At 39.7% G+C, this 115,343-nt stretch carries 106 protein-coding genes and 1 other RNA gene (2 of these 107 running past the window's edge); 37 read left to right on the forward strand and 70 right to left on the reverse strand.

Annotated features, from left to right (window positions below):
* From feoB to znuA, 4 genes are all read right to left on the reverse strand, one after another.
* On the reverse strand, positions 1-1,395 hold the 5' portion of the coding sequence (feoB, locus tag C9J51_RS04650; protein WP_045039286.1) for a Fe(2+) transporter permease subunit FeoB. 891 nt of this gene lie to the left of the window's left edge; only the first 1,395 of its 2,286 coding nucleotides appear in the window; its start codon is at positions 1,393-1,395; the stop codon falls past the left edge of the window.
* Positions 1,395-1,622 carry a FeoA family protein gene (locus tag C9J51_RS04655; protein WP_045037261.1) on the reverse strand — a complete coding sequence of 76 codons (228 nt, stop codon included), beginning with the start codon at positions 1,620-1,622 and terminating at the stop codon, positions 1,395-1,397. Before C9J51_RS04655 ends, feoB begins: the two co-directional genes overlap by 1 nt.
* Before the next feature lie 250 nt (positions 1,623-1,872).
* A complete protein-coding gene (gene mepM / locus C9J51_RS04660) occupies positions 1,873-3,234 on the reverse strand; it encodes a murein DD-endopeptidase MepM (protein WP_107249627.1) in 1,362 nt (453 codons plus the stop codon).
* A gap of 2 nt (positions 3,235-3,236) precedes the next feature.
* Positions 3,237-4,175, reverse strand: coding sequence for a zinc ABC transporter substrate-binding protein ZnuA (znuA, locus tag C9J51_RS04665; protein WP_052667754.1), 939 nt, complete (start codon positions 4,173-4,175; stop codon positions 3,237-3,239).
* Between the two features lie 163 nt (positions 4,176-4,338).
* On the opposite strand from znuA, the gene znuC reads away from it, so the two are divergent.
* Together znuC and znuB are read left to right on the forward strand one after the other, a co-directional pair.
* Positions 4,339-5,103 (forward strand): zinc ABC transporter ATP-binding protein ZnuC, encoded by a 765-nt coding sequence (gene znuC, locus C9J51_RS04670; protein WP_045039284.1) that lies wholly within the window; start codon positions 4,339-4,341, stop codon positions 5,101-5,103.
* Positions 5,103-5,888, forward strand: a complete 786-nt coding sequence (znuB, locus tag C9J51_RS04675; protein WP_045037257.1) for a zinc ABC transporter permease subunit ZnuB — start codon at positions 5,103-5,105, stop codon at positions 5,886-5,888. The genes znuC and znuB overlap by 1 nt, the downstream gene beginning before the upstream one ends.
* Before the next feature lie 107 nt (positions 5,889-5,995).
* Here the strand turns inward: znuB and sucD are convergent, their stop codons facing one another.
* The 8 genes from sucD to sdhC form a co-directional block, all read right to left on the reverse strand.
* A complete protein-coding gene (sucD, locus tag C9J51_RS04680) occupies positions 5,996-6,868 on the reverse strand; it encodes a succinate--CoA ligase subunit alpha (RefSeq protein ID WP_045039283.1) in 873 nt (290 codons plus the stop codon).
* Entirely contained in the window at positions 6,868-8,034 is a 1,167-nt protein-coding gene (gene sucC / locus C9J51_RS04685; RefSeq protein ID WP_045039282.1) for an ADP-forming succinate--CoA ligase subunit beta, read from the reverse strand. Before sucC ends, sucD begins: the two co-directional genes overlap by 1 nt.
* A gap of 151 nt (positions 8,035-8,185) precedes the next feature.
* Positions 8,186-9,406, reverse strand: a complete 1,221-nt coding sequence (odhB, locus tag C9J51_RS04690) for a 2-oxoglutarate dehydrogenase complex dihydrolipoyllysine-residue succinyltransferase (RefSeq protein ID WP_045037254.1) — start codon at positions 9,404-9,406, stop codon at positions 8,186-8,188.
* A gap of 26 nt (positions 9,407-9,432) precedes the next feature.
* Positions 9,433-12,264 (reverse strand): 2-oxoglutarate dehydrogenase E1 component, encoded by a 2,832-nt coding sequence (gene sucA / locus C9J51_RS04695; protein ID WP_107236719.1) that lies wholly within the window; start codon positions 12,262-12,264, stop codon positions 9,433-9,435.
* A 109-nt stretch (positions 12,265-12,373) separates the two neighbouring features.
* Positions 12,374-13,087 (reverse strand): succinate dehydrogenase iron-sulfur subunit, encoded by a 714-nt coding sequence (locus tag C9J51_RS04700; protein WP_045037252.1) that lies wholly within the window; start codon positions 13,085-13,087, stop codon positions 12,374-12,376.
* Positions 13,088-13,102: 15 nt separating this feature from the next.
* A complete protein-coding gene (gene sdhA / locus C9J51_RS04705) occupies positions 13,103-14,869 on the reverse strand; it encodes a succinate dehydrogenase flavoprotein subunit (protein WP_045039281.1) in 1,767 nt (588 codons plus the stop codon).
* Positions 14,869-15,216 (reverse strand): succinate dehydrogenase, hydrophobic membrane anchor protein, encoded by a 348-nt coding sequence (sdhD, locus tag C9J51_RS04710; protein ID WP_045037250.1) that lies wholly within the window; start codon positions 15,214-15,216, stop codon positions 14,869-14,871. The genes sdhA and sdhD overlap by 1 nt, the downstream gene beginning before the upstream one ends.
* Positions 15,210-15,620, reverse strand: a complete 411-nt coding sequence (sdhC, locus tag C9J51_RS04715; protein WP_045039280.1) for a succinate dehydrogenase cytochrome b556 subunit — start codon at positions 15,618-15,620, stop codon at positions 15,210-15,212. The genes sdhD and sdhC overlap by 7 nt, the downstream gene beginning before the upstream one ends.
* 380 nt (positions 15,621-16,000) lie before the next feature.
* Between sdhC and C9J51_RS04725 the strand changes: the two genes are divergently transcribed.
* Complete coding sequence (locus C9J51_RS04725; protein ID WP_045037248.1) at positions 16,001-17,290, forward strand: citrate synthase; 1,290 nt, start codon at positions 16,001-16,003, stop codon at positions 17,288-17,290.
* 175 nt (positions 17,291-17,465) lie between these two features.
* Here the strand turns inward: C9J51_RS04725 and C9J51_RS04730 are convergent, their stop codons facing one another.
* Both C9J51_RS04730 and C9J51_RS04735 read right to left on the reverse strand, forming a co-directional pair.
* Complete coding sequence (locus C9J51_RS04730; RefSeq protein ID WP_045037947.1) at positions 17,466-18,224, reverse strand: Nif3-like dinuclear metal center hexameric protein; 759 nt, start codon at positions 18,222-18,224, stop codon at positions 17,466-17,468.
* A 185-nt stretch (positions 18,225-18,409) separates the two neighbouring features.
* Positions 18,410-18,613: a DUF2517 family protein gene (locus C9J51_RS04735; protein WP_082064234.1), complete on the reverse strand. Its 204-nt coding sequence runs from the start codon at positions 18,611-18,613 to the stop codon at positions 18,410-18,412.
* A 126-nt stretch (positions 18,614-18,739) separates the two neighbouring features.
* On the opposite strand from C9J51_RS04735, the gene C9J51_RS04740 reads away from it, so the two are divergent.
* Positions 18,740-19,525: a DUF1853 family protein gene (locus C9J51_RS04740; protein ID WP_045039278.1), complete on the forward strand. Its 786-nt coding sequence runs from the start codon at positions 18,740-18,742 to the stop codon at positions 19,523-19,525.
* 84 nt (positions 19,526-19,609) lie between these two features.
* Here the strand turns inward: C9J51_RS04740 and pgm are convergent, their stop codons facing one another.
* The gene (gene pgm, locus C9J51_RS04745; protein ID WP_045037949.1) at positions 19,610-21,256 is read right to left on the reverse strand and encodes a phosphoglucomutase (alpha-D-glucose-1,6-bisphosphate-dependent); all 1,647 of its coding nucleotides are present in this window, start codon (positions 21,254-21,256) and stop codon (positions 19,610-19,612) included.
* Between the two features lie 30 nt (positions 21,257-21,286).
* Positions 21,287-21,829, reverse strand: coding sequence for a replication initiation negative regulator SeqA (seqA, locus tag C9J51_RS04750; protein ID WP_045037990.1), 543 nt, complete (start codon positions 21,827-21,829; stop codon positions 21,287-21,289).
* A gap of 104 nt (positions 21,830-21,933) precedes the next feature.
* Here seqA and C9J51_RS04755 point away from each other — a divergent pair, with 104 nt between their 5' ends.
* The 3 genes from C9J51_RS04755 (at position 21,934) to fur (ending at position 24,537) form a co-directional block, all read left to right on the forward strand.
* Entirely contained in the window at positions 21,934-22,704 is a 771-nt protein-coding gene (locus tag C9J51_RS04755; protein WP_107274880.1) for an alpha/beta fold hydrolase, read from the forward strand.
* Between the two features lie 348 nt (positions 22,705-23,052).
* Positions 23,053-23,580: a flavodoxin FldA gene (gene fldA / locus C9J51_RS04760; RefSeq protein WP_036795511.1), complete on the forward strand. Its 528-nt coding sequence runs from the start codon at positions 23,053-23,055 to the stop codon at positions 23,578-23,580.
* A 510-nt stretch (positions 23,581-24,090) separates the two neighbouring features.
* Positions 24,091-24,537 (forward strand): ferric iron uptake transcriptional regulator, encoded by a 447-nt coding sequence (gene fur / locus C9J51_RS04765; protein ID WP_036795513.1) that lies wholly within the window; start codon positions 24,091-24,093, stop codon positions 24,535-24,537.
* 134 nt (positions 24,538-24,671) lie between these two features.
* On the opposite strand, the gene glnS is transcribed toward fur, so the two are convergent.
* The 3 genes from glnS to nagE form a co-directional block, all read right to left on the reverse strand.
* Positions 24,672-26,336 (reverse strand): glutamine--tRNA ligase, encoded by a 1,665-nt coding sequence (glnS, locus tag C9J51_RS04770; protein ID WP_045039277.1) that lies wholly within the window; start codon positions 26,334-26,336, stop codon positions 24,672-24,674.
* Between the two features lie 232 nt (positions 26,337-26,568).
* Positions 26,569-29,232, reverse strand: coding sequence for a beta-N-acetylhexosaminidase (locus tag C9J51_RS04775; RefSeq protein ID WP_045037953.1), 2,664 nt, complete (start codon positions 29,230-29,232; stop codon positions 26,569-26,571).
* Positions 29,233-29,407: 175 nt separating this feature from the next.
* Positions 29,408-30,877 (reverse strand): N-acetylglucosamine-specific PTS transporter subunit IIBC, encoded by a 1,470-nt coding sequence (gene nagE / locus C9J51_RS04780; RefSeq protein WP_045037954.1) that lies wholly within the window; start codon positions 30,875-30,877, stop codon positions 29,408-29,410.
* Between the two features lie 256 nt (positions 30,878-31,133).
* On the opposite strand from nagE, the gene nagB reads away from it, so the two are divergent.
* From nagB to asnB, 4 genes are all read left to right on the forward strand, one after another.
* Positions 31,134-31,934, forward strand: coding sequence for a glucosamine-6-phosphate deaminase (nagB, locus tag C9J51_RS04785; RefSeq protein WP_045037955.1), 801 nt, complete (start codon positions 31,134-31,136; stop codon positions 31,932-31,934).
* 434 nt (positions 31,935-32,368) lie between these two features.
* On the forward strand, positions 32,369-33,583 hold the full coding sequence (gene nagC, locus C9J51_RS04790; RefSeq protein ID WP_045037956.1) for a DNA-binding transcriptional regulator NagC: 1,215 nt from the start codon (positions 32,369-32,371) through the stop codon (positions 33,581-33,583).
* A 147-nt stretch (positions 33,584-33,730) separates the two neighbouring features.
* A complete protein-coding gene (locus tag C9J51_RS04795) occupies positions 33,731-35,326 on the forward strand; it encodes a cation:proton antiporter family protein (RefSeq protein WP_045039276.1) in 1,596 nt (531 codons plus the stop codon).
* Between the two features lie 323 nt (positions 35,327-35,649).
* Positions 35,650-37,320, forward strand: a complete 1,671-nt coding sequence (asnB, locus tag C9J51_RS04800; RefSeq protein ID WP_045037958.1) for an asparagine synthase B — start codon at positions 35,650-35,652, stop codon at positions 37,318-37,320.
* Positions 37,321-37,390: 70 nt separating this feature from the next.
* Here the strand turns inward: asnB and C9J51_RS04805 are convergent, their stop codons facing one another.
* From C9J51_RS04805 to htpG, 4 genes are all read right to left on the reverse strand, one after another.
* Positions 37,391-38,695: an inosine/guanosine kinase gene (locus tag C9J51_RS04805; protein WP_045037959.1), complete on the reverse strand. Its 1,305-nt coding sequence runs from the start codon at positions 38,693-38,695 to the stop codon at positions 37,391-37,393.
* 150 nt (positions 38,696-38,845) lie between these two features.
* Positions 38,846-39,817 carry a ferrochelatase gene (hemH, locus tag C9J51_RS04810; RefSeq protein ID WP_045039275.1) on the reverse strand — a complete coding sequence of 324 codons (972 nt, stop codon included), beginning with the start codon at positions 39,815-39,817 and terminating at the stop codon, positions 38,846-38,848.
* Positions 39,818-40,042: 225 nt separating this feature from the next.
* On the reverse strand, positions 40,043-40,687 hold the full coding sequence (gene adk, locus C9J51_RS04815) for an adenylate kinase (RefSeq protein WP_045037961.1): 645 nt from the start codon (positions 40,685-40,687) through the stop codon (positions 40,043-40,045).
* 142 nt (positions 40,688-40,829) lie between these two features.
* Positions 40,830-42,731, reverse strand: a complete 1,902-nt coding sequence (gene htpG / locus C9J51_RS04820; RefSeq protein ID WP_107274881.1) for a molecular chaperone HtpG — start codon at positions 42,729-42,731, stop codon at positions 40,830-40,832.
* 192 nt (positions 42,732-42,923) lie between these two features.
* Here htpG and C9J51_RS04825 point away from each other — a divergent pair, with 192 nt between their 5' ends.
* Together C9J51_RS04825 and C9J51_RS04830 are read left to right on the forward strand one after the other, a co-directional pair.
* The gene (locus tag C9J51_RS04825) at positions 42,924-43,802 is read left to right on the forward strand and encodes a transcriptional regulator (protein WP_045039274.1); all 879 of its coding nucleotides are present in this window, start codon (positions 42,924-42,926) and stop codon (positions 43,800-43,802) included.
* The gene (locus C9J51_RS04830) at positions 43,793-44,341 is read left to right on the forward strand and encodes a regulatory protein ToxS (RefSeq protein ID WP_045037964.1); all 549 of its coding nucleotides are present in this window, start codon (positions 43,793-43,795) and stop codon (positions 44,339-44,341) included. The genes C9J51_RS04825 and C9J51_RS04830 overlap by 10 nt, the downstream gene beginning before the upstream one ends.
* Before the next feature lie 88 nt (positions 44,342-44,429).
* On the opposite strand, the gene recR is transcribed toward C9J51_RS04830, so the two are convergent.
* The 5 genes from recR to C9J51_RS04855 form a co-directional block, all read right to left on the reverse strand.
* On the reverse strand, positions 44,430-45,029 hold the full coding sequence (gene recR / locus C9J51_RS04835) for a recombination mediator RecR (protein WP_045037965.1): 600 nt from the start codon (positions 45,027-45,029) through the stop codon (positions 44,430-44,432).
* Between the two features lie 3 nt (positions 45,030-45,032).
* Positions 45,033-45,362 carry a YbaB/EbfC family nucleoid-associated protein gene (locus C9J51_RS04840; protein WP_045037966.1) on the reverse strand — a complete coding sequence of 110 codons (330 nt, stop codon included), beginning with the start codon at positions 45,360-45,362 and terminating at the stop codon, positions 45,033-45,035.
* Positions 45,363-45,398: 36 nt separating this feature from the next.
* Positions 45,399-47,561 (reverse strand): DNA polymerase III subunit gamma/tau, encoded by a 2,163-nt coding sequence (gene dnaX, locus C9J51_RS04845; protein ID WP_045037967.1) that lies wholly within the window; start codon positions 47,559-47,561, stop codon positions 45,399-45,401.
* A 283-nt stretch (positions 47,562-47,844) separates the two neighbouring features.
* Positions 47,845-48,390 (reverse strand): adenine phosphoribosyltransferase, encoded by a 546-nt coding sequence (apt, locus tag C9J51_RS04850; protein ID WP_045037968.1) that lies wholly within the window; start codon positions 48,388-48,390, stop codon positions 47,845-47,847.
* 124 nt (positions 48,391-48,514) lie between these two features.
* Positions 48,515-48,949 carry a YbaN family protein gene (locus C9J51_RS04855; protein ID WP_268840541.1) on the reverse strand — a complete coding sequence of 145 codons (435 nt, stop codon included), beginning with the start codon at positions 48,947-48,949 and terminating at the stop codon, positions 48,515-48,517.
* Between the two features lie 337 nt (positions 48,950-49,286).
* Here C9J51_RS04855 and C9J51_RS04860 point away from each other — a divergent pair, with 337 nt between their 5' ends.
* Complete coding sequence (locus C9J51_RS04860) at positions 49,287-49,634, forward strand: dksA-type zinc finger protein (protein WP_045037992.1); 348 nt, start codon at positions 49,287-49,289, stop codon at positions 49,632-49,634.
* Between the two features lie 113 nt (positions 49,635-49,747).
* On the opposite strand, the gene C9J51_RS04865 is transcribed toward C9J51_RS04860, so the two are convergent.
* On the reverse strand, positions 49,748-50,389 hold the full coding sequence (locus C9J51_RS04865) for a YccT family protein (protein ID WP_107274882.1): 642 nt from the start codon (positions 50,387-50,389) through the stop codon (positions 49,748-49,750).
* A gap of 155 nt (positions 50,390-50,544) precedes the next feature.
* Positions 50,545-51,534, reverse strand: a complete 990-nt coding sequence (locus tag C9J51_RS04870) for a porin (protein ID WP_045037970.1) — start codon at positions 51,532-51,534, stop codon at positions 50,545-50,547.
* Between the two features lie 534 nt (positions 51,535-52,068).
* Between C9J51_RS04870 and dinG the strand changes: the two genes are divergently transcribed.
* The 4 genes from dinG to rsmS all read left to right on the forward strand — a co-directional run bounded on the left by dinG (position 52,069) and on the right by rsmS (position 55,781).
* Complete coding sequence (gene dinG / locus C9J51_RS04875) at positions 52,069-54,153, forward strand: ATP-dependent DNA helicase DinG (protein WP_045037971.1); 2,085 nt, start codon at positions 52,069-52,071, stop codon at positions 54,151-54,153.
* A 30-nt stretch (positions 54,154-54,183) separates the two neighbouring features.
* On the forward strand, positions 54,184-54,957 hold the full coding sequence (locus tag C9J51_RS04880) for a sulfite exporter TauE/SafE family protein (RefSeq protein ID WP_045039273.1): 774 nt from the start codon (positions 54,184-54,186) through the stop codon (positions 54,955-54,957).
* 24 nt (positions 54,958-54,981) lie between these two features.
* Positions 54,982-55,533, forward strand: coding sequence for a primosomal replication protein PriC (priC, locus tag C9J51_RS04885; protein ID WP_045039272.1), 552 nt, complete (start codon positions 54,982-54,984; stop codon positions 55,531-55,533).
* Positions 55,534-55,607: 74 nt separating this feature from the next.
* The gene (gene rsmS / locus C9J51_RS04890) at positions 55,608-55,781 is read left to right on the forward strand and encodes a pleiotropic regulatory protein RsmS (protein WP_107180501.1); all 174 of its coding nucleotides are present in this window, start codon (positions 55,608-55,610) and stop codon (positions 55,779-55,781) included.
* Between the two features lie 70 nt (positions 55,782-55,851).
* Here the strand turns inward: rsmS and C9J51_RS04895 are convergent, their stop codons facing one another.
* From C9J51_RS04895 to C9J51_RS19465, 8 genes are all read right to left on the reverse strand, one after another.
* Positions 55,852-56,346: a hypothetical protein gene (locus C9J51_RS04895; RefSeq protein WP_045037975.1), complete on the reverse strand. Its 495-nt coding sequence runs from the start codon at positions 56,344-56,346 to the stop codon at positions 55,852-55,854.
* Between the two features lie 456 nt (positions 56,347-56,802).
* Positions 56,803-59,886 carry an efflux RND transporter permease subunit gene (locus tag C9J51_RS04900; protein ID WP_045039270.1) on the reverse strand — a complete coding sequence of 1,028 codons (3,084 nt, stop codon included), beginning with the start codon at positions 59,884-59,886 and terminating at the stop codon, positions 56,803-56,805.
* Positions 59,883-60,962 carry an efflux RND transporter periplasmic adaptor subunit gene (locus C9J51_RS04905; RefSeq protein WP_045039269.1) on the reverse strand — a complete coding sequence of 360 codons (1,080 nt, stop codon included), beginning with the start codon at positions 60,960-60,962 and terminating at the stop codon, positions 59,883-59,885. Before C9J51_RS04905 ends, C9J51_RS04900 begins: the two co-directional genes overlap by 4 nt.
* A gap of 421 nt (positions 60,963-61,383) precedes the next feature.
* Positions 61,384-61,857, reverse strand: a complete 474-nt coding sequence (locus tag C9J51_RS04910) for a hypothetical protein (RefSeq protein WP_045039268.1) — start codon at positions 61,855-61,857, stop codon at positions 61,384-61,386.
* Between the two features lie 130 nt (positions 61,858-61,987).
* On the reverse strand, positions 61,988-63,448 hold the full coding sequence (locus C9J51_RS04915; RefSeq protein ID WP_045039267.1) for a glutathione synthase: 1,461 nt from the start codon (positions 63,446-63,448) through the stop codon (positions 61,988-61,990).
* 46 nt (positions 63,449-63,494) lie between these two features.
* Complete coding sequence (locus C9J51_RS04920; RefSeq protein WP_107274883.1) at positions 63,495-65,312, reverse strand: ABC transporter ATP-binding protein; 1,818 nt, start codon at positions 65,310-65,312, stop codon at positions 63,495-63,497.
* Entirely contained in the window at positions 65,305-67,092 is a 1,788-nt protein-coding gene (locus tag C9J51_RS04925; protein ID WP_045039266.1) for an ABC transporter ATP-binding protein, read from the reverse strand. Before C9J51_RS04925 ends, C9J51_RS04920 begins: the two co-directional genes overlap by 8 nt.
* A 62-nt stretch (positions 67,093-67,154) precedes the next feature.
* Positions 67,155-67,331, reverse strand: a complete 177-nt coding sequence (locus C9J51_RS19465; RefSeq protein ID WP_164838134.1) for a glutamate--cysteine ligase — start codon at positions 67,329-67,331, stop codon at positions 67,155-67,157.
* Positions 67,332-67,717: 386 nt separating this feature from the next.
* Here C9J51_RS19465 and C9J51_RS04930 point away from each other — a divergent pair, with 386 nt between their 5' ends.
* Positions 67,718-68,608 carry a DMT family transporter gene (locus C9J51_RS04930; RefSeq protein ID WP_045039265.1) on the forward strand — a complete coding sequence of 297 codons (891 nt, stop codon included), beginning with the start codon at positions 67,718-67,720 and terminating at the stop codon, positions 68,606-68,608.
* 130 nt (positions 68,609-68,738) lie between these two features.
* Here the strand turns inward: C9J51_RS04930 and nfsA are convergent, their stop codons facing one another.
* The gene (nfsA, locus tag C9J51_RS04935; RefSeq protein WP_045039264.1) at positions 68,739-69,461 is read right to left on the reverse strand and encodes an oxygen-insensitive NADPH nitroreductase; all 723 of its coding nucleotides are present in this window, start codon (positions 69,459-69,461) and stop codon (positions 68,739-68,741) included.
* Positions 69,462-69,885: 424 nt separating this feature from the next.
* Between nfsA and C9J51_RS04940 the strand changes: the two genes are divergently transcribed.
* The 4 genes from C9J51_RS04940 (at position 69,886) to C9J51_RS04955 (ending at position 73,470) form a co-directional block, all read left to right on the forward strand.
* Entirely contained in the window at positions 69,886-71,367 is a 1,482-nt protein-coding gene (locus tag C9J51_RS04940) for a SulP family inorganic anion transporter (RefSeq protein WP_107274884.1), read from the forward strand.
* 141 nt (positions 71,368-71,508) lie between these two features.
* Positions 71,509-71,892 carry a VOC family protein gene (locus C9J51_RS04945; RefSeq protein ID WP_045039263.1) on the forward strand — a complete coding sequence of 128 codons (384 nt, stop codon included), beginning with the start codon at positions 71,509-71,511 and terminating at the stop codon, positions 71,890-71,892.
* A 149-nt stretch (positions 71,893-72,041) separates the two neighbouring features.
* Positions 72,042-72,476 (forward strand): carboxymuconolactone decarboxylase family protein, encoded by a 435-nt coding sequence (locus C9J51_RS04950; protein ID WP_045039262.1) that lies wholly within the window; start codon positions 72,042-72,044, stop codon positions 72,474-72,476.
* A 103-nt stretch (positions 72,477-72,579) separates the two neighbouring features.
* Positions 72,580-73,470, forward strand: a complete 891-nt coding sequence (locus C9J51_RS04955; protein WP_045039261.1) for a LysR family transcriptional regulator — start codon at positions 72,580-72,582, stop codon at positions 73,468-73,470.
* Between the two features lie 7 nt (positions 73,471-73,477).
* Here the strand turns inward: C9J51_RS04955 and C9J51_RS04960 are convergent, their stop codons facing one another.
* The 3 genes from C9J51_RS04960 to C9J51_RS19470 all read right to left on the reverse strand — a co-directional run bounded on the left by C9J51_RS04960 (position 73,478) and on the right by C9J51_RS19470 (position 74,498).
* Positions 73,478-73,927 (reverse strand): PACE efflux transporter, encoded by a 450-nt coding sequence (locus C9J51_RS04960; protein ID WP_107274885.1) that lies wholly within the window; start codon positions 73,925-73,927, stop codon positions 73,478-73,480.
* Positions 73,928-74,167: 240 nt separating this feature from the next.
* Complete coding sequence (locus tag C9J51_RS04965) at positions 74,168-74,359, reverse strand: hypothetical protein (protein WP_045037987.1); 192 nt, start codon at positions 74,357-74,359, stop codon at positions 74,168-74,170.
* The gene (locus C9J51_RS19470; RefSeq protein ID WP_156137083.1) at positions 74,349-74,498 is read right to left on the reverse strand and encodes a hypothetical protein; all 150 of its coding nucleotides are present in this window, start codon (positions 74,496-74,498) and stop codon (positions 74,349-74,351) included. The genes C9J51_RS04965 and C9J51_RS19470 overlap by 11 nt, the downstream gene beginning before the upstream one ends.
* A gap of 1,705 nt (positions 74,499-76,203) precedes the next feature.
* Between C9J51_RS19470 and C9J51_RS04970 the strand changes: the two genes are divergently transcribed.
* Entirely contained in the window at positions 76,204-77,088 is an 885-nt protein-coding gene (locus C9J51_RS04970) for a transglutaminase domain-containing protein (RefSeq protein WP_045039260.1), read from the forward strand.
* Positions 77,089-77,827: 739 nt separating this feature from the next.
* Here C9J51_RS04970 and ffs read toward each other — a convergent pair.
* Together ffs and C9J51_RS04980 are read right to left on the reverse strand one after the other, a co-directional pair.
* An RNA gene (gene ffs, locus C9J51_RS04975) (signal recognition particle sRNA small type) lies at positions 77,828-77,924 on the reverse strand.
* Between the two features lie 163 nt (positions 77,925-78,087).
* Positions 78,088-78,825 carry a VP0952 family biofilm-associated protein gene (locus tag C9J51_RS04980; RefSeq protein WP_045039259.1) on the reverse strand — a complete coding sequence of 246 codons (738 nt, stop codon included), beginning with the start codon at positions 78,823-78,825 and terminating at the stop codon, positions 78,088-78,090.
* 89 nt (positions 78,826-78,914) lie between these two features.
* Between C9J51_RS04980 and C9J51_RS04985 the strand changes: the two genes are divergently transcribed.
* Both C9J51_RS04985 and tesB read left to right on the forward strand, forming a co-directional pair.
* Positions 78,915-79,223, forward strand: coding sequence for an MGMT family protein (locus C9J51_RS04985; RefSeq protein WP_045036536.1), 309 nt, complete (start codon positions 78,915-78,917; stop codon positions 79,221-79,223).
* Positions 79,224-79,287: 64 nt separating this feature from the next.
* Positions 79,288-80,145 (forward strand): acyl-CoA thioesterase II, encoded by an 858-nt coding sequence (gene tesB, locus C9J51_RS04990; RefSeq protein WP_045036537.1) that lies wholly within the window; start codon positions 79,288-79,290, stop codon positions 80,143-80,145.
* Between the two features lie 80 nt (positions 80,146-80,225).
* Here the strand turns inward: tesB and C9J51_RS04995 are convergent, their stop codons facing one another.
* Positions 80,226-80,687: an Lrp/AsnC family transcriptional regulator gene (locus C9J51_RS04995; protein ID WP_045036538.1), complete on the reverse strand. Its 462-nt coding sequence runs from the start codon at positions 80,685-80,687 to the stop codon at positions 80,226-80,228.
* Between the two features lie 389 nt (positions 80,688-81,076).
* Here C9J51_RS04995 and C9J51_RS05000 point away from each other — a divergent pair, with 389 nt between their 5' ends.
* On the forward strand, positions 81,077-82,168 hold the full coding sequence (locus C9J51_RS05000; RefSeq protein WP_045036539.1) for a PLP-dependent cysteine synthase family protein: 1,092 nt from the start codon (positions 81,077-81,079) through the stop codon (positions 82,166-82,168).
* A 332-nt stretch (positions 82,169-82,500) separates the two neighbouring features.
* Complete coding sequence (gene queC / locus C9J51_RS05005; protein WP_045039258.1) at positions 82,501-83,199, forward strand: 7-cyano-7-deazaguanine synthase QueC; 699 nt, start codon at positions 82,501-82,503, stop codon at positions 83,197-83,199.
* An 80-nt stretch (positions 83,200-83,279) separates the two neighbouring features.
* Here queC and prmB read toward each other — a convergent pair whose 3' ends face one another.
* Positions 83,280-84,212, reverse strand: coding sequence for a 50S ribosomal protein L3 N(5)-glutamine methyltransferase (prmB, locus tag C9J51_RS05010; RefSeq protein ID WP_045036541.1), 933 nt, complete (start codon positions 84,210-84,212; stop codon positions 83,280-83,282).
* A gap of 53 nt (positions 84,213-84,265) precedes the next feature.
* Here prmB and smrB point away from each other — a divergent pair, with 53 nt between their 5' ends.
* Positions 84,266-84,796, forward strand: a complete 531-nt coding sequence (gene smrB, locus C9J51_RS05015; protein WP_045036542.1) for an endonuclease SmrB — start codon at positions 84,266-84,268, stop codon at positions 84,794-84,796.
* Here the strand turns inward: smrB and C9J51_RS05020 are convergent.
* Both C9J51_RS05020 and sixA read right to left on the reverse strand, forming a co-directional pair.
* Positions 84,793-85,158, reverse strand: a complete 366-nt coding sequence (locus C9J51_RS05020; protein ID WP_232569509.1) for a hypothetical protein — start codon at positions 85,156-85,158, stop codon at positions 84,793-84,795. The two genes, smrB and C9J51_RS05020, sit on opposite strands and share 4 nt — an antisense overlap.
* 10 nt (positions 85,159-85,168) lie before the next feature.
* Positions 85,169-85,642, reverse strand: a complete 474-nt coding sequence (gene sixA / locus C9J51_RS05025) for a phosphohistidine phosphatase SixA (protein WP_045036543.1) — start codon at positions 85,640-85,642, stop codon at positions 85,169-85,171.
* A gap of 276 nt (positions 85,643-85,918) precedes the next feature.
* Here sixA and C9J51_RS05030 point away from each other — a divergent pair, with 276 nt between their 5' ends.
* Together C9J51_RS05030 and C9J51_RS05035 are read left to right on the forward strand one after the other, a co-directional pair.
* The gene (locus C9J51_RS05030) at positions 85,919-88,684 is read left to right on the forward strand and encodes an insulinase family protein (RefSeq protein WP_107236685.1); all 2,766 of its coding nucleotides are present in this window, start codon (positions 85,919-85,921) and stop codon (positions 88,682-88,684) included.
* Positions 88,685-88,903: 219 nt separating this feature from the next.
* Positions 88,904-89,185, forward strand: coding sequence for a hypothetical protein (locus C9J51_RS05035; RefSeq protein WP_045036545.1), 282 nt, complete (start codon positions 88,904-88,906; stop codon positions 89,183-89,185).
* A 76-nt stretch (positions 89,186-89,261) separates the two neighbouring features.
* Here C9J51_RS05035 and fadJ read toward each other — a convergent pair whose 3' ends face one another.
* Positions 89,262-91,364, reverse strand: a complete 2,103-nt coding sequence (fadJ, locus tag C9J51_RS05040) for a fatty acid oxidation complex subunit alpha FadJ (RefSeq protein ID WP_045039257.1) — start codon at positions 91,362-91,364, stop codon at positions 89,262-89,264.
* Positions 91,364-92,674, reverse strand: a complete 1,311-nt coding sequence (fadI, locus tag C9J51_RS05045) for an acetyl-CoA C-acyltransferase FadI (RefSeq protein WP_107274886.1) — start codon at positions 92,672-92,674, stop codon at positions 91,364-91,366. Before fadI ends, fadJ begins: the two co-directional genes overlap by 1 nt.
* A gap of 613 nt (positions 92,675-93,287) precedes the next feature.
* Between fadI and C9J51_RS05050 the strand changes: the two genes are divergently transcribed.
* From C9J51_RS05050 to C9J51_RS05065, 4 genes are all read left to right on the forward strand, one after another.
* A complete protein-coding gene (locus C9J51_RS05050) occupies positions 93,288-93,851 on the forward strand; it encodes a sigma-70 family RNA polymerase sigma factor (protein ID WP_045036548.1) in 564 nt (187 codons plus the stop codon).
* Positions 93,844-94,578: a DUF3379 family protein gene (locus C9J51_RS05055; protein ID WP_045039255.1), complete on the forward strand. Its 735-nt coding sequence runs from the start codon at positions 93,844-93,846 to the stop codon at positions 94,576-94,578. The genes C9J51_RS05050 and C9J51_RS05055 overlap by 8 nt, the downstream gene beginning before the upstream one ends.
* 262 nt (positions 94,579-94,840) lie before the next feature.
* Complete coding sequence (locus C9J51_RS05060; RefSeq protein WP_045039254.1) at positions 94,841-96,079, forward strand: outer membrane protein transport protein; 1,239 nt, start codon at positions 94,841-94,843, stop codon at positions 96,077-96,079.
* A 358-nt stretch (positions 96,080-96,437) separates the two neighbouring features.
* Complete coding sequence (locus tag C9J51_RS05065) at positions 96,438-97,697, forward strand: outer membrane protein transport protein (protein ID WP_045036551.1); 1,260 nt, start codon at positions 96,438-96,440, stop codon at positions 97,695-97,697.
* A gap of 73 nt (positions 97,698-97,770) precedes the next feature.
* Here the strand turns inward: C9J51_RS05065 and C9J51_RS05070 are convergent, their stop codons facing one another.
* The 10 genes from C9J51_RS05070 to ccmA form a co-directional block, all read right to left on the reverse strand.
* Positions 97,771-98,574, reverse strand: coding sequence for an MlaA family lipoprotein (locus C9J51_RS05070; protein ID WP_045036552.1), 804 nt, complete (start codon positions 98,572-98,574; stop codon positions 97,771-97,773).
* A gap of 72 nt (positions 98,575-98,646) precedes the next feature.
* A complete protein-coding gene (ccmI, locus tag C9J51_RS05075) occupies positions 98,647-99,936 on the reverse strand; it encodes a c-type cytochrome biogenesis protein CcmI (protein WP_045036553.1) in 1,290 nt (429 codons plus the stop codon).
* On the reverse strand, positions 99,933-100,448 hold the full coding sequence (locus C9J51_RS05080) for a cytochrome c-type biogenesis protein (RefSeq protein ID WP_045036554.1): 516 nt from the start codon (positions 100,446-100,448) through the stop codon (positions 99,933-99,935). Before C9J51_RS05080 ends, ccmI begins: the two co-directional genes overlap by 4 nt.
* On the reverse strand, positions 100,445-101,029 hold the full coding sequence (locus C9J51_RS05085; RefSeq protein WP_045036555.1) for a DsbE family thiol:disulfide interchange protein: 585 nt from the start codon (positions 101,027-101,029) through the stop codon (positions 100,445-100,447). The genes C9J51_RS05080 and C9J51_RS05085 overlap by 4 nt, the downstream gene beginning before the upstream one ends.
* Entirely contained in the window at positions 101,022-103,013 is a 1,992-nt protein-coding gene (locus C9J51_RS05090; protein ID WP_045036556.1) for a heme lyase CcmF/NrfE family subunit, read from the reverse strand. Before C9J51_RS05090 ends, C9J51_RS05085 begins: the two co-directional genes overlap by 8 nt.
* Before the next feature lie 3 nt (positions 103,014-103,016).
* A complete protein-coding gene (gene ccmE / locus C9J51_RS05095) occupies positions 103,017-103,499 on the reverse strand; it encodes a cytochrome c maturation protein CcmE (RefSeq protein ID WP_045036557.1) in 483 nt (160 codons plus the stop codon).
* Positions 103,496-103,702, reverse strand: coding sequence for a heme exporter protein CcmD (gene ccmD, locus C9J51_RS05100; protein WP_045036558.1), 207 nt, complete (start codon positions 103,700-103,702; stop codon positions 103,496-103,498). The genes ccmE and ccmD overlap by 4 nt, the downstream gene beginning before the upstream one ends.
* Before the next feature lie 7 nt (positions 103,703-103,709).
* Positions 103,710-104,441, reverse strand: coding sequence for a heme ABC transporter permease (locus C9J51_RS05105; RefSeq protein ID WP_045039253.1), 732 nt, complete (start codon positions 104,439-104,441; stop codon positions 103,710-103,712).
* 119 nt (positions 104,442-104,560) lie between these two features.
* Complete coding sequence (gene ccmB, locus C9J51_RS05110) at positions 104,561-105,229, reverse strand: heme exporter protein CcmB (RefSeq protein ID WP_045039252.1); 669 nt, start codon at positions 105,227-105,229, stop codon at positions 104,561-104,563.
* A gap of 8 nt (positions 105,230-105,237) precedes the next feature.
* Positions 105,238-105,885 carry a cytochrome c biogenesis heme-transporting ATPase CcmA gene (gene ccmA, locus C9J51_RS05115; protein WP_045039251.1) on the reverse strand — a complete coding sequence of 216 codons (648 nt, stop codon included), beginning with the start codon at positions 105,883-105,885 and terminating at the stop codon, positions 105,238-105,240.
* 114 nt (positions 105,886-105,999) lie between these two features.
* On the opposite strand from ccmA, the gene C9J51_RS05120 reads away from it, so the two are divergent.
* Positions 106,000-106,854, forward strand: coding sequence for a hypothetical protein (locus C9J51_RS05120; RefSeq protein WP_052667751.1), 855 nt, complete (start codon positions 106,000-106,002; stop codon positions 106,852-106,854).
* Between the two features lie 16 nt (positions 106,855-106,870).
* Positions 106,871-107,182, forward strand: a complete 312-nt coding sequence (locus C9J51_RS05125; protein ID WP_045036562.1) for an EscU/YscU/HrcU family type III secretion system export apparatus switch protein — start codon at positions 106,871-106,873, stop codon at positions 107,180-107,182.
* A gap of 40 nt (positions 107,183-107,222) precedes the next feature.
* Here the strand turns inward: C9J51_RS05125 and C9J51_RS05130 are convergent, their stop codons facing one another.
* From C9J51_RS05130 to C9J51_RS05180, 10 genes are all read right to left on the reverse strand, one after another.
* On the reverse strand, positions 107,223-107,657 hold the full coding sequence (locus C9J51_RS05130; protein WP_045036563.1) for a DUF2802 domain-containing protein: 435 nt from the start codon (positions 107,655-107,657) through the stop codon (positions 107,223-107,225).
* Complete coding sequence (locus tag C9J51_RS05135; RefSeq protein WP_045036564.1) at positions 107,657-108,151, reverse strand: chemotaxis protein CheW; 495 nt, start codon at positions 108,149-108,151, stop codon at positions 107,657-107,659. Before C9J51_RS05135 ends, C9J51_RS05130 begins: the two co-directional genes overlap by 1 nt.
* A 20-nt stretch (positions 108,152-108,171) precedes the next feature.
* Entirely contained in the window at positions 108,172-108,915 is a 744-nt protein-coding gene (locus tag C9J51_RS05140; RefSeq protein ID WP_045039250.1) for a chemotaxis protein CheW, read from the reverse strand.
* Positions 108,908-109,684, reverse strand: a complete 777-nt coding sequence (locus C9J51_RS05145; RefSeq protein WP_045036566.1) for a ParA family protein — start codon at positions 109,682-109,684, stop codon at positions 108,908-108,910. The genes C9J51_RS05140 and C9J51_RS05145 overlap by 8 nt, the downstream gene beginning before the upstream one ends.
* Positions 109,685-109,694: 10 nt before the next feature.
* Positions 109,695-110,879, reverse strand: coding sequence for a protein-glutamate methylesterase/protein-glutamine glutaminase (locus C9J51_RS05150; protein WP_107274887.1), 1,185 nt, complete (start codon positions 110,877-110,879; stop codon positions 109,695-109,697).
* 75 nt (positions 110,880-110,954) lie between these two features.
* Positions 110,955-113,123 carry a chemotaxis protein CheA gene (locus tag C9J51_RS05155; RefSeq protein WP_107274888.1) on the reverse strand — a complete coding sequence of 723 codons (2,169 nt, stop codon included), beginning with the start codon at positions 113,121-113,123 and terminating at the stop codon, positions 110,955-110,957.
* A gap of 9 nt (positions 113,124-113,132) precedes the next feature.
* A complete protein-coding gene (locus tag C9J51_RS05160; protein ID WP_045036569.1) occupies positions 113,133-113,852 on the reverse strand; it encodes a protein phosphatase CheZ in 720 nt (239 codons plus the stop codon).
* Positions 113,853-113,883: 31 nt separating this feature from the next.
* A complete protein-coding gene (locus C9J51_RS05165; protein ID WP_045036570.1) occupies positions 113,884-114,255 on the reverse strand; it encodes a chemotaxis response regulator CheY in 372 nt (123 codons plus the stop codon).
* An 81-nt stretch (positions 114,256-114,336) separates the two neighbouring features.
* Positions 114,337-115,059 (reverse strand): RNA polymerase sigma factor FliA, encoded by a 723-nt coding sequence (locus tag C9J51_RS05175; RefSeq protein ID WP_045036571.1) that lies wholly within the window; start codon positions 115,057-115,059, stop codon positions 114,337-114,339.
* Positions 115,052-115,343 carry the 3' end of a MinD/ParA family protein gene (locus C9J51_RS05180; protein WP_045036572.1) on the reverse strand. The gene runs 599 nt beyond the window's last position, so 292 of the gene's 891 nt are visible here — the last part of the coding sequence; its start codon lies beyond the right edge, outside the window; its stop codon occupies positions 115,052-115,054. The genes C9J51_RS05175 and C9J51_RS05180 overlap by 8 nt, the downstream gene beginning before the upstream one ends.

Here is a 115,343-nt window from a genome sequence, read left to right on the forward strand (position 1 = left end):
AGCAACAATACCTAAAATATACAAAGCAAAAACAACATTCTGGCCATTATCAGGAAAGAAAGCCGCGGCAAATAATGCATAAACAGGCAAACGTGCACCACATGACATAAACGGTGCCATTGCAGCTGCTAACTTACGCTCACGTTCTTGCTCTAAAGTACGCGTCGCCATAATAGCGGGTACGTTACAACCAAAACCAAGCACTAATGGCACAAACGCTTTACCCGGCAAACCAACTTTTTGCATGACTTTATCAAGCACAAAAGCGGCGCGCGCCATGTAACCAGAACTTTCTAATACCGCAAGGAACAGGTATAGACAGGCAATTACAGGAATAAAGGTCGCAACAGTTTGAATACCACCACCGACACCATTAGCAATAATAGTCACTAACCATACTGGTAAATGGTGATCTAATAAGTAATGACCACCATCAACTAAAATTGCACCAAAGCTAATATCAAAGAAGTCTATAAATGCACTGCCTATGTTAATCGCAAACATAAACATCACGTACATTACTAAAAAGAAAAATGGGATACCAATAGCACGGTGTAATAATACGCGGTCAATTTTATCGGTTAAACTATGGCTTAAACGGCCTTCTTGACGACGTACTTTCTGACATAATTGATGCAAAAAAGTATAGCGAACATCAGCCACTTGAATATCAGGATCAACCAATTCCAGCATTTGTCGACGAATAGCACAAGCTTGTTGCTTATGTTCTTCTGATAAAGTGTGAATAACTAACGTGTCATTTTCTAACACTCGAATTGATTGTGCGCGAGGATTGAGTTTTTCATCATGAAGAAATAAGGGTTTTAATTGTTCAACCGCCGCTTCAAAATCATCACCATAATCAAGTAAAAAATCCGAAACAACAACGCCTTGAATCAGCATTTTATGCAGTTTAGATTTAAATTCGCCAATTCGTTCCATGTTATTAGCAGATAATGCAACAACCGGACAACCTAATGCTTTTTCTAATGCTTTAAGATCTAATACCTGTTGTTGACGTTTCAACACATCCATTTTATTAAGCACAACCACCATTGGTCGACCTAATTCGCGTAATTGCAACGTCATATATAGACTGCGTTCAAGCGATGATGCATCAACAACGTTAATAATAATATCCGCTGGCGTTGTTAAAATCGCACGTGATGCAATCGCTTCATCAAGACTATTCGCATCATTAGCACTATCAAGGTTATAAATACCAGGAAGATCGGTAAGAGAAAAATCATCACCATTATGCTGATAACGACCCGTCTTCTTTTCAACAGTGACACCAGCCCAGTTACCTACCTGCTGTTTTGAACCTGTTAATCCATTAAACAGTGTCGTTTTACCGCTATTCGGATTACCGACAGTAAGAATGTCATATTGCATTATTTAACCTCAACTTCTATATCTTCAGCAATTTTTTTACGGAGCGCAATATCCACACCACGCACTCGAACCTGAAGTGGATCACCTAATGGTGCTAAACGAACAACTGTTATTTCTGTATGGGGTAATAATCCCATAACCATTAATTTTTTACGCGTTACTACAGGTAACGCAGACATATTAATCACTGTACCGCTGTGGCCACACGACATTTCTGACAGTTTCATAGCTAAACCGCTACCTTAATAAGAATTATTTTCATTACGATATGGAGGATTTTACACTTTGATACGAAATTAGTCTTGTCTTAAATCAATTATTTCGTGCCTGTTTTGAATATTTAGCTTCAACTAATAACTAACTATTTAACAAAATAAATAACTATTAATGTTTAAAATACTAGTTAATGCCTTCAAAATTTAGCAAAAAAAAAGCGTACCTTTCGATACGCTTTTAGAACAATGGTTATTATTTATTTTAACCCGGCATTTGTGCGCTTAATTGTTTTTTATATGTTTTTACATTACGCATAAATTGAGTACGTGTGCTACCTCTTAAAGGTTCAGCTTGTGGTAATGGCACTTTCATCGCATTAACCGGACGACCATTTTTGATCAGTTCAAAATGTAAATGAGGCCCCGTTGAGCGCCCTGTATTACCGCTTTTTGCAATACGTTGACCCATTTTAACTTTGTCACCCACTTTGACTTGGCGTTTACTTAAGTGCAAATAACGGGTCATATATTCACGACCATGTTTGATCACAATATAATTACCAGCAAGCGAGTGATACTGTGATTTAACTACCACACCATCGCCAGCCGCCAAAATCGTCGTTCCAACAGGAACCGCAAAGTCAGTACCGTTATGTGGCGAACGTCGTTTAGTAATAGGATGCAAACGATTTGGGTTGAATGATGAGCTAATCCGATATGACTGCAACGTCGGTATCCGCTTAAAACCACGGTTCAAACTGCGAGCATCTTGATCATAAAATTGGTCATCCTCGCCACGAGCTATAAAGATCGAATGACCTCGAACTTGGCTTTTATAATAGAAAGCATTAATTTTGCCTTTACCTACCGCTTTACCATCAATGAATTCACGATCTAATACCACCCCAAACGAATCACCTTTACGAGCGTCACGACCAATATTCATCTTCCATTGTAATGCTTTAACCACATTACCAATTTGCGTAGGTGTTAACCCCGCATCACGTGCGGAATTATAAAAACTACCGGAAATACGCCCGGTTAATGTCACAGGTTTAATATTACCTTTTTGTTCTACTTCTTTGTAAATATAACCTTTTTTAGTCAGCGTATACGTATCTGTGACTTTTTTACTGCGAATAATACTCAACGAAGTCAACTTACCATCAGCATCGACTTCCCATTCTAATACTTGTCCAACCCGTAATTGCTGCACTGATTTATTAGCATCAATTAATCGGTACATTTCCGAAATAGGTAAACCATATTGAGAAAATATAATGCCTAACGTTTCTCCCGATGATACGCGATGTTTAGATTCTGTTTCTGCATGAGCTTGTACTAATTGTCGCTCAATCTCATCTTTAGGCGCTTGAAATTGAGGATCATTCTGATCTAAAGAGGCACCCATTGGCTCACTATCAGATTCTGATACTTCAGAAGTAGTGATATTAATCGGTACATTAATAGGAGATGGCTTTTTAAAAGCAGAAAAAGGTATAGCATGTTTGGATGGCTGCCATGCAATAGCAGCCACCATCAAAATTGTGGTCGAGAATAACGCAATTTTATGCTGCAACGATAACATCTTTAATGATGCTACCGCAGCGATATAATATTTCATGATTAATTAAGACACTTACTAAATCGTTGTCCAAGTTCATTAAGAAAGCGGACATATCCTCCCTTGCCCTCAACGATATCTGTTGCCATTGGGTCAAGAGTCCCTATTTTTACATTCGTTCCTTTGGTTACAGACTTCACAACAGCTGGCGAAAATTGTGGCTCGCTAAAGACACAATATGCTTGATTATTTTTTAACGCTTCGCGAATAGATAACAATGTCTTAGCGCCCGGACGACGATCTGGTTCAACCGTAAAATGGCCTAAATTATCTAATTTAAATTGTTGTTCAAAATAGCCGTAGCCATCATGAAAAACATAATAACCTTTATCACTTAACGGTTTTAACTGCTTATTAAGCTGAGTAACCGCTAACTGAACATCTGTTGTGAATGTAGAAAGATTAGCTGTATATGTCTTTTTATGCAATGGATCATACTTGATCAATGCCTTAGTTATGACATTTGCTGCTTGCACCGCTTGATCGGGACCTAACCATAAATGTGGGTCAATTCCATGATGATTATGGTGATGCCCTTCATGTTCAGATTCGTGGTCATGATCCGTTTCATTTTCATGCTCTGCATGTTCTTGATCTTTTTCAGCATAATAGCGAAAGCTAATATCATGTTGTTGACTCAAAGCAATATTTTCAGGCTTTGACGCCATCGTTTTAACCAAAAATGACTCTAATTCAGGTCCAACCCACACTACAAGATCAGCTTGTTTAAGTTTTTTTACATCAGAAGGACGTAATGCATAATCATGAGGAGACGCACCTGATGGAATCACATATTCACTGGTTGCTACACCTTGAGTTAATTCACTGACGATCAGATTTAGAGGCTTAACGGTAGTGACCACATTAAAGGTATCAGAAGCCAATGCAGAACCTGACATAACAATAGCAGTAGCACAACATAACGAGCTTAAACGGTGCATGATTTTTCCCATAAAAATGTAGAACAACAAAAATTATTGATTACCAGCAAAGACATTTTTCTCAAATGACTATAATCAGCGCGTATTAACAGTAACACATGTAAAACGAAGATGTTATAATATAACATCACATTTTAGCAAACTCTTATTTTAAGCACGCTTTATGACAACATTAGTAGAATTACAATCACTCACAGTGACCTTCTCTGGACGTAATGTTTTAGATAATGTTGCACTCAAATTAGAGCGAGGTGAAATTACAACCCTTATTGGCCCAAATGGCGCAGGCAAATCAACATTAGTTAAAGTGATCACTGGATTACAAAAACCAACATCAGGAAAAGTCATCCGTCAAAAGAGATTACGCATTGGTTATGTTCCGCAAAAACTTCACCTTAACAGTACCTTACCATTATCTGTCGATCGTTTTATGCGCTTAGCCGGACGTTATTCATTAGAACAACGCCAAGAAGCATTAACCATGGTTAACGGTTCACACTTAATAAAAAGTGACATGCACCGCTTATCTGGTGGTGAAATGCAACGGGTTTTATTAGCACGAGCATTACTCCAAAAACCTGATTTATTAGTCTTAGATGAACCCGTTCAAGGGGTTGATGTGACGGGACAATTAGAGCTATATCGCTTAATTCAGCAATTACGTGATTTACTCAATTGTGCAATCTTAATGGTTTCACATGATCTTCATCTGGTCATGGCAAAAACAGATAAAGTGATCTGTTTACAGCATCATATTTGTTGCTCAGGTAGTCCATTTAGCGTAACCAACCACCCTAAATATATTGCATTATTTGGCCGTCAAGCCAGCGATCAATTAGCGTTATACCAACATCAACATAACCACCAACACGGTGATTCAACAACACCATCAACGTGCTGTAATAATCATCAGGATAATAATAAATAATGATTGAGTTTCTACTTCCCGCATTAATTGCCGGTATTGGGATTGCCCTATTAGCCGGCCCTCTGGGATCTTTTGTGGTATGGCGTAAAATGGCTTACTTTGGTGATACGCTGTCGCATGCGTCATTGCTGGGTATTGCTTTAGGCTTTTTATTTAATATCAACTTAAACCTTGCGTTAGTTATTTGCTGTTTAGTGCTTGCGGTTATTTTGGTGACATTACAAAAACAGCGTTATGTCGCAACCGACACATTACTTGGCATACTCGCGCATAGTGCCTTATCGCTTGGCTTGGTCGCAGTAAGCTTTTTAGATAATGTTCGTATTGATTTAATGGCGTATTTGTTTGGTGATTTATTGGCGGTAACCACTAATGATTTAATGTGGATTTATGGTGGTGGCGCTATTGTATTAACACTACTTATTTACCTATGGCGACCACTATTATCAATGACTATCAGCGAAGAAATGGCGCAAGTTGAAGGCGTTAATGTTGATTTAATGCGGTTATTATTAATGTTAATGGTCGGTATGGTGATCGCTGTCGCGATGAAATTTGTGGGGGCGTTAATCATTACCTCATTACTCATTATTCCTGCTGCAACCGCACGTCGGTTTGCTCGCAGCCCAGAAGCAATGGCTGTTATTGCCTCGATTATTGGTTCAATTTCAGTGGTGCTAGGACTGGCAATGTCATGGCACTATGACACGCCAGCAGGCCCTTCAGTCGTCGTCTCTGCGGCAGCATTGTTTATGTTAAGTCAATTTAAACCAACACAACGTTAAACATATTTATTACAAATAAAAAATTGCTAAGAAAAAACCCGCTACATTTAACGATGTGAGCGGGTTTTTCTATGATTCATTATCATTAATTAAGTATCAACGTTCATTTACCACGCAGTCACGTCACGTAATGCTTTACCAATATCAGCCAAGCTTTGAACGGTTTTTACACCCGCAGCTTCAAGGGCTGCAAATTTTTCTTCTGCCGTCCCTTTACCACCTGAAATAATTGCACCAGCATGGCCCATACGTTTACCTTCAGGTGCAGTAACACCTGCAATATATGACACCACAGGCTTAGTGATATGGTTTTTAATATATGCAGCCGCTTCTTCTTCTGCTGTACCACCGATTTCGCCAATCATCACAATCGCCTCTGTCGCTGGATCATTTTCAAACATTTCAAGAATATCAATAAAATTAGAGCCAGGGATCGGATCACCACCAATACCAATACACGTTGATTGGCCAAAGCCTTCATCGGTTGTTTGTTTCACGGCTTCATACGTTAAAGTGCCTGAGCGTGACACAATACCCACTTTACCCGCTTTATGAATGTGACCGGGCATGATCCCAATTTTACACTCATCCGGCGTAATAATACCTGGGCAGTTAGGGCCGATCATACGTACGCCTTTTGCATCTAAACGCACTTTAACATCGAGCATATCTAACGTTGGAATACCTTCAGTGATGGTAACAATCAGTTCAACACCAGCATCAATGGCTTCTAAAATCGCATCTTTACAAAAAGGGGCAGGCACATAAATAACAGTTGCCGTTGCTCCTGTTGCTTTAACTGCATCACGAACAGTATTAAACACAGGTAAACCTAAATGCGTAGTACCGCCTTTACCTGGAGAAACACCCCCCACTAATTGCGTACCATAAGCCAATGCTTGTTCTGAATGAAATGTCCCTTGCCCACCAGTAAAACCTTGGCAAATGACTTTGGTATCTTTATTAATAAGTATCGACATTATTTACCCTCCGCGGCAGCAACAACTTTTTCAGCGGCTTCTGTTAACGAAGTGGCAGCAATAATATTGAGACCACTATCAGCCAATTTTGCAGTGCCAACTTCAGCATTATTCCCTTCAAGACGCACCACAACAGGTACTTTTACGCCCACTTCTGCAATCGCACCAATAATACCATCAGCAATTAAATCACAACGAACAATACCGCCAAAAATATTCACTAAGACAGCTTTAACGTTGTTATCTGAAAGAATAATTTTAAACGCTTCTGTTACGCGTTCTTTAGTTGCACCACCGCCAACATCCAAAAAGTTAGCAGGATGACCACCGTGAAGATTAACAATATCCATTGTACCCATTGCTAAGCCTGCACCATTGACCATACAACCAATATTACCATCAAGGGCAACATAGTTAAGTTCCCATTTCGCCGCGTTAGCTTCTCGCTCATCTTCTTGTGTAGCATCATGCATTTGGCGTAGTTTAGGCTGGCGATATAGTGCATTCGCATCAACATTCACTTTACCATCAAGACAGACTAATGTGCCGGCGTCTGTAATAATTAATGGGTTAACTTCAAGCAGTGCGAGATCACACTCAGCAAACATCTTACCAAGCCCTAAAAATATCGTGGTAAATTGTTTTACTTGATCGCCTTGCAGACCGAGTTTAAAAGCTAATTCACGCCCTTGATAAGGTTGAGGTCCCACTAAAGGATCAATTGCTACTTTATGAATTAAATCAGGTGTTTCTTCAGCTACTTTTTCAATTTCCACACCACCTTCTGTCGATGCCATGAAAACAATACGTTGTGAACTACGGTCAACAACAGCACCTAAATATAATTCAGTGGCAATGCTTGATGCCGCTTCTACCAATACTTTAGTCACGGGCTGACCCACAGCATCCGTTTGGTAAGTCACTAAATTTTTACCTAACCAATATTGAGCAAATTGCTTAATGCCCTCTTTATTGTCATGTAATTCAACACCACCAGCCTTACCTCGACCACCAGCATGAACTTGACATTTTACCACCCATTTTTCACCGCCAATTTTACCTGCTGCCGCCGCCGCTTCTTGTGGGGTATCACAAGCATAGCCATCGGGTATAGGTAAACCATATTCGGCGAATAGTTGTTTTGCTTGATACTCATGCAAATTCATAATGTTCTATCCATTTTTATCCCTTTGGGACTCATTAAATCCATTTGAGATATTCTTTGATACCTCTTCATCATTGCGCAAATTTTACTGTCTTCATGGTTAAAAAACGTTAACCGAATAATGAGCACTTATTCAGTTAACGATGTAATACTTATACGTCGAGTAATAAACGGGTTGGATCTTCAAGTAATTCTTTAATTGTCACTAAATAACCCACAGATTCACGACCATCGACTAAACGATGATCATAAGAAAGCGCAAGGTACATCATTGGCAAAATTTCAACTTGACCATTAACCGCCATCGGACGATCTTGGATTTTATGCATACCTAAAATAGCGGCTTGAGGTGGGTTAATAATTGGCGTTGACATTAACGAACCAAATACCCCGCCGTTAGTAATGGTAAAATTGCCGCCAATAAGATCATCAACCGTTAATTTACCATCACGACCTTTAAGCGCTAAGTCACGAATACCTTTTTCAATCTCAGCCAAACTTAACTTATCACAATCTCGTAACACAGGGGTAACTAAACCACGTGGTGTTGAGACGGCAATGCTAATATCAAAGAAGTTATGATAAACAATGTCATCACCATCAATCGATGCATTCACTTCAGGGTAACGTTTTAATGCTTCAACAACCGCCTTCACATAGAACGACATAAAGCCAAGACGAATACCATGGCGCTGCTCAAACACATCTTTATATTGCTTACGCAGATCCATAATTGGCTTCATATTAACTTCATTAAATGTCGTTAACATGGCTGTACTATTTTTCGCTTCCAGCAAACGTTCAGCAACGCGCTTACGTAATCGTGTCATTGGTACACGCTTTTCACTGCGGTGGGCTAAAGGTAATTCATGCTCAATGTTCGCTTCCACTGTTTTTGGTGTCGCAGTAACAGCTACAATATTTTTTAAATAAGTATCAACATCTTCACGAGTAATACGGCCACCAACACCAGTACCTTTTATTTTTTCAGCAGCCACACCATGTTCGCTTAATAAACGACGCACAGCAGGACTTAATGCTTCTGTGTTTTCTTCATTTAACGATGCTGTATTACGTTTATTTGGTGATGATTCAGCATCAGCAAGCACATCCAATGTTGGCTCACCTGCAACTGCATTAACTTTGATTTTGCCAATCAGTTGCTTGGTTAATACCGTTGTGCCTTCAATTTCAAAAATAGCTTCTAATATGCCATCTTCTGGGGCTGGAACTTCAAGTACAACTTTATCAGTTTCAATATCAACCAAGACCTCATCACGAGTAACAGTGTCACCGGGTTGTTTATGCCATGTGGCTACAGTTGCATCAGCAACAGATTCCGGAAGGTCAGGAACCAGAATTTCGATTGTCATATCGGTATTGTCCTTTTGTTCTCGTTCTAATTATTAGAATGGTCTTGAGATTCAATAGTTAATGCGTCTTCAACTAACGCTTTTTGTTGTTTCAAATGTACTGACATATACCCTACAGCGGGTGATGCTGATGCTGGACGTCCGGCATAACGTAACAGTGATCCGGCAGGTAAAGCAGAATAGAAATTATGTTGACTAGAATACCATGCACCTTGGTTTTGAGGCTCTTCCTGACACCAAACAAAATCCGTCACGTGTTGATAGTCAGCAATAGCCGCTTCAACATCTTCTTTCGGGAAAGGATACAACTGTTCAATCCGCACAATGGCAACATTTGTTTGTTCATTTTTACGGCGCTGTTCTAGTAAATCGTAATACACTTTACCTGAACAAAAGACCACTCGCTGTACATCTTTAGCAGGCAATGCATCGACTTCACCAATAGCAGCTAAGAAAGTACCATTAGCAAGATCATCCAGCGTTGAGGTACATAATGGATGACGTAACAATGACTTAGGTGACATCACAATTAATGGGCGGCGCATCGGACGTACAACTTGGCGTCGAATCATATGATAAACTTGGGCTGGCGTTGACGGCACAACCACTTGCATATTTTGCTCAGCACATAATTGTAAATAACGTTCAAGACGTGCCGATGAATGCTCTGGTCCTTGGCCTTCATAACCATGTGGCAGCAGCATGGTTAAACCACACATACGTCCCCATTTTTGCTCACCTGAACTAATAAATTGGTCTACCACCACTTGCGCACCATTGGCAAAATCACCAAATTGTGCTTCCCAAATGGTTAATCCACTTGGCTCGGCGGTTGCATAACCATATTCAAATGCTAATACCGCTTCTTCAGATAACACTGAGTCAATCACTTCAAACGGCCCTTGACCATTATGAATATGAGTTAACGGAATATAAGTGCTGGCATCTTCTTGATTGTGTAACACCGCGTGACGATGGAAGAACGTACCACGACCAGAATCTTGTCCAGTAATACGTATACGATGACCATCATCGACCAAGGTTGCGTAAGCTAAATTCTCAGCCATACCCCAATCAAACGCTTTTTCACCCGCAATCATGGCTAAACGATCAGTATAAATCTTTTGGACTCGACCTTGTAATTGGTGGCTAGTTGGATACTGACATAAACGAGTACCTAACTCTTGTAAACGCTGCTCGTCAATTTTACTCTTCCAATCAACGGTCCAATCGTGGCCTAAATATGGAGCCCAATCAACCGAGTGCAATTTCATTGGTCGCCATTCTTTAACCACACACTCGCCGCGATCTAATGCATCACGATATTCATTGACTAAACCTGTTGCGATGTCTAATCCAAACGCACCAATTTCAGTTAAATAATCAGCATATAATTTGCGTGGCGTCGGATGTTTTTTGATTTTTTGGTACATCAACGGCTGCGTAGCATTAGGCTCATCAGCTTCGTTATGACCATGACGGCGATAACACACCAAATCAATCACCACATCACGCTTAAATTCGTGGCGATAATCAAACGCCAGTCGCGTTACAAACGCAACCGCTTGTGGATCATCCGCATTGACGTGGAAAATAGGCGCCTGCACCATTTTAGCGATATCAGTACAATATTCGGTTGAACGCGTATCTTGTGGGTTTGATGTCGTGAAACCCACTTGGTTATTGATAACAATACGTACTGTACCGCCAACACTATAACCACGCGCTTGAGACATATTAAAGGTTTCAGCAACAACGCCTTGACCTGCAATAGCTGAATCACCATGAATAGTAATCGGCAACACTTTATCGCCAGTATCATCACCTAAACGATCTTGGCGAGCGCGTACTGAACCAACAACAACTGGGTTTACAATTTCAAGGTGTGATGGATTAAAGGCTAATGCTAAATGTACATCACCACCAGGGGTCGCAAAATCAGCAGAGAAACCTTGATGGTATTTCACATCACCAGTCCCCCAACTATCACCATGCTTACCCGCAAATTCATCAAACAGATCTTGTGGCTTTTTACCTAATACGTTAACTAACATATTTAAGCGTCCACGGTGAGCCATGCCCACAACCACTTCACGCACACCTTGTGATCCCGCATGACGAATCAACTCTTTCATCATTGGAATCATGGCATCGCCACCTTCTAATGAGAACCGTTTTGCCCCAGGGAATTTTGCACCTAAATAGCGCTCAAGACCTTCAGCGGCAGTTAACTCATCAAGAAAACACAATTGTTCATCAGTAGTAAAAGACCCCGTACCCATTACCGATTCAAGTCGTTGTTGAATCCAACGTTTTTCTTCAGTATCAGTAATATGCATATATTCAGCACCAATTGACCCACAATAGGTTTTTTTAAGGGCTGCATATATTTCACTGAGTTTCATGGTCTCTTGACCAATTGCAAACGAACCGACATTAAATGTTTCATTGAAATCATCAGTGGTCAGTGAGTGAAATTCAGGATCAAGATCGGCAACATGATCGCGTTGCCACAAACCAAGAGGATCAAGATTAGCATTCTGATGGCCACGGAAACGGTAAGCATTAATTAACTGTAATACTTTAACTTGCTTTGCATCTACATCAGGATCATTGACCACAGCACTTAAGAAATGGGTTTCTTTTGCTAGTCGTCGAAAATAATCACGTACACGAGAGTGAGGTTGCTCAATAACCGTATCATTAACGACAGGTAAATTTACAAACACTTCCCGCCATTGGGTATCAACTAATTCTGGATCGCTAAGATACAACTCGTAAAGATCTTCTATATAAGTTGCGTTGGCGCCAGCTAAATGTGAAGACTCAAGCCATGCCTTCATAACGCTATTCTGCATTATTTTCCCTTAACTACTGATTTATCGCCATTGGCATCGGTCTAATACCGAGCATTACGGTTAATGGGCAATATATGGTTAACATTGAACCATTAACATATCGATATTTTTAAACTGCTCGTTTAAGCAGCATAGATTTTATGTGTCCAATCGCTTTTGTCGGATTTAATCCCTTCGGACAAACATTTACACAGTTCATTATGCCATGACAACGAAAAACACTAAATGCATCATCAAGTTCTGATAATCGTTGATCAGTCGCGGTATCTCGACTATCAATTAACCATCGATAAGCAGCTAACAAACCCGCAGGACCGATAAACTTATCAGGGTTCCACCAAAATGATGGACACGATGTCGAACAACAAGCGCACATAATACATTCATATAGACCGTCCAATTGAGCGCGATCTTCCGGCGCTTGTAAATTTTCTCTTGCGGGAGGTATTGTCGCATCATCAATTAAAAAAGGCTTTACTTTTGCGTAGTTACTATAGAACTGTTCCATATCAATAATCAAATCACGTATCACAGGTAACCCTGGTAACGGACGAATGACAATCGCACTGGTGTTAATTAACGCTGATAACGGTGTAATACACGCTAAGCCGTTTTTACCGTTCATATTAATACCGTCAGAACCACAAACGCCCTCACGACAAGAGCGACGAAAAGACAAGCTAGCATCTTGTTCTTTAAGTAAAATTAATGCGTCTAGTACCATCATATCTGAGCCATCAGGTACATCAAGCTGATAATCTTGCATATAAGGAACATCATCAGCATCAGGGTTGTAACGGTAAATGGAAAAATTCAGTTTCATCGTGGTGATCTCCCCTTAGTAAACGCGCGCTTTTGGTGGAAACGCCTCACGATGAATCGGTGCCATATTGACATCACGTTTCGTCATCGCTTCTGTTTCTGGATTATAAATCGAATGGCATAACCAATTTGCATCATCACGATCAGGAAAATCAAACCGTGCATGAGCACCACGACTTTCAGTCCGATAATTAGCAGCAATCGCTGTTGCCATTGCAGTTTCCATGAGGTTATCTAATTCTAAACATTCGATACGTTGGGTGTTAAATTCAGTTGAAGTATCATCTAATCGTGCATGCTTTAAACGTTCACGAATAGCTTTAAGCTCTTCCAAGCCTGAGGCCATTGCTTCACCCTCTCTAAATACCGAGAAATTATTTTGCATACACGCTTGCAAATCTTTACGAATTTGAACCGGATCTTCACCTTCTTGAGTTGAGTTCCAACGGTTAAGACGCACTAGAGAAGCTTCAATATCGGCTTCTATTGCAGGTTTGGCTTCGGCTTGCGCTAATAATGTTTGACCTAAGTGCAATCCTGTTGCGCGCCCAAACACAACTAGATCAAGTAATGAATTACCGCCTAACCGATTAGCACCATGCACAGATACGGATGCAATTTCACCACAGGCAAACAAGCCTTGGATTTCTTCATCTGCCCCATCTGCATTTTGTTTTAATGCTTGGCCTGATACTTGGGTTGGTACTCCCCCCATCATGTAATGACAGGTTGGAATAACTGGAATCGGCTCTTTAACCGGATCAATATGGGCAAACGTACGTGATAACTCACAAATACCTGGTAAACGCGATTCAAGTACGTCTTTACCTAAGTGATCAAGTTTTAGCTTCAAGTGAGGACCCCACGGACCATCGCATCCGCGTCCTTCACGAATTTCAACCATCATCGAACGAGCGACAACATCACGACCAGCAAGATCTTTAGCATTTGGTGCATAACGCTCCATAAAGCGTTCGCCGTCTTTGTTAAGTAAATAACCCCCTTCACCACGACAACCTTCAGTCACTAATACGCCAGCACCAGCAATACCCGTCGGGTGAAATTGCCACATTTCCATATCTTGCATGGGTACACCTGCGCGCAATGCCATGCCAACACCATCACCCGTATTAATGTGGGCATTAGTGGTTGATGCATAAATACGTCCTGCACCACCTGTCGCTAAAATTGTCGCTTTGGCTTTGAAGTAACACACTTCACCGGTTTCCATGCACAAAGCGGTACAGCCTAAAATAGCGCCATCTGAATTTTTAACGAAATCAAGCGCATACCACTCAGAAAATATTGTGGTTTTATGCTTAATGTTTTGCTGATAAAGCGTGTGGAGCAATGCATGACCGGTTCGATCTGCGGCGGCGGCAGTACGTGCTGCTTGCTCACCACCAAACTCTTTTGACTGACCACCAAATGGACGCTGATAAATACTGCCATCATCAAACCGAGAAAAAGGTAAGCCCATTTTTTCAAGTTCAATGACAGATTTAGGTCCATTTTCACACATATACTCAATCGCATTCTGATCACCAATATAATCAGAACCTTTCACGGTATCGTACATATGCCATTGCCAATTATCCGGATGTGAATTTCCTAAGGCAACGGTGATCCCTCCTTGTGCCGACACGGTATGAGAACGGGTTGGAAACACTTTTGATAACAAGGCACATTTTAAACCTTGCTCTGATATTTGCAGTGCAGCACGCATCCCTGCACCACCAGCGCCAATAACGACCGCATCAAACTCACGAATAGCAATAGCCACTACACACCCCACACAATGAAGAAACCTGAAAATAGGTAAACAAATAGAATCGCAACAATACCGAATTGAAAACAAACTCTTAATGCCGCTGATTTAATGTAATCAGTCAGTACTTGCCATAAACCAATCCACGCATGAATTAAAATGGAGCCTAACGCTAATAAGGTAAAAACCTTCGTCGTTAATTGACTAAAAAATGCTTGCCATGATGCAAAGGTTATTTCGGGACCAAACGTAAAAAACCCCACTAAATAAAGGGTATATAAGGTAAGAATAATGGCGGTTGCACGAATTAAAATAAAATCATGTACACCGTTACGCCCAACAGAAGAAATACTGGTTACCATACTAATACTCCTGCAAACACCGATAATATTGCCACAATAACAAAGCTCACTTTGGTACTAGCAAGGCCGGTTTCCATTTCTTCAAAATACCCCAGATCCATCAATAAATGACGCACACCAAGTACAATATGATAAAACAGTGCGGTTAATATTCCCCACAACATCAACGTCACCAATCCACTATCTGTAATACTGACAGCAGAAGTAAAACCTTTAGGTGAAGATAATGACAAGTTCAACAACCATAATAGAATAGCGACAGCAACGAACGTAATGACGCCCGATACACGGTGTAGAATTGACGCAATCGCCGTTAGCGGAAAGCGCATAGTTTGTAGGTCAAGGTTGACGGGTCTAGACTTCTTTACTTTCACATTTTGCTCACTCAGCTTTATTAAAAGCATTTTATTTTTATTAAACGCTTTGATTGTTTCTATAGTGAGCCATCAAGAAACAGTTAAAAAATGCTACGTTACCATTAAAAGCAAAGTGTTGAGCAATATAATCGCTTTGTCTTTCAACCGCATTCCTTACGCAGTTTATTAACAACATTTCATCTATATAATAACCAAATATCAACCCCACTATACCCATGGCAACATTCAAAAACAAACTCCGTCACATGACATTACACACAAAGTTCACAAAAAAAGAACAAATATAGAAAAGTTATTAACAAGCGCACATAGATGAATACAAAAATTGACAATTGCCTCATCGAGCGGTACAACAAATATACATCCGTTTCGGATTCAGGATTCTACAAATAACAAAGGAGATTGTTATGGCAGATAAGAAAGCTACTCTTCATATAGAAGGGAAAGCACCTATCGAACTGCCGATTATTGAGGGCTCAGAGGGCCAAGATGTAATCGATGTGCGAAAACTAGGCGCAAGCGGTTTTTTTACATTTGATCCGGGTTTTCTAGCAACAGCCTCATGTGAATCTCAAATTACGTATATTGATGGCGATAAAGGAATTCTGTTACATCGTGGTTTTCCTATCGATCAATTAGCGAATAATGCTGATTACTTAGAAGTTTGTTACGTATTACTTTATGGTGAAGTGCCTACCCGTGCTGAGTATGAAGGATTTCGTACCACAGTTACTCGCCACACCATGGTGCATGAACAAATTGCAAGTTTCTTCCATGGCTTTCGCCGTGATGCTCACCCAATGGCGATTATGTGTGGCGTTGTCGGTGCATTATCAGCGTTTTATCATGATTCATTAGACATCAATAATGATCTTCACCGCGAAATAACCGCATTTAGACTGCTATCAAAAATGCCAACACTGGCAGCGATGTGTCACAAATACACTACGGGCCAACCGTTTATTTATCCTCGTAATGATCTTGATTATGCAGAAAACTTCCTGCATATGATGTTTGCTACGCCATGTGAAGAATATGACGTTAGCCCCGTTGTTTCACGAGCAATGGATAAAATTTTCACTCTTCATGCAGATCACGAACAAAATGCATCAACATCAACCGTTCGTTTAGCCGGCTCTTCAGGTGCGAATCCATTTGCTTGTATTGCAGCAGGTATTGCCTCGCTTTGGGGTCCTGCACACGGTGGCGCAAATGAAGCGTGTCTGAAAATGCTTGAAGAGATTGGTAGTGTCGAAAATATTCCAGAATTTATTGAGCGCGCTAAAGATAAAGATGATCCATTCCGCTTAATGGGCTTTGGACATCGGGTATATAAAAACTATGACCCACGTGCAACCGTGATGCGCGAAGCCTGTCACGAAGTACTTGAAGAACTAAAAATTGATGACCCATTGCTTGATGTAGCCATGGAACTTGAACGTATCGCACTGTCAGATGAATACTTTGTTAGCAAAAAGCTGTACCCGAACGTTGATTTCTATTCAGGTATTATCCTTAAAGCGATTGGTATTCCAGTATCCATGTTTACGGTTATTTTTGCGATGTCACGTGTTATTGGCTGGATTGCGCATTGGAACGAAATGCACAGTGATCCGACGAACCGTATTGGTCGTCCACGTCAGCTTTATACGGGTTATTCACAACGAGAGTTTAAACCTCTCCATGAACGTGAGTAACAGAGGTTCTAGGTTCTAGGTTCTAGGTTCTAGGTTCTAGGTTCTAGGTTCTAGGTTCTAGGTTCTAGGTTCTAGAAAATAAAAAGGTTGAGACTAAAGCTCAACCTTTTTTATGAGATTAATAATAGGGAATTATACAAATTTGAGGACAAACTCCAATCGAGGAGAAGACTTGTTATACTGGATTATTAATATCTATAAATTCAACATCAACATCATATTCTTTCGCTAGCCACTCACCTAACGCCTTGACCCCATAACGCTCTGTCGCATGATGCCCTGCTGCAAAATAATGAATGCCAAGTTCACGTGCAATATGGGTTGTACGCTCTGATACTTCGCCAGAAATAAACGCATCACAACCTTGCTCTACCGCAAGTTCAATATAATCTTGACCACCACCAGTACACCAACCGACTTTTTTGATTAAAGCGGGTGCATTATCACCGATATGTAGTGGTTCACGTTGCAATGCCATCGCAATACGCGCTGCAAACTCTTCCCCTGTTAATGGCGTATCAAGTTCACCATAAATAGCAATTGAACGAGGGTTATTAATTTCTAATCCACCACTAATATCTAACCCAAGACGCTGCGCTAACTGAACGTTATTACCCACCTGTTGATGTACATCGAGGGGTAGATGATAGGCGTAAAGATTAATTCCATTTTCAATCAATGCCTTAATACGACGGTATTTCATACCTCGAATTTCAGCGGACTCTCCTTTCCAGAAAAAACCATGGTGAACGAGAATAGCATCAGCATGTTCTGCAATGGCACGATCAATCAACGCCTGACAAGCAGTAACACCAGTAATGACTTTAGTGATTTCAGGCTTACCTTCTATCTGTAACCCATTAGGACAATAATCTTTTATCAAGTGTGGTGATAAAAAATCATTCAATAAAGCTTCTAATTTAAGGTTATTCATTGCTCATCCTTTTTAAATAACGTTATGTTATTGCATCAACAATAGCTTATTCAAAAAGTATCAGCCTTTAGGGACAATCTCAATCAACAAAATCAACTACTCGTGGCGACTATTGAATTTTAAAGACAAAAAAAGCCACCATCGGCAGCTTTTTCAACAATAAATAGTCATACTGAATACATTAATTAACAGCGAGGCGTACCATGTTCAAGTCGTGACAACCATAAGGGTTTAGTGCTTGTCTGTGACCAACAGCGGTACATATAACTAGTAAGCCACGTCCGTTTATTAATAGGAATAAAAAGCAGCACAGGTAAACATACAAGCCCTAACAAAACCGTATAAATACGACGCGAGATAATATTCGTCATTGAAAACTGGGTATACATTGCTAGCTCCTGCCTTTATAAACCTGTTGGTACTTTAATCCAATAAATGAAAGAATACTACAGAAACTCGGTCAATGATTAGTCAATAACAACAAAGAAAACGTTTACCTTAAGGAATATGTCAATATGTTACAGAATCATGATTTTTATCATCAAACAACCGCTGACTTTCATATGTTATTGACGATGCCTAATCTTGTGACCACCTGTGATTACGCGATAAGTAACCAATGGCTACAGCAATTTTCTAAACGGGCAGTTATTCCGACAGCGGTGAGTTACCATGGCAACACCCGTTTGGGGTTCTATTATCAATGGTTATGGCAGCAATTAATCATTCATCATCCCGATTACAGCCTGATTGGCGAAGAAATTCAATTACAGTGGCAACATCAAACCGTCGGGGCCATTGATTTTTTAGTTCATAACCATTGCAGTGATGAAATTGAACATTGGGAAGTGGCTATCAAATTTTATTTATGCCTCCAGCATCAATGGCCAGGCCCAAACGCTAGTGATAATTTAGATAAAAAAACAAATAGAATGCGGGATCATCAGCTCCAATTAACCGCGCATCCAGCCTTTGAACACCTCAAATATTCGATCCCAACCCAACGTCGGTTAATCATGCAAGGGCGTTTATTTGATGCGTGGCCAGAGACTCAGTCAGGCTCACCTATGGTAATAAACCCCACCAGCCTCAAAGGGCATTGGTGCTATTGTTCACAAGCATCAGCACTGACGCTACGCGCATTAGAAAAGCGTCAATGGATAACACCGCCCCTCTTTTCGCAATTAACTACAACACTTGATATTGCTAACGTTACTGTTCCTACTCAAGCTGTCGATAGTAATGACAACGTGTGGTTTATTGTGCCAAATCATTGGCCTCGGCATAATCGCGAGCTATAAAAAAACGCCCTAATACTCTTCCAATAAAAAAGAGAGTAATTAGGGCGTTTTTTCGAATGTATTATCCGTTATGACGCTAAGTTATTATAAACCAGCATCACTGAAGACTTTACTTACGATATCTTGTGCTTCTTTTTCGATAAGGGCTAGATGCTCTTTACCTTTAAAGCTTTCACAATAAATTTTGTAGATATCTTCTGTACCTGATGGACGAGCTGCAAACCAACCATTTTCAGTGGTTACTTTCAAGCCGCCAATCGCTGCACCATTACCTGGAGCATGTGTTAGTCGAGCAAGAATAGGTTCGCCTGCCAATGTTTTAGCCGCAACCATTTCTGGAGATAACTTGCTTAACACCGCTTTTTGTTCTTTATTAGCAACAGCTTGTAGACGTGCATATTCTGAACTACCAAATTTAGCAGCAAGTTCATCATAGTATTGTTGTGGGTTCTTACCTGTTACCGCTGTAATTTCTGCAGCAAGTAGACATAAAAGAATACCGTCTTTGTCTGTTGACCAAGGCGTACCATCTTTACGTAAGAAAGAAGCTCCCGCACTTTCTTCACCACCAAAGCCCAAAGTACCGTTGTATAAGCCATCAACAAACCATTTAAAGCCCACTGGCACTTCAACAAGTTCGCGACCTAACGCGGCAACAACACGGTCAATGATCGCACTTGATACTAATGTTTTACCTACAGCAACTTGCTCACTCCAACCACTACGGTGGCGGAATAAATAATCGATACATACAGCAAGATAATGATTCGGATTCATCAAACCAGCCGGTGTAACGATACCATGGCGGTCATAATCAGGGTCATTACCAAACGCTAAATCGTAATTATCTTTATAAGCAAGTAAACCTGCCATTGCGTAAGGTGATGAGCAGTCCATACGTATAGCACCGTCTTTGTCTAATGACATAAAACGGAACGATGGATCGATAGATTCATTAACTAAAGTTAGGTCTAATGCATAGTATTGAGCAATCTGACGCCAGTACTCAATACCTGAACCACCAAGAGGATCAACACCTAGCTTTAAGTTTGCTTTTTGAATTGCGTCAATATCGATAACATTTACTAAATCAGCAACATATGGTGCAACTAAATCTTGCTCTACAACAAGATCAGAAGCAAAAGCGTCAGCGATAGATACACGCTTTACGTCAACCATGCCATTAGCAATAATATCATTCGCACGTTGCTCAATAGCGGTAGTTAACTCACTTTCAGCTGGACCACCGTGAACAGGGTTATACTTAATACCGCCATCTTGTGGTGGATTGTGCGATGGAGTAATGACAATGCCATCAGCTTTATCTGCATGTGCTTTATTGTGGCAAAGTATTGCATGTGAAATTCCAGGAGTCGGTGTGTAACCTAATCCTTCTTGAATCACAACTTTAACGTTATTCGCAACTAACACTTCTAATGTTGAAGTGAATGCAGGCTCAGATAAAGCATGGGTATCCTTACCTAAAAATAGCGGTCCAGTTAACCCATTCGTTAGACGAACTTCAGCAATTGCTTGAGCAATAGCCCAAATGTGATGCTGGTTAAAAGTACCTTTATCAGCAGTACCACGATGTCCTGACGTACCAAATGCTACTTTTTGTAACGGATCAGTAATGTTTGGCTCAATCAGAAAATAGTTAGCAACAAGTGCTGGAATGTTATGCATATCTTCTTGCTGAGCGCGTTGACCCGCACGAGGATGGATTGCCATTGTCTTATCCTTGTAAAAACTCAATAGTGATTAGATTTCACCACAAACTTTATCAATAATATCAGAAATAAACCCCATTTTCGTCATCAATTGGTCAATCATTTGACGCTTTCTGTCGGTATTAGTATTTGTGATCACCCAAAATGGAGTGGTTGGGATAGCTTTAGGTTTTGTTGTTTTGCCACTTGCGAGTAATGTTTCTTCATCATGGGCAAAATAGACGCGTGTACGGCCTTTAATTGCAGCAGCCTCAGCGAAACCATCAGCATCAATACGATAAAGAGAAGATAAGATCAGCATAAAACGGCCAATGGCTTTTTCTTGCGCCGCAAATTCATCAGAAATGAGCACCGTACGCATTTCTTTAACACGATCCATGGTTGGCTCATTACCTGCATCTCTGCTCACAACAATCCCTTTAGGACGAACAGGCATCACAACTGCGGGTTGCTGCAATTGTTCTTCTGGCACCATAAGCAAGCGACGTAAAATATCAGAAGCGCTTTCACCAATATGTTGAGTTTGGCTAGCGATATAACGATATAGCTCTTCGTCTACCTCAATAGTCTTCATGGTATTATTCATTATCATTCCGTTTAAAATTCTGGGTACGATTATAGCCTGATCCGCGGTTATACTCTATGGTAAATACCACACCTAACTAGAGAAAATAGCCTGTGAATCTTCATTTTCGTGCTGAAGGCAAGGGTAAAACGATCGTTTTGATCCATGGTTTGTTCGGCAGTGCAGATAATCTTGGTCTTTTAGCCCGAGAATTAAAACGCCATTACCAAGTGATCAGTGTCGATCTTCGTAACCATGGTTTGTCCCCTCATAGCGATCTATTCAGCTATCAAGATCTTGCGCAAGATATTATTGATACTCTCGATCATTTAGCCATTGATCAATTTAATGTTATTGGGCATTCAATGGGTGGTAAGGTTGCGATGACATTATCAGCATTAGTTCCGCAACGCGTCAATCACCTCGTTGTTATCGATATCGCCCCCGTCGTCTATCAAGGCCACCGTCATCAAAATGTATTTGATGGCTTACGTGAAGTTAACCGCCACTCAATAACCCAACGCAGTGAAGCCGAACAATATTTAGCCCGTTATATCAATGATGCCGGCGTTCGCCAATTTTTATTAAAATCATTAGCAAGAACAGAAACAGGTTACCAATGGCGATTTAATGTTGAAGGTTTAATTACAAATTACGCCACAATTATGGGTTGGCACCCTGCTGCGCAACCATTTATGGGAAAAACCTTATTTATGAAAGGACAACTCTCTGATTATATTGAGCCTCAATACCGTGATGCCATCATGACCCAATTTCCCAATGCCAAAGCACATGTGGTTGCCAATACGGGTCATTGGCTTCATGCTGAAAAATCAACAACAGTAAATCGCATCATTACTCAATTTCTAAATCCATCAGCTTAAAATAATAGGTTACTCGAATTAACGCTTAACTACAGTAGACTATAAGACTAACTATTAAATCCCTTACGCTACTATGATATAGTGCATCGAAGTGTAGTAGTAATGAAATTAGGCTTAGTGCTATCTTCTGCTTGATAGTCATACGATTAAAGCAGCCTCTAAGCAAGCTAACGTCATTGACTACGAGCTATCATGCCCTTGTGATGCAGGGCTACAATAAACAATGATGATATTTGGGCGAAAAAAACATCAAATCGCTATCAAAAAGTAATTATCATTGTGTCGTTTATACTGATTTCTGTAAACTGCCCAAAAGCAGTTAACAATTAAATATGGGTAATATCTACTATGGCGAGCGTTGGACTCTTCTTTGGTAGCGACACCGGTAACACCGAAGCTGTCGCTAAAATGATTCAGAAGCAACTAGGTAGTAAACTAGTTGAAGTAAAAGATATCGCAAAAAGTAGTAAAGAAGATATCGACAACTTTGATCTGATACTACTAGGTATTCCTACTTGGTATTACGGTGAACCACAGTGTGATTGGGATGACTTTTTCCCAGAACTTGAACAAGTTGATTTTTCAACTAAACTTGTTGCTATCTTTGGTTGTGGTGACCAAGAAGATTATGCAGAATACTTCTGCGATGCGATGGGTACTGTACGTGACATCGTTGAAAGTAAAGGCGGCACAATTGTGGGTAACTTCGCAACCGCAGGCTACGAGTTTGAAGCATCAAAAGCATTAGTTGATGATGCAAACTTTGTTGGCTTATGTATCGATGAAGACCGCCAACCAGAGCTAACAGCACCCCGTGTTGAGCAATGGGTTAATCAAATCTTTGATGAAATGTGCCTAGCTGAACTTGCTGACTAACTCTAATTAGTCACTCAATAAGAACGCGCTTTAATAGCGCGTTTTTTTATCTAGACACTATGTGACAAAACCACGTTATATTAACACCATCATCTTAATCTCAAGTATTAGCGCGATCTTACGTTCTTTCTAAGCGCTAACCGCTCTCAACAAAAAAGCAATGCTCACCGACTTACCTGCCCCCGCCAGATTAAGAACAACCACACCCAACAAAAATGATCACTCATATTTATAATTTACAGCTCGTCTTTCTAAAATAAAAATTATAAGTTTAACGTTATCTTAACCAAACTTACCTTATCGTAATCAAACAAGACAACACACTATATAAACTGGTATGATGATACATTTGTTTACATTTATTTTACAATTCAGCAAGCAAAATAAAAGTAACACTTCTGCTAGATAACTGACCTTTTAAGGTTTATTGTTATCGTTGCGTCACTTATAATGAATCTATATGAGAAAGACTACTGCAACATTTTTGCAGCTAGCCAACAGGAAAATCGGATGTCAGATAATAATCACGCGCTAAAGCAAGCTGGTCTTAAAGTAACACTTCCTCGTCTTAAGATTTTAGAAGTGCTTCAACAACCTGATTGCCAACACATCAGTGCTGAAGACCTGTATAAAAAACTCATCGATATCGGTGAAGAAATTGGCCTAGCGACCGTTTATCGTGTCCTTAACCAATTTGATGATGCAGGCATTGTAACTCGTCACCATTTTGAAGGCGGAAAATCGGTATTCGAATTAGCCACTCAACATCATCATGATCACCTTGTTTGTCTTGATTGTGGCAAGGTAATTGAATTTTCAGACGAAATGATTGAGCAACGCCAGAAAGACATCGCGGCACGCTTTAATGTTCGTTTAACAAATCATAGCTTATATCTTTATGGTCACTGTATGGATGGTGATTGTAATGCTGATGAAACGTTACATGATGAAAAATAACAATGACTAGTTATTTTCACCCTAAGAACCAGTGATCAATATCACTGGTTTTTTATTACAAGAAATAAGCACCATAAAAAAAGCGCCTATTCCATCACTGAAATAGGCGCTTTTTAACAAATATTAATGACTAATTAGTCACCAATTTTTGCCCAAGTATCACGTAGACCAACAGTGCGGTTAAACACTAAATGGTCAGCACTTGAATCTTTGTTATCAGCACAGAAATAGCCGATACGTTCAAACTGGTATGCTTTTTCAGCTTCAGCAGTCACCAATGATGGTTCAACAAAGCCATGTAATACCGTTAGAGATTCAGGGTTAATCACTGATACGAAATCATCAGCAGCACCTGGATTTGGCACTGTAAATAGACGATCGTATAAACGAATTTCAGCAGCAATACCCGCCTCAGCAGATACCCAATGAATAACACCTTTTACTTTACGACCGTCAGCTGGGTTTTTACCTAGCGTATCTTTATCGTAAGTACAGTAAATAGTTGTGATATTGCCTTCAGCATCTTTTTCAATACGCTCAGCTTGAATCACATAAGCACCACGTAGACGTACTTCTTTACCTAATACTAAACGCTTGTACTTCTTGTTCGCTTCTTCGCGGAAGTCTTCACCTTCAATATAAAGTTCACGGCTAAATGGAACCTCACGCATACCCATTTCTGGCTTATTCGGGTGATTCGCAACCATTAATGTTTCAGTCTCACCGTCAAAGTTTTCAATCACAACTTTAACTGGATCTAAAACAGCCATTGCACGTGGTGCATTTTCATTTAGATCATCACGAATACAAGATTCTAATGAGCTAATTTCAATGGTGTTATCTTGCTTAGTCACACCAATACGCTTACAGAATTCACGCATAGAACCCGGTGTAAAACCACGACGACGTAAACCAGAAATTGTTGGCATACGTGGGTCATCCCAACCGTTAACTAATTTATCAGTTACAAGTTGGTTTAGTTTACGCTTAGACATCACGGTGTATTCAAGGTTTAGACGACTAAACTCATACTGGTGTGGTGTGCAATCAATAGTGATATTTTCAAGAACCCAATCGTATAAACGACGGTTGTCCATGAATTCTAGCGTACAGATAGAGTGCGTAATACCTTCTAGCGCATCAGAAATACAATGCGTGAAGTCGTACATTGGGTAAATGCACCACTTATCACCAGTTTGGTGGTGATTTGCAAAACGCACACGGTAGATAACTGGATCACGCATAACCATAAATGGTGATGCCATATCGATTTTTGCGCGCAGGCACATTTTGCCTTCTTCAACGTCGCCATTCTTCATTTTTTCAAACAAGGCTACGTTTTCTTCGACACTACGATCGCGGTAAGGACTGTGCTTACCCGCTTGCGTTAATGTACCGCGATATTCGCGCATTTGCTCAGGACTTAGCTCATCAACATACGCTAAGCCTTTATTAATTAATTCAATGGCAAACCCGTGAAGCTGATCAAAGTAGTTTGATGAGTAACAAATCTCACCACTCCACTCGAAGCCTAACCAGTTAACATCATTTTTAATAGACTCAACGTATTCGATGTCTTCTTTCTCAGGGTTGGTATCATCGAAACGTAAGTTACATTGACCCTGATAGTCCTGAGCAATACCGAAGTTCAAACAAATAGATTTCGCATGACCGATATGCAGATAACCATTCGGTTCTGGCGGGAATCGGGTATGTATGCTTGTATGTTTGCCACTTGCTAAATCCGTATCAATAATTTGACGGATAAAGTTAGTTGGACGAGCTTCAGATTCACTCATCTATTACACCTCGTGTACTTACAGGATTGAGAATTATGTACAGTTCATCAATATGAACTATGACTTTACACTATACCTCAATGCCGCTATGCAAAAAATCAAAAACGCAGTTATAACAAACAATAGTTGTGAATTTAATTAATAACGCGCAATAAAAAGCCGACGATGGTCATCCCATCGTCGGCAATCGCGCGATCATATAATGATCGGAGCTTATATTGTTGTTAGTCGATTACAGTGATGTAACACGACTGAAACGTTTACCATTACCACTTACAGCACGGATTTCAACTTTACCTGTCACACTTGGTTGTGCTTTCGCATCATAAGTGTTCCATGTCTTACCTTCATCCGTTGAGTACTGTAGTGTTAGACCTGGCATGCTTACGTTCATCGCAAGTTTACCATTTTCGATCTTAGCGCCAGGTACTGGTACACGGTATTGAATACCCGCAGCATCAAGTTTCGCAAGTTCACGTTGGCCTAATACGTTAGCAAAACGCTGCCATTCATTGTGAAGTGCTTTCTTGTTTACATGGTTAGAATCTTGAGAATATTCAACACCCACTTGGTATTCATTTTCCCACTCACCTTTATGCCAAGCACGCTCAGCGGCAGCTAATACGCGAGGGAATACCATGTATTCGTACTGCTTATCATTGCCTACTGTCTCACTCCAAAGCTGAGCAGATAGACCATAGAAACCTTTCGATTTCACTGTACCTTTACTTGTAAAACCATTGCCATCACGATCAAGTGATGTTTCAGCATTTTGTGGTAAGTTCTCTGGTGCAAAACCAAACATCTTACGTGTATCTGTTGCACGTGTTGCCCAGTAGTAACCACGCTCAATTGGATCTACTTCGTATGGCATATCCATGTAAACATAATCAGGGTTTGATACTACAACATCGTAGCCTTTATCAGCCCATTCGTAAGCTGATGCACCGCCGCCCCAGTATAGAACGTCCCAGAAGTTTACACGCACATTATCAGTACCAAACGCTTTAGAGTCTGAAGAGTGCTTTAAGCCATCTTGCCATGCTTGGAAGTTTTTAATGCCTTTACTATTAACCACTTCACTGATTTGCTCTGCAAAATGACTTGGTAGGTGATCATAATCAGCCACAACACCTTCTGCGATCAATTTCTGACACATTGGTGACTTCTGGTATGGCTTATTTTGCTTAGATTGGTCAATAGAACCGGTCCAAGCTGTTTTCTCTGCTGCATTAAGATCTTGGAAACCAGCATTTAACTTAATATTTTTCGCTTCATCACCACCGAAGTGCCATGTATTTAGCGGCATACCCGCTTCTTTATGCATCGCTTGAATTTCAGTAATTACTTTATCAACAAACTTTGTAGAAGAATCCATACATGGATTGATGAAACTACGCTTATCGTAAAACTGTACTGTAGTTACATTTGACGTATCTTGTGGATCCATCAAACGGTATTCATTCGCTTCATCCATCTTGCCTTCAGCAGCAAGACGTTTATAACGCGCTTCCATCGCAACTACTGCTGCACGTGCGTGCGCTGGCATATCGATTTCAGGAATGACTTCAATACCACGGGCTTTCGCGTATTTCAGAATATCTAAGTAATCTTGCTTGCTGTAGTACCCAGAGCCATCTGTGTCTGATGTTGGACCTGAACCTAGTTGAGGTAGCAGACATGTTGTTTCAGATAGATCATGACAACGCTTACTACCAATGTCTGTTAGCTCAGGTAAACCTGGAATCTCAACACGCCAACCTTCATCATCTGATAGGTGGAAGTGGAATTTGTTCATCTTGTATGCTGCCATTTGGTCTAGCGTACGAAGAATCACAGCTTTAGAGTGGAAGTTACGACCCACATCAACCATCACACCACGGTAATCAAAACGTGGCGCATCGGTTACTTCTAACGTAGGAATGCTATTTTTAGCACCTGTACTCATTAGTGAAATCAACGACTGCATACCATAGAATGCACCTTGGTCATCAAAACCAATAACCGTTGCACCTGTAGGTGTTACATCTAACGTGTAAGCCCCTGCAATTTGTTGACCTTTAGCAAATGAACCCGGTAGAAGGCTCACTTTTACTGGGTATTGACCTTTAGTGTTAACACCTAATACGCCAAGACGCTCATTCACAGCAGCCATCATGTCAGCTGGCAGTGTGAAGTTGCTAATTTTAATACCGTTTGCTAATGAAACAGTTTTACCGGTTAGCTTAGTACTTAGTGGTGTAGGAACAATAGTTGCTGCCACTTCTGTCGTTGCTAACACATTAATGTCTTGGTTCTTTTTAAAACGTGTTTCAGCGGTTGCAAGCACATTATTATCTGCTTTAACTCGCTTAAATTGATCACCTTTCAGAGGAACAAGGTAATCACCTGGATTCGTAGAGTCAGTGCTCTTGATTGTTTGTGCTGCGGCATCGCCAGAGGTCACGTATGCACGAGGCATGTAGTCGTTTTCGAAAAGTGTCCAGTATTCGCCAATGTAAGGAATAACAACCGTCTCACCTTCAGCAAATCCATCAAATTTATCCGTTGGCTCTAGCGTATGAAGATCACCCGTTACGTGTGTAACTTTGAATTGATCATTTTGAACTTCAAGAATCTGGCGAATACTGCTGAAATAAATTTTCCAATCAGTGCCCGTCACCGCTGGGCCATTATTTTTTAGCGTCAAATTAATTAGATCACAAGATGCCCATTCTGCGCCGAGCGTCTTACACTGTAGGCCTTCCTCTGCACCATGTTGAGTAACAATTTCATAAGTAACATCAAGGTTATTAGCTAATTTTTTAACAACTGCCTCATCATCATTTCCTTGAGTCGCACAACCAGTTACTGCTAGTGCAATGAAAGATGCTAACGCTGTAAGTTTAATAGTCATGAAATATTCCTTTCTCCCGATATCCCTTTAAATGAAGGGAAAATCTATATAGAGCCCAAAAGTTGGGTACTCAAAATGCCGATCTTGATATCTTACATCGAAGATATCAAGAACGGTCTAATTAAAAGTGTTGCGGTATTTCGTGTGTTGCTTAATTACTTGAAAAAATAAGTAATTATGGAAGTTTTACTGCTGATAAATCTTCTGATGCCGGGATCTTTTTCATCTCGCCAGCAACGATTTCAGCAAGAGGGCCAAGGATAACTTGTAGGTTATTTGCACCTAGTTTAACCACACCCATTGCACCTAGTGCTTTTAATGTTTTCTCATCAGCAAGGCTACTGTCTTTTAGAGTAAGACGTAGACGAGTGATACAAGCATCAATGTTTTCTAGGTTACCGTGACCACCAAGCGCTTTTAAGTATTGCTTAGCTAACTCACCTGTTTCAGCAGAACCACGTACTGATGAAGCTTCTTCTTCGTCATCTTCACGGCCAGGCGTCTTAAGGTTGAACTTAAGAATAACAGCGCGGAAAATAAAGTAGTACAGAGCGAAGAACGCAATACCTTGAAGGATTAGCATGTACCAGCTAACAGCAAGTGGATTACGTGCTGACAACACCATGTCGACAAGACCAGCAGAGAAACCAAAACCTGAAATCCAGTGCATAGACGCGGCGATGTATACAGAAATACCTGTTAGCGCAGCGTGAATAACATAAAGTGGTGGTGCAAGGAACATAAACGCAAATTCTAATGGCTCAGTAACACCAGTAAAGAATGATGCAAAACCAGCTGCAATGAATAATGAAGCGACACGCTCTTTATTCTTCGCTTTAGCTGTTTGGTACATAGCAAGTGCAGCACCTGGTAAACCAAACATCATGATTGGGAAGAAACCAGCCTGGTACATACCAGTAATACCTGGGGTACCTTTACCACTCAAGAAATTAGGAATATCGTTAATGCCTGCAACATCAAACCAGAATACTGAGTTTAATGCGTGGTGAAGACCCACAGGAATCAATAGACGGTTAAAGAATGCATAGATACCAGCACCGGCAGCGCCTAGACCTTGAATACTTTCACCGAAATGTACTAGTCCGTCGTAAATAACTGGCCATACAAACAGTAATACCGCTGCAATACCAATACCAGCAACAGACGTTAAAATTGGGATTAAACGCTTACCACTAAAGAATGCTAATGTCTTATGCAATTCAACGTTAGAGTAACGGTTGTAAATTTCTGCTGATACGATACCAACTAAAATACCAACAAACTGGTTATTAATCTTAGCAAAAGCGACAGGTACAGCACTTACGTCAATACCTTGAATCATTGCTACAGTACCAGGTGCAAGTAACGTGGTTACAACGGTGTAACCAACAAAACCGGCTAATGCTGCTGCACCGTCTTTATCTTTTGACATACCGTATGCAACACCAATTGCAAACAATATAGACATGCTATCAATAATTGAAGAACCCGCTTTAATCAAGAACGCAGCAATTGCTGAGTTTGCGCCCCAACCTGACGGATCAACCCAATAGCCGATACCCATTAAAATTGCCGCTGCAGGAAGTACTGCAACTGGCACCATTAGTGCTTTACCTACTTTTTGAAAATATCCAAGAATATTCACCCTTAGTTCCCCCTATGGTTTTCTTAGATTCGATAGTGATAGCTTTTTTTTGCCATCTGTTTTTGTCCTTTGCAGTTTATGAATTTTATTTCGCTCCGCAAATTAAAACATCATCATTTGTGATCTTAATCACCGACCGAAGACAGAACTGAGTGATTTTGCTAGCTCGATCATAAAACTTATTTTATCATTCGAAACAAAGGCGCTATGCCACTAAGATTTTTCCTGTTTTAATAATCTTCAACGAGGTGTCAACGTGAGACTAATCCCGCTTAATAACGCTAAAGATGTTGGTCTATGGTCTGCTCGCTACATTGCTGACCGTATTAATAAGTTTCAACCAACAGCTGAGCGTCCATTTGTGCTAGGTCTACCTACAGGTGGTACACCACTTCCGACATACCAGCGTTTGATTGAATTATACCAAGCTGGTGAAGTAAGTTTTCAGAACGTCGTAACTTTCAACATGGATGAATATGTTGGCATGGCGTCTGATCACCCAGAGTCATACCGTAACTTCATGTACAACAACTTCTTCAGCCATGTCGATATGCAAGAGCAAAACATCAACTTGCTTGATGGTAATGCCGCAGATCACGAAGCTGAATGTCAACGTTACGAAGACAAAATCAAAACCTACGGCCGCATTAACTTGTTTATGGGTGGTGTGGGTAACGATGGTCATATCGCATTCAACGAACCTGCGTCATCATTAGCGTCTCGTACACGTATCAAAACGCTAACGCATGAAACACGTATTGCTAACTCTCGTTTCTTCGATGGTGATATCAACCAAGTACCTAAGTACTCGTTAACAATTGGTGTGGGTACATTATTAGATTCTGAAGAAGTAATGATTCTGATCACAGGCCATAACAAAGCGCAAGCGCTACAAGCTGCGGTTGAAGGTTGTGTAAACCACCTATGGACAATATCAGCGCTTCAGCTTCATCCTAAATCAATGATCATTTGTGATGAGCCATCAACTCAAGAACTTAAAGTAAAAACAGTTAAGTACTTCCAAGAGTTAGAAGCTGAAAACCTAACACACATCTAAACGATGGTAGTGTCATTTTTGGGGGACGAAATAACATTAATGGTTAAACCGTCACCCAAAATCAAACAAACGCCGCCATGTTGACGGCGTTTTATTTCCTGCTTTAAAATTAAACACAAAAAAGAATAATTGTTACTATTGACAATACAGTCATGGTTTACAATTCTCTTGTCAGCGATATATCCCGTCTCTTATTGCTCGCTTTACGTATTTTAGTGACCAATGCCACAGCCCCAGCAAGCATCAACAACGATTGCTTTATTTTAATTCATAAGAAAGTATATTACGGTGTTAACTAATGTATTGAAAAATGCAATACATCAAATAATTCGACACTAATAATCATCAAAATCAATTAAACAAGTGTCGTATACATAGGTAGCGCTTTTATAAAGGCGATAATTATTAATACTAATTACAAGCAGAACTAAACTATGACAGGCGGACAAATTGGTAATGTTGATCTGGTCAAGCAGCTAAATAGCGCTGCAGTATACCGACTTATCGACTTGCAAGGCCCTATCTCTCGTATTCAGGTTGCTGATATTAGTCACCTTGCTCCGGCAAGTGTTACTAAAATCACCCGCCAATTACTGGAACGTGGTTTAATAAAAGAAGTCGCTCAACAGGCATCAACGGGGGGACGAAGAGCGATATCTCTGACAACAGAATCAGCTGATTTTCACTCAATCGCAGTACGTATTGGCCGTAATAATATTGAAATAACCCTTTATGACCTCAGCGGTAAACATATTACTGGTGCGGCCTACCCCTTTTTATATTCTGACCAAGATGTATTAGCTGAAGGTCTTATCAAATATATTCAAGAATTTATTGATAATAACCAAAACGTAATGAAAGAACTGGTGGCGTTCGGCATTATTCTTCCTGGGCTTGTTAACCCAGAAACAGGCACGGTTACTTACATGCCAAATATTGACGTTCATGACTTTGAACTTGCTCATATTATTCAACGTACTTTTAATATTATTACCTTTGTTGGTAATGATATTAGAGGGTTAGCATTAGCCGAGCATTTCTTTGGTGCCAGCCGAGATTGTAAAGACTCCATCTTAGTTAGCATGCATAACGGTACTGGGGCTGGCATTATTGTTAATGGGCAGGTCTTCCTTGGCCAAAACCGTAATGTCGGTGAGATTGGCCATATTCAAATTGACCCATTAGGTGATAAATGCCAATGCGGTAACTTTGGTTGCCTAGAAACGGTGGCATCAGACCCCGCTGTTATCATGCATGTCCAACAACTACTCAACCAAGGTTATCCAAGTGATTTACAAAACTTGGAAGACATTACGATGCCAGCTATTTGTGATGCGGCAAATAATGGCGATGAACTGGCGATTCAAGTTTTACTCAAAGTGGGTCATCACCTTGGTAAAGCATTAGCAATGACGATTAATTTATTTAACCCCCAAAAGATTATTCTGGCAGGTAATATTACTCAAGCCCAAGCCATTGTGTTACCCGCAATTCGTCGTTGTGTTGAAAACCAATCATTATCTGCGTTTAATCATGATTTACCGATTGTCGCATCAGAGTTATATAACCAACCCACTATTGGTGCTTTTTCAATGATAAAACGTGCAATGCTTAATGGTGTATTACTGCAACGATTACTGGAAGATTAATCATTATTCTATTCAAGTAGTCATACACGCCTACTTATAAAACAACCATAAAAAAGGGGGATTAATCTCAAATGATTAATCCCCCTAATGCTATCATTGTTATCAATCGTGTTTTGTATACTATCTTGCAAGGATGTAGTCTAAGGTATGGAGTTACTGTATATTAGCGCGGCCTTTCTGGCCGGTTTCATCGCCCTTCGTTGTAAATTACCCCCTCTGGTTGGCTTTTTAGTTGCCGGCTTTATGCTTAATAGTTTTGGTTTTCAATCAACCCCTGCACTGACGACTCTCGCAGATCTCGGTGTGACATTATTATTATTCACCATTGGCTTAAAACTTAATGTCAAAACCTTACTAAACAAAGAAGTGTGGGGAGGGGCAACCATACACAATCTATTATCAACAGCCCTCTTTACCCTGTTTCTGCTTGTACTAAAACAATTAGGACTGACCATGTTTGCCGAAATGGCATTCAGTCAATTAGTGCTTATTGGTTTTGCTCTATCATTCTCCAGTACTGTATTTGCGGTGAAACTGCTGCAAGAAAAAGGGGAATTAAACGCTAAATACGGCACAGTTGCGATTGGTATTCTTGTTATGCAGGATATTTTTGCCGTACTTTTTCTTACCATTTCAAGTGGCAAAATACCTGATATTACCGCCATTGGTTTATTTGCCCTACCATTACTGCGCCCATTGTTATATCGCATTCTGGATAAAGCCGGTCATGGCGAAATATTAGTACTTTATGCCGTCATGCTTGCACTGGTTGCAGGCGCGGGCTTATTTGAAATCGTCGGCATGAAACCTGATTTAGGCGCCTTGATATTGGGGATGCTGATGGCCGGTCACCCTAAAGCATCAGAGATGGCTAAGTCATTGTTTAATTTCAAAGAACTGCTATTAGTATGCTTCTTTTTGAACATTGGACTTGCAGAATCCCCGACCTTAAATGGCATGCTAATGGCACTGGTATTAATGCTATTGCTCCCTCTAAAAGGGATACTTTATTACGCCGTGTTCCACTTATGTCGTTATCGAGTACGTACCTCAATGCTCGCCACGTTAACCTTATTTAATTACAGTGAATTTGGACTTATTGTCGGCGGCGTTGCTTATAAAATGGGGTTATTACCGGGTACATTTTTAGTGGCCATGGCTATCGCCGTCTCCTTATCATTTTTACTAGCAGCCCCACTGAACAGTATGAGTAATAAACTCTATACTGAAGCGGCTAAACGTTTAAAAGAATTTGATCCTGATCGCTTAAATTGTAACGACAAACTGATTGATTTAGGTAATGCCAGTATTCTTATTTTAGGCATGGGTCGTATCGGCTCTGGTGCTTATGACGAATTAGAAAGTCGTTATGGTAAACAGATTATTGGGGTAGAAACTCGCCGAGAATCGGTAGAGTTACATCGCCAACAACAACGTAATGTCATTCATGGTGATGCCACCGACCCTGACTTTTGGGAACGGGTTATCAAAAATCACCATATTGCGCTTATTTTATTAGCAATGCCAAATGGCACCGCCAACATTTACGCTTTAGATCAGCTTAAAACCCGCCGTTTCCAAGGAAAAATAGCCGCTATAGCTAAATACAGTGATGAAGAGACACAATTACACCAACAAGGTATAGATGCGGCCTTTAATATTTATAGCGAAGCGGGTAGCGGTTTTGCTCGTGATGTTTGTGATCACCTCCAACCTCAAATAATCCCACGAAAACCACACTAAATTACACTTCAAAACTTAGATATTTCGCAATGAAAAATAAACAATAGCGCTGTTATTGTTTATTTTTTCAATTAAAAAACTCTATCAAAATAAATACTATTCGGAAAAAGTCGATTTAAATAGATAATATTCACCACAGGTGCTTTATTTAAATATAATGACAATAAATGGTTGTAATTTATTAACGAATGCGTGATTTTAACAATCAACGGAAAAGCAGAAGCAATATAAACATCAACCACCATAATGATAACTTATTAGCTACATAATGCATTTTCATCAATTATGGATAATAAAAATAGAACGTTTGGAGTAGTATTATTATGTGTTCAATATTCGGTATCCTTGACATCAAGAGCGACTCATCAGTACTTCGTACAACAGCCCTTGAATTATCAAAAAAAATGCGCCATCGCGGTCCTGATTGGTCTGGTATTTATGCCTCTGACAATGCCATTTTAGTCCATGAGCGTTTAGCGATTGTTGATCTAAGTAGTGGCGAACAACCGCTATATAACACAGATAAAAGTCACGTACTTGCAGTTAACGGCGAGATCTACAACCATAAAGAACTACGTGCTGAATTTGCACCTGACTACCCTTTCCAAACAGAATCTGATTGCGAAATTATTTTAGCGCTATACAAAGAAAAAGGTCCTGAGCTATTAGATTACCTCAACGGTATCTTTGCCTTTATTCTTTATGATGAGCAAGAAGATGCTTACCTTATTGGTCGAGACCACATTGGTATCATCCCGCTTTATCAAGGTTATGATGAGCACGGTAACTTCTATATTGCTTCTGAAATGAAAGCACTCGTACCTGTATGTAAAACAATCAGTGAATTCCCTCCAGGTACTTACCTTTGGAGTAAAAAAGGTGAACCTGTTCGTTATTACAAACGTGATTGGATGAACTTTGATGCAGTTAAAGACGCTAAAACAGATAAAGTCGCATTAACCGATGCACTTGAAAGTGCCGTTAAACGTCAATTAATGACAGATGTTCCTTATGGCGTATTACTTTCTGGTGGTTTAGATTCATCAGTAATTTCAGCGATCACAAAGAAATTTGCCGCAAAACGTATTGAAGATGATGAGCAATCACAAGCTTGGTGGCCAACACTGCACTCATTTGCGATTGGCCTTGAAGATGCGCCCGATCTAAAAGCAGCGAAAATTGTAGCTGATGCGATTGGTACGGTTCACCACGAACTAACCTATACCGTCCAAGAAGGTTTAGATGCCATTCGTGATGTGATTTACCACATTGAAACCTATGATGTCACCACGATCCGCGCCTCAACACCAATGTACTTAATGTCACGTAAAATTCGCGCTATGGGAATTAAAATGGTGCTTTCAGGTGAAGGTGCTGATGAAATCTTTGGTGGCTACTTATACTTCCACAAAGCGCCTAACGCTAAAGAATTCCATGAAGAAACAGTGCGTAAATTATTAGCGCTTAACATGTTTGACTGCGCACGCGCTAACAAATCAATGGCAGCATGGGGCATAGAAGCACGTGTACCATTCTTAGATAAAGAGTTTTTAGATGTTGCAATGCGCATAAACCCTCAGGATAAAATGTGTGGCAACGGTAAAATGGAAAAACACATTATTCGTGAATGTTTTGAACATTACCTTCCAGAATCTGTGGCATGGCGTCAAAAAGAACAATTCTCAGATGGTGTAGGTTATAACTGGATCGATAGCTTAAAAGAAGTCGCTGAAGAAAAAGTAACCGATCAACAATTAGCAACGGCGGCATTCCGTTTCCCGTATAACACGCCAACAACAAAAGAAGGCTATGTTTACCGTGAAATTTTTGAAGAACACTTCCCATTAGAAAGCGCGGCTAAATGTGTTCCTGGTGGCCCTTCTATTGCTTGTTCTAGTGCGAAGGCAATTGAGTGGGATGAGAGCTTTAAAAATGCAGCAGACCCTTCAGGTCGAGCGATTGCAGCGGTTCATAACCAAGCTTATAAGAAATAGATAAATTGAAGTCATAAAAAAACCGCCATTTCAAAAATGGCGGTTTTTTTTAGTTAACGACAGATTGCCATTAACGTTCCCAATACGCTTCTTCTAGACTATCTTCACGTTCAGGTAGACCGCGAGAAAGACGAGGTGAATATTGCGCTAATACTTCATAACTTACACGGTTTGCATACAAACAAACTTGTGAAAATGATGAATACGTTAGGAAAGAATATTGGTGCTTACTTGAATTTGGCACGTTTTCTTTATGGTAACGGTTAGCAGACATATCATGCAATAACGCAGATAATGCACCATCACCAGCACCGTTAGTATTTTTGATTCGCTCTGGGCCACCCATGTATGGAGCAATATGAGAATAAACCTTGGTTGGATTCTCACATGTCGATTTGATCATTGGACGGCTAAATTCATAACGGTTAAATTCAGCAATATCACCAGGTAATAGTGGCAACGCAGTTTCACGTTTTGCTGACTCTTCAGTATAACCCGCAGTGTATAGTCCAACAGGACCCGCAGTACACAGTACAAGATCAACCCATTCGAGGGTTCTATCTGCGGCAACAAGAGGATCTGACGCGCCAGTTAATGCTTCGCCTTCGTCTTCATTCATTGCAACCACAGTAACGTGATCACGTAAGAAATCACGCCACCATTGTGGATCATCTTGAATAACGAATTTAGTCCCTAATGTTAATACTACAGGTACATCATATTTCTTAGCATACTCAATCGCTTTCATTGTTGCGGCAGGCATAGGATCGCCAGGCTTACAACGAACAAGATAAGCGGTTAAAACTAATGCTGATGCATTTTCAAATACACACTCAGGGATACTATCTGGCTTCAGTTGGTTCATGTTACCTTCGTTAATCGCGAAGGTACGCTCACCATCTTTAGAAATGAGGGCAAAGCAACGGCCAATAGGACCATCTACAGGTTGTAGATAGTTCATATCCATACGACTTGAGGTATTACAAAGATAACGGTAAGCATAGCTACCAATTTCAATGTCTTTACTCATTACGCCTAATAATACAGACTTATCATCAGCTAATACTGAGTAATTATGTAACGTATTACCAATCGTGCCACCAGCAAACTCATGAGTCACAAGATTATTGTCTTTTAACTCATTGTAAAGTGCTTCTGCTTTTTCATCAGTAATAACTAATGAATGGCCTTTACTTAGCTCATAACGTTCCAGAAATTCATCATCAACGTAGGCTTCAATATCAACCAATGTCTGATCGATACCCACAACATGAGTACGTGTTAAACGCTTCTCTATCTTCGTTTGACTTAGAAGTGGATCGCGAGCATGTACAGGGAAATAATGCTTAGATTTTCGTTGGCCTGGAAATTTCATGTCAATGGGCTGTCAAGTTGTAAATTTTGCGAATTCTATCACAGAATTTGGTACATAAAAGCAAAAGCTATCATAGGTTTTACGAATAATACCCACAAATAACACGCAAACGTTATCGTTGAAGGAATGACTTCCATCGCGATACCCGCATTACCATCCTTGTGTATGCTGCTTAATCAAGCTTTCCATCATTGCTATATGAGCAGGGTTATCATTTAAGCATGGGATCAAATTAAACTCTTTGCCACCCGCTTCAATAAATACCGCTTTACACTGCTCTGCAATTTCTTCTAGCGTTTCAAGACAATCAACTGAAAAAGCCGGACACATTACATCTAACCGTTTTATGCCTTTTTCTGCTAACGATTTAATCGTCGCTTCCGTATACGGTTTTAACCATTCTTCACGCCCAAAAATAGATTGATAACTCATGCTCATTTTTTCACGCTGCATATCAAGAGACTGGGCTAATAATACCGTGGTTTGATGACAATGGTCTGGGTAGGGATCGCCATTATCAGCATAACGTTGAGGAATACCGTGGTATGAACACAATAGATAGTCAGGTTGCCCTTTCTCCGCCCAAACTTTTTCAACAGATTGAGCTAACGCCGCAATATAATCAGGGTGATCATAATAATGATTCACAAACCGAAGTTCAGGCAATTCAGGTACTGTTTTTAACTCTTTAGCGATACGATCAAAAACAGCGGCCGTTGTTGTTGCTGAATATTGAGGATACAACGGTAATACAAGTATTTGCTTACATCCCTGCTGTTTTAGCTGTTGCAAGCCTGATTGAATACTCGGCTCACCATAGGTCATACCTAAAGCGACAGGTATATTCAGAGTTTGTTGTAGGGCTTGTTGCTGACGACGTGAATATACCATTAGTGGTGAGCCATCATCCATCCATACTGATTGGTATAATTTAGCCACTTTAGGTGAACGTATTGGTAAAATAATGCCATGTAAAATAGGACACCATAACCAACGCGTCATATCAACCACACGCTTATCATGCAAAAATTCAGCTAAAAACTGTTTCACACCAGTTGTCGTTGGAGCATCAGGAGTACCAAGATTAACCAGTAATACCCCATAGTTATTATTTATTGTCATCGGTATTTATCCTTTATCTTTACTCTATTTATTCCCATCGCTGAAAATACGTTACTTCCAGTCTCGTACAAATACATTTCAGCAACAAAAAACACACAGTTTTGTTATAACATCTTATAATACCATTATATTAAAACCAAAAAAAACGAGCATTACCAATCGGTAAGCCCGTTTATTTACATCGTTATTAGCTATGAAAAATAATTAGCTAATTAACAATGCTATTTATGCTAATGCTTTCTCAAGCTGTGCACTTACTTCAGCAACAGGTAACGTACCATCAAACTTAAGGTACTTAGTGTTACCAGCCGCTGCTTCTTTACCGTAATATTCGATAAGAGGTGCAGTTTGGTTATGGTATACCGTTAGGCGTGCACGAACAGTTTCTTCTTTGTCATCTTCACGGATAACAAGATCTTCACCTGTTACGTCATCTTTACCAGCAACCTTTGGTGGGTTGTAAACAGCATGGTAAGTACGACCAGAAGCAAGGTGAGCACGACGACCCGCCATACGCTCAACGATCACATCGTCAGCAACGTCAAATTCAATAACGTAATCTACAACAACGCCATTTTCTTTAAGACCATCAGCTTGAGGAATTGTGCGAGGGAAACCATCAAGTAGGAAACCTTTTGCACAATCTTCTGCAGTGATACGCTCTTTAACAAGACCAAGGATGATATCGTCAGATACAAGTTGACCTGCATCGATCACTGATTTTGCTTGCTTACCTAGTTCAGTGCCCGCTTTGATTGCAGCACGTAACATATCACCAGTAGAAATTTGAGGAATACCAAATTTTTCCATGATGAATTGAGCTTGAGTACCTTTACCTGCACCGGGTGCACCCAGAAGGATAATGCGCATTGTGTTCCCCTTTAAAATAGAGTGGAAATTTGCAAAAAACTGAAAATACACTGATTAGCGCTCAGTCGCAAGCTTGGCACTATGACCAAGCCGCGATTGAATGATTTATCAGAATAGTCTATGACTTTGAGTGGTTAATTGATTATTTAACCAGCAACTTATTTACGGCAGCTAAGAATTGTGAAGGATCATCCATTGTGCCACGCTCAGCGAGCATTGCTTCACCAAATAGTAATTCAACCCAACGACCAAATACTTCTTCGTCAGCTTCATCCGCCATTTGTTTCACTAAGCTATGCTCAGGGTTTAATTCAAAGATGTATTGCACTTCTGGCGCTTCATGGCCAGCGGCTGCCAACAATTTAGCCATTTGCGTACCCATCTCGTTTTCATCTGTTACCATCACGGCTGGAGTATCGTGCAATTTAAACGTTGGACGTACTTCTTTAACGCGTTCACCAAGGTATGTTTTGGTACGCTCAGTGACAGATGTGAATTCTTTTTCTGTTTCTTTTTGCTTTTCTTTTTCTTCTGCATTATCAAATGAAGACAGATCAAGATCAGACTTTGTAATCGCTTGGAATTTCTTACCTTCAAACTCTGGTAAGTGGCCCATTAGGTATTCATCAATACGATCGTACATCAAAATAACTTCTAAGCTTTTCTCACGGAATTGCTCAAGGTGTGGGCTATGTTTAGCCGCATTAAAATTATCAGCCGTTAGGTAATAAATTTTATCTTGACCTTCATTCATACGAGCAATGTAATCAGCAAGCGATACAGTTTGCTCTGCGGTGTCGTTTTCTGTCGATGAGAAACGTAACAATGCTGCAATTTTATCACGGTTACTAACGTCTTCTGCCAAGCCTTCTTTTAGTACCTGACCAAACTCTTTCCAGAATGATTGGTATTGCTCTGGCTCGTTTTTCGCCATACGCTCAAGCATTTGTAATACACGCTTAGTACATGCTTTACGTAGGGCTTGAGTGACTTTGTTATCTTGCAAAATTTCACGTGAAACATTTAACGGCAAATCATTTGAGTCAATTAAACCGCGCACAAAACGTAAGTACGTTGGCATGAACTGTTGTGCATCATCCATAACAAACACACGTTGTACATACAATTTAAGACCATGCTGACCATCGCGGTTATTTAAATCCCACGGTGCTTTTGATGGAATGTATAACAAACTCGTATAATCTTGCTTACCTTCAACACGGTTATGACTCCATGTTAATGGCTCGGCATAATCATGGGCAACGTGGTTATAAAATTCTTTATACTCTTCATCGCTGATATCTGATTTATTACGCGTCCAAAGTGCTTGTGCTTTGTTGATTTGATCCCATTTTGTCCCTGTTACCTTGCCTTCTTCATCTTGTTCTTCTGTTTGAATAAAGACAGGAATACCAATGTGATCAGAATATTTACCAACAATTTCACGTAAACGCTGTTCATCTAAGAACTCTTGTTCATCAGCACGTAAATGTAAAATAATCTCAGTACCACGGTTTGCTTTAGTGATGGTCTCGATGCTGTAATCGCCCTCACCCGCAGATGTCCAGCATACACCTTCATCTGCACTCACTTCTGCGCTACGTGTATTCACCGTTACACTGTCAGCCACAATAAATGCAGAATAGAAACCAACACCAAACTGACCAATCAGTTGTGAGTCTTTAGTTTCATTTTCATCTAATTGTGCAAAGAATTCTTTAGTACCTGATTTCGCAATCGTACCTAAATGTTCAATCGCTTGTTCACGCGTCATACCAATACCATTATCACTAATGGTTAAGGTGCCAGCTTGTGGATTCACCGCCAGCTTTACACATAAATCTGCATCATTACCGTATAAATCAGTTTTTGATAATGCTTTAAAGCGTAATTTATCCGCCGCGTCTGATGCATTAGAAATCAATTCACGTAAAAAAATCTCTTTATTAGAGTAAAGAGAATGAATCATTAAATGCAGTAGTTGTTTTACTTCTGACTGGAAACCACGTGTTTCCTTTTGGTTATCAACTGTTTGCTCGCTCATTTCGACTCCAAAAAAATTTATGAGTAGTATATAAAGATAAATATGGTCAAAGTGTATGATTTCAACCTAAAATAACATGTTTTTTATTTTTATATTTTTTGAGGAACGGTTTTATATTTTTAGATTCAGACGGTATTCAGAGAAAACATATAATAATACTGTTTATATAAAACCCTTGGCAAGGCTAAACCAATGACAGCAAATGCAACTAAGTATTTGATTGGAAATCGTTTTATTTTCGATCCAAATGACAATAGCTTAATAGATAAATGTGATAATAATGAATTAACTCGACTAGGTAGCAATGAAAGTCGAGCTTTAAGTTTGCTCATTGAAGATCCTAGCCTAATAATTACTCGCCAGCGTATTCATGATTATGTATGGCGTGAACAAGGTTTTGAAGTTGATGATTCAAGCTTAACGCAAGCAATATCGACCTTGCGTAAAGCATTAAAAGACTCAACCAAATCACCCGAGTTTGTTAAAACAGTGCCTAAACGTGGTTATCAAATGATTGCCAGTGTGGAAGGCTACGTCTGTCTAAAACAGCAGTTAGAGCCTAAAACTGATGTCGATAAGCCTGCCGTTTTTTCAACGCCACCGGAATTTGAACCGATTCTGTCTTCGCCACGTAAAGAGTCGCATGTTAATACACCAACAACAGCACATTATTCACGAAATAAAGAGTCGTTAGAGAATAAATCAACATTAATCTCATGGAAAGGTTGGCTAGCACTTGCTATTGCTTTTATATTACCGATTATTGTTAATCTCAGTATGCCACCAAAATCTGCGGCATTTACCCCTTTATTTGATGTTGATGGCATAATGATCTACGCCCCAAAAAATAACGCTGACATTAATCAGTGGCAGGCTCTGATCAAAACGTGTGTTAACAATTACATCAAATATCACAATAATCCAGAGGCAAAACCATTCGAAATTATTGTTACTGGCGGTCAAAACAATCAATTGTATTTAAACTATTTGCACAATAGTGAACAACCAACAGAAAACGTAACGGTACGTTTACTCACGGACGGTAAGGATAATTCGAATTTATGTCGTTAACGGCCTCTAACCCAATAACACGTCAATTACACCGATACTGGCCATTTTTGATATTGATTAGTTCTATAATTTTATGCTTATGGGTTTATTTTTCAACGGACTACAAGCAACAACAATTATTGATGTCACGCGAATGGCAAAGTACCACCATCAGTAAAATAGAATCGTTACCACAATATTCACTGCAAAAGCTACGAAAGGTAAAACAAAGCAGTAATATGGTATTTTTACCCAATCACACTTATTCACGGATCACACTCCTTGAACTATACAGTGATAATTCGCAGCCACTCGCCATTCATATTTCTGAATCAGGTCGGTGGGATGTCAGCGGAGGTTATTTACTGACTGAACCATTAGAGTTTAAAGACATCACCTCGGGGTTAAACCATGATTTTGATAGTAACCAACTCAATATTATTAGAGATATGTTTAGGATGAATGCGCAAGAAAGTCGCCGTATTGACATTATTAATGAAAATACCTTATTGCTTACTAGCCTCACTCATGGTTCAAAAGTGTTGTTTTCAACTAAATAATACGATGAATAAATAAGACATTATTAAATCATCACCCATAAAAAAACCGCGCTCAAAAAGCGCGGTTTTTTTGCAATAATAACGAGCGTTACAATCGCTGCCGTCCAGCAATAGAATGTGATAGCGTAGTGCCATCAACCAATTCTAATTCACCGCCGACAGGTACACCGTGAGCAATTCTACTCGCGGGCACATCATATTCATGACAAAGTTCAGCAATATAATGAGCCGTTGCTTCGCCTTCAACCGTTGGGTTAGTGGCGAGTATTAGTTCATTAATCGCTTCTTGTTGCAAACGAAACTCTAGCGTATCAAGCCCAATATCAGCGGGACCAATACCATCAAGTGGTGATAAATGGCCCATTAAAACGAAGTAACGTCCAGAAAATTGGCCGGTTGCTTCTACTGCTACAATATCTGCCGGACTTTCGACCACACAAATAATACCGTTCTCTTTACGCCGAGGATTATCACAAATTGCACAAACATCGTCTTCGGTAAATGTACGACAATCACGACAATGACCAATTTCAGTCATGGCTTGATTTAACGCATCAGCCAGCTGTAAGCCACCTTGACGATTTCGTTGTAGCAAATTAAAAGCCATTCGTTGTGCTGACTTAGGACCGACCCCAGGCAAACAACGTAAGGCTTCCATCAAATGCTCCAGTAAGTGACTGGTTCGCATTGATTAAAACGGTAGCTTAAAGCCAGCAGGTAAATTCATACCGCCGGTAACACCCGCCATTTTCTCTTTTTGTGTTTCATCGATACGACGCGCTGCATCATTAAATGCCGCAGCAATCAAATCTTCAAGCATGTCTTTGTCATCTTCCATTAAGCTTTCGTCAATCTCAACACGACGTACACTATGGCTACCCGTAATCGTTACTTTAACAAGGCCAGCACCAGATTCACCAGTAACTTCCATGTTTGCAACTTCTTCTTGCATCTTTTGCATGCGCTCTTGCATTTGCTGCGCTTGCTTCATCATGTTGCCCATACCACCTTTACCAAACATAACTCTTCTCTCTCTATCGGGTCTGGTTGAAAATTTTTAAACGGGCCTAATACTTTCTTCATCCAGTTGTGCAGCAAAACGCTGACAAATGAAATTCACATTAGGATCGTTTGCTAAACTATCTCGTGCTTGTAATAATTTTTGTTGGTACAAATTTTCGCGTAATTCAAGCGGCGTCTGCCCTTGTTCGCCCAACACAATCGATAATTGTATTGGTGTTTGTAGCACATCATTTAAAGCACTATTTAATTGTGCAGTCGCGCGTTCAGCCTGTAAATGTTTCTGGGATGAACGTAAATATAATGTAATGTGATCATCAACGCGCTCAAAGGCTGAATTCAATGCTAATTGCTGAATTAATTTTGGCACATCAAGCTGAGTCACTAATTGAGACCAACTATCCTGATTTGCAGCTTCATTGACAAGTAATTTCGCCATCTCTGGCGTTTTTTCATGCTCTAAAGCGCGCTTCAATACTCGCGGCGTCAGTTCCTGCTTAACCTCGACGTTTAACTCGGGTTTTGCCATCGGCTTCCAACGATATTCATCATCTTCAGTCACATTATCAACCGCTGTCGACGCCGGCATCGCGTTGTGTTTCATTGATGGCATTGCCGTTTGCTTATTCGCAATCCGATCCATCACTGAAGTGGCGACTTTTTTAGCTGGCGCCGTCAGGGGCTTTTTTAGCGATGTCGCTGCTGTTTGCCCTTCTTGACCCCGTTTGGTTTGACTACGGAGCTGATTACGCGCAGCTAATAACCCAGAAGCCGCAGATGGTCGAGCGGGAGCAGCCTCTGTTGGTGGTTGCATAGCCGGTTGCGACGGCTGCTGTACTTGTGGCGATGGCTGCTGTACTTGTTGCTGTACTAATGGCGGTTGCTGCTGTACAGATGGCGCAACAGGCACTGAAGCCGTAACAACTGGCGCTATCGGCTGAGATTCAGAAACAGGCATCACAGCGGGTTGAACATTATGGGTTACAGGCGTTTGCATTTGTGCTTTTAATGCTTGTACGCGTGATACACCATTGCTAGCGGTAGGTGTTGGTGCTGCTAATGGCGCAGGTTGACTACTGGGCACCACAATCGTCTGAGGTGTAATACTGCCACCACTGACAGGACGGAAAGCCAACATACGCAATAACACCATTTCTAAGCCTGTACGGCCATCAGGTGCAAACGACAGATCTTGACGTCCTTGTAAGCAAATTTGATAACACAATTGTACATCTTGTGGTGTCATCAATTGGCTAAGTAGATTAATTCGCTCAGCATCAGGTAAGCTCTCATCTAAACTTGCAGGTAATGCTTGGAACATTGCCACTCGATGTAACTGTGCGGATAATTCTCGTAATAAACTGTCCCACTCAATGCCAATCGAAGCTAATTGCTGCAAACTTGCCATTGCCGTATTAGCATCAGCCGTTGCTACCGCTTCCAGTAATACCAACGCTTGATCGGTATCTAATGTACCTAACATTAGCGCAACAGTTTCAGCACTTACATTACCGTTACCCAATGCAATCGCTTGATCGGTTAAACTTAATGCATCGCGCATACTGCCTTCAGCTGCACGCGCTAATAGTGCCAATGCTCGCGCTTCATACTCAACTTTTTCTTCCGTTAGAACTTTATCAAGTTGGGCATGAATTTGTTGGTGATCAAGGTGTTTCAAATGAAACTGTAAACAACGCGATAAAATTGTTACGGGTAATTTTTGTGGATCAGTGGTCGCCAAAATAAATTTTACATATTCTGGCGGTTCTTCTAATGTTTTTAATAATGCATTAAAGCTATGACGCGAAAGCATGTGTACTTCGTCTATCAGATAAACTTTAAAGCGCCCACGGGCTGGCTTATATTGCACGTTATCCAATAATTCACGCGTATCTTCAACTTTAGTGCGTGATGCAGCATCAATTTCTAGCAGATCAACAAACCGTCCTTCATCGATTTCACGACAGGTTGTACATTTACCACAAGGCGTTGATGTGATGCCTTGCTCACAATTTAACCCTTTCGCAAAAATACGTGCAATCGTCGTTTTACCTACACCACGTGTACCGCTAAAAAGATAAGCATGGTGAAGCCGATTTTGCTCTAAGGCATTACCTAATGCAGTTAATACATGTGATTGTCCAACCACATCTGCAAACTGATAGGGACGCCATTTTCGGGCCAGAACCTGATAACTCATTTATAAATAACCTTAATCAATCTGGACTGCATCTGGTGTAACGAAACTCGCCACTCTTTCTTTTATTCTCGCCATCATAACGGTAATGATAATAACCGATATCAACCATTATAAAACAAAGAAAATAAACGAAATAGTAATGAGAGATGTAAAACATTGACCTCTGTATCAATGCTAGCATAGTGCAGTTTAGTGAGCGAGAGGGCGCTAGAGTAAGCGCCCAATGATTAGCCAACTATCACCTTAATACAACAGATAATAAGGCAGTGGTACTAATTACATCTTAGTGACCAGGGAAATCACAAATAGAATAAACGTTAAGCCCCAACCCTTGTAGGCGTGCTTCGCCACCGATATCAGGTAAATTAATAACGAATGCAGCATCTTTAACATCACCGCCTAAACGACGCACTAAATTAGTGGTTGCTTCAATCGTGCCACCTGTCGCCAATAAATCATCGACCAATAACACTTTATCGCCAGCAACAATGGCATCTTTATGAATTTCTAACGTATCTTTGCCATACTCAAGTTCATAACTTTCAGCAATCACTTCACGTGGTAATTTACCTGGTTTACGTACAGGTACAAATGCCACGCCTAATGCTAATGCTAAAGGTGCACCAAATAAGAAACCACGAGCTTCAGTACCAATAACTTTAGTAATACCTTGATCTTGATACTTTTCAGTCAAAATAGCGATCGTAGCACGATATGCTTCAGGCACTTCCATTAGGCTTGTTACGTCACGAAAAAGAATACCTGGTTTAGGATAATCTTGAATTGATTTAATGCTATTGGTAATTAAATTTAATGTTTCTTGATTCATCATTCTTTCCGTACTTACTCTGACGGCAAACAGAGTAATCTTAAGTTAAAGCCTGCCAATGCAGACAAAGCATAAAAATAGAGCCGTTAATAACAGCTGTATTTTTATGTGACAATTGGGCATTTTATGGGTTTTCGTCGAGTTCGGCAACTGACACAGAATCAGGTTGAATATCAACAATCGGTAAACGGTTAAAACAGTATAATAAAACCACTAACCCAACCAACAGCATTAACTTATGCCACCACAATGGCACCATCAAAATTGAAAAGCTAAAACTGAGCACTATCATTATTAATCCACGTCGTTTTACCCTTGACGTAACAGCACCATGTTGGTGCCAATTAACTAAAATAGGCCCTAATTGTGGATGTTGATGCAACCTTTGGTTTAACTTAGGCGATCCTCTCATAAAACAGGCACTGGCTAATAACAAAAACGGGGTTGTTGGTAATAAGGGTAAAAAAATACCCATCACGCCTAAGGCAACAGCTATCCAACCCATCGCCACCAAAATATAGCGCGCCACTCGGTTATTTATTTTTGTTCCTTCATTCAAGCTTTATTACCTCAATCAACAAATTTAACAACCTTACACTCTCTATATTAAGCGACGTGTCGCGTGTGACAACAATTAGTTTAAATTGTTAATATACATCCTCACCTATTGATATAGATTATATTATGTTAGAAATTAACCAATATTTATTAAATTCGTTTAAAGAATTGATTCAAATCACAACGGCATACTGAATCTAGATTAGACTGAGAAAACTCAGAGGTACTGCATTAGATTTTTATTTAGCCGCAGTATAACAACACTCAATCAAAGCATAGCTAATACTATTAAATCACTTGCTTTCCTATTGAATATCATCACTATGGCTATCACCGATATGAATTATAAAAATTTTCAGTATCCGCTAGAAACTGAATACTTATCTCTAGCTGAACAATTAAAAAATGAAATGTTAATCAATCATTTAAATAATAATGCCAACACAATAGATAATACCGATCTGAATGATCTCATCGTAATGGCTAAATCGTCTTTTATTCCTAATCTTTTTGATATGGCAATACGATTAGAAAAAGTAGATGCAGCAGTATGCTCATTTAAATTAGGAATGTATGGCTTATGTGCTGATTGCGAAGAAGAGATTGAATATAGCGATCTTGAACAAGATCCAGCTCAGGCTCGATGCAAATCATGCCGAGAGCATAGTCGTTACCACCACGATTAACTCTCGCGAATTAGTATATTTCAAATATTAATAAATAAAAGGCAACGTTAGTTGCCTTTTACTTTTTAAATACAAAACAATCACATCGCCATACGGTTATTTATGCATAGCGACTAATTGAAATCTTTTTCTGCCATCCAAATTTTAAACGCTTTTTTATCTTCCTTTGATGCTTTGGTATACCACATTTTAAGTTGTGTTAACGCATCACCTGTGATTTCAACTTTGCCTGTTTTATTATCAACATTAACCGCAACTTGTTGTAAATCAATGGCATTACCTTTTTCAACAACAATACCATTAGCACTATTGTAAGCGGTCACTAACGCTTCAATATCACTATAAGCAGCAAACCCATCCCCTTGTAACTCAACGCCAACCAATGGCTTTACCGCACCGTTATCAAGTGCTAATTGCCATGTCGCACCACGTTCAAAAAAGGCTATCGCTTGTGATTCAGTGGTTAAACGTGGCAGAGTAATTTCAGCATCCGCATTGGCTAAATCAATCTCAAATAAATAAGGACGAGTGGTATAAATTGTAGATTTAGAACCACGCTTAACATCCCCATTAAAACGGACAACCACTTGGTGTTGACCCGTCGATAATTCAACCTTATCCACACTGCTCCAACCTTGGCTTATAACCTCTTTACCATCAACTGCCAATAACTGTATGTTATCGGCGACAGCTAGTGTTGCTGCTTGTGTCGTTACAGAAAACAATGCCACTAATAGCCATAATTTGTTTTTCATTATTGATCCTTACTCTCTGTTTTATTAGCTGATCATTGTTATCACTACTGTAAGTTATCAGCGCGATAACAATAACCATCAGCTGTTAAGCAAAATGTAAATTAGCAAAAAGCCGCCAAGAAGGCGGCTTCATCTATCATTACATCACAGCCAAATTAGAATTTAACTTCTAGGCCTGCAACGTAACCGAAATCTTCTAGTTCATCTTTCTTATCGTCAGAGTAACCAAGTTCAACATATGCACGTACATTGCTGTGCAGTTGTTGAGTTACGTTTGCGTACACATTGTTAATTACGTTACCGTTATCAACTTTATCTTCGCCACGAACATAGCCCAGTGCCAATGTTGTTTTGTCGATAGTGTAAGAACCGTTGATTTCGTATAGATCAATGTTCTTTTGCGTTACTTTAGTATCAGCAGCTTGGTACTTAACTTGACCAAACGATGCTGCTAGGTTAATTGCACCCATTGCGTATTCAGCTTCAAGGTTGTAACCGCTGATATCTTCACCCGCTTTACCAGGAATGATGATCGGATTACCGTTAGCATCTGAGCCGCTATCAACTAAGCCTTTAAGGCCAATGCGCTTACCGTCGTAACCGTATACACGAACATCTAGACCGCCAGTACGGAAGCCAACACGGCCATCGGTAATTGTAGTGCTGTGGTCAGTGTCCATTTCATGAGAAACCGCAGTGTAGAAAGTACCGTTATCGTAAACATACTTAGCAACACGGTCGCCTTCAGTTTGTGCGAAATCAATTTGACCCGCACCTAACTCGTAATCTTTACCAATACCTGAATCATCCGAAATTAAAAGTTGACGACCAATAGTTATTGTTCCGAATTCACCAGAGAAACCAGTCCATAGCTCATAGTTCTGTAAATCACGATCTTCATATTTGAACGCAGTACCAGAAACAACATTCAGGTTATCAGAAACAGCAACAGTTGCATGAAGAACTAAATCACCATCATCAATACGAATAGTTGAATCGCCATGTTTTTCAAAACCATCATAAAGTTGCACTTCAGCTACACCAGAAAGATCAACTTTAACGCCATTTGCATCGTAAAGGTTGATGCCAGCATTTGCAGAACCCGCCGCAGTTAGAACTGCTAGCGCTAATAGAGTTTTTTTCATGATATGTCCACTGCCTTTCTTATTGTTGTAAATCTCAATCCTGAGATTCCCTGTCCTTATATTCCCCTGCTCTGTACACATTTTAAAAAACAAAACGCTAAAACATGCATGGGAGTAATTTATGGCCCACATCCTGCCAGAAGTTCAATATTTTTGTCAAATAACCTAAATTAAACATAAAAAAACATAAAACACATCACAAAAACAAATAGTTACACTGATATCAGGAGATATTAATCACAACAAAATAAGCAAAAATATGCAATTAACATTAATTTAATAAATGTTAATAAGTGTATATTGCATAACTAATCCACTGCAAATAACTTAGAATAAAGAATAAACCACTATTTATCTTTCACTTTACTAGTCGTTTAATTTGCATACACACAGAGCATATAAAGCAAATGTAACTTAAATATAAAATCGTGAGCAATCCCACACTTTAAAATATAAATCGCGTGATTTTTGTTACCGCTCACATTTAGTGCTTCATGCTATAATGTGTTTCCCGGTCCTTATGAAGTTTCAACCATGCTGCACAACACCATAAAAAGCGATATCAAACAGTGTTACACCAACCTTGGTCATCAACTCGATAACTTTATTCCTCGTCGCGCACAGAACTATTTAGTTGCAGAAATAGCCAAAACACTGGCAGGCGAATACCATAAAAAAAATCGAATTCTGGTTGCAGAAGCGGGAACGGGAATCGGTAAATCATTAGCATATTTAATTGGTGGGATCCCTTTTGCATTATTCAATAATAAAAAACTGTTGATCTCTACCGCCACGGTTGCACTTCAAGAGCAGTTAATTACCAAAGATTTACCGTTGTTTAATCAAATTTTTCCACGTGAATTTAGCTTTATTCTGGCTAAAGGCCGTCAACGTTATTGTTGTAACCATAAATTAGAAGCCAGTTGCTCAACAGACAGCGAATTACAACTGGGGATGTGGGAAGAAAAACCCAAAAAATCCGATCTTGATTTATTAAAACGGATGCTTAAAGCCACCGAACAAAATAAATGGGATGGTGATCGTGATAGCTGGCCAACAACGATTCCAGATAAAGTGTGGCAACAAATCATGGCAGATAAACACAGTTGCCATGCGGGTATGCCCAAACACCGTAGCTGCCCTTTTGCTAAAGCACGTGAACACCTAGATAAAGCAGATGTTATTGTGGCGAACCATGCTCTATTAATGGCAGATCTTGAATTAGGCGGTGGTGTTATTCTGCCAGAGCCTGAACAAACAATTTATGTGATTGATGAAGCACACCACTTACCACAAGTTGCGCGTAACTTCTCATCGGCAGCTTCAAGCCTCAAAGGTGCAGCAACGTGGCTAGAAAAACTCAATCAAATTGTCGCCAAGTTTGCAGAATTAGCCGATTATCAAAAAGCCAATCGATTCCAAAACGCGATTCAAGACAGTGTTCAGCACTTAGTGCCAACCTTAAATCAAATTGCCAATAATATTGATTCAAGCAAATTTAATAAAGACGGTGTCTATCGCTTTGAACATGGTGAATTACCATCGTGGCTTGAAGAAGAAGCAAAAGGCTGTAAAGAAGCCAGCAAAAAAGCATTACAATCATTAGGTAAAATTCAAGATCTTATCGCTGAGCGTACCAAGGAAAACATCATCATTCCTCGTTTAGGTGAGCAAGCACTTACTGAAGTGGGATTTTATCTACAACGTCTTGAAAATTTAGAAAAAGTTTGGGCTTTAATGGCACAACCTAACCATAAAAAAGGCGCACCACTCGCGCGTTGGATAGAAAAAAGCCCAGAACGAGAGAATGATTACATTATTGAAGTGTCACCATTAGAAGTTGGCTATCGACTTGATCAACTGCTATGGAGCAAAGCGGCGGGTGCTATTTTAGTGTCGGCAACATTACGCGCATTGAATCAATTCACCTTCTTTTGTCGCCAAGCAGGGATCTCCGACGCAGAAGCCGAAGGGACACGTTTTCTTGCACTTGCATCACCGTTTGATTATCAAAACAATGCTCGATTAGTTATTCCGGCCTTAAAATTAGAGCCTCAAGCGGAACAATTTACCGATCTACTGATCGACGTTTTACCTGAATATCTAGAAGGCGAAACCGCCAGCTTAGTGTTATTTTCATCATACTGGCAGATGAACAAAGTTGCAGATGCGCTGCGTCCACTGGCAAAGAAAAACAAATGGCAATTATTGGTTCAAGGTGAAGAATCTCGTAACGAAACCCTAAAAAAACATAAAGAAAATTGTAAAAATGGTATTCCAAGTATTTTATTTGGTACGGGTAGCTTTTCAGAAGGGCTTGATTTACCAGGTAATTTACTAACAAACTTAATTATCACTAAAATTCCATTTGCGGTTCCTACGTCTCCAGTTGAAGAAGCTCACGCTGAATATATTGAAAGTAAAGGCGGTAACCCTTTCTTACAAATTTCTGTGCCAGAAGCGAGTAAAAAACTGATTCAATCAGTCGGTCGTTTGCTGCGAAAAGAACTCGACTCTGGTAGAGTGGTTATTTTAGATCGTCGTATTATTAATCGTCGTTATGGAAAAGCACTGCTTGATTCTTTGCCTCCATTTAAACGCGTCATTGAATACAACTAATCATCTTAACCATAATAAAAAAGCACTAAAATGATTGATATGATTGAACCAAGTACATTATTGATACTTGGGGTTGTTGCATTAGCAGCAGGCTTTATTGATGCAGTAGCTGGCGGTGGCGGTATGCTTACCGTTCCAGCACTGCTCTCTCTTGGTCTTCCTCCCCATATCGCACTTGGCACCAATAAACTAGCGGCTAGTTTTGCTTCCTCAACAGCAGCATGGACGTATTACAAAAAACAATTATTTGATCCACAATTTTGGCGAGCATCTTTTATTGCGACCTTCATTGGGGCGATTGTTGGTACGTTAACCGTTAATCTCATTAGCGGTGCATGGCTAGAAAAAGCCTTACCTTTAGTGATTTTTGCGGTCGCTATTTATAGCTTATGGCACCCACACCCTAATCCCGATCAAACACAACTGCCTGAGGTAACCAAAACCTTTAAACGTAAGCAGTGGTTGCAAGGCTCTAGCTTAGGATTTTATGATGGTTTAGCGGGCCCCGGAACAGGGGCATTTTGGACGGTATCAAGCTTAGTGTTGTATCGATTAGATATGCTACGTGCTTGTGGCCTTGCCAAAGCGATGAACGTCACCAGTAATATTACTTCACTTATTACGTTCATTATTTTAGGTCATGTCAATATTGCACTAGGTTTAATTATGGGCGTGTGTTTAATGGTTGGCGCTTATTTAGGGGCTCACTCTGCAATTCATTTTGGTGCTAAATTTATTCGTCCCGTGTTTATTACAGTGGTCTTTATTCTTGCGGCGAAATTAGCCTGGCAAGCTTGGTTTTAAGCATGCCCGTTTATAGGTATAACAATGATTGATCTTTCTCGACTACAAACACTTATTGAGCAACTACAACATCAAGCAGAAGAAGCGGATCGCCTACGCGGTGAAGCCCAACGCCCTTTGTTTGATCAGCAATTATTTCGTCACCGTAGTAAGTTACTTGCCCCTTGTGTTACTGAAATTGCACAAGAGCTGGCGACATTACAGAAAGAACAACAAGCCGGTAAATTATTACCTGAACGTACTCAACATCTGTGTGAAAAACTCATTGCTCAAATCAATGCTATCCAACGAGAACTCGCAACTCAACACATTCGCAAAAATGAACCACAACAAGCGGTCAAATGGCAGCGTTCGATCAATGAAATATATCAAGATCTTAATAAACATAAAGAATGGGAACGCCGTTTAAAAGCGATGCTACGAGATAAAGAATCGTCACTTAATCGTTGTAATTCTCAATTTGAGCAACAGCAATCTCAAAAAGAGATCCTTACTTTAGAAGGTCGTATCAGCCGCTGCCAAGAAGCATTAATCAAACTTGAAAATGAGATTAATCATAAAGAAAGAAAAGGCTAGTCTTATCAAAAAGATGGCATATTTTACTTAACCACTTCAATACAGTTATAGCATCTAATCAAAGAGATTTATTAATGAATAATGCACCCACAACATCATTAGACAACGCACCAGCAGAAATAAAACTCGCCGTTGATTTGATCTGCCTATTAGAAGATAACGATATCGATCCTCAAACCGTCTTATCCGCTATTGATATTGTACGTCATGATTTTGAAAAAAAACTGCAATCACCATCATCAAAATAATAATCAACAGCCATAAAAAAAGGCTGAATTAATCAGCCCTTTATAATATCTATTTTATCTTAATAATAAATTAGTTAATGCCCGCACGCTTTAACAAACCAGCCATCAATGCTGAACTTGATTTCACTTGCTTTGATTTATTTTTAAGATCTTTAGCAAGTGCAGTATCATTTACATCGTTAGCAATATAAATCATTGATTGATACATATCACGTGGTGTTTTAATACGTTCTTTATCGTTCAATGGCTTAAGCAATGTTACTACATCAGAGCCTTTCTTTTTATTTTCCGTTGTGTAACGCAAAATAGAATCAAGTAGACGATCCATATCAACCATAAATTCAGAGTTTTCAGTACCCTGCTTTTTCATTTCTTTAAGGTTTTTCTTACGAACCTGACTAATAACAAATGCTGGTTGATTTATTTTACGATAAGCGAAGATACCCGCTAGCACCAATAACGCAACACTACCAGCTGCAACATAACCCCAGATAGAACCTGAAGATTCAGCAACAGGTTGAGCTACAGCGGCAACGTTTGCAACAGACTCTGGTACATCAGACATATTTGTAACCTTTTACTTTAAGAATTCGGAATGCGATGAGACCTTACCACCTACTCGATAAACTGCTATATATTTATCAAAAATTAGTCCAAATAGGCGACAGAGCTCAAATGTATGCTCATTCTGCCGTTTTCAACAACAAAAATAAAGCACTGCTAGATTGATTTTTAATCAGCAGATTGTAACTATTTGTCTAGCAATATAAAATCGTTAATTCGTGTTATAGTTTATTTTATTACTGAGTATAAAACCGCTATTAACACCACAAATTAGCCTTTATTGAATAATTCTTTTACACACCTCAATCAATACCGGCAAATCGACTAACAACAGCGATTGTTATGCTTAAAGTTTAGTTGGTTTTGGGTACAATGATAGTATTAATATTTATATCAATGTCAGCAATAAAATAATAGACATCACGGCCAAAACTTAGCCGTGACAATAAAAAGCATTTTAATCAAAACTCACGGTTGATGCGACAGGCTTTGAACGTTTTAACTTCTGCACCATGACATACATACTCGGTACGACAAATAAAGGATCGACAATCCCTAAAGCCATCCCCGCAACAATGATTATTCCTAACGATCCCATGGCATTCGCACCGGGTCCCGCTTCACACAATAACGGTAATGTACCTAAAATCATGGTTAAAGACGTCATTAATATCGGTCTTAATCGCGTTTTAGTCGCCTCTAAAATAGCCTCTCGTGGTAAATAACCTTGCGCTTGCAGTTCATTAGCAAACTCAGTGATCAAAATACCGTGCTTACAAATCAAACCGATAAGCGTAATCAACCCAATTTGTGAATACACATTTAAACTATAGTCACTAAAATATAAGGCCCACAAGGCTACAGACAAGGTGATAGGCAATGACAACATCACCACTAAGGCATCAACCACACTTTCAAATTGTGCACTCAACACCATATAAATAAACACTAACGCGGCAATAAACACGAATAACATTTGTTGATTAGCATCTAAATATTGTTTGGCACTGTCAACATAGCTATAACGTGCATTAACCGGAAGAATAGTCGGTAACATTTTATTTAACGCACTGATCCCCTGTCCCATACTGACACCATCAGCCAATCGAATCGATAATGAGGCAGATGTCGCACGATCATATTGTTCTAAAGAATGGGGACCCAATTGATTTTTAATACTAATCAACTCAGATAATGGCACCAATGTACCGTTATTATTGCTGATCCTAAGTTGTAAAATTGCATCAGGGGTTAAGGTATACGCTGCCGCTAATTGTAAATGCAATGGATAATTAGCACCTTGATAACTCATATCATTATTAAATGTCTTACCACTCATGGCTAATTTTAACACTTGCTGAATATTATATAATGGCACACCATATTGTGAAGCCAACACTCGATTTATATGAATCTTAAATTGATTTTGATTGAACTTTAAACCACTTCTTGCATGAACAAATAAAGGGGATTGTTCAATTTTATGAGCAACAATAGTCATCTCTTGTGACAGTGTTTGTTCATCAGCATTGCTACTCACATTAATATCAATGCCATTGCTATTACCGTGTCGACCACCGCCAGTCTCGATCGCAGGGATCACGCCAGTAAACACTCTATTGCCTCCCACTTTTAAGCGATCATTAATCATTTCACTGATTTTTTGTGCTGATAGCTTACGTTGATCCCACGGCGTTAACGTTACAAAGCCTCGAATAAAATCACTACTGGTTAAAATAGCCACATGCGCAATATCAGGGATCTGACGCAACTGCTGATTCATGTTACTGATCATTTTCTGTTCAGTAGCATCATCACTGCTTCCCACTAACGGTTGAAACAAAAAGATTTGTCCTGAATCTTCCGCAGGTAACATTTCAGAAGGTGTTTGCAGAAACGGCCAATAACTACTGGCTAAAATAACCACCATCAGTGCTAATGTCATTTTACGATAATCAATAGTAGAGGCTAACACGCGTTGATAAACCATCGCTAAATGATTCAATTTATTATTAATCCACACCTCAAACCGACCAGCAGGACGATGATTCATCATTTTGCTGCACATCATAGGTGATAACGTTAACGCCACCAGCCCAGAGATAATAACGGTGCCTGCTAATGTAAACGCGAACTGCTGAAATAACTGACCCGTAATGCCATCCACTAATCCAACTGGAATATAAACCGCGGCTAATGTAAGGGTGGTCGCTATAATGGCAAACCCAATTTGACGACAAGCAACCACCGTCGCTTTACGCACAGATGAATGATGCCGTAACTGACGATGGACATTCTCAACCACCACTATCGCATCATCAACCACCAGCCCAACCGCCAATAGCATTGCTAGCAAAGTTAATGAATTAATACTAAACCCAGCGAGTTTTAAAATAATAAATGAGCACGATAAACAAACAGGAATCGTCACAATCGGAATTAAGGCGATGCGTAAGTTACCTAAAAATAACCAAATCACCCCCGCCACTAACAATACTGCTAACCCAATCGCACCATAAACATCATGAAGCGAGGTAATAATAAAGGTTGATTTATCCAATAATACTGTTGCTTTCATACCACTGGGTAAGGTCATCGAATTAAGTAATTGATGTACTTGCTGCGATAACACCAACGGATTAGCCGTCGCGGTATATTGCGGATTAAGCACAAACAACATTGCATTGTTCTTAGAAAAATCCACTAATGGCTGCAATTCAAGCTGGCTACTGGGCGTGCCGATGGTTACTGCGGCAATTTGTGATAAGCGAATAGGTTGCTGAGCAAAAACAGCAACAATGGTGTTTTTAATGGCATCTATATTCGCAATCGCTCCGGTTGATACCAACTGATACTGGCTTTGTTTACCGGATGTTTGACCACTTAACGCGGTAATACTGTCAATATCAGCCAGTTTATTAATCACATTATTTAACGTTAAACCATAGTGCTGTACTTTATCTGGATTTAAGGTGATTAACACTGACTGTGATGAGCTAGGAGCAACACTCACCGCCCCCGCTGCGGGTAATTGTTCAAGCTGCGGTAATAACGTATCAATACCATATTGATGGAACTCATATTCTGCTTGATGCGGTCCTGGCGTTAAACCAATCAGCATTGCAGGCATACCCTGATCATCAGATTTGAAGACCTCAGGTGTTATATCATCAGGTAACTGACTTTCAATATTACCAATATCATTATGGATCTCGCTCACTAAAGTATCGATTCCATGTTCATCAACACTGGTGGCAACATCAATAATTATACTGCCACGACCTTGGCGAGCCGTTGCGGATAAATGACGGATCCCTTCAGTCCCCGCAATGGCATTTTGGATTGGAATCAATACCTCAGTCATCATATTTTGCGCAGCAATAGCATTGTCATACACGGCAATTTGAATTTTTGACTGGCTAATTTGAGGTGTATAACGCCAAGGTAACTTTTGACTAAACAACAACCCTATAAATACGGGAATTAACCACAATACGGTACACAATACCGGACGACGCAAACAAAGTTCTGTTAGTTTCATGCTTGAGCCACTTGTGATTGAATGGGGGTCTGCGCATGCTGAGGATGAACAATTTCTACTTTTTGATCGGTTCGTAAATAATTTTGACCATTTACGACAAGCTGTTCACCAACCGTTAATCCCGATAATATTTGTACATAGCCATCATAATAATTACCCACTTTCACATTCCGTAAACGGGCTTTGTTATTTATAACGACAAAAGCTTGAGCGCCGTCAATATTGGTTATTAAAGCCGCAGTAGGTATTGTTACTTGATGCGTTAATAATTGTGTTTGTTGAACAACCTTGAGGTATTGTCCCGCAGAAAATGAAGCCGAGGGGGGTAACTGTGCTTGCAATGTAACTAACCCAGTCGCGGTATTCGGTGCAATATAAGTGACTCGTCCTATCGCTTTAACCGATGACATTAATTCTGATTGAACCACAACCTGTTGCCCGAGTTTATAATCCTGTCGATGCAATGCGGGTAATTGATATTCAATCTTTAATTGGTGCGGAGTATATAAAGTAGCAATCGTATTACCAATCGTCACCACATCACCCACATGGTAATCAGTTAAACTAATCACCCCAGTAAAAGGGGCTTTAATTGTTAATTGAGCTAATAAACTTTTATCTTGATTGCGCTGTGCTAACGCCTGCTTATAACTACTTTCACTGTCATCATAAACACTGCGCGAAATAAGCCCTTTGGTACTTAATCGCGCCTGACGTTGCCATGCCTGCTGCGTCGCCACTAACAATGCTTGATCATGAGCGACTTTAGCTTTTGCCACTTGTGGATCTAACTGTACTAACACTTGCCCTTTAGTGACCGTTTGGCCTGCATTAAACAAAATAGCGGTGATCTTATTGGTCTGTAAACATTTTAAAGCCACAACATTATGGCTTTTTACCACACCATAACCTGTCACTTGCTGAATAATAGTGCGTGATTTAATTGGCTGAGTTTCAACTTGTACCGCAGGTACAATAGGCGCTATAGATGATGTATTTGAACGACTATCGCAGCCCACCAACGTAAGTACTACAGTAATGATAACCCATATTGAAACCAATTTTCGCTTTAGCATGATCTATTTCCTAGAACATAAAACAACATGAGCTAGGATAAACCAGCACAATATTCTTATAAGGTATGCAATATTATCAAGGCTGACTATTTAATACATCATTACACGCTAACTTTACGCTGTTTTACATTAAAAATAGATAAGCACTATTTCTACAAGATATTTAACGTTCTCACTCCACAATAAATATAAAACAAATAACTACTTCATAAATAACTATGTCATAAATAAAAACAATTCAAATGTAACGAAAAAGTAAATGCCAATATTAAAGGCAATAACATTTTGTCACATTCAAAAATAAATAATAATAACGCGCAAGGATTCAAATAATAGTTTGCCGTTATATTTTTGCCAGTAGCGTATATATTTACATGTAATTTAAATAATATTTAACATCTATTTCCAATACAACTAACCGTTATAATGTATCAGCAGCTGCGGTAAATCCACTGGCTGATAAATTAAACCCTGCAATATCGACATACTCTTTCTTTTGAAACATCATCAATACTTTATTCATATTACCCGCATTACTACCTGAATAAGCATGTGCCGTACAACTATGCGTCGTCGAATCGTAATGTGTCCTTACGCGTAATACCAGTTCACCGGCTACATTCAAATTACTAAATGCGGGCACATATAACCACTTACGACATGCTGTGGCTTGTGTTTGCATATGATCAAGAAAATCAATACTCGATAAACGTTGACCATTATTTGTAAAATGAAAAATATACGTTTGATTACCAAAATCGGTGTTGGTCACTATTTCATTTTTCGCAGGGAGCGCTTGATAATCATTGTGCTGAGTCGTACCCGCAAAGGCAGAAGGAGCGACTAAACATAATGAAAGCAAAAATGTAGAAAGAACGGTGGTTCGGTTAAGCACTGCGGTGCACTCCAATGGCTAAATGTCGCTAACAGCCACCTAATATGACCATTAGCGATACTAATACAATAGCTTTTACCGCAATTTTATTTTTAACTCAGGTATTTATACAGATTTTTATACTGCGGTGTTAATCAATCAAGACTAAAGAATCTAAAATACCTTTACCGCTATGGATCCCACCTTCATTTTCACTCGCAGGTTTACTACGAATTAAATACCCCGCGTAACCATCAAGATCGGTTACTGGTTGGCCGTTGAAATAAGCGGTAAATAAACCTATTTCGCTAACTAAATCATTCACAACCGTTGCTTTAGCATCGCGTATAGCAAGAGTCGGTACGTCTCGTTCATGAGGATATAAACGCTGCATTAACGCCCAAGCATCATATTCAGCAACCGTTAATTTCGCTAACGTTGCGCTAATATCATCACCAAAGACACAGTGACCACCGCCCTCACCTTGGTTTTTAAGTACCCACTCACTTTTTATCGCTTGAGTATTAAACCAATGAATAGTATCAGTATTAATCGGCTTCATTTCAGCTAATACACTTTTAATTAGCTGTGCTTCCTCAAGTGTAACGCCCCAGCGAACATACTCTTTGGCAGGCATCATGGTTAACAACATTTGCATGGTTTTACTGGTTGCTAACTGCTGACCAACCGTGGCATTAAGAGCAACATGATGCTGCTCAATAAAGACGCGCATTTGGCTTAACGTATAACAACACACCGCTTCATGAAGATCTGGCGCACAATAATCTGAATATTGATAACCCGCACGTAAATACACTACATCTATCGCGCCAACCCCGTCTAAGATCAAGCGTTGATTTGGGCCGGTTATTAATTGGGCACTTAATTGTTCAAAGGTACGTCTGACAGTACGCACACCTTGTTGCTGCAACGCTATTTCTAACAAATGCTGATCGTAAACGTTATCTTCATTTTTCTGCACCACCATTAAAAATACCGGTGAGCCTTGCTCATTAAAATCGGCTTTTATTTGGGTTGCAGCGGTCACAATGCCATTAGCTAATTGTGTTAAGCCTTCATTTTCAGCGGGTATGGCAGCGGCATCTTCTAACCATGATTGATAGGTTTCAGGCCATTGACGTTGCATAAAGGCATGAAATTCAGTTGCACGTTGTCCAAATGGAGCCATACCCGCAGCAATACCATTAAATTCAATGACTTTAGCGCCATATTGACGATCATCCATAAAATCAGTTCGCATTAACAGTAATGGCTGACGAGCAGGATCGAGAGGATGAGTGGCTATGCCATGGATTTGCTGATGAAGCGCCATTAAGCGACCAAAAAAAGGATCCGCTTTTGCCATATCACTCAATGAGGATTGTAAAAAATCAGAATCTTCAGCCACATTGGTGATCAATTTAGTAAGAAGCGGCACCACACGACGTAAATGCGCATAAACCTCACGCTCAATTGTCATCGGAGCAATACTCAATGGGCAATGCTTAGCAGTATTATCCGCTTGACGAAAAGCCACACCATGCATAATTGCCCACTCACACACATCTTCAATAATCTGTGGTGCAATCACTGTTTTTTTATTGATATTCATACTTTAATCACTCTTTAATCTAGCTTAATTTAACACTGATTTTTATCTATAATGTCGATGACAGGGTTGCCGATGTGAGTCCAAAGGTTGTGGTTAATTGTTCATTTTGCTGCTGCTCTTGCTGTGCTAAATAGAGATCTCGATAATCACCGTCTTGAGTAATTAAAGCATCATGTGTTCCACTTTGAACAATTTCACCGTGATTCATGACTAAGATTTGATCTGCATTTTGAACCGTCGACAGTCGATGAGCGACAATAATGACAGTTCTACCATCTTGAATATTATCCAAGGCTATTTTGACCGCTTCTTCTGTTTCACTATCAATATTAGCGGTGGCCTCATCTAATAAAAACACCTGTGGATTGTGGGATAACGCTCTCGCCAACGCTAATAATTGGCGCTCTCCAACCGATAACGATCCACCACCAATGCTTGGCCGATGATGATAACCACCATTTAAGCGTTGAATAAAATCATCCGCTCGCACCTGTTTAGCAGCATTGATCGCACGATCTTCATTTAATATCGCATGTGACAATTCAATGTTATCGAGCACCGAACCACTAAAAATGGTTGGATCTTGAGACACTAAACCAACCATTTTGCGTAACTGTGATTCAGGGATCGACACTAACGGCTGTCCACCAACCAACACTTGCCCTTGCTGATGTTGATAAAAGCGCATCAATACATTGATAATAGAGCTTTTTCCACTGCCAGTATGTCCAACAATCGCGGTGAACTTTCCACCTTTAGCGACAAAACTAACATCTTTTAAAACGGGCTGCCCCTCTTCATAACTCAAGTTAACATTGCGAAATTCGATATCACATTGTTGTGGTATCGCAACATTCGTTGTTAACGGTGATTGAGACTCAGATTTATCATCAAACAGTTCAAAAATACGCTTCGATGATACCGTTGCGATCTGCAACTTTCGTAACTCCATTGATAACTGTCTAAAGGGGTCAAAAAAGCGTTCAATATAGTTTAAGAAAGCATATAACGTACCCACATCAATAACCGTCGTTAACGATCCGGTTGCAAACCATGCCACAATGCCCGCAGCGGTTAATGTAGACACTAAACGGGTTAATGGAATCAACATTAAGCTATCAATGCCAATAGATTTAGATCGAAACGCAAACCATCGCTGATTTTCCTGCTCAAACTTATTTCGAAAAGCAGCCTGTTGTCTAAACGCTTGAATTAACGCCATGCCTTGTAACGACTCATTTAATCGACCATTGATATAGCTGATCTGCTCTCGAACCCCATTAAAGACTGGCATCGAGATTTTCCGATATAAATGCATCGTAAATAACAAGGTTGGAATAAGCACTAAGCTCAGTAACATCAAGCGCCAATCCAGCATTGCAATCGCAATAAAAATCGCGCTAATTCGCAATCCACCTTGAATGATCGTTGGAATGGTCGACACAAACATTTCGCGCATTGATTCAGTGTCATTAGTAATATATGACACTAAAACACCTGCTGGTTGTTTATCAAAAACACGAATCGGATAATTCAATATATGGCTAAACAAATTTCGACGTATATCATTGATAACCAATAATGCACTGTGACGAAATGTTATCGCTTGCCAATACGAAAAGATCGCAGCAATCACATAAGATCCCATTACTGCCGCAATAAGCCAACCAAGGTACTGCCATTCAAAGTGTTGCGGCACAATCACATCATCAACAATAATCTTCGCTAACCAAGGGATCGTCATCTCTGCTGCTACAGAAACAGCTAACAGCATAAACGCTACCAAAAAGCGGACTTTATGAGGCAATGAATATGCCCATAATCGCCAGAATAACGTTGTTTTTACCGCCGTTGTTTTAAGCATGAGTCACCTCTACTTGCGATGTAGATTGTGCTTCCGCTGTATCTGCTGAGCTTAAGTCAGTTTGGCGATAATAAACTTTTGCATACCACCCTTGCTGATGCATTAATTCCGCATGTGGTCCACGTTCGACTATCTGTCCTTGATCCAAAACTAAAATATGATCCGCACTAATCAAATTAGCTAAACGCTGCGTCACTAATACCATCGTTTTATGTCCGTAATGCAACTTCAGATTTTTACGAATTATCGCTTCCGTTTTCATATCTAAAGCACTAAATGGATCATCTAATAACAAGATATTGGCACCAGAAAGCAATGCGCGTGCGAGGGTTAATCGTTGTCGTTGCCCACCAGATAAGTTAGTTCCACCTTCACGAAGCATGCTATCAAACCCCTGTGGCATTGCTTCAATTTCAGATTTAATCGCTGCCATTTCAGCAACACGAATAATGTCTTCACGTGTTGCATTAGGTTTAGCAAAAGCAATATTTTCAGCAATTGAGCCAGAAAATAACAACGGCTTTTGAGGTACCCAGGCTAAATGTTGACGTAAGCTATCAAACGTCAGTGCATCAGTACCATAGCCACCAATGTAAATTTCAGAGGCCTTTGCCAGTGGAAATTGGCGCATAATTAAATGCAGCAATGTACTTTTTCCACTCCCCGTTGGACCCGTTACGCCAACCAATCCAGCCGCTGGCACTTTAACTTGAATATCTTGCAACGCACATTGATTGGCATCCTGATAAACAAATTCGGCAATATTGATATCTAAATTCGGTTCAGCATCTGCGGGTAATATTTGTTGTCCTTCTTTTACATCCGGTTGCTCTGCAAATAGTGCTTCTAAACGTGACCATGATGTATTACCACGTTGAAACACATTAAATTGCCAGCCAAACTGCATAAAGGGCCCCATTAATTGCCCCAGATAAAGGGTAAAGGTCGTAAATAAACCAATGGTTATATTGCCCTGTGAAATCAACCATGCGCCATAAGCCAATGACAACACAAAAGAAAAACCATAAATAACTTGAACCGTTGGCGCAAACGCTGCATCCACCTTTGCGACAGCAAGATTTGTCGTAAGCGTATTATCTAACGATTGTTCAAATCGCTGTTCTTGGCGCGCACGAATGCCATGTGAACGAACAGCTCGCACGCCAGCGACGGTTTCACGCGCTTCTTCATTTAAATCAGAAAAACTGGCTTGAGCTGCATCAAATGCTTGGTGTAAGCGCGAACCATATCGATGCGTACAATAAATTAATAACGGAAAAGGCAACAAAGCAACCGCGGTTAGCTGACCACTAACAACAAATATCATTCCGAAAATAACAGTGAAGCCCGCAATAAAAGAATCGACTAACGTCATAATGCCCATGCCCGTAGATTCTTCTACCGCATTGAGATCATTGGTTGCGTGTGCCATCAAATCGCCAGTACTACGACGAGCATAGAATGACGGAGGCAACAAAGACAATTGATGAAACAGATCCCGTCGTAGCACCTGTGTTATAGCAATAGCAGCCCCATATAATCGGCTTTGCCACACATAACGTAAGCCGTACATCGCCAATGCCGAGCCAATAATTCCAGCAACATCAATCAGTAACGTTCTCAGATTCAATGTACCGTGACTAATACCATCGACAATATGACCAATTAACCACGACGGTATTAAATTAAGTAAAGCAACCACTTGCAAAGCAACGATTGCGATTAAATATTGACGCGCAAACATGCTAATGTAGTGGCGTAACTTCCAAATAATAGCCATAAATTATTTCGCCTTAACCTATCTCTATTATTGTTCGTAAATTTTCAGCCTGAAGATAACCATTAAAAGCCATGCGTTATTGTTACTCCATAGGTTGTTATTTTATGTGTCATGCTCCAACGATGACGATGACGCATTGCTGACGAGACTAACACTAACGGAGCCTCACCAATATCAGAGTTAATAGATGAATGTGTAAATGTCGCCCCTAAAGCCATAGGATGCGTTAATGATGACAAGTTCGATACTTAACAACAGCCATTGGTTCTGGAGGTATTCTTGGTTGATAAGTCATTTGACCCCCCAATTGTTTTGCCACATAGCGTCGTAGCTGATCTTGATCTCTGACCTCAACCTTCATTGTTTATAATTCCATGTTACTAGAATAATAGTGACAATGGCAAGATGATATCAATAATAGAGCATTAAATAATCACATCAAAAACACTCAATAAATAATCCAATTATAAACAACACGTTAAATGATAGTGATCACTCATTAACAATGGATAATTTTTTAATGACTGTTTAATAGTTTGCTGAAATTTATAGCGTATTTGAAACAGACTCTTTATTGTTGTCCCTCTTTCTTATCACGATAACTTACGACACAGTAGAAAATGTCATGCTAATTAAAAACCAAAATATGCTCGGGGCGATGTTAATTCTTATTGCTACTTTATCGTTAACACTGAAAGACAGCGCTGATAAATACCTCGTCCAACACGATTACCACCCTGTTCAAATGGTTTTCTTTCGATTTGCGATCCCTTTTTTATGCATGGCTATTTTTATGCCTAAACAAACCAAGGTCGCCATTCTCGCCACTAATGGTAAGTTGATATTACGTGCACTCTTATTTTTAGTGTGTGCCGTCACATCAGTCATCGCGTTAAAATATATTCCGCTTGAAATGTATATCATCATCGTCCAAATGGGGGGCATTGCTTATATGCTCGGGGGCACTTTATTTTTTAAAGAAACCCTGACACCAATAAAAATCATCGCCACGTTAGTAGGCTTTGTCGGGGTTATTATCGTAATAAATCCAACAGATATAAATGGCTTACAATGGGTTTATTTATTACCCTTACTGATTGCAATTGCCAATTCTGGTTATAATCTTATTACCAAAACCATTGATTCAAGCATCTCATTATTATCAGTGTTAATTAATTCATTTTTTATTTTAGGTTTAATTTCAAGCGCAATATTATTAGCTCAACCACATATATGGAAAACGCCAACCTTAGATGCTTTGCCTTATTTTTTCACTATCCCTATTGTTACTATCATATCTCAACTGTGTTTAATTAAAGCCATGAACATCGCTGAAGCATCACATATAGCGCCATTCTTTTACTTTCAAATTATATTTTCTTGTATTTTTGGATACTGGCTTTTTGATGAACTACCCACCTTTTATACTATTACGGGTGGGCTATTTATTGTTGCGGCGGGGTTACTTATTACTTATTCCAATTATTTTCCTACCAATAAAAACAAAACCTATTAGTTATTATTTTAAAGACAATTAGCAGAAAGGCATTTCATCATGATCAGAATGGCGTTTTTAATACGTCACCTGATCATAATAATGAAAACAATGGACTTAAATTAAACATCGCAATCTTGTTGGTACAATATTACTTTGTCATTAACCCTTTGCTGTTTAAATAACTCGCGATAAATGGGCGTGATTCTTTTGATAACGTTGCCGTTACCGCACTAGACCAATCCTGTTGTTTATTATGGCTAGAACGCTGCTGATAATAGTCAATCGTTTGTTGGTCATATTCAGCTAATAACGGTTTATTTAATGGCTGATATTCATTTTCATGCAAAATCATATCCATCGGTAAGCGTGGTTTTGATTGTGGATCTTGCGCAGGCACACCTAAGCACATACCAAACAATACCGCGCTATACGGCGGTAAATTCAATAAAGCATCAACCTCATGGGGATTATTACGCAATCCTCCAATATAAACCCCACCTAACCCCATAGATTCAGCCGCTAATAAACAGTTTTGCGCCATGATGCCGCTATCAATCGCCCCAATTAAAGCTAACTCTGTGTATTCTGGTTTTACTCCAGCGCTAATAGAATAATGGCGTTGATAATCAATACAGAACACTAAAAACTCAGCCGCTTGTTTTACATAAGCCTGATCACCAGCAAGATGTGCCAATGCAGTGCGTTTATCAGGATCAGTAATGCGAATAATCGATGTCGCTTGGATCATGCTTGAACTAGAAGCAGCAATACCTGCTGCAATAATCGTCTTTAATTGCTCAGCAGAAATAGCATCATTCGTAAATTGACGAATAGAGCGATGACCAAGCATGGTTTGAATAGTGGTATTCATTAATAGAGATCCATCCGAGTAGACATAAACCAATAGCGAAGAGCAACAGTACTTTGCTAACCCATCACTACAATAATTGTTATTCGACAAAACTAATAACAACATACTAAATAAGCAAGCGAAAAAAACGAATACAATCATTTCCTTTAGACTACTAACTATTTTGTTATCTATTTATTTCTATGTTAGCATCACCCACTTCTAAAACGCCGAGCATGATTTCATTATCATACTCCCAAATAAAAGTAGTTAAACTTGAAGATTACGCCGCCTTAACCTCTCTCTAATGAGCGCCTGCTCATTACTCTAAAAATGCAGCTCTCTTGCTGTCACTCTGCTATGCCTGCCATAGCTAAAACTTCCTGATCCTAAATGTTTGCGGACTTTATCCGTGGCTTTTACACGTCTAAAATATAGAGATAACATGTTAGATTACATAAAAAACAACTGGTTATATAATATAAAGAAAGATCTCCTTGCCGGAATTGTGGTTGCCCTAGCCCTAATACCAGAAGCTATCGCGTTTTCCATTATTGCGGGCGTTGATCCTAAAATTGGTTTATATGCTTCTTTTTCAATGACCGTTATTATTGCTATTGTCGGAGCACGATCAGGCATGATATCAGCGGCAACTGGGGCAATGGCATTATTAATGATCACCCTTGTAAAAGAACACGGACTGCAATACTTAATGGCCGTCACTATTCTTACAGGTGTAATACAAATAATAGCCGGGTATTTAAAGCTCGGTAATTTAATGCGCTTTGTGTCTAAACCTGTTATTACTGGATTTGTTAACGCGTTAGCAATACTTATTTTTATGGCTCAACTTCCAGAATTAACACATACAACTTGGTCTGTTTATCTATTAACAGCCAGTGGGTTAGCTATTATTTACCTATTTCCGCTTATACCCATTATCGGCAAACTGATCCCTTCGCCTCTTGTCTGTATTATCTGTTTAACTATCGTTGCAGTATTATTTGGGTTAGATGTCCGCACTGTTGGTGATATGGGGCAATTACCCGATACGCTACCTATCTTTTTATTGCCCGATGTTCCCCTTACGTTCCATACCTTACAAATAATCTTTCCTTATTCTTTAGCGCTTGCTGCCGTTGGATTACTCGAATCGATGATGACAGCAACCATTATTGATGACTTAACCTCAACTACAAGTAACAAAAACCAAGAATGTAAAGGACAAGGCATCGCCAATATTGGTACGGGTTTACTGGGTGGAATGGCAGGCTGTGCCATGATAGGCCAATCGATGATCAATATTAAATCAGGAGGACGAAGCCGTTTATCCACGCTATTTTCAGGTATCGCCTTATTAATAATGATTTTATGTTTAAGTGATATTCTAAAACTCATTCCGATGGCCGCTTTAGTCGCTGTGATGATAATGGTATCCATTAGTACATTTTCATGGGATTCCATTAAAAACATTAAACATCATCCGCTATCAAGCAACATCGTGATGTTAGCGACGGTTATCGTCGTTGTGACAACACATAATCTGGCGATTGGTGTCTTCATTGGCGTATTACTATCATCAGTCTTCTTTGCACATCAAGTTAGCCAATGCGTTGTCGTGAAATCAACGCTGAAAAATGAACAAATTTACAATGTTTATGGGCAGATATTCTTTGCTTCTGCGGATCACTTTTCATCGTTCTTTGATGTTAATAACGTTGCTAAGCATGTCAAAATTGATTTATCGTTAGCGCATTTTTGGGATCTCACTGCCATAACAGCATTAGATAAAATCATCCTTAAATTAAGATCACAAGGTGCAACCACTGAACTTATAGGCATGAATGAAGCAACCGCCAAAATAATTAATCAATTCGCTGTTCATGATGATCCAGAGTTAAATCAAAAACTGTTAACCAGCCACTAATAATAGTGATTAAAAGGTTAGCTTTTAATCTTCGCTTATTCTAATAATATCAGTATAAACAGATTGCCAACCACGATACCTTGCTTATTGAAAGTGTATAAAGGTTGGCTTTCTTATTACAATATGGATTGGAGTAACGTAATGAATATTAGCCATCTTGACCATTTAGTTCTCACGGTGAAAGACATTAATATTAGTGCTGATTTCTACCAGACAGTTTTAGGCATGGAACTGATAACCTTTACCAATGGTCGATTTGGATTACGTTTTGGTAACCAAAAAATAAACCTCCACCAATATGGCGCTGAATTTAAGCCCACAGCACAAGCCGTACACATAGGGAGTGCTGACTTATGTTTTATTACCGACACTGATTTGGCTCAAGCGCAGCAATATATTGAACAATGTGGTGTCACCATTATTGACGGTCCCGTTGAACGCACAGGCGCGATGGGTAAAATCATGTCGATATATTTTCGTGATCCTGACGGTAATTTAATTGAGATCGCCAATTACCGAGATTAAAGCTATATTTAATTAGAATCACCCTATTATTTAGTTATATCTTTGCGTTTTATGCAAAACTGTTACGCTTATATATCGATTACATCGTTTAAAAATAATTAATATACTCTTTCCAACAAATCATAAACGATAAAAAGAAAGGTATTATTATGAATAAGCGTATTGATATTGCGAAAGTTCAACCAAAAGCATTAAGCGCAATGTTAACGATTGAAAATTACTTAGCTGAAACTGAATTATCAAATCAATTAAAAAAAATTATTAAAATTCGCTCATCAATGATCAATAAGTGTGCTTACTGTATTCAAATGCACACCACTTCCGCATTAGAATTAGGTATCGATCAACAAAAACTATTCGCTATTTCTGCATGGTCAGAATCACCTTTATTTGATGATACTGAAAGAGCTCTATTAAAATTAACCGATGAAATGACATTAATTTCACATAATGCGGTTACTGATGAAACCTATGCTGAATGCTTTAGTTTATTAGGTGAAACTAAATTAGCAGAAGCAATGATGCAAATCATCATGATTAACTCATGGAATCGCTTTGCGCTCGCAACTAAAATGAAACACTAATTATAATACTTACCCCCAATATTTAGTTTAAATAGCGGGGGTTTTTATTTACAATTTTTAAGTGCCATATGGTAAGTTATGCCTAATAACAAAGGATATTATTATGCTAGATCTACTCGGCGTATTTGAACAAGTTGTTGTTTCTGGAAGCTTTTCACAAGCAGCAAAAGCATTAAATATGGCTCCATCATCAGTAACACGCAACATTGATAAGCTTGAAAATAAGATCAAAACCACCCTGTTTAAGCGCAGCACTCGCCAATTAATATTAACTGAAGATGGTCAATATTTTTATCAACAGTCGATTAAAATACTTGAGCAATCTCGCAATCTATTATCAGAAATGCAGGGGAATAATAATACGCCAGAAGGTGCTTTACGTATTTCAGTATTTGAAACTTTTGGTAATATTTATCTGACGCATTTAATTCCTGATTTTCTAAAACGCTACCCTAAAATAAACATTGAATTAGAGTTAGATAATAATCTGGTTGATTTAAACAGTGATAATATAGATATTGCTATTCGCATCGGCACGCCAATTGATAGTAATCTTAAAGCTCGACACCTTCTTACCAACACCACCTCTTTAGTTGCGACGCCTGAATATATTCAAAATAATCCTCAAATAAAAACCCCACAAGATCTAAAAAATCATAACTGTTTAATTATCAGCCATGAACGTCAACGAACTAATTGGTATTTTAATTCAAATAAGACACAAACTAAAATATCAGTAACCGGTAATTTAGCATCAAAAGGTGGCTCGCCATTATTAAATGCGGCATTACAACATTTGGGGGTATTATTATTATCCAATTGGATGGTTAAACCTTATATTGAAAGTAAACAATTAGAAATATTGCTACCAAAATGGACAGTTACACATAATGAAAACACCAGCGGTGAAATCTATGCTGTTTACAAAAGCGCCCAATATCTAAAACCGCAGATCAGAGCGTTTATTGATTATTTAGCTGAACAATTACAATAACCAGTAACTATTCACCACCAGTGGTTGCTGCGATCATTTGATTGTTCGCCTGAAATAATAAATCGAACAGTAACGTAAATATAAAGGTATAAATTAAGAAGAACACTAATATTGTCATTTCCATACCGATGGCTTTCATCAAGCTAACGTCATACCACCACATATACAATGGAATGGTAAATAAGAATAGCCCAAGCTCAAAAAATATGGAGTGGGTTAATCGAACAGCGAGGGTTCTTTTTTTAATATGCAGCTTAGATTCAACAAATTCAAACACAGAGTTAAATGCATAATTCCAAATCAGCGCTATCATTGACACAATACATGCCACAGGCAGCGAATTAGAGGATTCACCATGGTTGAGAATCGCTAATAAAAAAGTGCTTAATATAATCGCAAGTGTTTCAAAAGAGATAGCGTAAACAAGCTTACGGGTACGAGGTGCGAGAACAATCATTAAACATACCTTATGCTTAAAAACCTGGTCCGCCCCAGAAATCATTCAAATAATGTAAGCTACGGTTTCTGCTTAAATATCAATTTTAGTTAAGTGATATAAAAAAGCAACCGATGCTCTTTGCATAAGCTCTATAAATATTATTATATTAATCAATTTGCAATCACGCGCGTTCCTCACGGTAAGGAACGACGGATTTGATTTTATGGTTTTACCATTAGTACCATATTAAACATTAACTTATGTCTTAGTTATTTTTCTACGCACTAATATCTGCTCAAATAATCCCAATTGCTTTTCTGATAACTGACCATGATTGATAACGGTTTGATTAAGATTACTCAAATAATCACGTTCCCAATTGCTTAAGCGCTCAGAATGTAATAGCAATACCGTGTTAATTTTATTCATTAACGCGAGATTATTCGTCATTCTCCCATTCCTTATCCCATGCCTGTTGTGCTTTAATGTTTTCAATACGTTCGCGAACACTAACTGTACGTTTATTCACAGGCGATGGCTTTTTTTTCTTTGGCTTAGCAGTCGGCTCTTTAGCTATAGGCTTTGTCATGGTTTACCTTAATTGATTTTGAATATACAAATCTGGCTTATGCTGAAAGATAACTAAGTCTTTGAAATTAAAAAGCAACATAATGAAAAGAAGTCGCGTTAAAGCAAGATACGTTGACCGTGAAAGATAAATCCACATTGTACCGTTGCATAAAATAGAGCAATAGTAATAAATAATTTTACCGATTAGTTCTATTTAACGTTCAGATTGTAAGAAAATTTTACGCTATTGTAACACACTTTTCATACAATTACTGGCGTGATATTTCTATTGTCAAAATCAACCATACCGTTAGTAAAAAACAGACGATTTAAGGCATAACGCCAGTTAATCGTTATTGTTAGAAACATCATAAAAATAAGTTTTTTGTTTGCATAAATGTCATTGCATTTTTAAGTGATAAGCGCATATTAGAGAAAAGCGATATTAAATGAATGTCGCTATTTAATCAGTCGTTGGCCAAGATGACCAACCTCAAAAAACAAGAGGTTAGTGTTATGAGTAAGTCTTTAGATACCAAGAAAGGTAACAAAAAACCCTCTTTAACGACAAAAGAGAAAAAAGCCAAAAAATTAGCAAAAATCTCTAAAAAAATAGTGTCTAATGTTTAACGAACAACGTTAAGCTGTAGCAAAGCTTCTAATACATTTAATCTATTAGAAGCTTTGATAGTAATATCTCGCAAACTATTATCAAACCTTCTGTTCTATCTGCCCTTCACGCTAAAACGTCATATCCTTCGCTGTTATAATATTGTTTAATTAAAATCTGTTAATTTCACTTCAACGTCAGAACCTATTTATATAAGCTCTAATATAAAAGCATCACCTCAAAGAACGATACTTATATTAAATAACGGATGATTCTTTCTATTTAAGTATAAAATCACAATTTAATAATATACGGATAATCATCCATAACATTAATTACATCACTCAATTTATTGATCATCGTAAAATAAAAAGTGTAACGCAGATTATTATCCGTCATCTCGGAAGATAGATACGAGCTATCCGTGATCTGTTCATCACGCCACACAGCTTAAGCATTAAAGGCGCTAATGAAGATGGTTATTGTATGGTGATTACACTAATTTAGAAAAGTTACTAACACGGAAATGCCCCATTATCATTCAGAGCAAATACTCATTCATATCGTATTAACGTGATTTTGGATTAGTTTTATTTGACTAATTAAGCTATTTCTTACATTTTTAACAAACACTTTGAAACACAATAATGCAATCAATCTCATGATATTTATGAATTAAATTGATTGTAATCAAAATAGGACACCCAGAACTTTCTCTTTAGAAAATAGATAATAATTAACATTATTGTCAGGGCTGATTATCGTCATCCCTGACGATGAATGCTGAGCTTAACCCTCTGTTATTCTTTACAGTGAATACCCGCGAGGGTGATAGGGAATAGACTCACAGCGCGTTTAATTTTTAAAGTAAAGATATGGTTGCCCTATATTCTGCTGATGACTACTAATAGAAAAACTGGAAACTAGATGGCAAGTGCCCGATTTAGTGATTACTGTCGGGATTCATAAGTAAAAAAGCATCTGATTTATAATGATTTTTATATTATTGCGAGATAAATACGGGCGCATGCTCAAAGAACAGATTCGGGTGAGTTGTTAATATAATAAGTTGTTATGTGTACATCTAAATTCACTTATTTTATCAAGGACTACAATGGAAACTTTATTTTATAAGCAGGTTAGTGAATATACTGATCCGAGTATTCATCGCTCGTGTATTGATGAGTTACCTAATGATATTGGACTGCTATGTGAATTTGTACAAAATTTATTGGTTCATGCTTACTGGCTGGATAAATATGATTTCCAAATTGAAGATTCTGCAAAATTCACAGAAATGCAAATGAGATATGCTAAAGATATTCTGGATCTCGCTTTTGTAAAGTCACATAATTCATTAAACAAAAATAAAAAGAGCCAAAATAGAGTTGTGAGTATTTGTAGGGATTTTTCACTAATTTTATGCACAGTTCTTAGAACTAAAGGAATTCCTGCTCGTACACGGTGTGGTTTTGCTACATATTTAACGCAAGACCATTTTGAAGACCATTGGGTTTGTGAATATTGGAATGACAGTGAATCCCGATGGGTTATGGTTGATGCCCAGCTTGATGATGTTCATTTGAAAACCCTTAACATAGATTTTAATCCTTTAGATGTTCCATCTTCTCGTTTTATTTATGCAGGGGAAGCGTGGGGACTATGTCGGTCAGGAGATGTCTCACCTGAAAAATTTGGTATTCTTAACCTAACAGGGCTTCCATTTATCAAAGGAAATCTTATTAGAGATCTATTTTCATTAAATAAGATTGAATTACTAGGTTGGGATACTGGTTGGGGAATATTGCAAGAGTATATGAGTCCTATTCAAAATAATACTGAAATGGAATTGCTCGATAAATTAGCAACAGTAAGCAAAATGTCTGACTCTCCAAAAGCAAAACATGCTGTCGAAACTCAGCAAGAGATAAAATTTCCAGCGAATTGGTGCTTGTCTGAAGCTCCATCAATCACGGATTTATATGCACAGTACACATAACAGATAAGGATATGTGTCGCGCAGCCGACACCTATCCGAAGTGTTGGACAAGCCCAAGCCACCTTATATAAGTAAATATTGGAAATATCATGAAGGGTGATGTTAAAAGTTGAACATACCCTTACTTTTCCTAATATCTATCAAACTGAGTAGATCTAGTACTCTAAATGATTTCTGTCCACAAACTAGTTACAACAAAAATAAAAACAATTAGCTCTACAACACGCTAATAGTAGATTCCCTATCTCGTTCGTAACCTCACTGTAGGGAATGACGCGGGGGAGGTTCCGTGGTTAGGTAACTCTTGGATCACATAGTATTTGAATCACCATGGCGCTTAGATTAAATGAAAGAAATATAGGACACCCATAAATTAGCAACCACAACTAAAACGCTACAACACGCTATTAGTAGATTCCCTATCTCGTTCGTAACCTCACTGTAGGGAATGACGCGGGGGAGGTTCTGTGGTTAGGTAACGCTTGGATCACATGACACTTGAATCCACATAACGCTTAGATTAAATGACGCTTGTAATACGCTTACAGATCTAAATATGTGAGTAGTTTGGTAGTTTGGTAGTTTGGTAGTTTGGTAGTTTGACGATTATAACGAAGTATTTATTATTGATAGTAATAAAAAGAACAAAACAATAATATTGAACTACACTGTAAAGAGTGAATTAGAATGTAACTTTTTGATAAGAAAGGGATTTGCTAAACGCTAGATGGGTGGAAGCCCCCACCAGCCACATCCCGGCACACACGACGCCTGCTGCGGTTGCTCCCTTCCGGGCCTGGCCGAGTTCACAGGTTAGTGTTGCGGGAGGACCAATGGGGGCCTCCATAGATTCTTTGTCTCTTTCGATAACGGGAAGGATTATCTATTAACCTCGCCAACAATGCAAGCCGTTATCTTACCCTTTTGTTTAAGTGCTGATTATTTACTCGAATTTAAACAAAATAGTAATAAAGTCAACCTATTGCCCGTTAGTTAATATTATTCATCCTCTTCTTCAGGATCATCTAATAGTGATTCACCTAACAATCCGCCACCTAATACCAACAGCCATGACACTAAAATCGGATTCTCAACACTAAATTGTGGCAACACCACTAAGGTGGTAAATCCAATCGCGGGTAATATACAAGCAAGACGTGGGATCCAATCTTGATGTTTTATTTTAACAAGGCTTTGTAGTGCGGCAATTAACCCCGTAACACACAAACTCACTAATGCAGCGGCTGCCATATCACCGATCCATAATGGCAATACGGCTAATAATGGCCACCATGTGTTGCCCGCAATAGGACGCCAACAACGGGCGGCGTACCAAATAATACCAATCGCTATAATCTGGATTAAAGTAGCACTAATACTGCCTTCAAGTTTACCCTCACCTTGTAATGCCATTAGGCCAACATTCATTGAGAGTACAATCGAAACCATTAATGCACCAAGCTGCCAACAACCTTTAGCTGATGTACAAATAATGAGGATAGGTAACATCATAAACAGGCTAATCGATAAGGCGAGGGGTTGTTCAGGTAACATTGCACCATAAGCACCTAAGCCACAGAGCAATAGCCAGCCTGCGACACCACTTTGCGGTAATAACCACAATGCAGGAATAGCAAGCGCTAGCACAGGCAGTTCTCCCGCTGTCTGGCCGAGAGCACTGACACCTAATACCGTTAAAATTAAGGTAACGGTAACCAATGACGCAGCATACAACATGGCAACACCTCCTTGCGTTATCCTGTTGTCTAAAAAGATAGAACCGTTATTATTTACCAAGCATATTCTTTAACGGCTACTTATTAAATATGGACGACTTTTGCAATCAAATCTATAGCCAAGTCTATCAAATTCCATTTGGGCAGGTTTCTACGTATGGCGACATTGCAAAATTTGCGGGTTTTCCTGGGTATGCTCGCCATGTTGGACGCTTAATGGCAACCTTACCTGAGGGCTCAAAAATACCATGGCATCGCGTGATTAATAGCCAAGGCCGTATTTCATTAAAAGATGATGCATTATTAAGACAAATTACGGCATTACGAGCAGAAAACATTACCGTATCTGATACTGGGCGAATATCACTGCGTTATTATCGATGGCAAGGGCACTCATAGGCATATTGGCAGCAGCGCTAAATCAGCATACCATTCCCTTAGTTTTTATTTTTCAGGATGTACCATGAGCAAACAATTAGATGAACTACTAACTTTATTGCAATTAGAGCAAATTGAACGTGAACTCTTTCGAGGCCAAAGTGAAAACTTAGGTTTGCCACAGGTATATGGCGGTCAAGTTATTGGGCAGTCTTTATCCGCAGCGCAGCAAACGGTAGATCCAGAGCGCCATTTACACTCTTTTCATAGCTATTTTCTTTTACCGGGTAATCCAGAAAAACCGATTATTTATGATGTTGAAACGCTGCGTGATGGTAGAAGTTTTAGTACTCGCCGTGTAAAAGCTATTCAAAATGGCCGCCCTATTTTCTATTTAACCGCGTCTTATCAAGCCGATGAACAAGGGTTTGAACATCAGGCTACAATGCCAAATGTAGTGGGTCCTGAAGGCTTAGCGTCTGAAAGTGATTTGGTTGAATCGGTCGCACAATATTTACCACCAAAGATTGTTGAAATGTTTGGTAACAAGCGCCCGATTGAAGTGCGTCCAGTGACGGTTATCAATCCTTTAAAACCAACGATTGCAGAACCAAAGCAATATTTATGGATAAAAACCAATGGTGAAATGCCAGATGAATTAAGTATTCACCAGTATATGTTGGCTTACGCGTCTGATTGGGGATTTTTAACTACGTCATTGCATCCTCATGGAGTGACGCTATTCAGCCCTAATATGCAAGTGGCAACCATTGACCATTCAATGTGGTTTCACCGTCCATTTAAAGTTGATGAGTGGTTACTGTATGTTATTGAAAGCCCATCAGCTAGCGGTTCTCGCGGTATTGTTCGTGGTGAGATTTATAATCAGCAAGGACAACTCGTTGCATCGGCGGTTCAGGAAGGATTAATTCGTCAGCGTTAATTTACGTTGAATACATGGCTAAAAATAACCCCGAATCACTACGATAATGACTCGGGGTTATTTTTACTATACTAGTGCGGTTAAACAGGTAATGCGGTGGTGTATTTTAGTGGTTCCATTGCAAAGGTGGACGTCACATTAGTCAGATCAGACACCGATGCTACTAATTTTTTATACAGATTATCAAAAGCTTGCATATCTGCAACTTGTACCTTCATCATATAATCATACTCCCCCGCCATTCGATAAAATTCCATCACTTCAGGAAATTCCGTTACCGTTGAGACAAAATGATTAAACCAATCTTGTGAGTGATTACTGGTTTTTACTTGTACAAATGCAGTAAAAGCAATACCTAATTTGACGGGATCAAGCAATGCCACCCGTTGGCGCAAAATACCATCTTCTTCAAGACGTTTTAATCGTTTCCAACATGGGGTGGTTGTTAAATTCACAGCGTCTGCAAGTTCTGCCAGCGGCATGGTTGCATCATCTTGCAATAAACGTAATAACGTTCTATCAACACTATCTAAAACTGCCATTAATTCCACCAATTAGGATAAAAGGGTAAATACTTACTAAAAAATACCTCTTATTCAACAAAGAGGCAAAAAAATTACTAATAATAACGATCGCTCACACGGTATTTCTGTCGTTTCTCAATAGACAAGCTTGAATTTTAAACCTACAGTGGTAACTCTTATTGAAAGACATTAAGATAACAAAAATAAACTTCCAAATAAAACACAAAAAATAGAATCACATTTCAATTAATAATTTAAAAGTAGAATATTTTTCCATAAAGACACCAATAAACAACAAATAAAATAAAGATTTTTTTATCAGCATTGTTTACTATATACCCAAGTTGCTGCAAGGGAGTTGATTAAGTAAACACTCGATGGATCGAATGAAGCAAAGAGGTAAGATAATGAATGTAAACGTAAATACCGAACCACAACAAAATGCATGGATCAGTAAATCAATAAAAGCGATTGAAGCAGATTATCAACGTTCTGCCGATACCCATTTGATTAAACTCGATATACCCAGCCTTGACGGTATCGATATCTATCTAAAAGATGAAAGTACACATCCAACGGGAAGTTTAAAACATCGTTTAGCACGTTCATTGTTTTTGTATGCACTCTGTAATGGTTGGATAAACCAAAATACTACGGTGATTGAGTCGTCATCAGGCAGTACCGCAGTATCAGAAGCCTATTTTGCACGTTTACTCGGACTGCCATTTATTGCGGTTGTGCCACGGAAAACAGCATCTAAAAAAATTGAACAAATTGAATTTTATGGTGGTAAAGCCCACTTTGTTGATTCATCAGCCGCGATTTATGAAGAATCTCGTCGTTTAGCAACAGAGTTAAAGGGTCATTATATGGACCAATTTACTTATGCTGAACGAGCAACAGACTGGCGTGGCAATAACAACATTGCGAACAGTATTTTTAACCAAATGGAATTTGAACGTTTTCCTATTCCAACCTGGATTGTAATGAGCCCAGGAACAGGTGGTACGTCTGCCACTATTGGGCGCTATATTCGTTACCAAATGCATCCTACTCAATTATGTGTGGTTGATCCTGAAAATTCAGTGTTTTATGACTATTTTATGGAACGAGATGCCACTATCACGTTAGACGTCGGTAGCCGTATTGAAGGGATTGGCCGACCTCGGGTTGAACCGAGTTTTATTCCCAATGTGATTAACGAAATGCGAAAAATTCCTGATGCAGCCAGTGTTGCAACAGTCCATTGGCTAGAAAAGATTATTGGTCGTAAAGCCGGTGCTTCAACAGGCACTAACCTGTATGGCGTACTACAAATAGCGACTGAAATGAAACAGCGCGGTGAAACAGGTTCAATTGTAACCTTGTTATGTGATAGCGGTGAACGTTACTTAGAAACCTATTATAACGACGACTGGATCACCGCAAATATTGGTGATATCACCCCACACATTGCTCAACTTCAACACTTACAACAAACAGGTAAGTGGCCAATATAACGAATAAAGAACAACCCCTTGGGTTGGTTAGCTACAGCGCCAACCCCCTTATTTTAACGTCACACCCTTTGCTTTATTTTGTGTCTTTAAGCTAATACGGATAAACCTAATTGTCCTCTGCACTTTTGGGAATTAGATTTATATGGATAACGTACCAAGCTTATTTTATGCCGTACAATTTGTACGGCTTTTTTTTATCTGCACTATTTGTCATCACTACTTTTCTATCACCGCCAGCTGGGTTAGCATATCCCCTCATTCTAATCACATCATCATTAGAATGTTGTTATACCGACTGTTTATCGGTAATCACTCATAAAGGATAATTCATCATGGCAAAATCCGTAGTTGTTTTCAGTGGCGGTCAAGACTCAACCACATGCCTCATTCAAGCATTAGCGCACTACGATGAAGTGCATTGCATTACGTTTGATTATGGTCAACGCCATAAGCTAGAGGTTGAGATTGCTGAACATATCGCTAAAGATCTTGGCGTTGCTGCTCATAAAGTCATGGATGTTAGCTTACTCGGTGAACTTGCAATTAGTTCATTAACGCGCGATAGCATTCCTGTTTCTCATGAATTACAAGCTAATGGTTTACCGAATTCATTTGTACCAGGACGTAACATTCTATTTTTAACCTTGGCGGGTATTTATGCTTACCAAATTGGTGCAGAAACCGTGATCACGGGCGTTTGTGAAACCGATTTTTCTGGCTACCCGGATTGTCGTGATGAGTTTGTTCGTTCACTTAATCAATCATTAGTCTTAGGCATGGATCGTCAATTTACGATTTCAACCCCATTAATGTGGCTCAATAAAGCCGAAACATGGGCGCTTGCTGATCAATATGGCAAATTAGATTATATTCGCGAACAAACATTAACCTGTTATAACGGCATTGTCGGTGACGGTTGTGGTGATTGCCCTTCTTGTGATTTACGTCGTGCGGGTTTAGAAGATTACTTACAACACCAAGCGACTGTGATGGCTGCATTGAAAGCCAAACAAGCACAACACAAAGCGTAAATATTTCCAATGTATATAAAAAAAGCCGACATCCGTTAAAGGGATGTCGGCTTTTTACTTTACACTGTATTCAGAGCTAATTAATCGCGGTAAAGTGCAAAATCTGCTGCGCAATCAACAAGCTGCTCACGGGTTAACATGAACACGCCGTGACCACCATTAGCAAACTCTAACCACATAAATGGAATGTGCGGGTATTGCTCTTCCATGTGGATCATTGAGTTACCCACTTCACAAATCAAAATACCATCGTCTTTAAGGTAATCTGGTGCATTTGCAAGAATACGACGAACCAATTTCAGACCATCACTACCAGCGGCTAAACCAAGCTCTGGCTCATGACGGAATTCTTCCGGTAGGCTGTCCATATCTTCTTGGTCAACATACGGTGGATTGGTCACGATAAGATCGTATTTATCTTTCGGTATATCACGTAAAAGATCAGAACGAAGCGGAATCACTTGCTGCTCAAGGCCATGATCCGTTATATTCTGCTCAGCAACAGCTAACGCATCTACCGAAATATCAACGATATCAACTTCTGCCTCAGGGAACATGTGTGCACAAGCAATACCGATGCAACCACTGCCCGTACACAGATCCATGATACGTGTTGGTTCTTGTTGTAAAAATGGTTCAAAACGGTTTTCAATGAGCTCGCCAATCGGTGAACGTGGCACGAGTACACGTTCATCCACGAAGAACTCCATACCGCAAAAGTAGGCAACATTCGTTAAGTATGATACGGGTGTACGATCATTGATTCGACGCATAACACGCTCAACAATACGATGACGCTCACTGCTTGTTAAACGCGAGTTACGTACTTCCGGTGGAACATCCAACGGTAAGTAAACTGTCGGTAATACCAGTTGCACGGCTTCATCCCATGCATTGTCTGTACCATGACCGTAAAATAGGCCAGCAGCATTAAAACGGCTTACCGTCCAACGTAGCATGTCCTGCAATGTGTGAAGTTCGCTGACAGCTTCGTCGACAAAAATCTTATCCAAAATAGCCTCCGATAAACGCTACAATACCACTATATAATTGTTGGAATTTTATTATGAGTAACAAAAATTCACAGCTTGAAGATGATTTTGGCCTCTTCAAGGCAGAGGTAAAAGACGTAAAAAAGTTCACGCATGATACCATAATCACGCCTCGTCAACAGAACTCAAAAGCGGATAAAGCAAAAGTGATGGGCAAAGAGACTCAAAATCATGAGTTTTATTTCTCAGATGAGTTTGAACCCCATCTTAGCGACACGGGTCCAACCCAATATGCGCGTGATGGTGTGTCTAAGTATGAAGTGAAAAAATTACGTCGTGGGGTGTATGTACCTGATATTTACCTTGATATGCACGGTATGACGCAGCAGGAAGCAAAACGTGAGTTAGCGGCAATGATAGCAGCTTGCATAAAAGAGCATGTCTCATGTGCCTGTGTGATGCACGGTATTGGTAAATATATTTTGAAACAAAAAACACCAATGTGGTTAGCACAACATCCTGATGTGATGGCTTTTCACCAAGCACCCTTAGAGTTTGGCGGTGCTGGTGCATTGCTGGTGTTAATTGATATACCGGAGCGTTAATATCTTGGTTTTACCATATGACCAACTTTAACGACTTTACCACGGTTAAATAACGTCACCTCTCCTGTCTCACAGACTTTAAGACGTTTTTTAACTGCGGTTTCAACAAAAAAATATTCACAATCATCATTACGGGCACTATCAATACGAGCAAAAATGACCAAGGGCGGCGCCCCTACTTCATTAGAATAGTTAGCAAAGGTTAAGCTACTGCCTGTTTGTGAAATATGCATGCCTTCAGTTTGCCCGTCTGACCATTTCACCATACCGTTAGCAGAAATACGAACCGGCTCACCCACACTGCACCCTGCTGTAAACAATAAACCTATCAGTGCCACAATCCCAAATTTAGCCATGATCATTTATTGTCCATTATTTATGCGGTTGGTGCTGCCACAACAATTTGCTCTGTCCTGATTGTGGATCATAATCAATCGCTGCAATCGCTGAAGTTAAAAACATCGGTGGTTGTAAGCCTGCGACTAATTCCGCAGTTAAATACCCCACTAATGGTAAATGTGAGATCAGCAACAATGATTGTGGCTGCTCAGTTTCAATGGTCGCTTTAATATATTCAGCAACCGTTTCAGCATCACCATAAGGAGTAATGTCTTCTACACTACCCACTTGAGTGGCTGTAGGTAAAATATCGACCATTGCATGCCACGTTTGCTGAGCGCGTAAATAAGGACTCACCCACACCTGATCCAACTCACCCTTTAAATGTGATGCCAATAATGTTGCCATCTGTTGTGATTGGGCAATACCACGCGCAGTTAATGGGCGCTCAGCATCACTGGCGGCAAAATTCTCAGCTTCACCATGACGCATAATATAAATTTGCATAAATACTTCGATAACCTCAGTTAAACAATTGCAGATCCTACTCACATTATCGAGTGGGTCGATTATTATTACATGCTTTTATTATTGGAATAACCATAGAGTTTTAATTCTGTGGTTAAGCTTACGATTTAACGATTATCTTAGCTAAGTAATAATTGATTCATTTATTTGTTAACAAAAATGTGACTTATTATTCATCTAATCGCATCTTCAATTTGCCAGCCTGAATATTGAACGTCATACTTAACCTAATTCCCTCAAAAATAGGCTCTTCCTGTGCATACTAGCCCTAACGATCATAAGCAGTATCGCTACCTCACTTTAGCGAATGAACTTCGAGTACTGCTCGTTCATGATGCTGAAGCGCCTCGCTCTGCTGCTGCATTGTCTGTCGAAATAGGTCACTTTGATGATCCAATGGATCGTCAAGGTATGGCACATTTCCTTGAGCATATGTTATTTCTTGGCACCGAGAAATACCCGCGTGTCGGTGAATTCCAAACATTTATCAACCGTAACGGTGGTAGCAATAATGCATGGACAGGTACGGAAAACACCACCTTTTTCTTTGAGATCAGCCCTCATACTTTTGAAGAGGGATTAGATCGCTTTGGGCAATTTTTTACCGCCCCATTATTTAATGAAGATGCGGTAGATAAAGAACGTCAAGCTGTTGATTCTGAATATAAGTTAAAAATAAAAGACGATGTTCGACGTTTATATCAAGTACAAAAAGAAACCATTAACCAAGCTCACCCTTTCGCTAAATTTTCGGTCGGTGATCTCACCACCCTTGACGATCGTAATGATCAATCAGTCCGCGATGATTTATTAGCGTTTTACCATCAGCATTATTCTGCTGATGTTATGGGCTTGGTGTTATTAGGTCCACAATCGCTAGATGAATTAGAGCAGTACACCCAAGCATTCTTTAGTCATATTCCCAACGCTACTGCTAAAAAAGTAGCAATCGACGTGCCATTTGTTACTGAAAACGAGTGCCAGAAGTTCATTCAAATTGAACCTATAAAAGAATTGCGTAAATTAACCTTATCGTTTGCGCTGCCATCCGTCGATGAACACTACCAAATTAAACCCTTATCTTATATTGCTCATTTATTGGGTAATGAAGGATCTGGCAGTTTAATGGCTATTTTAAAACAACGTGGTTTAATCAATACCCTTACCGCAGGTGGCGGCGTTAGTGGTAATAATTTCCGTGAATTTACCATTGGTTTAAATTTAACCCCTAAAGGCCAGCAACACACCGATGAAATTGTGCAGTGCGTGTTTGCCTTCATTGCACTCATAAAACAGCAAGGGTTAAATGCATGGCGTTATCAAGAAAAAAAATCAGTCTTAGAAATGGCATTTCGCTATCAAGAGAAAAGCCGTCCCCTTGATACCGTCAGTTATCTGGTGATGAATTTACTGCATTACAACGCTGAAGATATTATCTACGGCGATTATATGATGGAAGGCTATGATCAAGATTTACTTGAACAACTATTGGCTTACTTTTCCGTCAGTAATATGCGACTAACGTTAGTGGCACAAGGTGGATATTACGATCGCGTCGCGGCTTGGTATGATACTCCTTACTCAGTAACGCCATTTACCGCACAGCAAATTGAAAGCTGGACCAATGTCAGTCTTGATGCTGAATTCTTATTACCAGAGCCTAATATTTATTTGTGCGAACAATTTGAACCATTAGCACTTGAAGCAGGTTCAGAACTACCACCACAATTAATTCAAGATCTACCCGGTTTTCGTTTATGGCATAAACAAGAGCATGATTTTCGAGTACCAAAAGGCATTGTCTATGTCGCGATTGATAGCCCACACGCGGTAAGCTCAACCATCAATATTGTCAAAACACGGTTATGTGTCGAGTTACTATTAGAAGCCATTAATGAATCGGCTTATCCAGCTGAAATCGCAGGCATGTCTTATAATCTTTATGCTCATCAAGGTGGTGTAACCCTACAGCTTTCAGGCTTTAGTGAAAAACAACCTCAGTTGATGCGATTGATTTTAGAGCGTTTTGAAAATCGTCATTTTACCCAACAACGGTTTGATAATATCAAAGCGCAAATGTTGCGTAATTGGCGTAATGCGGCTGAAGATAAACCCATATCACAATTGTTTAATCAATTAACTGGCTTATTACAACCCAATAATCCGCCTTATCCTCATTTAATTGAAGCGCTAGAAACCATCACTATTGATGAACTACCGCCATTTGTTGAGGCGATGTTTGCTGAAATACACATTGATGCTTTTGTCTATGGTAATTGGATCAAAAAAGATGCGTTAGCCCTAGCTGAAACATTAAAAGATGCCTTTAGAGTCACCGATCAATTATACGGTGAGTCACAACGCCCATTAGTGCATTTAGAAGACAGTGGTACGTTAACCTATGAGTTAGATTGTCATCATGAAGACTCAGCTATTTTGATGTATTACCAATCGCGCCAAACAACACCTCAAAAAATTGCCATTTACACGCTGGCAAACCATTTAATGTCGACTACGTTTTTCCATGAATTACGTACCAAGCAACAACTCGGCTATATGGTAGGTACGGGTAATTTACCCTTAAATCGCCACCCAGGATTGATCTTATACATTCAATCTCCCGTAGCGGAGCCAAGTTACTTATCTGATGCTATTGACGACTTTACTAATGCGTTTGCATTGGTGTTATTAGAGCTAAACGAAGCTCAGTGGCAAGCCAGTAAAAAAGGATTAATTGCACAGATATCTGAACCCGATACCAACCTACGTTCTCGTGCACAACGGTTCTGGGTCAGTATTGGTAATAAAGATGAAGATTTTAATCAACGCCAATTAGTGGTCGATAAACTAAAAAAACTAAGCCGAGCCGATATGATTAAATTTATTGTTGATACGGTTAAGCCACGAACAGCAAATCGGTTAGTCATGTATTACACAGGCAAAACACACCATGATGCAGAGCCTTTAATGATCGGTAAAGCAATTGAATCTATAGCGGATTTCCAAAAAAACGCTTACTAAATAAAAGACCCCATTTATATTGAATAAATGGGGTTTTTATTTTGCACAATAATATTATGTGATTTTTTTATGTTAAAAATAGCTTTCATAATATTTCAGTAGCCAAATAAGCCCCCTTCAATCCATAATATTTATCTCGAATATATCGCCATTACTATCACTAATTAATATAGATAGAAATACCTACGATAATAACGAATAGATTAGAAGAGGACTCACGTGACACAACGATGCCCACATTGCCAAATTGAAATACACGCACCCAAACTACATGCGTATGAAGATAATTTTGTTTGCCCGCATTGTGCTGCCACATTATCCCACAGCCAAATTGATATCTTTCTCTATGCTTTCTGTTTTATTGCATTGAGTGCATTGCTACTGATATTAGTGGGCCATGTAAATGCTTTTATTGCGTTAGCCTTTGCTGCTGTCGGTTATCGTCTTTGTCGCAGTAAATTATTTGAATCTCACTTCCGTTTAATTCGCTGTACGTACTAATATTGAGATTTACATAATAAAAAGCCTGCATTTTCAGCAGGCTTCTTGTTACTGAATATCAATAAAACGTGCCACGCTAATAAAACCGCTTTTCCGTTTTAGCCATCTCAACTAAGTAATCACAAGGTGCAAATCTCTCACCATGAGAGTCACTATATTGCCGCATCATATCAACCACCAAATCAATGCCTAAGTGATCCATATAACTAAACGGCCCACCAAGGAATGGCGGAAAACCAATACCAAATATAGCCCCAATATCACCATCACGAGCAGATTTAATCACCCCTTCATGTAAACAGCGAGCCGCTTCATTAAGCATCATTAACGTACAACGAATAGAGATGTTGGCTTCGGTTAATTGTTGTTCTGGCGTGATTCCAAGCAAGGTATAAACCGATTTATCCACATCTTTGTTATCGGTGTTATACAAATAGAACCCTTTGCCACTTTTTCTACCTTTACGCCCATCTTGTTGTAACACATCAAACATTGCAGGCGTCGCAAAACGCTCACCGAGCTCTGCGACCAAAATAGGACTGATCTTGGCACCAATATCTACACCAACTTCATCGAGTAATGTGATGGGCCCAACAGGAAAACCGAAATTAAGTAAGGCGGTATCTATATGCTCGATAGGCTCGCCTGCTAATAATATTTGAGCCGCTTCATTCATATATGGAGCTAAAATACGATTAACATAAAAACCCGCTTTATCAGCAACGACAATCGGCGTTTTACCTTGTTTTTTGGCTAACGCAACCACGGTAGCAATGGTTGTTGCTGACGTTGTTGCATGCGGAATAACTTCCACTAATGGCATTTTTTCAACCGGGCTAAAATAGTGTAAACCAACAATATTTTGTGGACGCTGCGCATTTGCTGCAATTTGATGAATCGGAATCGAGGACGTGTTAGTTGCAAAAATAGTGTGCTCTGATGTATTCGCTTCAATTTCTTGCACCATCTGCTGTTTCAGAGCGACATCTTCAAATACCGCTTCTATCACCACATCAGCATGCGCGATACCACGGTAATCAATGCTGCCTGTAATACGTAACATCTGTTGCTGAAGTTGTGCTTTTCGAATAATACGCCGCTGACGTTGTTTATTTAAAATGGCATAGTTGTACGCTAATGCATGTTGAATCCCATCATTAGCGATATCTTTAATCCGTACCGCATAACCGGCTTTAATCGCAGAAACATGGGCAATACCACCGCCCATTAACCCACCCCCCAGTATTGCTATTCGTTCAATATCAATCGGCTCAGCATTGGCACCGGTTTCTTTTTTCATCGCCGTAGTAGCAAAAAATATATTACGTAATGCCCGTGATTCAGGTGTCATCACCAAATTACCAAACACTTTTGCTTCTTGTTCAAGCCCTTGCTCAATGCCTTTTTCTAAACCATATTTTACGGTATCTAAAATCGCATCAATGGCGGGATAACAACCTCGCGCTTTTTGTTGGGCTTTTTTAGTTGCTTGATCAAACACCACACTACGCCCAAAAGCATTACCGCCCATTGCCCAATCTTGAAATGAATGGGTACGAATCGGTTTTGCCGTTAAAGCCACTTGTTCAGCCACTTGTAATAAAATACTCAACGGCACAACTTGATCGACTAACCCTTTTTTCAATGCTTGCTTTGCTCGTACTTGCTTACCCGTTAGCATTAGCTCTAAGCCATGAGCAACACCGATTAAGCGAGGTAAACGTTGAGTTCCACCAGAGCCGGGTAATAATCCTAATTGCACTTCAGGTAAGCCTAAACGCGTAATATCATCGTCGGTACAAATTCGACTATGACACGCTAATGCCAATTCTAATCCCCCGCCTAAACACGGCCCATGAATAGCAGCAACAACGTGAAGTGGTAAATCTTCAAGAGCAGCAAACAATTGTTGGCCTTTATTTGCCAATGCTTCTGCTTCAGTGGCAGTATGACAAGCGGCTAACATTCGAATATCAGCGCCAGCGATAAAATTATCGGATTTGCCGGAATAAACCACTAAACCTTTCAGTTCCAAGTGATCCTTTAATTCGCTTAACACTGATCCCACTTGATCAACAAAAGCCGCTTGTAAGGTATTCATTTTTTCATTGGCAACATCAATTTTAAGCCAACCAATGCCGTTATCACCATAAGACAAACTAAATGCTGATTGTGTCATTATTCTGCCTCCAAAATCATTGCAGCCCCAAGGCCACCCGCGGCACAAGCGGTGTTTAAAGCAAAACCACCGCCACGACGTTGTAATTCATGTAAGGTTTGAATAATCATTCTTGCACCAGTCGCAGCAAAAGGATGACCATAAGCAATTGAACCACCTAGCACATTAAACTTATCCATATCGATATCACCAATAGCGCGATCTCGACCCAGTTTTTGTTGTGCAAATCGTTTAGAACCGAACATTTTTACATTGGCCAATGTTTGAGCGGCAAACGCTTCATGCATATCAATTAAGGTTAAATCACCAAGGGTCAATCCAGCTCGCTCAAGGGCTAATGGACTGGCATAGGCGGGTCCCATTAACATATCTTCCGCAACATCAATGGCAGCAAAGGCATAAGAACGAATATATCCAAGAGGGGTTAAACCTAATTCTTTTGCTCGCCCTTCTCGCATCAATAATATTGCCGCAGCACCATCCGTTAATGGGGTCGAATTAGCCGCAGTAACACTGCCATGTAGACGATCAAATGCAGGTCTTAACTGAGCGTATGCTGCCAATGTTGAATCTTGACGAACATTATTATCACGATCAATCCATTGTTGGTAAGGTGCTGAAAATGCGGTTATTACTTCATCATCCAGTAAACCGTCTCGCCATGCTTGTGCCGCTAATATATGGGAACGATGCGCAAAGGCATCTTGCTCTTCACGGCTAATCGCGTGACTTTTTGCCATTTGTTCTGCGGTTTGTCCCATGCTTAATCCCGTTGAATATTCAGCAACAGCGGGAGGAACAGGTATAAGATCTTTTACACCCAATGCACTGAGTAATTTCAACCGTGCAGGCATCGTTTTGGCTTTACTTAATGCTAATAATGTCGCGGCCATTTTTTTACTGACCCCAATCGGAAGCATTGAGGTTGAATCAGCACCACCAGCAATACCAATATCAATCGAGCCCGCCATAATACTTTCTGTAATATTAACGGCGGCTTGAAAACTGGTCGCACAGGCACGGGTAACACTATAAGCATCGGTATGGAGATTCATACCCGTACCCAATACAATTTCACGCGCAATATTTGGAGCTTCTGGCATTTGTACAACCTGACCAAACACTACTTGTTCAATTAACTGTGGATCAAAATTAGCAGTTTGTAGCATTTCATTAACGGCTAACTTGCCAAGGTCAAGCGCAGATAGACGATCAAATGCGGTTGATTGACGTGCGAATGGTGTCCGTAACCCGCTAACAATAGCAATACGTTCACCGTTACGTGTGGTGATATGTTGAATACCCGTCATCGCAACTCCTTGTCACAATTATAATTAACCTCAAGTACGAGGTCAGACCACATAATTGTAACCATAAAGCTGTCAAAAAAAAACATTTGTTTAAAAAGGATACTAAATTGGCGTTTATTTCTAAAATAAATAGACGTTAATATTGGCTATAAAATAAAAAAGATCGATACTGTTACGGTTTAATTACAATAAAAGAAAAGAGTGGCTTGGAAGGTGTGTATACCGAGGTGAAATTTAAACAAAAAAAAACCACACCCTTAGGTATGGTTTGAATTCACGCAGAAAGTAATCAATCAGCGTAATAAAATAATCAATTAACATAAAGCCAATTGCAAATCAGGAAAAACCTGATAGGAGAAAGTAAAGTCAGCCTTCAAAAGGAAGTTGTCATCTTGCTCAACAGACGGGATTAACTATCATTAAGTTATTCAACCTAACCATAGCCGTACCATCAGATGACGCGACTACTATAACCTACCACTCAAAACAGAATTTGCACCAGATCAATTTTATTGCGGTTTATGCTCTCTAAATTATAAAAAACATAATACATCGTCTAAAGGCTATTAGATGACATCATTAATTGATGCAATAACGCTAAACAGGCACATCAATGATAAAAAAATTTTTTAGTAACAAAAAGGCTTCTACTACGGTCTGTTTAAATATGGATAAACAAAAACGTTACGAAGCCCTTGTTAGAGCTTGGCATCAAGACCTATATCGCTATGCGTATTGGCTCTGCCATGATCCCCATATTGCCGAAGACTTAGTGCAAGAAACATGCCTACGCGCATGGAAATCATTAGATAATTTACAAGATGATAACGCAGCAAAAGCATGGTTAATCACTATCTTACGCCGTGAAAATGCACGTAGGTTTGAACGAAAGCAATTAGATTTAGTGGATATTGATGATCACCATATAGCCGATACTAAACCCAGTGTTGAAATGGACACCGAACAATATTTACTGCATCGATTAATCATGAAACTGGCCCCTGAATACCGAGAGCCTCTGATACTACAAGTCATGGCTGGTTTTAATGGTGATGAAATAGCCGAGATCTTAAACCTTAATCGAAATACAGTAATGACTCGACTGTTTCGTGCTCGTAACCAATTAAAAGAACAACTTGAAAAGAAAACAACTCAACAGGGGAATCATCATGGATGATCTAGAGTTTCGTCGCCGCCTTTTGGCGGATCCTAATGATAATGACCCAGAACTGATTAAGACTAAAAATCAGTCCACCACTAATCGTCATTTCTCTAATGAGTTGCAACAATTAGATCTTAAATTAAAACAAACGCTTAATGTTGGTATTCCAGAAAATCTTGCCGATAGGATCTTGTTTCATCAGTCGAGTCAGGCACAACCTAAAAATCACTCGCCTTATAAACGTTATTTATCTTATGGATTAGCAGCATCGGTGATGTTTTTTGTCGGGGTTATGGTGGGCCAACAAAATATTTATCCTCAACAAATACAACAGCAAGTCTTTACACCTACATCAATGGCGACCATTGCTTTACAACATGTTAGTGCTGAAGCGCAATTTGTTGAACATACCGATGAAGCTGTCACGTTACAGCAAGTAAATGCCAAACTTAAACCTTTTGGTACTAGTCTAAATCAATTACCCGGCCATATTTATTATCTTAATTATTGTGGCTTTGATGGTAATCGTGCATTGCATATGGTTGTTGGTACAGATACCGGCAAAATGACGGTATTTATTGTGCCGCAAACAAGTTCAAAAATGATGACGGGCAGTGATCAAAGTAATCAAAGTTTATTGCTACCACTGCAAGAGGCCAGCTTAATTGTTGTGGGTGATAAAGATGAAAAACTAATGCCTATCGCAGAAAAACTCAAATCTGAACTCTATTGGCAAATCTAGCCTTAATATTGTTATATAACAGCTTAAAAATCGATATTGTTAACTAAATATCGATTTTTAGCTGTCGTTTAATCTGCTTATTTTTAACGCCATATAATGAAATGTTCCAAAAACAACCCAAATGAACATGATAAAATATGTTTACCAGTCTAAACGACTGGTCAGCTTTGATACGGCTCTCCCCCCCCCTACAATCGTCGCCAATCAGTCATATATAGACTGGACTAATAAATATAAAAATCATGATCAGGAATCATAAAGCATGAACAAGAAGCAGATATTTACACGCTCAGTTATTACTGTAGCCATCGCCTTAGCATCGTCACAAACGATGGCTGCGGGTTTTCAATTAAATGCCCAATCAGCCACTGGTTTAGGTCGAGCATTCTCTGGTGATGGTGTTATTGCTGATAACGCATCAACCATGGCTAAAAACGCCGCTTCAATGGCTCTTTTTGACGCACCAGCACTGTCATTAGGTGTTATTGCCATTGATACTGATGTTAATGTTACCAATGCCCAATATAATAATAAATCAATCAATGACACGTCGATTGGTGGCACTAGCTATGCGCCGAACATCTACTACATTCAACCTATTAACGATAAATTTTCAGTAGGTGCTTCGTTATATTCAAACTTCGGCACTAAAACTGAATTTGAAGATAATTATGCAGCCAATGCATTTGGTGGTTTAACTGACGTTAAAAGCGTTAATTTAGGTTTAAGCGCAGCTTACCGTATTAACCAACATTTTAGCGTTGGTGGTGGTTTGGACATTATTCATGGTAGCGGTAAATTAAAACGTTATATTCCAGCAGGTACAATTTCGACACCAATTGGAAATATAAATACCCCTAAAGTAAGCCTACTTGATATTGATGCTGACGGTTTCGCTGTTGGCTTTAATCTTGGCACCATCTACGAACTCAATGACAATAACCGTTTTGGTTTATCATACCGTTACAGCCCGACACTAGAAGCTAAAGGCGACATGCATTATGCAGGCGCTAATATTGACGGCCAAAAATTAAAAATACCACTACCAGATATGCTTGAATTCTCTGGTTTTAATAAACTAAACGATAAATTTGCAGTTCACTATAGTATTCAATGGATCCGTTGGAGTGAGTTCGACGTATTAGAAACATCGGGTAACGTAGAGCTTAATAATTACCAATGGCAAGATGGCTGGCACTACTCTGTCGGTGGTACTTACTACCTTAACAATGATTGGACGCTACGTGCAGGTTACATGCATGACACCAGTGCACAGCAGAAAAGTAACACCTCTATTTCTGTGCCCGACTCGGCACGTGATTGGCTATCAAGTGGCTTTAGTTACCACGTTGATAGTAAATCAACTATCGATTTCGGTCTAACTTACCTGATTGGTAAAGATGTAAATGCACAAGAAACAAATCCTATTGGTATGTCAGTAAATGCGACTACCCGTGCTGATGCATGGCTATACGGCCTACAATACAACCGTTCGTTCTAATTTGAGCGTACAGCAATAATCCATTATAAAAAAGAAGCCGCCATGGCTTCTTTTTTTATACGCGAAATAACATCTAATCTTTATTTTACCCATAATAACCGACCAAAAAACAAAGAATAACGCACAAATAACCATCAATATAAAATATCAAATTAACACCAGTTCTCGTACAAGTGTACGCTCAAATATTAACACCCACCCCTTGCTGAATAAAATTTACCCGATAATAAACTACCACTTAAATTAAATGCAGTAGAATATGTTTAATCAAGCCATTTTATAAGATAGCTTTTAACGCATTTTATTGCTGCGAGTATCATTTACGTTATTATTTCCGTGAACAATAAATTTTTCTAATATGACTAAAAATAAAATCACTTTAGCCTTAGCGATTACTGCCGCTATTGGTATCAGCAATCAAGCTTCTGCTGCTGGTTTTCAATTAGCCGAATACTCTGCTACAGGTCTAGGACGTGCTTTTGCCGGTGAAGCAGCAATGGCTGATAATGCCAGTGCTCAGTTCCGCAACCCAGCAATGCTAACGTATTTAAAAGGCATCCAAATTTCTACGGGTGCTATTTATGTTGATCCTAATATTGATATTGACGGCAGTCATACTCTCTTTGGCCAAACAAGTACTTCAGACTTTGCTAATAATGCGATTATCCCTAATTTTTATTTTTCTCGCCCATTAACAGATAAAGCAACGATTGGTATTGCGTTTGGTACTCACTTTGGTATGCGTACCGATCTTGGTACCGATTTCAAAGCATCAATGTTTGGTAACCAAGCAGAAGTGCATACGGTTGAAATCAACCCTAACCTTGGTTACAAAATTAATGATCAGTTAAGTGTGGGTGCAGGCGTACGCTATGTGATGGCAAGCGGTCACTTTGGTGCAGCAAGCCCTATCACTCTACCGGGAATGATAAACAAAGGTCAGCACCTGAAATATATGGAAGGTGAAGATAATGCGTGGGGCTGGCAAGCAGGTACAGCGTGGCAGATTAATGCTGATAACCGTATCGGTATTAGTTACCAATCAGCGGTTAAATTAAATCTTGAAGGTCATGCTGATGGTGTTGCTTTTGATGGTTTTAAAAACGGCCGTTATGCGGGTACATTACCACTTGAACTTCCCGCTTCTGCTGAAATCGCAAGCTTTCACCAGTTAAATGATCAATGGGCAGTGCATGCAAGTGTTAACTGGACTGATTGGAGCAGCTTTGAAAAGTTAGAAGCCAATATTCCACAGCTTGGTGGTAACCACCATATTAAAAACGAGTACTGGAAAGATAACTACCGTTTCGCGATAGGTACCACTTACCAAGCAACGAATAAGCTAGTGCTGCGTTCTGGTGTTGCTTATGATACTTCAGCGGTTGATGAAGCAAACCGTACCCAAACGATCCCTGAAACTGACCGTACATGGTTAAGTGTTGGTGCAGGTTATGCTTGGTCAGAAAACCTAACTCTAGATGCTGGTTTTACCTACATTTTTGCAAAAGAAGCTAAAATGGTTGAACAAGAACAAGAGATGCCAATGTTAGGTAAATTTGAAGGACAAACATCAGGTCACATTTGGTTAGCGGGCGTACAAGCAAGCTACCGTTTCTAACGCAAGATTATTAAACCGAATACAAAAAGACCGCCGAAATGGCGGTCTTCTTTTATAGCACTAACAAATAAAATTAATCGTTATCAATTTCATCTAAATAACTATCATCAAACGTTGTAGCTGCTGGTTGATCGCTGACTTTACCATCGCTCGCGGTAAAGTTCTTATATTGAATATAAGCATCACGAGTAAAGATATAAGGATCAGGTGAACTATTTAGCATTGATTCTTGATTCACCAATGCAGCCCGATCTTCCATCCCTTCAAAGATCCACTTACCTAAACCTTCCCAGAAGTTTAATAAACTTAATGGCAGATAAAGATCATCAACTGAATCGGTAAAACCACGGAAAGTAATCGGTCCATAAACAGGTAACATTAAATAAGGACCATTACCTACACCGTAATAACCAAGCGTATCACTAAACTCACGATCTTGAACTTTAGTAATATCAGCTGCTGATGCAATATCAATTAAACCCGCTAAACCAAAAACAGTATTAATCCAAAAGCGGTTAAAATGGGTTAGCGCATCTTTGCCATGCAAGGTAAGTAAACTATTTACCATCCCTGCTGGTTCATCAAGATTAGATAAAAAGTTAGCAATACCAGTACGCGCAAATGACGGCGTATAATTCACATAGGCTAATGAGACTGGGCGAGCGACATACGGATCTAAATAATTAAAGTTTAGGTCCCACATTGCACGGTTAAAGCCTTCAAACGGATCATATACCGCATTTGCCGCAGTATTATCACCATCAATATGATCAACGACATTGGTTGATACCGTTTGATCAACCGCCTTATCGGGTGATTGAGCACAGCCCACCATGCCGATGCTTAATAAAATTATCAGTAATAGCTTTTTATTCAAAACATACACCTAATAAAAAACAGGCTGAACATCAATATTCAGCCTGCCTTATTCACTTTAGCAATTAATTACTTAATATTGCTTATTAATGACAAACGCTGTTTCTCCACCCAAGGGAGTTTGGCTACTTTGACCGTACCAATCACCTTGTTTAGTCATCACGTTACCATCGCTATCCACGCGTGCTTTAATGATCATCTCTGATAATGATGATAGCTGTCGCTGTGGAATCATGCTGTCTTTATCCGTTAGCGTTACCGTTAATGGGAATGTAGTCGACAATGGTAGTTTCACAGCAGCAATCGGCATTGGTGAGCCGTCAGCATCATGTACCGAGATAATAATATTACCTTGCTTTGGCAACACAACGTTTTTACTTAGCGCTATAGTAGCAGTAACTTGCTTATCTGTATCGGCTTTTTGCGTTTCAGATTGTGTCGTTGTTTCATCAATTGCTGTTGGATCAGGCGCAACTGCTGAATCACCTACACTCTCAATACGCATTTTGGCACGAGCAATACTACGGGTTAACATTGGCGTACGAGAATCATTCGGCCCAATTAGGGTTTTCATCATCGTCCAATAATCGACCGCTTGCTGATAATGTTTCTGCTCAAATGCATCAAAGGCTAATAATGACAATGCTTGAACGTTAGTGTGATCACTCTTAATCACTTGACGTAGAAGTTGGCGCGCTAAATCACTTTGACCTGGCTTACCACTTAACATTAATGTTTGTGCGTAACCTAAACGAATAGCCATATCAACAGGATTAAGATCATACGCACGTTTCATTGCCATTTCAGCCGTTGCACCATCGCGATTAGCAATAGCAATTCGACCTAACAGTAACCATCCCATTGGATCATCACCGTCTTTGTGTAATTTAGTTCGCAATGCCAACGTAAGATCCGACATGTCTTGATCAGACAGTGGTTCATTCGCTGCGTTATCACCCATCAAACGTTGAGTAAGCTCGGGTAAGCGATTCACAGCCTGATGCCATGCTTCAACTTTCGCACTGCTACCTACTGCGCCATAAACGCCATAGCAAATACCAACAATTAAAATTAGACCAGGAACAATCATTGCTGGGCTAACATGTGTTGCTTGTTGCTTTTCAGTAACAGGCAAATCGTCCAGTAATGTTTGTTGTAAGTCAGTCACCATATCTTGCTGACTATCGACTAAACCTTCTTGAGATTCTTCTTCAAGTTCGTGGATACGATCTTTAAAGAAGGCTTTATTAAGCTCATCTCGGCTTGCTGCATCGTCATACTCTTTACCGACATACATCGGAATTACAAAGATGGCGATCGCAATTAAAACCAAAACAGCGGTTAAAATCCAAAACAGCGTCATTTATTTACCTTTGTCTGATTATTGGTAGCTTCAGTATCTTGCTGCGCCATTTCAGCCAACAACCCCTGCAAACGTTCCGACTCAACATCATCAAGTGGTTCATCTTTGCTTAACTCAGTTTTTTTACGTGAGCGATAAACCAAGATGCTAAAACCAATCACAATAAAACCAATAGGACCTGCCCATAAGATCATTGTTGATGCCGTCACTGCAGGATCGTAGGTTACGAAATTACCGTAACGAGCAATCATATAATCAATGACTTGCTGCTTGGTTTTGCCTTCTTTTAACAGCTCGTAGCTTTTCAGACGCATATCTTCTGCTAAGGTCGCATTAGAATCAGCAATACTGTTATTTTGACATTTAGGACAACGTAAAGTCTCTGTTAGCTCTTGAAACTGCTTCTCTTGTGCTGGATTTTTAAAATCGTACACATCAATCGCAGCCAAGGCAGGTGCAACCATCGAAAAAGTCAGTCCAAGTGCGAACATCAAAGCAAAAAAGCGTTTCATTGTGTTTTTGCCTCCGCTTGAGTGTTGTTGTTCTTCGCCTCTGCTTGCAATTTCTTATAGAGAGGTTCAAGGGTTTTATTCCAGTTGTCTGGATTAACATCACCCACATGGCGGTAGCGAATAATACCGTTAGCATCAATAAGGAAAGTTTCAGGCGCACCATAAACCCCCAGATCCATGCCTAACATACCATTGCCATCAAACAATGAAATCATGTAAGGATTGCCCAGCTCTTTTAGCCATCGAATCGCTTTAGGACGTTGATCTTTGTAGTTTAAACCAATGATCTTCACCCCTTGTTTCGCTAATACGTTTAGGTATTGATGCTCGGCTTGACATGTAGGACACCACGTCGCCCACACATTTAATAACAGCGGTTGACCTTTAAAAATCGTTTGCTGATATTCTTTACTCGGCTCAAACAAATCTTCAAGTTTAAAAGCAGGAACAGGTTTACCCACCAATACTGATTCAAGCTTCGTTGGATCATCACCTGCGGCATTGCGGCTTAGCTGGACCATAAACATCACAACTAATCCCAAAAACAACACTAAAGGAATAAATAATAGTTTCTTATTCATTGGTTAGCTTCGCCTCCGACTTTTTATCATTAGCTGCAATATTCGCGGGTTTACGGAATCGGTAACGCTTATCGCTGATTGCAAAAGCACCACCTAGCGCCATTAAGAATGCACCCATCCACATCCAATTAACAAATGGCTTGTAGTACATACGCACAGCCCATGCACCGTCATTACCTAAACGCTCACCCATAGCAACATATAAGTCACGGGTAAAGCCGCTATCAATTGCCGCTTCTGTCATCATTGAGCCAGCAACGGTGTAATAACGTTTTTCAGCGTGTAGCGTTGTAATATCGATACCGTTACGGCTAATTTCAAAGTCAGCCACATAACCGTCATAGTTTGGACCATCTGCATCACGTAAACCGGCGAAATGGAAATCATAGCCTTTCACATTAACAGATTGACCTGGTGACATCCGTAAATCACGTTCGATACCGTAATTTGATACTAATGTCATACCAATAATAGCAACCGCTAAACCAAGATGGCCTAACATCATTGCCCAATGACTACGTCCTAGCTTACCTAATCCATCAAGGAAAGAGTGACGGTGAGTTGCACGACGGTAGATCTCAACAAGGTGAAGAACAATAATCCACACTGCCATCATCACACCGACAACCGCTAATGGCTCTACAACACTTGCTGTTAAATAAATAACCAAGAACGAGAACGGGACGGTAAATAAACCACACCACAACATTGGTTTCGCGATAGAAGCAAAGTTATCACGCTTCCAACGAACCAGAGGACCGATACCCATTAAGAATGAGAATGGCACCATTAACCATGTAAATAGAGTATTAAAGAACGGTTCGCCAATAGAAACAGAACCTAAGCCTAATTGCTTATGAACTAACGGCAGTAACGTACCAATTAATACCACTAATAACGCAGCAACTAATAATAAGTTATTGGCTAATAAGAAGTTTTCACGTGAGAACAACGCATAGTTGCCACGAGAACGGATTTGACCACCACGCAGTGCGTAAAGCAGTAATGAACCGCCAATAACCACGACTAAGAAGCCAAGAATAAACATACCGCGTGAGGGATCAGATGCAAACGCATGCACAGAAACCAACACACCAGAACGAACTAAGAACGTGCCGAGTAGACTTAATGAGAAAGCAGAAATCGCCAGTAATACTGTCCACGCTTTAAATGTACCGCGTTTTTCAGTTACTGATAATGAGTGCATTAGTGCCGTACCCGCAAGCCATGGCATTAATGATGCATTTTCGACGGGATCCCAGAACCACCAGCCACCCCAGCCAAGTTCGTAGTAAGCCCACCACGAGCCTAGTGCGATACCTAAAGTTAGAAATGACCATGCAGCGATTGTCCACGGACGTGACCAACGTGCCCAAGCCGTATCTAAACGACCTGTCATTAGCGATGCAATAGCAAATGAGAATGCGACCGAGAAACCAACATAACCCATGTACAACATTGGTGGGTGAACAATTAAACCGGGATCTTGAAGCAATGGGTTTAAGTCACGACCTTGTACTGGGAAGTTTGGCAATGTGCGCAAAAATGGATTCGATGTTACGATGATAAACAGTAAGAAACCCACTGCCACCATACCCATAACGGAAAGTACACGCGCCACCGCTTCTAGAGGCATACCACGGCTAAATCGAGCAACTGCTGCTGCCCAACCCGCTTGGATAAGTACCCATAGCATCAATGAACCTTCATGCCCGCCCCATACTGCGGTTAAACGGTAATACCATGGCAGTAAACTGGTTGAGTTACTGGCAACATACGCTACCGTAAAATCATTGCTATAGAACGACCAGCTCAAAATACCAAACGACAATGCAAGCATGCCGAATACTCCGTAGGACAGTGGTCGTGCCATACGCATCATTGCTTGGTTACCAACCGTGGCACCATACAATGGGTAAATGCTGGCCAGCACCGATAGCGCAAGTGCGGCTATAAGAGCGAATTGGCCTAATTCAGGGATCATTGATCACTTACCTTGTAGTTGTTCTTCAGTGTATTTAAGTCGTTTATGGTTTATCTTCATTGCATCTGCCACTTCAGGTGGCATATAGTTTTCATCATGCTTTGCAAGCACTTCACTTGCTTTAACTGTGGTTGGGTTAATCAATACACCCTGTGCCACAATACCTTGGCCTTCACGGAATAAATCCGGCAAAATACCATCATAAATAACGGTAACCGAAGGACCAATATCAGCCACTTTGAACGTAATTTGTAATGATTTAGGATCACGTTTAACCGATCCTTTTACAACCATGCCGCCAATACGTAATCGCTGCCCAATTTCAGGTCTAGCACCACCATCAGCCTTACCGTTAATTAATTCTGAAGGCGTATAGAATAAATTCATATTTTGGTTAAGCGCGTATAACACCAGTCCAACCGTAGCACCGAGTCCAAGCACTAACGCCAGTACAATCACTAAACGTTTTTGACGTCTTGGGGTCATAGGGTGTTCTCCAATGTTTTTGCTTCTTTAATGCGTTGTTCACGCGCCATTTTATTGTTTATTTCGCGTAACAAACGACGTTTAGTTGCTAAGCTCGAAAATACAATCCATAACATCGATAGAAAAGAAATTGCGTAGGCACTCCAAACGTAGCCTGCATATCCACCCATCGCAAAAAAATCATTTATAGAATCAAAATACATAGCTATCTCACTTCACCAGTTTCTGTACCCAAGGGCGATGACTCTCACGTAATAGAATTTCATTACGTAACCGCACCAAGGTGACAGCAGCAAAGAAACAACCAAAACCAAGTAACATCACCAACAATGGCCATAACATATCGTTTGACATTGAAGGTTTGCCAAATTTAGAAATCGTTGCACCTTGGTGTAAGGTGTTCCACCATTCAACAGAGTAGTGAATAATTGGAATATTAATCACGCCGACAATCGACAAAATACCCGCGGCTTTTGCAGCTGTTTTGTGATCATCAAACGCGTTATACAATGCAATAACACCAAGATATAAAAATAATAGAATCAATTCAGACGTTAAGCGAGCATCCCAAACCCACCAAGCACCCCACATAGGTTTACCCCAAATAGCCCCTGTAATTAGAGCAATAAAGGTAAACACGGCGCCAATAGGTGCCATTGCAGCAGCAGCCATATCTGACATTCGAATCTGCCACACTAGACCAATAAAAGAAGAAATCGCCATGGTGACATAAATACTCATCGACCAAATTGCAGCGGGTACGTGAATATAAATAATCCTAAAGCTATCGCCTTGTTGATAGTCGGCAGGAACAAATAATAATCCCCATACCGATCCCACTAAAATGGAGATCAAAGCGATAATAGAAAACCAAGGCAACAACTTACCGCATAGTCGGTAGGTGTTCTCTGCTTTAGCGTAGGGATGTAGCCACTTCCACATAATGCTCTCAACTTATAATAAATAATAAATACGTCACTGAGAGCAATATCATCACTCTCGCTTTCTTCATCGCTACACGGTTTGAATTAAGTGTAAGCGTTAAAGAAAAAATTCATCAGTTAATGGACACTGATCCTTAATGATGCTGCAACAGCAAATGGGGCTAAGGTCAAGGATCCCACTAACATCGCCCCCATAATGGCAAGTTGACCATCATAAGCCATACCCAAACTTGCCGCCTCAATCGCTGAGGTAGCGAATATAAGCACAGGTATATATAAAGGTAGTATGAGCAAGCTCAATAAAACGCCACCTTTTCGTAATCCAACCGTTAATGCCATGCCAATAGCACCTAAAAAGCTCAATGTTGGGGTACCGATCAGCAATGTGAGTAAGACGGCAATCCAAGTATGTAAATTGAGTGATAATAGAATCGCTAATAACGGACTAATGAGAATTAATGGCAGTCCAGTCAGCAACCAGTGAGCGATCATTTTAGCAAAAGCAGCAACGGACAATGGCGTTGGCATCAGTAACATTTGCTCTAATGAACCGTCAAGATAATCATCACGGAACAAACGCTCCATTGATAATAAAGCAGCCAATAAAGCAGCGACCCAAATTATACCCGGAGCAATACGGGCTAATAAATTAGGCTCAGGTCCAATGCCTAACGGAAACAACGTAATAACAATAATAAAAAACCATAACGGATTAAAAATATCCGCCTGTCGACGATAAGCAATCAATAGCTCACGGCGAATAATTTGCATAAGGGTGTTAAGCATTATTGTTATTATCCTAGCTTAATTTTTCTTAAACGGTCACTGTCGACAAACATGTCTTGGTGAGTGGTTAACAACACCATTCCACCACGCTCAGCATGAGATAAAAACAGCGCCTCAAGCACTTTTACACCTTGCTTATCTATCGCGGTTAACGGCTCATCAAGTACCCATAATTTATGGTTACTTAGCCATAATCGAGCTAAAGCGACACGACGCTGTTGACCCGCTGATAGCTGTCCAGCACTAATATCTTCACGGCCAGCTAAACCAACATGGGCCAGCGCCTGCCATAGTGCATCATCACCACTTACTTTAGGTGTTCCTTTGAGAGCGGAGCCTTGTTCACAAGTATGCATTGCTTGAAAAAAAGCCAAGTTCTCAAAGGCTGTAAGCTCGCGCTTTACACCTGTTTGATGCCCAAGAAACAATAATGCTTGGTGGTAATCTTCACGCGCGGTCACAATATTTTCATTGCACCACAATACGTCACCACTATCTGGATAGCCTAAACCAGCAATAATTCTTAATAAGGTCGTCTTGCCTGCACCGTTTGGACCTTCAATTTGAACTAATTCGCCACTTGAAATAGTGAACGTTAATTCATCAAATAATACGCGTTCATCACGAACACAGCTCAAATTTGCTACTGACAACATAAAATGATGTATCCTAGGTGTCACAAAATAGCCGCATAGTACCACAATGGCTAACAAATTGACTAAACTGCTCAGCTTCTTAATCGTTAACTAACGTAAGTAAATGTGAAATAAATGCAAATGAAAATATTGCCAAATCAACCTTCATTTATAGAAAAACTTTCGACAATTGAATCGGTTAACGTAGCATCTAAACCCTCACATTTAGAATCATCATCAATAATTGCTAACAATCACTCAAAATTTATATCTCAACTGCCGCAATTATTATTATCTATGAATAGCTTGCAACAATTAGTTACAAATTTATTGATTCCGTTAAACTTAGGTACAGTTAAGTCAGCCCATTCGACACCACAACCACTACAACAGTTATTTAATCAACTATTATTGCCTAATAACCAAGCAACCTTAATGACATGGTTACAGCACAATACGGGCCATCAAACCTTAGCGACGTTATTACAGCAACTGTCACAGCCCTCAAGCTTACTTAATCAATGGTTGAACCAATTGAGCCCTGAACAACAACAAGAGTTCACCGCACTATTGCGCCTTGCTGGTGAGCAACGAGGACCAGAAAACCAACGTTCACCCGATAATAACAATATTCATCTTCAATGGGTGCAAGACAACGGCCAAACAGTATTACTACAAATAAACAATCGTTCACAAAAGAAAACAAATACTGTTAAGAATAACAATAGTCAGTGGATCGTCAAATTGAGTTTACCTATTGGTGCAATAGATATTATGAATGTTATCGCTTGTTGGCATCAGCAGCAGTTAAGTACTCGCTTTGAATGTGCTAATCAAAAATTATTACATCATATAGAACGGGTAACACCTTATTTAATTTCACGGTTACAACTATTAGGGATAAATAACGCTCCCCCACAATATAAACTGCTCCCTCACCAGCAACAACATCAGCCAACTGGCGCATCAGGGTTATCAATAAAAGTCTAAGAACAAAAGGTATGGTATGAAGAGTAAATCAACACCCAAGGCTCAACAAGCTATCGCACTTCGTTATGATGGTGAACAAGCCCCTTATGTTGCCGCTAAAGGTTACGATAAATTAGCACAACACATTATTGAACAAGTAAAACAGCAAGGTGGATTAATTCATCAAGATCCCGTACTCGCACAATATCTCAATAGTTTTGATCTCAATGATCATATACCGCAGGAGTTATATTTAATTATTGCCGAACTCATTGCCTTTTCATGGTATCTAAACGGAAAAACCCCTCCGGGATGGGAAGGGTTTGAAAATATTGATATAACGGCATAGTTCCACACGAAGAATACAGATTAACGTCGATAATAATCTATTAACGTCGATAATGTTGCGGCATACTTTTTTGTAAACTCAATAATAATTCAGCTTCAGCTTTGGGCAAGTCACACTCTTTCATTAGCTCGTTAACATCAGCCCCAAGTTCGACCATTTTGCTGGCTCGGCTGTACAAGCGCCCACCAGAATCATTCATGGCGATCTCGTTTTGACGTTCTTCAATCCGTTCCAATTGCTCAACCATATCAACTAACTTATTACTCATACCAAGACTACCAGTACGTAATTCATTAAATTGTTTAGTTAAGCTTTCATGCTGTAACCGGTTATTTTTTAATACTTTCTCAATAGCTGAAAATTTTACTTCTAGTGCTTTTCGCGCTTGACGTTCACGGTTAATTAACACCGCCGCTGTTATCGCAATCAACCCAGAAATCACAACAGGTAACCATTGTTGAAGTATTATATCCATTACAAATATGCAACCTCATCCCACTCGTCTTCTGACAACAGCTTATTTAAATCGACCAAGATCAATAATTGGTCATCACGGTTACTGACACCTTGAATAAACTTGGCACTGTCTTCCGTACCAACACATGGCGTGCTATCAATTTCAGAATTACGCAAATAAACCACTTCTGCCACACTATCGACTAAAATACCAATCACTTGCGTTTCCGCTTCAATGATCACAATGCGCGTGTTATCTGAAATCTCACCATGCTGTAAACCAAAACGGGCACGAGTATCAATAACGGTAACAACATTGCCACGTAAATTAATAATACCAATTACGTAATCAGGCGCACCGGGTACTGGCGCGATATCTGAATATCGTAAAACTTCACGTACTTGCATAACATTAATGCCATAAGTTTCATTTTCTAATTGAAATGTAACCCACTGCAAAACGTGATCGTTAACGCCATCTTTTTGCATTTCCGTTATATTTACTTGGGACATAGCCTTTCCTCTTTAATGCCTCAACTCGCGCCACTATTAACGTCTAAACCTTGATTCAACATTTGAATTAATGCATCGACATGGATCAGAGCACACATTTTTTGTTTTACCATTCCCGCTAACCACGGTCGTTTACCTACTTGCTGACGCCAGCGAATATCCGTTGGCATTAATGTCTGAGTGCCATGTAACTTATCGCAAGCTAATCCCCACTGGCTGTTACCTAATATCACCATATAACGGTAATTATCACGGTAATGATCATTGATTAACTTATCCGCCATTACCCAACGCGCCGTATCAACCACATCTACATTCTGCTGAGCTAATGGCGCAAAGCCTAAATACCAAGCAGGACGACCGACAATATGATTCAAATCACCAAGTTGATAAATTGCACCTAATTCTGTTAATGCCACCGCAAACATCATGCCATTGACTTCAAAAAATAAAGCTTGGAATGACTGCTGCTGACCATGATGCTGCCATGTGACAACTTCTGGTTCTGGTTCTGGTTCTGGTTCTGGTTCTGGTTCTGGTTCTGGTTCTGGTTCTGGTTCTGCATCAATCACAGCCACAACCTGAGGTTCAACATCAAGCTCTGACGGTATTTGATCTAATAACTGTTGTAATTGCTGTATTGGTGCGGGTTCACAAAAGGCTGTTGGTTGAGTAGCAGACACCGATTGTGGCTCTGCATCTAACAGCAAGTCACCAAAATAATCATCCAATGCTTGTTCACTGGTTAATGGCTTATTATTCATTGTGAGCCAACCTTGTTAAGTGACTCAGCAGCGTTTTATAAGCAAACACCCCTCGACAATTATGCGCATACAATGAGGGTGGCATATGTTTAATACTGGCATCACGAAACTTAGTATCAATAGGAATTGCAGACATCCACACTTGATCTGGGTAGCGTGTTTTTAAGTCTTGTAACGTTTGTAATGACGCACGAGTACGCTTGTCATACATTGTCGGTACAATGGTGACATCAAATCCCGATGGCTTTGAACGTTGCATAATTTGTAAAGTACGTAACATCCGCTCTAAGCCTTTCATGGCTAAAAATTCTGTTTGTACTGGAATTAAAATACGATCACTGGCCGCCAATGCGTTGACCATCATCACCCCTAAAATTGGCGGACAATCAATTAATACATAATCATAATCAGCCGCAACACTGTGCAAGGCTTTTTTTAACACTAATCCCATCCCACTACGATTTCCCATAGAACGATCTAAAGTCGCTAATGACATATGCGCGGGAATAATATCTATGTTGTTAAATGTAGTACTTAAAATTAATTCTCTGACGCCATCACGTGTGATCTCAGGTAATTGAAATAAATCAAACAAACTGGCTGGTACATAATCAGCATCAAAATTTAAATATGTTGTCAATGAACCATGGGGATCAGTATCAACCACTAATACCCGTTGGTTTTGTTCACTTAATAATCCTGCTAATGCTATAGTAGTGGTCGTTTTCCCTACTCCACCCTTTTGGTTTGCAATACTCCAAACAACCACCGTCAACTCCTCACGACAAACCTAATTCAATTAAAATACATTCAGCAATACGGTCGAGGGGAAGATCATGACTAGAAATGCCCGCTTTAGCAACTGCTTGTGGCATACCATATACGACACAGCTATCTTCATCTTGTGCCCAAACGGTCGAACCATTGGCTTTTAACATGCGTGCACCTTCACGTCCATCGGCACCCATGCCTGTCAGCACTATCGATAACACCCGATCATTAAACACTTTAGCCGCCGATCCAAACGTCACATCAACACACGGTTTATAATTCATTCGATCGCCACCATCAATAATTCGTAACCGTGCGCCAACGTTACGGCCATCGACCATCATCTGCTGTCCACCTGGCGCTAAATATGCCACGCCTGCACGTAGTATATCGCCATCTTGCGCTTCTTTTACTTCAATACGGCACAAGTTATTTAATCGAGAGGCAAAAGCGGCAGTAAATGTCACGGGCATATGTTGTATAAGTACAATCGGATGAGGAAAATTAGCGGGTAATTGGGTCAATATTTTTTGTAAAGCAACCGGACCACCAGTTGATGTTCCAATAGCGACTAACTGATATTTTTTACCTGATGCGCGAAAATGTAATGGCATTGATAAAGGTATTATCGAGCCGGCCATTGCCGACCCTGTTAGCACACGTCTAGCGGTCGAAGTAACCATGGTGTTCGGTGGCGTCATCACTTTAGCGCTTATGGCTGGAGTATGACGAACAAAGGGCGTTGATGTAGGTTTACTTGGCGTAGCTAGGCTGCTATTGCGACGCAAATAAAACCGCTTCCCCGCTAACTCCGCTACGCGTTTTTGTAATAAATCGACCGCGTCATCACGGTTACGAGCAATATCTTCAAATTTTTTCGGTAAGAAATCTAGAGCCCCAGCATCAAGGGCATCTAAGGTGGCTTTTGCGCCTGCTTGGGTTAAAGAAGAAAACATCAAAATAGGCGTTGGAGAAATTTTCATGATTTCACGAACGGCAGTGATCCCATCCATTACAGGCATTTCAATGTCCATAGTAATGACATCAGGCTGTAAAACTTTGACTAATTCACACGCCTCTTTGCCATTAATCGCATTCCCTACAACGGTTAATCGAGGATCTGCATTAATAATTTCACTCACACGACGACGAAAAAAACTTGAGTCATCAACAACTAAAACCTTTATTGCCATTTGTTTTTATTCCTTTATCTAAACAATACCGCAAGCCTAAACACTAACGGTTAACATGGTTATCATTGTTAATAATTAACGTCTTACATAATGAGTTAATAAATTAGGCACATCTAAAATAAGTGCAATATGACCATCACTGGTAATAGTCGCACCAGCCATTCCTGGTGTCCCTTTGAGCAATCTATCTAATGGCTTAATCACCACTTCTTCTTGGCCAATTAAACTATCAACCACAAATCCCACCCGTTGATGCCCTGTTTGTACAATCACTACATGACCAAAACTATGATGTTGTTTATTCGTTTGGGATTTTTTTGACAACCAATCTTGTAAGTAAAATAACGGAATCGCTTTTTCACGCACAATAATGGTTAATTGACCGTCAACGGTATGGGTTTTAGACAAATCTAAGTGGAAAATTTCATTCACATTAGCCAGCGGTAAGGCAAAAGGTTGTTGCGCTATTCCCACCATCAATGTTGGTAGAATCGCCAAGGTTAGCGGTACTTTAATATCAATTCGCGTCCCTTTGCCTAAGGTCGAATCAATGGTAATTGAACCATTAAGTTGGTTAATGCTGGTTTTAACCACATCCATACCAACACCACGGCCTGAAATATCTGAGATCTCTTTTTTGGTTGAGAAACCCGGTGCAAAAATCAGATTATAAGCATCATTATCGCTCAAACGCGAAGCAGCATCACTGTCCATCATGCCACGATCAATCGCAATCTGGCGCAATTTATTAGCATCCATACCCGCACCATCATCAGCAATGGTTAAACGAATATGATCCCCTTCTTGTGACGCAGATAACAACACTTTACCCACTGCCGTCTTACCCGCTTGTTCGCGTATTGCAGGCATTTCAATACCATGATCAACTGAATTTCGAACTAAGTGAACTAACGGATCAGCCAAGGCTTCAACTAAGTTTTTATCAAGATCGGTATCTTCACCCACCATCTCAAGCACGATTTCTTTATTGAGGCTGCGGGCTAAATCACGTACAACACGCGGAAAACGGCCAAACACTTTTTTAATCGGCTGCATACGGGTTTTCATGACCGCCCCTTGAAGATCAGCCGTAACAACATCCAGTGTTGATACCGCTTTTGACATTTCTTCATCGGTGGTATTTAAACCTAAGCTAACCAATCGATTACGCACTAACACTAACTCTCCCACCATATTCATAATGATATCAAGGGTTGATGTATCAACACGTACCGTGGTTTCTGCTTGAGGTTTTGGTTTATCTTTCGCTGCTGGTAATGGTGAGCGATTGACTGGCTCACTTACCACTGTTGGCGCGGCTGGTGCTGGATTTTCAGTTACTGACGTTTCAACAACGGGTGTACTGACTAGCGCTTTATTCGCAGTAGCAGCATGATCGACCTGAGGCGCACAACCAATACCATGTAATTCATCTAATAAGCTTTCAAACTCATCATCTGTCATTAAATCATCGTTAACAACCGCAAGATTTTCATCTTTTTTTATTGGCGTAATTGTTGTCGCCCCTGGCGCATTACCCGTCCCGTGTAACTCATCTAATAACCGTTCAAACTCATCATCGGTAATGTCATTAGTTTCAATACTTGCTATGGTATTATTAACAGCATTAACGATAATAGGCGTTGAAGGCGATGCCGAGGGTGCGTTACCCACACCGTGTAATTCATCTAATAAACGTTCAAATTCATCTTGGGTAATATCATCAACAGAATTAGCTGCAATCGCACTTGTCGATGAAATAGATAAAGCATCAGCAAGAGGTTGATGATTGACCTCTGGGCTCTTAACAACCGTATTTTCAACCACTGCATCAAGTGTTGTTTCAATAGCGGCTGGCGGTAAACTATAATGACGCAATTGATCTAATAACGCTTGATCTGCTTTAATCAGGGGTTGATGTTCTTGTACTTGAGTAAACATCACATTAATACAATCTAACGCTTCTAAAATGACATCCATCAATTCTGATGTCACTTTACGCTTACCTGTACGTAGCAAATCAAAGACGTTTTCAGCACCATGGCACGCATCAACGAGCTCTGCTAATGATAAAAATCCCGCACCACCTTTTACGGTATGAAAACCACGGAAGATAGCATTTAATAATTCACTATTATCAGGACTACGTTCAAGTTCAACCAATTGCTCAGACAATAATTCAAGGATCTCTCCGGCTTCAATCAGAAAGTCTTGTAGGATATCTTCATCTAAATTAAAACTCATAAATTCCCTCTAAAATCCAAGACTTGAAAGTAAATCATCAACATCATCTTGCGATGAAACCGTGTCTTTACGTTGCTGAGGATTAATAATAGGTCCTTCGGCAATAACACTTAATGGTAGCGGCTCTACGCTAGAAGATGATGCTTGTTCGATACCAAATGCCTGTAGAATATCCAACATTCGATCTTCAACTTCATGCACTAAGGTAATCACTCGTCGAATGACTTGCCCAGTAAGATCTTGAAAATCTTGCGCCATTAAAATATCGGTTAAATGTTCGCGTAACAGTGAGCTATCTTGATCAACTTGAAGCAGTAACCTATTAATATCATGACAAAGCTGCTTAAAATCCGTTAATGCAATGTTCCCAGCCATTAATCGTTGCCATTGCGGATGAAGACAGTGCAGGGTTTGTTGTAATTGCTCAGTAATAGGTAAGGTTATTTCAACCGCGTCCATAGTGCGGTTAGCGGCAGCTTCTGTTTTATCTATCACATAAGATAAACTGTCACGCGCATCAGGAATATCCGTTCTCGCTAAATCATTCCAACGTGGATCAAGCCGAAAACTCACCAATGAATCATGCAACTGACGAGTCATCTTTCCTACTTCGTCATACATAGGCGCATGATGACGTTCAACTAAAGTTTGCACGAGTGTATTGGCTTGTTGTTGCTGGTTTTGTTCAAGCAACACCACTAATTGCTGTGCTTGCTCTAATGAAATCATGGTTATATTTCCCGATACCGAAACACAATCACTATTGTAATCGTTCAAAAATTTTCGCTATTTTTTCTTTTAATGTCACAGCATTAAACGGCTTTATGATGTAACCATTCACGCCAGCTTGAGCGGCTTCAATAATTTGCTCACGCTTAGCTTCTGCGGTAATCATTAACACTGGCAAATGTTTTAATTGTTCATCAGCACGAATCTGACGTAACAAATCAATACCTTGCATCCCCGGCATGTTCCAGTCAGTGACGACAAAATCAAAATCACCACGCTTTAATAATGGCAATGCTGTTAAGCCATCATCTGCTTCTACGGTGTTATTAAACCCTAAATCACGCAGTAAGTTTTTTACTATTCGACGCATTGTTGAAAAATCATCAACAATAAGAATTTTCATATTTGTATTCAAAATTGCCTCCACAGCGAAACCTGTGTTGTTCTTAGTTATAAAATAATGATGGTTTATGTTTTATTGAAATTAGGCAGCCCATGCTTGTAATTTAGATCGTAACCGCTGCATTGCTTGGCTGTGAATTTGACAAATACGCGATTCACTCACGCCAATAACGGCACCAATTTCTTTTAAATTCATTTCTTCGTCGTAATACAGCGATAACACCAAGGCCTCACGCTCTGGTAAGGTTTTAATTGCAGCCGCTAAATTGTGACGAAAACTGTCATCAACGACATTTTGAAAGGGCTGATTTTGATGAATATCATCTTCTTGCACCATTGTTTCTTCACCACCAGCAAGATCGGCAATACCCACAATACGACCACAATTAACGTCATTTAATGCTTGATGATATTGTTCTAACGGCATCTCAAGAAACTGTGCTATTTCAATATCTGCGGGATCGCGCCCAAGGCTATGTTCTAGTTTTGAAATAGCATCACTAATACGACGGCTATTTTTATACACAGATCGCGGCACCCAATCACCACGTCGAATATCATCTAACATCGCGCCACGAATACGAATCCCAGCGAACGTTTCAAAACTAGCCCCTTTGGTAGGATCATAATTTTGTTGCGCTTCTAATAAGCCAATCATTCCAGATTGAATCAAATCTTCAACCAAGACACTCGACGGTAAACGCGCCATTAAATGATGTGCAATCCGTTTAACCAACGTAGAGTAACGTTCAATAAATGCCTGCGGACTTTGTTGATAGCGGCTATAGGTTAAGGTTTTATTCACGAATTAAAGCCTCCATGGCTCGCGGTTTATGTACCAATAATCGTTCCACAAAAAATTCCAAATGTCCGCCCGGGTGATGTGGCAGCGGCCATGTCATCGCTTTCGATGCTAATGAGTTCATGGCTAATGCAGCAGGACTATGTGGGAATGCCTCAACCACGACTTTTTGACGCTTAACCGCTTGGCGGACATTATCATCAAGTGGAATACATGCCGCGAGTTCAAGATTAGCATCAAGAAAACGTTCCGTTACTCGGGTTAACTTAATGAATAAATCACGCCCT

The sequence above is a fragment of the Photobacterium iliopiscarium genome (assembly GCF_003026395.1).
Classification (GTDB): Bacteria; Pseudomonadota; Gammaproteobacteria; order Enterobacterales; family Vibrionaceae; genus Photobacterium; species Photobacterium iliopiscarium.

Coding starts and splice junctions, on each gene's coding strand:
- C9J51_RS04655 (WP_045037261.1), bottom strand. CDS start 1,622: ATGAAACTGTCAGAAATGTCGTGTGGCCACAGCGGTACAGTGATTAAT.
- mepM (WP_107249627.1), bottom strand. CDS start 3,234: ATGAAATATTATATCGCTGCGGTAGCATCATTAAAGATGTTATCGTTG.
- znuA (WP_052667754.1), bottom strand. CDS start 4,175: ATGCACCGTTTAAGCTCGTTATGTTGTGCTACTGCTATTGTTATGTCA.
- znuC (WP_045039284.1), top strand. CDS start 4,339: ATGACAACATTAGTAGAATTACAATCACTCACAGTGACCTTCTCTGGA.
- znuB (WP_045037257.1), top strand. CDS start 5,103: ATGATTGAGTTTCTACTTCCCGCATTAATTGCCGGTATTGGGATTGCC.
- sucD (WP_045039283.1), bottom strand. CDS start 6,868: ATGTCGATACTTATTAATAAAGATACCAAAGTCATTTGCCAAGGTTTT.
- sucC (WP_045039282.1), bottom strand. CDS start 8,034: ATGAATTTGCATGAGTATCAAGCAAAACAACTATTCGCCGAATATGGT.
- odhB (WP_045037254.1), bottom strand. CDS start 9,406: ATGACAATCGAAATTCTGGTTCCTGACCTTCCGGAATCTGTTGCTGAT.
- sucA (WP_107236719.1), bottom strand. CDS start 12,264: ATGCAGAATAGCGTTATGAAGGCATGGCTTGAGTCTTCACATTTAGCT.
- C9J51_RS04700 (WP_045037252.1), bottom strand. CDS start 13,087: ATGAAACTGAATTTTTCCATTTACCGTTACAACCCTGATGCTGATGAT.
- sdhD (WP_045037250.1), bottom strand. CDS start 15,216: ATGGTAACCAGTATTTCTTCTGTTGGGCGTAACGGTGTACATGATTTT.
- sdhC (WP_045039280.1), bottom strand. CDS start 15,620: ATGCTTTTAATAAAGCTGAGTGAGCAAAATGTGAAAGTAAAGAAGTCT.
- C9J51_RS04725 (WP_045037248.1), top strand. CDS start 16,001: ATGGCAGATAAGAAAGCTACTCTTCATATAGAAGGGAAAGCACCTATC.
- C9J51_RS04730 (WP_045037947.1), bottom strand. CDS start 18,224: ATGAATAACCTTAAATTAGAAGCTTTATTGAATGATTTTTTATCACCA.
- C9J51_RS04735 (WP_082064234.1), bottom strand. CDS start 18,613: ATGTATACCCAGTTTTCAATGACGAATATTATCTCGCGTCGTATTTAT.
- C9J51_RS04740 (WP_045039278.1), top strand. CDS start 18,740: ATGTTACAGAATCATGATTTTTATCATCAAACAACCGCTGACTTTCAT.
- pgm (WP_045037949.1), bottom strand. CDS start 21,256: ATGGCAATCCATCCTCGTGCGGGTCAACGCGCTCAGCAAGAAGATATG.
- seqA (WP_045037990.1), bottom strand. CDS start 21,829: ATGAAGACTATTGAGGTAGACGAAGAGCTATATCGTTATATCGCTAGC.
- fldA (WP_036795511.1), top strand. CDS start 23,053: ATGGCGAGCGTTGGACTCTTCTTTGGTAGCGACACCGGTAACACCGAA.
- fur (WP_036795513.1), top strand. CDS start 24,091: ATGTCAGATAATAATCACGCGCTAAAGCAAGCTGGTCTTAAAGTAACA.
- glnS (WP_045039277.1), bottom strand. CDS start 26,336: ATGAGTGAATCTGAAGCTCGTCCAACTAACTTTATCCGTCAAATTATT.
- C9J51_RS04775 (WP_045037953.1), bottom strand. CDS start 29,232: ATGACTATTAAACTTACAGCGTTAGCATCTTTCATTGCACTAGCAGTA.
- nagC (WP_045037956.1), top strand. CDS start 32,369: ATGACAGGCGGACAAATTGGTAATGTTGATCTGGTCAAGCAGCTAAAT.
- C9J51_RS04795 (WP_045039276.1), top strand. CDS start 33,731: ATGGAGTTACTGTATATTAGCGCGGCCTTTCTGGCCGGTTTCATCGCC.
- asnB (WP_045037958.1), top strand. CDS start 35,650: ATGTGTTCAATATTCGGTATCCTTGACATCAAGAGCGACTCATCAGTA.
- C9J51_RS04805 (WP_045037959.1), bottom strand. CDS start 38,695: ATGAAATTTCCAGGCCAACGAAAATCTAAGCATTATTTCCCTGTACAT.
- hemH (WP_045039275.1), bottom strand. CDS start 39,817: ATGACAATAAATAATAACTATGGGGTATTACTGGTTAATCTTGGTACT.
- adk (WP_045037961.1), bottom strand. CDS start 40,687: ATGCGCATTATCCTTCTGGGTGCACCCGGTGCAGGTAAAGGTACTCAA.
- htpG (WP_107274881.1), bottom strand. CDS start 42,731: ATGAGCGAGCAAACAGTTGATAACCAAAAGGAAACACGTGGTTTCCAG.
- C9J51_RS04825 (WP_045039274.1), top strand. CDS start 42,924: ATGACAGCAAATGCAACTAAGTATTTGATTGGAAATCGTTTTATTTTC.
- C9J51_RS04830 (WP_045037964.1), top strand. CDS start 43,793: ATGTCGTTAACGGCCTCTAACCCAATAACACGTCAATTACACCGATAC.
- recR (WP_045037965.1), bottom strand. CDS start 45,029: ATGCGAACCAGTCACTTACTGGAGCATTTGATGGAAGCCTTACGTTGT.
- C9J51_RS04840 (WP_045037966.1), bottom strand. CDS start 45,362: ATGTTTGGTAAAGGTGGTATGGGCAACATGATGAAGCAAGCGCAGCAA.
- dnaX (WP_045037967.1), bottom strand. CDS start 47,561: ATGAGTTATCAGGTTCTGGCCCGAAAATGGCGTCCCTATCAGTTTGCA.
- apt (WP_045037968.1), bottom strand. CDS start 48,390: ATGAATCAAGAAACATTAAATTTAATTACCAATAGCATTAAATCAATT.
- C9J51_RS04860 (WP_045037992.1), top strand. CDS start 49,287: ATGAATTATAAAAATTTTCAGTATCCGCTAGAAACTGAATACTTATCT.
- C9J51_RS04865 (WP_107274882.1), bottom strand. CDS start 50,389: ATGAAAAACAAATTATGGCTATTAGTGGCATTGTTTTCTGTAACGACA.
- C9J51_RS04870 (WP_045037970.1), bottom strand. CDS start 51,534: ATGAAAAAAACTCTATTAGCGCTAGCAGTTCTAACTGCGGCGGGTTCT.
- dinG (WP_045037971.1), top strand. CDS start 52,069: ATGCTGCACAACACCATAAAAAGCGATATCAAACAGTGTTACACCAAC.
- C9J51_RS04880 (WP_045039273.1), top strand. CDS start 54,184: ATGATTGATATGATTGAACCAAGTACATTATTGATACTTGGGGTTGTT.
- priC (WP_045039272.1), top strand. CDS start 54,982: ATGATTGATCTTTCTCGACTACAAACACTTATTGAGCAACTACAACAT.
- rsmS (WP_107180501.1), top strand. CDS start 55,608: ATGAATAATGCACCCACAACATCATTAGACAACGCACCAGCAGAAATA.
- C9J51_RS04895 (WP_045037975.1), bottom strand. CDS start 56,346: ATGTCTGATGTACCAGAGTCTGTTGCAAACGTTGCCGCTGTAGCTCAA.
- C9J51_RS04900 (WP_045039270.1), bottom strand. CDS start 59,886: ATGAAACTAACAGAACTTTGTTTGCGTCGTCCGGTATTGTGTACCGTA.
- C9J51_RS04905 (WP_045039269.1), bottom strand. CDS start 60,962: ATGCTAAAGCGAAAATTGGTTTCAATATGGGTTATCATTACTGTAGTA.
- C9J51_RS04915 (WP_045039267.1), bottom strand. CDS start 63,448: ATGAATATCAATAAAAAAACAGTGATTGCACCACAGATTATTGAAGAT.
- C9J51_RS04920 (WP_107274883.1), bottom strand. CDS start 65,312: ATGCTTAAAACAACGGCGGTAAAAACAACGTTATTCTGGCGATTATGG.
- C9J51_RS04925 (WP_045039266.1), bottom strand. CDS start 67,092: ATGGCTATTATTTGGAAGTTACGCCACTACATTAGCATGTTTGCGCGT.
- C9J51_RS04930 (WP_045039265.1), top strand. CDS start 67,718: ATGCTAATTAAAAACCAAAATATGCTCGGGGCGATGTTAATTCTTATT.
- nfsA (WP_045039264.1), bottom strand. CDS start 69,461: ATGAATACCACTATTCAAACCATGCTTGGTCATCGCTCTATTCGTCAA.
- C9J51_RS04940 (WP_107274884.1), top strand. CDS start 69,886: ATGTTAGATTACATAAAAAACAACTGGTTATATAATATAAAGAAAGAT.
- C9J51_RS04945 (WP_045039263.1), top strand. CDS start 71,509: ATGAATATTAGCCATCTTGACCATTTAGTTCTCACGGTGAAAGACATT.
- C9J51_RS04950 (WP_045039262.1), top strand. CDS start 72,042: ATGAATAAGCGTATTGATATTGCGAAAGTTCAACCAAAAGCATTAAGC.
- C9J51_RS04955 (WP_045039261.1), top strand. CDS start 72,580: ATGCTAGATCTACTCGGCGTATTTGAACAAGTTGTTGTTTCTGGAAGC.
- C9J51_RS04960 (WP_107274885.1), bottom strand. CDS start 73,927: ATGATTGTTCTCGCACCTCGTACCCGTAAGCTTGTTTACGCTATCTCT.
- C9J51_RS04965 (WP_045037987.1), bottom strand. CDS start 74,359: ATGACGAATAATCTCGCGTTAATGAATAAAATTAACACGGTATTGCTA.
- C9J51_RS19470 (WP_156137083.1), bottom strand. CDS start 74,498: ATGACAAAGCCTATAGCTAAAGAGCCGACTGCTAAGCCAAAGAAAAAA.
- C9J51_RS04970 (WP_045039260.1), top strand. CDS start 76,204: ATGGAAACTTTATTTTATAAGCAGGTTAGTGAATATACTGATCCGAGT.
- C9J51_RS04980 (WP_045039259.1), bottom strand. CDS start 78,825: ATGTTGTATGCTGCGTCATTGGTTACCGTTACCTTAATTTTAACGGTA.
- C9J51_RS04985 (WP_045036536.1), top strand. CDS start 78,915: ATGGACGACTTTTGCAATCAAATCTATAGCCAAGTCTATCAAATTCCA.
- tesB (WP_045036537.1), top strand. CDS start 79,288: ATGAGCAAACAATTAGATGAACTACTAACTTTATTGCAATTAGAGCAA.
- C9J51_RS04995 (WP_045036538.1), bottom strand. CDS start 80,687: ATGGCAGTTTTAGATAGTGTTGATAGAACGTTATTACGTTTATTGCAA.
- C9J51_RS05000 (WP_045036539.1), top strand. CDS start 81,077: ATGAATGTAAACGTAAATACCGAACCACAACAAAATGCATGGATCAGT.
- queC (WP_045039258.1), top strand. CDS start 82,501: ATGGCAAAATCCGTAGTTGTTTTCAGTGGCGGTCAAGACTCAACCACA.
- smrB (WP_045036542.1), top strand. CDS start 84,266: ATGAGTAACAAAAATTCACAGCTTGAAGATGATTTTGGCCTCTTCAAG.
- C9J51_RS05020 (WP_232569509.1), bottom strand. CDS start 85,158: ATGATCATGGCTAAATTTGGGATTGTGGCACTGATAGGTTTATTGTTT.
- sixA (WP_045036543.1), bottom strand. CDS start 85,642: ATGCAAATTTATATTATGCGTCATGGTGAAGCTGAGAATTTTGCCGCC.
- fadJ (WP_045039257.1), bottom strand. CDS start 91,364: ATGACACAATCAGCATTTAGTTTGTCTTATGGTGATAACGGCATTGGT.
- fadI (WP_107274886.1), bottom strand. CDS start 92,674: ATGACGGGTATTCAACATATCACCACACGTAACGGTGAACGTATTGCT.
- C9J51_RS05050 (WP_045036548.1), top strand. CDS start 93,288: ATGATAAAAAAATTTTTTAGTAACAAAAAGGCTTCTACTACGGTCTGT.
- C9J51_RS05055 (WP_045039255.1), top strand. CDS start 93,844: ATGGATGATCTAGAGTTTCGTCGCCGCCTTTTGGCGGATCCTAATGAT.
- C9J51_RS05060 (WP_045039254.1), top strand. CDS start 94,841: ATGAACAAGAAGCAGATATTTACACGCTCAGTTATTACTGTAGCCATC.
- C9J51_RS05065 (WP_045036551.1), top strand. CDS start 96,438: ATGACTAAAAATAAAATCACTTTAGCCTTAGCGATTACTGCCGCTATT.
- ccmI (WP_045036553.1), bottom strand. CDS start 99,936: ATGACGCTGTTTTGGATTTTAACCGCTGTTTTGGTTTTAATTGCGATC.
- C9J51_RS05080 (WP_045036554.1), bottom strand. CDS start 100,448: ATGAAACGCTTTTTTGCTTTGATGTTCGCACTTGGACTGACTTTTTCG.
- C9J51_RS05085 (WP_045036555.1), bottom strand. CDS start 101,029: ATGAATAAGAAACTATTATTTATTCCTTTAGTGTTGTTTTTGGGATTA.
- C9J51_RS05090 (WP_045036556.1), bottom strand. CDS start 103,013: ATGATCCCTGAATTAGGCCAATTCGCTCTTATAGCCGCACTTGCGCTA.
- ccmE (WP_045036557.1), bottom strand. CDS start 103,499: ATGACCCCAAGACGTCAAAAACGTTTAGTGATTGTACTGGCGTTAGTG.
- ccmD (WP_045036558.1), bottom strand. CDS start 103,702: ATGTATTTTGATTCTATAAATGATTTTTTTGCGATGGGTGGATATGCA.
- C9J51_RS05105 (WP_045039253.1), bottom strand. CDS start 104,441: ATGTGGAAGTGGCTACATCCCTACGCTAAAGCAGAGAACACCTACCGA.
- ccmB (WP_045039252.1), bottom strand. CDS start 105,229: ATGCTTAACACCCTTATGCAAATTATTCGCCGTGAGCTATTGATTGCT.
- ccmA (WP_045039251.1), bottom strand. CDS start 105,885: ATGTTGTCAGTAGCAAATTTGAGCTGTGTTCGTGATGAACGCGTATTA.
- C9J51_RS05120 (WP_052667751.1), top strand. CDS start 106,000: ATGCAAATGAAAATATTGCCAAATCAACCTTCATTTATAGAAAAACTT.
- C9J51_RS05125 (WP_045036562.1), top strand. CDS start 106,871: ATGAAGAGTAAATCAACACCCAAGGCTCAACAAGCTATCGCACTTCGT.
- C9J51_RS05130 (WP_045036563.1), bottom strand. CDS start 107,657: ATGGATATAATACTTCAACAATGGTTACCTGTTGTGATTTCTGGGTTG.
- C9J51_RS05135 (WP_045036564.1), bottom strand. CDS start 108,151: ATGTCCCAAGTAAATATAACGGAAATGCAAAAAGATGGCGTTAACGAT.
- C9J51_RS05140 (WP_045039250.1), bottom strand. CDS start 108,915: ATGAATAATAAGCCATTAACCAGTGAACAAGCATTGGATGATTATTTT.
- C9J51_RS05150 (WP_107274887.1), bottom strand. CDS start 110,879: ATGGCAATAAAGGTTTTAGTTGTTGATGACTCAAGTTTTTTTCGTCGT.
- C9J51_RS05155 (WP_107274888.1), bottom strand. CDS start 113,123: ATGAGTTTTAATTTAGATGAAGATATCCTACAAGACTTTCTGATTGAA.
- C9J51_RS05160 (WP_045036569.1), bottom strand. CDS start 113,852: ATGATTTCATTAGAGCAAGCACAGCAATTAGTGGTGTTGCTTGAACAA.
- C9J51_RS05165 (WP_045036570.1), bottom strand. CDS start 114,255: ATGAAAATTCTTATTGTTGATGATTTTTCAACAATGCGTCGAATAGTA.